Source organism: Gilliamella sp. B14384G10 (assembly GCF_016101685.1).
GTDB classification, from domain to species: domain Bacteria; phylum Pseudomonadota; class Gammaproteobacteria; order Enterobacterales; family Orbaceae; genus Gilliamella; species Gilliamella apis_A.
On record NZ_JACFQA010000005.1, the window covers coordinates 1 to 96,759 of the forward strand.

Sequence of the window (96,759 nt, forward strand, 5' to 3'; positions counted from 1 at the left end):
TGTTGGTAAGGTATTAAAAGAAGCAAAAGCCGCATTAAAATTAGGCGATACAAAAAAAGCCAGTGAGTTGGTTCAAGAAGCTCAGGATAAAGTAAAAGCTCTTGATGTCGGCACTTTTAGGGAACTTAAAGCAAAGGCAAAAGTTGGTGATGGACTAGAGCATGATCATATTCCATCATTTGCTGCATTAAAAAAGGCTGAAGAAACCAGGCTTGGACGACCTTTAACTCCAACAGAAACGAAAAAACTATATGCAGAAGCAACAGCTGTTGAAGTTCCTAGAGATGTTCATCAAGCAGGACCAACATATGGAGGTAAAAACACTGCAGAACAAATCATGAAAGATGCAGAAAACCTTTATGAAGCAGTTAAAAGAGATACAGACGCATTACGAAAAAATATGATTGAAAAAGGGTATGATCCGAAATTAATAGAAGATGCCATAAATAAGATAAAAACACGTAACAAAGAAAAGGGGATCTATTGATCATGATTAAATGGCAGCAATTAGTTAATGTATTAGGTAAATCTGAAAATTCTTCAGAGTTTTATACGCTAAAAGATGAAATTGGTGAAAATCCTGAAATATCAGAAGATCTTATTGAATATAATGATCCTGATAGAACTAAATATTATGAGTTTTTTCAAACAGGTATGCTTATCGGTTTTCGAAAAAAATATCTGAATCATATTCAATTCTTTTGTAAGGAAAAGGATAATTATTCTATATATCATGGAAAATTATTGAATGGGATCGATTTTCAATATACTGAAAAAATGGTCATTGAGTTATTAGGGAAACCATTAAAAGTGGGTGGAAATGAACAAAGTCCTTTTTTGGGATATGTGAATCGTTGGATATTATATCATATGACACATTATTCATTACATTTTGAGTTTAATAAAAATGGGACTCTTTGTTTGATAACATTGGCTGTATTAATAAGATAAAAACACGTAACAAAGAAAAGGGGATTTATTCATTATGTTAGAATGGAAAGAGTTTATTGAAGCTTTAAGTACATCCGAAACACCCGATAAATTTGTTGTTTTGATGAATTCTATAGGAGAAAAACTAGTGATATCAGAAGATTCTAAAGAATATAGCGGCCATGAAAAATTCAAATATTATAAATTCTTACGCTAGGGAATTGGACTTATATTAATCAACAATAATTTAAAACGAATACATTTGTATTTAACTAATAATCAACCTAATTATTCTCCTTATATTAGTGAATTACCTTCAGGAATAGATTTATCTTATGATAAAAATAAAATAATTAGCTTACTAGGGAACCCAATTAAATAAAGAAACCATCAGTGCACTATCGCAGTTAGCAGCAGGTCTTGCTACTGCCGCTACAGGAGGTAATTTTGGTCATGCCAGTGCAGCTATTAGTAGTAAAAATGCGGTTGAGAATAATGAAGAGAATCGTGTTTTTGATTTCTTTTTCACAGAATCAAAAAAGATAGCTGAATACAATTGCTATACAGATGATGTTTGTAATAATTTAGATGACAATACACGTGAACTCGCTAAACTTGAGCAATCAGCTGAAATTCAGAAAGAAATTATAGAGCTCTATAAAGAGGCCGGTGAACTTTTAGCTGATATAGAAAATACACTCCTTGATTTTACTCCAATAATAGGTGATGAAGTTGGTAAGCTCTTAAAAGAAGCAAAAGCGGCATTAAAAGTAGGCGATACAAAAAAAGCTAGTCAGTTGGTTAAAGAAGCTCAGAATAAACTAAACGCTCTTGACGTAAGCTCACTAAATAAAGCTAGTAATACTGCTGGAAAAGGGATGAGTGGACAAACTGATAATGTAATCAAGGGATTTAATCAAACAGAGACCAAGATTATTAATGAGGCTCAAGGTATTTTAGATTCAAAAGCGATGACTCAAATCCAGCAAGCTCATGTAACTGGTCAACCCGTTACAGTTGTTATTAATGGTAGAACCATACAATACGAACCGAATCTACCAGCTTCTGGAATGACAATGTTTGGTGAAAATGGTTTTCTAATTGGTAAAGCAGCGTTTAAGTCACAAGCTGAATTACAAAAAACAATATTGCATGAATTACATCGCTTATATACATCATCCTCCGCAGGTGGCGTATCTGGAGCTTTAGCAGCACAAGAAGCAAAAGCTGCATTTGATTTTGCAGAAAAAGCATCAAATATTTTAGGGAACAAATAATATGAGTAGTGAAACAGTTATGAAATGGATTGAAGCAGGAAAAAGTATTGCTACAGATCCAACAATAAAAGTACTTTGCCCTGTGTGCCAAAAAACTTATTTGCAGGTAACGGATATTTCAAATGAAAATAATCCTTCTGAAATTGAGCGTCAGATGTTATGTAACAAGTGCGGGGCATTTAATGCTCTTAGATTGACCCGATAAACCCTATAAAAATAAGATCCCCACGCTGTGGGGATCTTATTTTTATCCATTTCTAGATCTGCATAGCAAGTTCAATAATTAACTTATCCTGCTCAACCTTAATGATGACCGGGTGCCCAGCAAAGAAGCCTATCTGCTCAAGCCAGCGCTCCTTAATAGTGAGCTGCGGCTGGGGGTTGCTAAATCCGCCGTTAGGTGTGTAACCAATAGTATAAAACCGCTCGGTGGGTAGCGGTGTCAATTCTTTGCATGTGGTTGATTTTAGCTTAGAATATACTTTAGACATAGTTAGCTCTTTTACACATAATTCTCGCAAACTCTACCATTTCATTCATATCCTAATATCAATAAGACGGCATACACTTCTCAATTATTTTTACAAAGCCAAACTCAATAAATCATCCCAAAATAACCATAATCTAAAAAATATAATCACCAATTAGAGCTGTTACTAGTAATGACAGTTTTTCACCGACCAGTAGCCAACCAACCGTTTATGACCATAACGATGAAGTATTGAATATCATTCATTCAACAATAAGCAATGGTGAATTAATCATGTTGCTATATTTTATTGGGGAATAATATAAAATAAACATTTCTAAGTCGCATGCAAAAGTCACTAACTTTTACCTAGGTATAGCAAAGATTATGCCTAGGTAGTTGATATCAGAAACAATTTCACTATTAATTATTTTTTTATATGACACTATTGATCTATCATTTATTATGTTTTTAGTGACTTTGCCTGCTTTCTATTCGCATTACAGTCAGAATTATTGCATAATACACGGCGAATAAAATGCAGAATCTAAAGGTATAAATATGGAACTTCTTTGCCCTGCCGGCTCGTTACCATCATTAAAAATAGCAATCGATAACGGTGCTGATGCCGTTTATATTGGTTTGAAAGATGATACCAATGCTCGTCATTTTGCGGGATTAAATTTTAATGAAAAGCGTTTAATTGAAGCATCTGAATATGTACATAAGCATGGAAAAAAGTTACACATCGCAATTAATACCTTTGCTCATCCGGAAAACTTTGAACGCTGGCAATATGCAGTCGATACAGCAGCAAACATTGGTGCCGATGCCCTAATCATTTCTGATTTAGCAATGCTTGATTATGCAGCCGAAAAACATCCTAATCTTGAACGCCATGTCTCGGTTCAAGCATCATCAACCAATGAAGAATCAATTAAGTTTTATCATAATAACTTCCAGGTACATCGTATTGTTTTACCGCGAGTGTTATCCATGCATCAAGTAAAACAGTTATCACAAGTCTCTCCAGTACCATTGGAAGTATTTGCGTTCGGTAGCTTATGTATTATGGCAGAAGGCCGCTGTTATTTATCCTCATATTTAACCGGCGAATCCCCCAATACCGTAGGAGCTTGTTCACCAGCGAAATTTGTCCGTTGGGAAGAGACCGATAAAGGGCTTGAATCTAGACTAAATAATGTATTAATCGATTGCCATAAGAAAGGTGAAAATGCGGGTTACCCAACCTTATGTAAAGGACGCTATTTTGTTGGCGATGAACTGTATCACCCGATTGAAGAACCAACAAGTTTAAATACCATTGAACTGTTACCTGAACTATTTGCTGCCAACATTGCCTCAGTAAAAATTGAGGGTCGGCAGCGTAGTCCAGCTTATGTGGAACAAGTAACCAAAGTTTGGCGACAAGCTATTGATCGTTATAAAGCTAATCCTCAAACATTCCAAGCAGAAAAGAACTGGATGGATACATTAGGATCAGTATCAGAAGGCACACAAACAACATTAGGTGCTTACCATCGTAAATGGCAATAAAGCGTAAACATATTTACTCATATTTACCAATAAAATAAATATGATACTAATCTAGATGACTTTTGATATTAGCGCTAGAAAATAGCTATCAAACATTGACTATTTAAAATAATTAAATACAGATATAGTGAGCAAGACTATGAAATATGCGTTAGGCCCTGTGCTTTATTATTGGCCTAAAATTGAAACCGAAGCTTTTTACCAAGCAGCAAAAGATAGTGACGCAGATATTATTTATATGGGCGAAACGGTATGCACCAAGCGTCGGGAAATGAAAGTACCTAATTGGTTAGATTTAGCCAAAGAAATTGCCAAATCTGGTAAACAAGTCGTACTTTCTACCCTAGCACTGCTTGAAGCGCCATCAGAACTAATTGATTTAAAACAACTAGTTAATAATGGTGATTTTTTAATTGAAGCTAATGATTTAGCAGCAATTAATGTCGCTCATGACAATAATTTACCTTTTGTCGCGGGTCCGGCTATTAACTGTTATAACGCATTAACCCTAAAATTATTACAAAAACAAGGTATGGTGCGTTGGTGTATGCCAGTTGAACTTTCTCGCGATTGGTTAAGTAATGTTTTAAAACAATTTGATGCATTGAAAATTGAGCGCAATTTTGAAGTTGAAGTATTTAGTTATGGCTATTTACCATTAGCCTATTCTGCCCGCTGTTTTACTGCTAGATCGGAAGATAAACCAAAAGATAAATGTGAGACTTGCTGTATTAAATATCCCGTTGGTCGAGAAGTATTTTCTCAAGAACAACAAAAAGTATTTGTTCTTAACGGTATTCAAACACAAAGTGGCTACTGTTATAACTTAGGTAATAATCTAAAAGAGATGAAAGGATTAGTTGATATCGTGCGAATTTCTCCGCTTGGAATTGAAACACTCGAGGTAGTTAAGCAATTTAGAGCTAATGAAGAAGGACTAAATCCTTTACACATTGAACATAAACGAGACTGTAACGGTTATTGGAATGGAATTGCAGGACTTGAACTTACACAATAATATGCTGCTACTCGAAAAATTTAGGGCAGATTTCCCTGCCCTAACTAGCCATAATGTGTATCTTGATTCAGCCGCTACCGCGCTGAAACCGCAAGCCATGATCGATGCAACCGTTGAGTATTACGGGCATAACACTGCAACAGCGCAACGTAGTTTACATCAAGATGCGCTACAAGTCACCGCAACGATTGATCAAACAAGGCAAAATATTGCTGATCTACTTCATGCTAAGTCACATTGTGAAATAATTTGGACTCGTGGCACAACCGAATCAATCAACCTAATTGCTCAAAGTTATGCTAGAGCACAATTACATATAGGTGATGAGATCATTGTTAGTGAGTTAGAACATCACAGCAACTTGTTACCTTGGCTTATTGTAGCGAAACAAACTGGCGCAAAGATCATTAAGTGGTCAGCAGATATTGATGAGCTTTCAAGATTACTCTCAGCGAAAACCAAAATTGTTGCCATAACTCAAATGTCTAACGTTACTGGTTTTTGTCCAGATTTAGCCCAAATTAGTCAACTAGTTCATCAAACCAATGCGGTATTAGTCGTGGATGGCGCTCAAGGCGTTGTACATCATCCGATTGATGTTGAAAAATTAAATATTGATTTTTATGCCTTTTCTGCTCATAAGTTATATGGCCCAACTGGATTGGGGATACTATATGGAAAACAACATTTACTCAATCAAATGGATGTTTGGCATGGCGGCGGTAAAATGTTAAAAGCGGCTTCATTTACCGGATTTACAGTTGAAGATCTTCCCTATAAATTTGAAGCTGGTACACAAAATATAGCGGGCATTATTGGTTTTAAAGCAACCTTAGACTGGTTAACAAAGTGGAATGAAGCACAATTAGAAAATTATATAAAACAATTAGCAAGCTATACTGAATCAAAATTAAGCCAGTTAACTAATATACAATTTTATAGCGTTAGCAATAGCCCTATCATTAGCTTTAATATACAAAACATTCATCATAATGATATCGCTATTTTATTAAGCGAACAAAATATTGCCATCCGAACCGGTGAATTGTGTGCTAAACCACTTATGGATAAACTTGGTTGTCATGGTGTTATTCGTATTTCACTTATGCCATATAATAATCAGCACGATATTGATCATTTTATTACAGCATTACAAAATGCCATTGAATTACTCACTTAAGCTATATATGTAGTTAATCAAAGAAACGTTAATGACTTGTTCAATTACTAATCGGTTTTAATTATGCTATCACAACAAACTTTATTTGAATTATTTTCTAAACAACATAACTGGCAAGATCGTTATAGACAATTAATTGCCTTAGCAAAACAATTACCTAATTTTCCGGATATAAAAAAAATAGAATCCAACCAAATTTATGGTTGTGAAAATCGGGTATGGCTAACTAATGAAAAACAATTAGATAATACTTTTACCTTTCAAGGTGATAGTGAAGGTAGAATCGTAAAAGGCTTGCTAGCTATTTTAATTATTATTGCCAATCATAAAACAGCAGAACAAATCAAAGCCATCGATTTTCTTGCAATATTAAAGCAATTAAAAATTACTGATGAGTTGAGCCAATCTCGGCTACAAGGGATTGAAAAAATAATTGAACGTATTAAATTAGCAGGTAGTTAAGTAAAAAAGGGAGAATAATTTCTCCCTTTTTGAAGCCTTTTAGCTTTTACATTCGTAATTAACGAAGGGTAAATAATGTAACCACCTTTCTCACACCAGCAACTTTACTAGCAATGGTAGCGGCTTCTTTTCCCTCTTCGTTGCTGACAATACCGATTAAAAATACCTCGCCATTTTCAGTAACGACTTTGATATTACGTGCTTTGGTTTTAGAATTCATTACAAGTTGAGATTTAACTTTGGTGGTTATCCACATATCATTGGTAATAGTTCCTGCCCCAACTGGCTCTCCTGCGCGAATTTGGTTATAAACTTTTTTTACACCTTCAACTTGATAAGCTAAACGTTCAGCTTTTTCAATTTGTTCAGCATTGGCTTGGCCTGTCAAAACAATATTGCCATCATAAGTACTTGAAGAGATACGTGAACCAATAAAGAAAGGCCCATTTTCACTTAACTTATTATTCATTCGAGTGTTCAGGGTCGTATCATCAACTTGTGTTCCGGTGGTACGTGGATCAGTGGCAACTTTTGCAGTAGCTCCAGCACCGACACCAATAACAGCAGCAACACAACCTTGTAGCATTAATGCGCTCGTTACTAATGCTGTTACTAAGAAAAATTTTTTCATTATCACTCCTTTTATTTACTACTCAGTAGAATTCAAATACTGATGAATAGTTTTTATTATGCCTTGTAGATATAGTTTTGCAAAATAATTTTATTGTTCTAAAAAATAAAATCTTTCGATTTTTTTAGCTAATCTATAGCAAAAAAGTAATTAATTTAATTGTTATAACAAACATTTATTTTTTTATAAAATCTGTTATCGTTTATAAAAAGGTTGTATAAAAAATTAATGGAATAAAGCGATGAATCAAGATTATATCGATTGGTTATATGGTCTATCAGCACCAATGGTTGCCTTAAATAAAGAGAGTGGTGCAAGTTATACCTCACCATTTTTTTTCCCAGGTTATGAATATATTGATATGCAAAAAGACTGGGGCATCCACTCTCGAGAAACACTATTAGCAATGGTTTTTAATATGGTCGATGATGGTCATGCAACAGCCTTATCTAAACATTACTTTATGTATCCTCGTCTATCGGCATTAGATTGGTTAAATTACACCGAGAAACAGAGCGATTATGATAAAGTTTTGCTCGAATTTGTTGAACAGACTTATTCTGAATGTGGTGCAGGAGGCATCCGTAGTTGGGATTACGCACGTATGGGATATATATTACGTAATGGCATCACCAATAAATTTATTACTGAAGAAGAAGCCCTTTGGATTTTGTATAGAATAGGACTGCGAGCACAATATTATTATTCATCATGGCAAAGTTATTTTTCTGGTTGGTTTGTCGGTTATCAATATTGGGAATCATTGACTAATAAAGAAGATTTAGAAAGATTACGTTGTGACTTATGCCGTTCATCCCAAACATGGACCATGACTAAATTATATACCGACGAAGATTCCCCTTATCATCACCTGCCTTGGCATATTGAGATAGAAGAATTGGAAAAACCTGAATCATTAATGGAGTATGCTTGGTCATGAATAACAATTTTTGGCAATTATTAGCAATTGAGAAAACTACCGATATCGCCGTGATTCGACAAGCATATCGGGCAAAACTACCTGAATATCATCCTGAAACAGATCCTGATGGTTTTAAAGCGCTACGCGAAGCCTATGAATTAGCAATGCAGTATGCAAAATCACCAGAATCAATAACTGAAGAATTAAATCAAGAAAATCTCGCTGAAGAGGTCATAAAACCCCTCACCGCAGAAGAGCAACAAGTCAAAGAAATCTGTGATAACTATCAAGCATTACTCGATGATCCTGTTCGATGCCATGATGTGAATGAGTGGCATAAATTTGTTGCTTCATTTTATGATTACCCAATGTCTATACTGGAAATTGCTAAATGGAAACTGTTAGATATCAGTTATGACACTGTGACGATATCACTATCATGTGTGAAAATATTAGCTGATAATCTACGCTGGCGTCAGCAAATAAAAAGTTATTCGCCCAACGACGCTGATATGTATGAGAACTTTTTTGATCATATTGATCGTGGTGATTTTTTTGATTACGACTGCTTACCAAGAACGAACAAAGCCATACAAAATGTAACCATCGACTATGCTCGTTGTGCTAGATGGCTTTTCTGGGAAAAACCAGCAGTAGAGTTAGCAGAATATTTATCTATTCATACTGTAGTTTACCTACCTGATAATCCAGAGTTCATGCAAGAATTAGCCGATTGGTATTATTTTGCTAAATCGCCAAATAGAGGATTATTAGACTATGCCTTAACTTGTATTGCCGATCCTAATCAAGAACAGCAAATTCAGGAACAATGGAAAGCTGTCGCCGCAATGCAGTATTCACTGCTTGAAGACGAACAAAACGCCTTATCACTTTGGTTAGAACTTTATCGTTTACCGCAATATCAAGAAAAGGCCACCAGCTGGTTAATGTTATGGTGTTCCAAAAATCGGTTTGATTATCTACCATTATTAATTCTGGCATTAAACCAATGTTATTGTTTAACGGCAGAAGATCAGGAAACTTATATATATAGTATTCCGCAATTTACGCCATCAACAATTTCTCGACTACTGAAATTTAGGAAACAAAACTACAGCAATGAAATTGCGGCTGTTATAACCTGGGCTCTGGATAATCATTGGAATTATCGTCAAGTTCTACACACTTTATTATGCGATGATGGAAACAATCGGTTATATCGTTTATACCGACATGCAATCATGCTACGACACGGTAATAAAACTCTTTTGCAAGAAATCTTAGCTGACTCAAGTGAAGATGAGTTTGAACAATTTATTTTACAAAATTTACAGCGTCAAGCTAGACAACACCTTGAATGGCTCACTAATTTGCCACCCGTTCAGGAGTTTAAACAATGGTTGTACCAAAGTGATGAAAATGCAACTATCCCGACTAAATTTGATCCAGATAACGAAAAAGGCAATCAGTTTTTATATGGTCGATTATGGTTAGATAGATTTGATGATATCCCGTTTGTCGCCAAATTACATTTATACCGCAATGTAACTTATCGAAATATGGAAATGTTTGATTGGCCGATATATTATCAATTTAGGGGGGTTAATAATTTACCTAAATCACCTGAACAATCAATTATTGAGGCTGATAAAAATGCTTATTGGCAATGGTATCGTTACTGTTTATTAGCCATTACTATTGCCAATTCACCAATTAAAGCCGCGGACTTTATTCGTGAAAAAGATAACTTATTTTTACTTCCAGAAAATGATCCGCTAGTGCCGCTGATCAATACCTTTAAGTCTAACGAATGGCAAAATGATACAGAATTATATAATTTAATCGATACTGATAACCAGTTGATTGGCAGTATGTTGGTTAATTATCCCAATTCGATTGAGGCGTTTACCGACTCGCCAGAAGAGGTTAATTGGGATGAAATTGAACAAATAGTTGAACAAAGATGGGCACATAAACTAGCCAACAAATCAGTAAGTTGTTTAATGTTACTGTATATGATTGTTTTTGATAAACCAAATCAAAAAACAAAACTACACCAAATACTACAAAAACTTGCTGGCGATGATCTACAGTTAAAAAAACTTGCTAACGCATTTTGTGACAAATTATCTATTCCGTCATCCCTTAAGAAACATAATGATGAATTGCAAAACATAGATAAATTATATGCTATAAATAAAAAGTTAGACAAAGATGATTCGCTATGCGAAGAAGAGGATATCGAAGTACTAGAAAAAATTGGACAAAATAATGATAATAATAGCATAATTAAATTATCCTCAGCATTGCTGTTAGCCAAAAATATGGATCACCAGAAAAAGCTTCAATCAAAATCATTTCCGCCAAATGAATGGTGGCAAATTTGGCGTTGGAGAGGCCGAACCAATTTAACTGGTTTCTTAAAACAAATGGGCTTTTTTAGTTTACCTTTATTTTTACTAATAATAGAGGCAGCAAAAAAAACTAATTTAGATCATCCAATTATGCTTGTATTATGCGGATTAGCAACAATCAATAGTGTTTTTGCAATAAAACGACGCTTAAATGACTGTTATTCTAATGGAGGTATCTATTATTTTGTATCAGCCACAATTTTATTACCATTGCTATTATTGCCGTGTTGGCTTTCAACTGTTAATGAGACCAACCGCTACGGACCACCAATAGAAGAATAACCTCAAAAATAAATCATCTGAATATCCCTCCCTTTGAAAGACTATTTTCTGATTAGCAAAGGGGGGGAATTTTATAAAAGGTAATGATTATCGATTAAGCTCGCTAAGATTTACCTCTATCTCACTGCGTACTTGCTCGATTTCTTCCGGATTCTGCTGATCAAGTACTTGCATAAAAGCTTCAATATATGATCCAATTAATATTCGTTCATCACCCAATGACTGTGCCCATGCTCGTTCTAATCGTGCTAATAAAGTGCGATTTGGCATTTCATCACGCGGATGAATCTTAAGTGCAGCCAGTCGTTCATGGCTCTCTTGTTTTTGCTTATCTGTTAACCCTATTGGACTATGATCAATCACTTTGCCATGCAATACGCCAGTTTCAAGCAATACTACATCAACTTCGAGCAAACCATTTAAATCATAACTAAAACGAACATCAATCCCTTGTATTTTTTCCATTGGCTTTAAAGGAACTTCAAATTCATCAATTAGAACATTATTTTCTACCCGAGGGTTTTCACCTTGATAAACTGAAAGCATAATGCTTTTTTGTTGTGGGTGTGTCGTAGAAAAGGTTTTTACTTTTGACGTTGGAACAATCGTATTACGTTCAATAATCGGCGTAAATAAACCATTTATATTACCAGAGCTACTTTCAATACCTAACGTATATGGGCACACATCGGTAAGAATCACTTCTTCAACATCAACATCACGTAAACGACATGCCGCTTGCACTGCTGCCCCTTGTGCAACAATAGTCGTTGGATTAATGTGACGGTAAGGTAATTTGGCAAATAATTTGGTTACTAACTCTCGCACTACACCTAACTGCGATGAACCACCAACTAAGACAATATGCTCAAGTTCATTGGGTTTTAAGCGAGCATCACTTAGAGCCTGTTCAACAGGTGCTCGTAAGCGATTAAGTAAAGGTAACCAAATTGATTTAGCTCTTACTTCATTTAATGAAAATTGCCACAACTTATCTTGCCAAGACCAAGTCAAATTATGTATTTGTTCACCACTTAGTTTACATTTTAGTTGTTCAGCTAAATCTAGCAAGCGAGCATAATCATCAATAGGTATATCGGCTTGTTTGAGTTCCCATTCGCTTAAACAAGCTTTAACAAGTTCATGAGTAAAATCTTCACCACCTAAGTAATTATCACCAGCTGAAGCATGAACCTCAATGATTGGCATGCTATATTCCAACACAGTAACATCAAATGTACCACCACCTAAATCAAAAACTAAGGTATTTCCAGATTGTTCTTCATGTAACCCATACGCCATGGCGGCAGCTGTAGGTTCATTAATTAAACGCACAGCATTTAAGCCAGCTAGCTCAGCAGCAAAGCGAGTCTGTTTACGCTGTTCATCATTAAAATAAGCAGGTACGGATATTACTACATCACGAATCTCTTGTTTTAAAAAAGCTTCAGCATCGGCTTTTAATGATTTTAAAACCAATGCGGAAAGTTCAGTTGGAGTGAATTTTTGCTCACCTAATTCAAAAACTTTACTTGAGCCTAAAAAACGTTTGAATGCCGCAGCACTACGGCTAGGATGAGTGGTTAAACGTGATAAAGCAGCATGACCAACTAAAATAGAGTTATCTTCATCAATGCTGACCACCGATGGCGTAACAACTTCGCCGATAGCGTTGGGAATAAGCGTTGATTGACCATTTTGCCAAACACAAATCAAACTATTGGTAGTACCTAAATCAATACCTATTGGAGGATGCATAACCACTTTATTCTCTTAGTATTTTTTAATAAATTTGCTGAATATTATATCCTTAATACTATTTAAGATACAATTTTATCCAATTTCGCACATTAAATTTATTAAATAAGATAGACTATTAATAAAAACAAAATAGCTAAATAAAAAGTTAATTTTCAATTAAGCTATAATAAGTTAATTTTTCAAATCTTAACAAAACTATTGTGAATTAGATTTTTTATTAATCTCAATAATTTGACTAGTTACTTTGCCACTTTTTAACTGTGTTTCAATAATTTCTCCAATAACGACTTGTTCAACTGAGCGTATCACTTTGTGTTGCTGATTAGTTGTTACTGAATAACCTCGTTCTAGGGTTGCTAGTGGACTAACACTATTCAGCTGAGATGTTTGTAATACAAACTGATGCTTAGCATCTGTCAGCTTGTTTTGAATCAAATTAATGATTTGTTGCTGTTTTTGCTCAAGGCTCTGCCCATAATTAAGAATTTTATGTTGTGGTGAAACACGAACCAAACGTTTATCAAGCAGATTATGGCGATAAGATTGCCTTAATAAATATTGCTGCATATTTTCAAACAAGGCATGACGATCAGTTAATAAACGATTTAATTGTTTTGATAATTTTGCTTGAGGGTGCTGTGTTTGTAATTGATGGCGCCATTTATTTAAGCGTTCTCGTCGGCGCATTAAATAGTAATCCATCGCCATGCATAAATATTGTTCTTGAACTTGCAAACGCTTAATTTGCTCTAGTTTGTCTCGACTTACCAGCTCGGCTGCTGCGGATGGCGTTGCTGCACGAACATCAGCAACAAAATCAGCAATCGTAAAATCGATTTCATGACCAACAGCACTGACAATCGGTATTCGGCTAGCAAAAATTGCTCTTGCAACCACTTCTTCATTAAATGTCCAAAGATCCTCTAGTGAGCCACCACCTCGCCCAACTATTAGCACATCACATTCTTGGCGTACATTGGCAATTTCAATCATCCTTGCTATTTGGGCAGCCGCTTCATTACCTTGTACCTGAGTTGGATAGATAATCAAATGCAAACTAGGATCGCGTCGATTTAATATCTGGCAAATATCATGCAACGCAGCTCCAGTTGCGGAAGTAATAATTCCAACCGTACGAATATTATCGGGTAGTGTTTGTTTATAAATAGGATCAAACAATCCTTCTTCTGACAGTTTTTGTTTTAACTGCTCAAACTTTTGTTGTAACAATCCGGCACCCGCGGGTTGCATTTTATTAATGACCAATTGATATTCGCCACGTGCTTCATAAAGCGTTACCGAAGCATTTACCAACACTTGTTGACCATTTTGTGGAGTAAATCCGGTGCGAAAATTACTATTACGAAACATAGCACAACGCACTTGAGCAACTTCATCTTTTAGTGTGAAATACCAATGGCCAGAAGAAGGGCGAGAAAAATTAGAAATTTCCCCCACTAACCAAATTTGTCCAATAGCATCAGAAAGCAGATCTTTAACCATTTGGTTAAGATCTTTAACCGATAAAATCGAACTGCTTTGCATACTATTATCCTTATGGTTGAAGTTTAATCTAAATCAAATTGTGCCCAGATCGGTGCATGGTCAGATGGTTTTTCCATACCGCGAATATCATAATCGATACCGGTTTGCTGACAATATTGCTGTAACTTTTGGCTGGCTAATATTAAATCAATTCTTAATCCAGTTTCACTATCAAATCCTTTAGAACGATAATCAAACCATGAATATCGTTGCGATTCAGGATTAGCATGACGATAAGTATCAGTATAACCAAGAGACATTAAATTATTTATCCATTCACGTTCTTCAGGCAAAAAAGAACATTTACCAGTACGCAACCATCGTTTACGACTTTCATCAGAAATACCGATATCTAAATCAGTTGGACAAATATTCATATCCCCCATAATTAAGGATAATTGACTATTAAGTTGCTGGCTTTGTATGTACTGATTTAAATCCTGATAAAATTTACGTTTAGCAGGGTATTTGATTTCATGGTGTAAACTTTCTCCCTGAGGAAAATAGCCATTGATAACGATTAAATTACCTTGACTAGTCGGTAATTCAGCCATAATTAATCGACATTGTGCACCTTCCTCATCAGTTGGAAAACCACATTGGACTGATAATGGTTTTTGCTTAGTCAATAATGCCACGCCATAATGCCCTTTTTGACCATGATAATGTAAGTGATAACCGAACTGTGCTAGTTCCTCAATTGGAAATTGATCGTTATGAACTTTGGTCTCTTGCAAGCCAATGATATCTGGCTGATGTTTATCAATAATCGCAGCTAATTGGTGAATTCTTGCCCGAAGGCTATTAATGTTAAATGAGATAACTTTAATCATAAATTTATTGTATTTGATTTAATTTTGCTATTAACCCATGCTACCAAAAATACGTTATACTGTTAAGCAATTACAGTAAAAGCTATAACTTGTGATAAAGGATCCAGCAAATATGTCAAAGGAATTACTTGCATTGCGCAATAAAATTGATGAAGTAGATAAATCGATTTTATCTTTAATTAGTCAGCGACTAGCATTAGTGGCCGAAGTTGGTGAAGTGAAAAGCGAGCATGGAATTCCAATTTACGATCCAAAACGTGAAGCGGATATGTTAGCTAAACGGAAACAAGAAGCCGAAGATTTAGGTATATCACCAGCGCTAATTGAAGATATTTTACGTCGTTTAATGCGTGAGTCTTATATTAGTGAAAATGATAAAGGGTTTAAAAAAGTTTACTCCGGTAAAGGATCAATTGTTATTATTGGCGGTAATGGCCAAATGGGCCGACTATTCGCCAGATTATTTACCTTATCTGGTTACCAAGTCAAAACACTAGGCTCAAAAACGATGCATCAAGCTGCAGAAGTAGTCGCTGATGCAGCTGCAGTTATTGTGACAGTGCCTATCAACAAAACTTGTGAAATAATTGAACAATTACCACCACTACCTAAAGATTGCATTTTAACTGATTTTACTTCAATCAAAGTCAAACCATTACAAGCGATGTTAACTAAACATGCTGGCCCTGTAGTTGGCTTACATCCTATGTTCGGCCCTGATGTACCTAATTTAGCTAAACAAGTTATTGTTTACTGTCAAGGACGTTACCCAGAACAATACCAATGGTTAATTGAACAAATGCGGATTTGGGGAGCAAATTTATGTGCAATTGATGCTAAAGAACATGATAAATGCATGTCATTTATTCAAGCCTTGCGTCATTTTACTTCATTCTCATATGGTGTAAATTTACAACGAGAACACGCTGATTTAGAGCAATTAGTTACCCTATCATCACCTATTTATCGACTTGAGTTAATGATGGTAGGCCGATTATTTGCTCAAGATCCAGTGCTTTATGCCGATATCATCATGGCGTCAGATGCCAACATTGAATTAATTAAACGCTACTATCAATGTTTTGGGCAAATGGTTGAATTAATCGAACAAAGAGATAAAACAAAATTCATTGAGAATTTTAATGAAGTAACCAAATGGTTTGGTAATTATGCCGAGCGTTTTATTAAAGAAAGCCAAGTGTTATTGAAGTTTGCTAACGATAATCGAGAATAGTTTAGCTAAGCACTTTTATAAAATAGCACTAACATTAACATTATAACGCTGGCAATGAGTTAAATAAAAATTCTGTATGAGGAAATAACATGTCTAATCGGAAATATTTTGGGACAGATGGTATTCGTGGAAAAGTTGGAGAATATCCTATAACACCTGATTTTGCTCTCAAATTAGGTTGGGCTGCTGGGCGAGTACTGGCTAAAGATGGTGTAAAAAAAGTCATCATCGGTAAAGATACTCGCATTTCAGGCTATATGCTGGAATCAGCATTAGAAGCAGGATTTGCTTCGGCGGGTGTAGCAGCTGCATTTACTGGGCCAATGCCAACACCGGCGATTGCTTATTTAACTCGTACATTTCGTGCTGATGCAGGTGTAGTCATTTCTGCTTCACATAATCCTTTCTATGATAATGGCATTAAATTTTTCTCAAACGAAGGACGCAAACTTGATGATGCAATTGAGTTAGAAATCGAAGCACAACTAGAGAAAGAGATCGATTGCGTCGAATCAAAACAGTTAGGTCGAGCCAGTCGAATAACTGATGCTGCAGGTCGATATATTGAGTTTTGTAAAAGTACTTTTGATCACGATTTAAGTTTATCAGGCCTAAAAATTGTGGTGGATTGTGCCAATGGAGCCACTTACCACATTGCCCCGAAAGTATTGCGTGAGCTTGGCGCCAAAGTGATCAAAATTGGCTGTGATCCTGATGGAGTTAACATCAATGAAAATTGTGGTGCCACTGATGTAAAAGCGTTAACTGAGCAAGTTATCAATGAAAAAGCCGATTTAGGCTTCGCTCTTGATGGTGATGGCGATCGTATTATTATGGTTGACCATAAAGGTAATAAAATTGATGGTGACTTAATTATTTATATCATCGCTCGAGAAGCATTAAGACAGGGTCAGCTTAAAGGTGGTGTGGTCGGTACGCTAATGAGTAATATGGGACTGGAAATCGCCCTTAAAAATCTTGGAATTCCATTTGTAAGAGCAAAAGTCGGCGATAGATATGTCCTTGAAATGCTTGTTGAAAAAAATTGGCGATTAGGCGCTGAAAATTCAGGTCATGTTCTACATCTGGATAAAACGACTACCGGTGATGGTATTGTTGCAGGCTTACAAGTTTTAGCTGCCATGGTACGTAATAATATGTCATTAGCTGATTTATGTAGTGGTATGACAATGCTACCACAAATATTAATTAATGTTCGTTTCTCTGGTAAAAATGATCCATTAATGAATCCTGAGGTCAAATCAGCCATTGCACAGGCAGAACAACAACTCGGTAATAATGGACGAGTACTCATACGTAAGTCAGGCACAGAGCCTCTTATTAGAGTGATGGTTGAAGGTAGCAATCGATCACAAGTTCAGCAACTTGCTGAAAAAATTGCTGATGCGGTTAAACAATCAAATTAGCCTATTTTTTCTTCATTAATTAGGCTATTGGTGATAATTATTTCTAATAAAGTGACTATTAAAGCTGTTATTCTTTACGCAAAATTAGTAAAAAGTGTCTAAATTCTTTATTTTTTTAATCAGTTGTTGACTTAATATAGGCAATTAGGTTTAAAATAACAGCTTCGGTTATTGCAGTAATTGTTTATACCTTTTAAGGTAAAAAATATAACAAGCTGTAGTTTTTATTTTTAGAAATAGGTAAGAGGGTTATATGGCAGTTTCCTCTCCAGCTTCACCGCAAGCTTATATAAAACACCATCTAGAGAACTTGCAAGTCGGTTCTGGTTTTTGGACCTTTAATCTTGATTCATTGTTCTTTTCAATTTTACTTGGTGTGCTGTTTTTATGGATTTTCCATCGTGTTGCAAGGAAAGCAACGAGTGGCGTACCAGGTAAACTTCAATGTGCAGTCGAGATGATCTTTGAATTTGTCAATAATACCGTCAAAGACATGTTTACTGGCCAAAATAAACTTATTGCTCCTTTAGCGCTTACTGTGTTTATTTGGGTATTTTTAATGAACTTACTAGATCTGATCCCCGTTGATTTCCTACCTTACGCTGGGCAATATTTAGGTTTATCACATTTAAGAGTCGTACCGACAGCTGACGTTAGTATTACCATGTCAATGTCTTTAGGTGTCTTTGCACTTATCATCTTCTATTCAATCAAATATAAAGGGATTACAGGTTTTATTAAAGAATATACTTTACATCCTTTTAATCATTGGGCATTTGCACCAATTAACTTAGTCCTAGAACTTGTTAGTTTATTAGCTAAACCTGTCTCATTAGGATTACGACTTTTCGGTAACATGTATGCAGGTGAACTTATCTTCATCTTAATTGCAGCACTATTACCTTGGTGGTCACAATGGGTATTATCATTACCATGGGCTATTTTCCATATTCTGATAATTACCTTACAAGCATTTATTTTTATGGTGTTGACGATTGTCTATTTAGCGATGGCTTCGGCAACAGAAGATCATTAATTTTTAAATTTTTTTGATAATAAACTGGAGTATATAATGGAAATTTTATATGTAGCCGCAGGCTTAATGATGGGATTAGCTGCAATCGGTGGTGCAGTTGGTATTGGTTTATTAGGTGGTAAATTCTTAGAAGGTGCTGCTCGCCAACCAGAATTAATGCCTATGTTACGTACCCAATTCTTTATCGTTATGGGCTTAGTTGATGCGATCCCTATGATTTGTGTAGGTATTGCGTTATATGTCATTTTTGCTGTTGCAGGCTAATAATAATTTAAGAGGAATTGTCTCATGAATATGAACGCAACTCTCCTCGGCCAAGCAATTACATTTGTATTGTTTGTTTGGTTCTGTATGAAGTTTGTTTGGCCACCCGTTATCCGAGCGATTGAAAAACGCCAAAAAGAGATAGCAGATGGACTTGCTTCAGCAGAAACAGCAAAAAAAGATTTGGAATTAGCCAAAGCAAATACATCTGACATAATGCAACAGGCTAAGGTTGAGGCTAATGCAATTATTGAGCAAGCGAATAAACGCAAAGCAGCCATTCTTGAAGAAGCACAACAAGAAGCTTCTCGTGAAAAAGAAAGGATTGTTGCTCAAGGACTTGCTGAAGTTGAAGCTGAGCGCAAACGCGCTAGAGAAGAGCTTAAACAACAAGTCGCTACACTCGCTATTGCCGGTGCAGAAAAAATTATTGAACGTTCTGTTAATGAAGCCGCTAACAGCGACATCATTGATAAACTCGTAGCTGAACTATAAGGAGAATAGAGCAATGGCTGACTTAATTACGATTGCTCGCCCTTATGCTAAAGCCGCTTTCGACTTTGCTGTTGAAAAAAATAGCATCGAATCATGGCACAAAATGTTGGTGTTAACATCTGAAGTGAGCAAAGATGCTCAAATAAGAAGTATCTTAACATCTGACATGAAAACTGATTCAGTGGCTAACTTACTCATCAATATCTGTAAAGATGTATTAGATGAGTTTAGCACTAATTTTATTAAAGTTATGGCTGAAAACAAACGTTTATCTCTTCTTCCTGAAGTATTAAGTTTGTTTGAGCAATACTGTTTAGATAAAGAAGCACAAGCAGATGTTGAGGTTATTTCTGCTAATGAGCTTACCAGTGAACAACTTAATAAAATTTCTGTCGCAGTCGAAAAACGTTTATCACGAAAAGTAAAACTAAAATGTCATATTGATAAATCGCTCATTTCTGGTTTTATTATTCGTACGGGCGATATGGTTATTGATAGTAGTATCAGAGGGCGTCTAAATCGACTAAATGACGCTCTACAGTCTTAAGGGGACTGATAATGCAGCTAAATTCAACTGAAATAAGTGAACTAATTAAAGAGCGGATAGCTCAGTTCAATATTGTGAGTGATGCTCACAATGAAGGAACTATCATATCTGTAAGTGATGGTATTCTTCGAATCCACGGATTAACTGATGTAATGCAAGGTGAAATGATTGCATTACCAGGCAACCGTTATGCAATGGCATTAAACCTTGAAAGAGATTCTGTTGGTGCTGTGGTCATGGGACCATACGAAGACTTATCTGAAGGGATGAAAGTGCAATGTACTGGCCGTATTTTACAGGTACCAGTAGGTGATGGTTTATTAGGCCGTGTTATTAATACCCTCGGTGAACCAATTGATGGTAAAGGTTCTATTCAACATGATGGATTTTCACCAGTAGAAGTGGTTGCTCCAGGTGTTATCGACCGTCAATCAGTTGACCAAGCATTACAAACTGGTTATAAAGCGGTTGACTCAATGATTCCAATTGGTCGTGGTCAACGTGAACTTATCATCGGTGACCGTCAAACAGGTAAAACCGCATTAGCAATTGACGCCATTATTAATCAACGTGATTCTGGTGTTAAATGTATTTATGTTGCAATCGGTCAAAAACAATCAACTATTGCTAACGTAGTGCGTAAACTTGAAGAGCATGGTGCACTTAAAAACACAATTGTGGTTGTGGCATCAGCATCTGAATCTGCAGCATTACAATACTTAGCACCTTACGCTGGTTGCGCCATGGGAGAATACTTCCGTGATCGCGGTCAAGATGCATTAATTGTTTATGATGATTTATCAAAACAAGCGGTTGCTTATCGTCAAATTTCATTATTACTTCGTCGTCCACCTGGACGTGAAGCTTACCCTGGTGATGTATTCTATCTTCACTCTCGTTTACTTGAACGTGCAGCTCGTGTTAACGAAGCTTATGTTGAGGAATTCACTAAAGGCGAAGTAAAAGGTAAAACAGGTTCATTAACTGCATTACCAATTATCGAAACTCAAGCAGGTGACGTTTCAGCGTTCGTACCAACTAACGTAATTTCGATTACTGATGGTCAGATCTTCCTTGAAACTAGTTTATTTAACTCAGGTATCCGCCCAGCGGTTAACCCTGGTATTTCGGTTTCTCGTGTTGGTGGTGCTGCACAAACTAAGATAATGAAAAAATTATCTGGAGGTATTCGTACTGCACTTGCACAATATCGTGAATTAGCAGCATTCTCACAATTTGCCTCTGACTTAGATGAAGCAACAAGAAATCAATTAAGCCATGGTGAAAAAGTAACTGAATTACTCAAACAAAAGCAATACTCGCCAATGACTGTTGCTGAGCAATCAATTGTACTTTACGCTGCAGAACGTGGTTATCTTGAAGATGTTGAACTTGCTAAAGTATTATCATTTGAAACAGCACTTCTTGCTTATGCCCATAGTCAATATGCCGATTTTGTTAAGCAAATCGACGAAACAGGCAATTACAATGATGAGATTGAAAACAAGTTAAAAGCAATGCTTGAAAGCTTTAAATCAACTCAAACTTGGTAAGGGTGAGGTAACAAATGGCTAATGCAAAAGAAATTAGAACGAAAATTGCCAGTATCCAAAGTACGCAAAAAATCACCAAAGCGATGGAAATGGTAGCTAATTCTAAAATGCGTAAAACGCAAGATAGAATGGCGGCTAGTCGTCCATACGCTGAAATGATTCGTGAAGTAATTGGACATTTAGCGTTAGCTCAAATAGGCACTAAGCATCCTTATCTGGAAGAAAGGGATGTTAAGCGAGTTGGCTATCTTATCATTTCAACCGATCGTGGTTTATGTGGTGGATTAAATATCAATCTTTTCAAAACTGTTATTGCTGATATGTCAGCATGGCAAGAGAAAGGCGTTGAAGCAGATGTTGCTTTAATTGGTTCTCGGGGTGTTTCGTTTTTCTCTTCAGTAAAAACCAACATTTTAACCCAAGTAACCAATTTAGGTGATGAACCAACTTTATCTGATTTAATTGGTCCGGTAAAAACAATGCTTGAGGCATATGACAACGGTAAAATTGATAAACTATATATTGTAACCAATAAGTTTATTAATACTATGTCGCAAAAGCCAACAATACAGCAATTATTACCATTACCGGCTTCAGAAGATAAAGAACTTAAAGCTTCATCATGGGATTATATTTATGAGCCTGATGCAAAATCATTATTAGATGTGATTTTACGTCGTTATATTGAATCACAAGTCTATCAAGCGGTGGTTGACAATTTAGCGAGTGAACAAGCAGCAAGAATGGTGGCCATGAAAGCAGCAACCGATAACGGTGCAAATTTAATTAATGAATTACAAATTGTGTATAACAAAGCCCGTCAAGGTGCGATCACAAATGAATTAATTGATATTGTATCTGGTGCAGCTGCTGTTTCAGGTTAGTGCTAAATATTGGCTTATAGTTAAGAAAAAGACGTAGAGGATTAAAAATGGCTACTGGAAAGATTGTCCAGATCATCGGTGCGGTGGTTGATGTCGAATTCCCAGAAGATGCAGTACCAAAGGTATATGATGCATTAGAAGTGGAAACTGGCACTGATAAATTAGTTCTGGAAGTTCAGCAACAATTAGGTGGTGGCGTTGTATGTTGTATCGCAATGGGCTCATCTGATGGTTTAAGACGTGGACTTAAAGTAGTAAATACAGGTCACGGCATTGAAGTTCCTGTAGGAACAAAAACACTTGGCCGTATAATGAACGTACTAGGTGATCCTGTTGATAAAGCAGGTCCAATTGGTGAAGAAGAGCGTTGGGCAATTCACCGTGCAGCACCAACATACGAAGAGTTGGCTAACTCAACAGAATTACTTGAAACTGGTATCAAAGTTATCGACTTAATTTGTCCATTTGCAAAAGGTGGTAAAGTTGGTCTATTTGGTGGTGCAGGTGTTGGTAAAACTGTAAACATGATGGAATTAATTCGTAACATCGCTATCGAGCACTCAGGCTACTCAGTATTTACTGGTGTAGGTGAACGTACTCGTGAAGGTAACGACTTCTATCATGAAATGAAAGAATCAAACGTACTTGATAAAGTATCATTGGTTTATGGTCAGATGAATGAGCCGCCAGGAAACCGTTTACGTGTAGCGTTAACTGGTTTAACAATGGCAGAAAAATTCCGTGATGAAGGTAAAGACGTACTATTATTTATCGATAATATTTACCGTTATACCTTAGCCGGTACCGAAGTATCTGCACTATTAGGTCGTATGCCATCTGCGGTAGGTTACCAACCGACCTTAGCAGAAGAAATGGGGTTATTACAAGAACGTATCACCTCAACTAAAACGGGTTCAATTACCTCAATCCAAGCAGTATATGTACCTGCCGATGACTTAACTGACCCATCGCCAGCAACAACCTTTGCTCACTTGGATGCAACAATCGTATTAAGTCGTCAAATCGCATCATTAGGTATCTACCCAGCGGTTGACCCACTTGACTCAACCAGTCGTCAATTAGATCCACTTGTAGTTGGTCAAGAACATTACGATTGTGCTCGTGGCGTACAGTCAATCCTTCAACGTTATCAAGAATTAAAAGATATCATTGCAATTCTTGGTATGGATGAATTATCAGAAGATGATAAATTAACTGTTGCTCGTGCACGTAAGATTCAACGTTTCTTATCTCAACCATTCTTCGTTGCGGAAGTGTTCACTGGTTCACCAGGTAAATATGTACCATTAAAAGACACAATTAGTGCCTTTAAAGGTATTATGAATGGTGATTATGATCATATTCCTGAACAAGCATTTTATATGGTTGGTTCAATCGACGAAGCGATTGAGAAAGCGAAATCTCTCTAAGAGATTTATAGAACGGAGAGAGCATTATGGCACTAACTTCCTATCAATTAGAAGTTGTTAGTGCTGAATCTCACCTTTTTTCAGGTGATGTTCAGCGAATCAGAGTCACAGGACGAGAAGGTGAACTTGGGATTTATCCTGGTCACACTCCGTTACTGACAACCATTAAGCCGGGAATGGTCGGGATTGTTAAAGCCGATGGCGAAGAAGAGTTTATTTATCTATCTGGCGGTATTTTGGAAGTACAACCAACTATGGTAACAATCTTAGCTGACACCGCCATTCGTGGTGAAGACTTGGATGAAGCAAGGGCACAAGAAGCAGTAAGACAAGCGCAAGAACACATTAATCATCCTAGCGATGATATGTCTTTTGCTCAAGCATCTGCTGAACTTTCTAAAGCCTTAGCAAAAATACGAGTTATTGAGTTAACTCGCCGTATAGGTCAATAAGGATATTGATCACTAAACTAGGCAATAAAGGGCTACAAATTAATAAATTGTAGCCTTTTTTATTATTTACTGAACGACTATTTGAATTATCACTATCTAAAAGACACAATTTTTACCTCTAAAAAACCCCTTTCCTCAAAATTTTTATAAACCATTGGTATTTTATATAGTTATTTACTTATAAAAAGTTACTATTTAAACATGGCTAGATTTATTAATAGCAATCAGCGATAATCTGATTAATTCTATTAATATTAATGTAACTATGTTCACCATTTATCATTCTAATCAAGTCGATTTACTCAAATCACTCGTTAGCGAATTAATGCGCAGAGATCCGCTAGAACAGGTTTTTATGCCTGATATGGTTATGGTGCAAAGCCAAGGTATGGCACAATGGTTACAAATTGAATTAGCCAATGATCTAGGGATAGTTGCTAATGTTGATTTTCTTTTTCCAAGCCAATTTATCTGGCAGTTATACCAAACTCTGTTACCTAATTCACCACAGGAAAATAGTTATAATGTCGAATCAATGACTTGGCGTTTGTATTATCTATTGCCAAAAATTATCGAGCGACCTGAATTTGATACCATTAAACATTATCTTAATATTGATAAAGAAGAACGAAAACAGTATCAACTAGCGACTCGAATCGCACAATTATTTGACCAATATTTAGTTTATCGCCCTGACTGGTTAGCCAAATGGGAAAGCAAGCAAACGGTAGCTGAACTAAATCATCATCCTGATGAAATCTGGCAATCTGAATTATGGCGACAACTAATTGCAATTAGTCAACCTTATCATCGTGCCAATATCTATCAGCAAATGTTAGACATTTTGTTAGATAATGATTTCGATCGCACAAGATTAAAATCGTTACCGAAACGAGTCTATATTTTTGGTATTACCTCACTACCACCAATTTATTTATCATTATTATCAGCACTTGGTCAACACATTGATGTCCATTTAATGTTTAATAATCCTTGCAAATGGTATTGGGGCGATATTGTAGAAAAACAGCTATTAGAGATCCAAAATACACCTGATAATATTCCTAACCCATTATTAACATCTTGGGGTAAATTAGGACGAGATAACCTATTTTTATTGCAGGAATTCAATAATAAACAAGATATTGATATTTTTGTCGATCATGAGCGAAAATGTTTATTAGATTCAATTCAGCAAGATATTTTAGAACTTTATCAAACCAGTGATGTAAAAGCACCTATTGAGAAAACAGATAGATCAGTAACCTTCCACGCTTGCCATAGCGAACAGCGTGAGGTCGAAGTACTTTATGATTATCTATTATCTGCATTTGATGCCGATCCAACACTCGAATTACGTGATTGTATTATCATGGTTTCAGATATTGATAAATATGTACCCTATATTCGGTCAGTATTCGGTAACGCTGAAGGACAACGCTATTTACCATTCACAATTTCCGATCAAAAAGCTCGTAACATTGATCCAATGGTGCAAGGATTTTTTGCTATCTTAAACTTTACTGAAAGCCGCTTTACCGCTGAAGAGTTATTTAATCTACTTGAAATTCCAGCCATTGCTGAAAAGTTTGCCATAAGTGAGTCACAACTAACTTTATTACATACTTGGATTATTGAATCAGGCATTCGTTTTGGTCTAGAAAATGCTCACAGCTGGCTATTTGGCCTTGAACGGTTATTACTTGGTTATACCATGAATAGTGAACAAGGTGGTTGGCAACAGATACTAGCTTATGATGGTGCTACCGGCTTAGATGCTGAATTAATTGGTCAGTTAGCAGAATTTATAAAATCCGTACGTAAATGGTTAACCATTCTCAGTGAAGACAAGCCATTAACTGAATGGCAAGGCTGCTGTATTGAACTGATTAATGATTTTTTTGTTAGTAATGACTCACGTGAATCAATTTTATTAATGATTCAAGAAGAGTGGCAAAAACTGATTAGCAGTGGTTTAAATGCTAATTTTACCGATCAAATTTCAATAACTATTTTACATGATGCGATGCAATCACGATTGGAGCAAAATCACCTAGCCCATCGTTTTTTAGTCGGTAAGATAAACTTTTGTACTATGATGCCAATGCGCTCGATTCCTTTTAAATTAGTATGTTTATTAGGCATGAATGATGGTGATTATCCAAGAACATCTTTACCTTTAGATTTTGACTTAATTGCTCAAAACCCTCGTCGAGGTGATCGTAGTCGACGTATTGACGACCGCTATCTGTTTTTAGAAGCTATTTTATCTGCACAAGATCAACTCTATATCAGTTATATAGGTCGAGATATGAAAGATGATAGCGAACGTTATCCATCAGTATTAGTCGATGAGCTTTGGGATTATATTGTGCAGTATTATCATGATGCTACTGATAAAGATTCAGATAAAAACAATTCTTTAATTGATAACTTAAGAACGTTGCATACTCGCACACCATTTAATCCACAAAATTTCTTAAATGAACCTAAAAGTTATGCTGATGAGTGGTTACCTGCCGCGTTAAAAGCGGGAGAAACCCAATCATTTATCAGCGATATTACCAAAGTCATTGTAGATAATATCAATCTAGATGAATTAAAACGTTTTTATCAACACTCTATTCGGTTTTTCTTACAAAAACGCTTTAATTTTTATGTTAATTATTTAGATAACACCTTGCCCGATGCTGAAAACTTTAGCCTAGATAACTTAAAACGCTATCAACTTAATCTACAGATTTTAAATGAAATGATTGCTAAGGACTCGCAAGGCTGTGATAACTTTTACCAACGGCTTAAGCTAACTGGTGAGTTACCAGACGGTGCATTTGGTGAGATTATTTATGATGAATTGTGTGAAGCACTGCAACCTTTAGCCAATAAAATCATTGAAGAGAGAACTAATCCATCAACCTTAGAGGTAAATTTAACTATTTCGATAGATGAACAACATTATCAATTACAAGGTTGGCTAACCCACATTCAAGCAGATGGTCTTTTAACTTGGCGCCCAGCTAAACTCTCGATTCGTGATGGTATTTCATTATGGATTGATCACTTAATTTATTGTATTTTGAATTGGGATAAAACCGACAGCCAAAGTCGCTTATATGGCCGAGAAGACAACCAATGGCGATTTTTACACATTGATGCCCCACAAGCGTTAACCCTATTAACGGATCTCGTTGAAGGTTTTATAAAAGGTGTCAACCAACCACTATTAATGCCATTACAAAGCGCATGGAGCTGGTTGCTTGCTGCATATAATCCAAAAACTGGACAAATTGAACTCAGTGAAAAAGCAATAAGCAAATTATTAACCACTTGGCAAGGTGGCCAATTTCTTACCGCAGAATGTGATAGTTATTACGCAAGGCTTTATCCCGAATTAACCGATAATCTAATAGAACAAATAATACAGTTTGCTCAGCGATATTTATTGCCGATATTATTACATCAAGTCGAAGAATAGGAGGCACTATGTTTATCGATACGCATTGCCATTTCAATTTTCCTGCTTTTGTTACCGATCTCGAGAATTCAATCAATAATATTCGCCAAGCTAAAATTAATAGCTTAATTATTCCTGCTGTATCAGCAACACATTTTAGTCAAATATTACAACTCACCGAGCAATATAGTGAACTTTATGCTGCACTCGGTTTACACCCTATCTATCAACACTCGCCGGCTGATCTTGAACAACTATCAGATATAGTTAGTACTCACCCTACAAAATTAGTTGCCATTGGTGAAATTGGCTTAGACCGTTATGACCAATCTGTTGATTGGCAACAGCAACTAGATTTTTTTCGAGCTCAATTAGTATTAGCCAAGCGCTATGATTTACCCGTTTTAATCCATTCACGCAAAACACACGACATTATCTATCATGAATTACATCAAGCTAATTTGCCATGTCGTGGGGTGATCCATGGCTTTTCAGGTAGCTATCAACAAGCACTGCAATTTATTAAATTAGGCTATTATATTAGTGTTGGTGGAGTAATAAGTTATACCAGAGCCAATAAAACTCGCCAAACCATTGCAAAATTACCGCTGGAAAGTTTAGTGTTGGAAACTGATGCTCCAGATATGCCATTAAGCGGTCGCCAAGGACAAATAAATCGCCCCGAAAACATTGTCGATATTTTTAATATTCTTAGTCAATTGCGAACAGAACAGCCTTCACAAATAATTAACACTATCTTAACAAATACCTTGACGCTATTTTGTAGAATTAATAGAATGGAAATTACAAATCCAATCAAAAGATAACTATTTAATTATTAATGATTTATCAAAAAAAGGTGATATTTTATGTCGCAGCGCTATAGTCAACTTTTTGTACAATCCATTATTTCATTAACTCGATTATTTCCTTTATGGGCAATTCTTTGTGCAATAGCTGCCTATTTTTCACCTGATACCTTTCTGCCTGTGCGACCACATACATCACAATTATTAATGTTTGTCATGTTTACCATGGGGGTAACGTTAAGTATTGATGATTTTAAACGCGTCGTCACCAAACCGAAAGCAGTCATAATTTGTACTTTACTGCATTATATTGTAATGCCAGTGACTGCGTTAATCTTATCTAAACTATTCACTATGCGACCTGAGCTATTAGTCGGCATGGTTCTTGTGGGGAGTGTTGCTAGTGGTACCGCCTCTAATGTAATGATTTATCTAGCTAAAGGTGATGTAGCATTATCAGTTACTATTTCATCGGTATCAACACTGGTTGGCGTTGTAGTCACCCCATTACTCACATTATTGTTAGTGGGTACTACCGTTGAAGTTCCGGTTTGGGATATGTTGGTACATATTGTCCAAATTGTGCTCGTCCCTATTCTTTTAGGTTTAATTGTCCACCATTTTTTAAACTCTTTGGTAAAAAAATGTGAACGATTCTTACCACTGTTGTCGATGCTTTGTATCTTATTAATTATTTGTATTGTTGTTGCCGGTAGTCATGCTCTCATTGCTCAAGTAGGTATAACCGTTATCTTTGCCGTCATTATTCATAATGGTATTGGTTTACTTGGTGGTTATTGGGGCGGTCGTTTATTTGGTTTTGACGAGTCCACTTGTCGAACTATGTCTTTAGAAGTAGGTATGCAAAACTCTGCGTTAGCTGCAACATTAGGTACAACCTACTTTTCAGCATTATCGGCACTGCCTGCTGCGGTCTTTTCTGTTTGGCACAATATTTCTGGTTCACTATTGGCTGGTTATTGGCAAGGAAAACCCGTTAAAAATAAGAAAAAATCCAGCAATTAACAGTGAATATTGTAAAATAGCATTCATTAGCTCTCTTACTCAATCATCCCCGATGAGTATGAGAGTATAATCTTAGGATTAATAAAATTCCTCTGCTTCCAGCATATCAATCAATTTTAGGCTGAACAAAATGAATAGCGAACTACAATTACCACCTTTTGTCTATCGTATATTACCTTGGATTGCTGCATTTGCTTTTTTTATGCAATCACTCGATACCTCAATTCTAAATACTGCTTTGCCAACTATGGCCAAAGATCTTAATGAATCCCCCCTGAACATGCAGTCAGCGGTAATCTGTTATGCACTAACATTAGCACTGTTTATTCCTGTAAGTGGCTTTCTTTCAGATAAATTTGGTACCCGAAATATCTTTGTACTGGCAGTATCACTCTTTACAATAGGTTCATTACTGTGTGCTTTATCCAATTCATTAATTTTCTTAGATATATCCAGAGTAATTCAAGGTATTGGTGGTTCAATGATGGTACCAGTTTCTCGCTTAGTTTTGATTAAAGCATTTAAACGTAACGAGTTTTTAGCAGCATTAAATACCGCAACAATACCAGGATTAATCGGACCAGTACTAGGACCGGTTTTAGGCGGTTATCTAGTCGATATGGTAAGTTGGCATTGGGTATTTTTGATTAACTTACCAATAGGGATTTTAGGGGTATTTATTAGCTTAAAGTATATGCCTAACATTAAAGGCAAACATATGCCTTTTGATTTCTTTGGTTTTCTCTTTATCGTTATTACTTTTATCAGTGCTACCCTAAGTGTCGAATCTTTAAATCAAGGTCAACAATATTATTTACCAATAACGCTTGCCATCATCAGTCTGATTTTTTTATTTATTTATCGAACCTATGCGCAAAAAAAATCTGGGCCTCTATTTCCACTATCATTATTTAATATTCGAACGTTTAAAATTGGTATTATCGGTAATTTAGTTTGTCGATTGGGCATTTCTGGTGTGCCTTTCCTTATTCCACTATTTCTACAAGTTGGCTTTGGTTATTCAGCAATTTTTGCTGGCATGATGTTAGTCCCCATGGCGATTGCTTCTATTTGTACCAGATTTTTTATTACGCGAATTCTTGCTCGTTTAGGTTACCGTTTTGTATTGGTTGCTAATACCATCTTAGCTGGAATTTTGATTCTTTTAATGTCATTAATAAACTTAGCGACACCATTAGTAATATTAAGTATTTTGCTATTTTGCATTGGCGGAATCAATTCAATGCAATTTACCTCAATGAATAGTATAACATTAGCTAATTTACAAGGTGAAAGCACCAGCAGTGGTAATAGTTTAATGGCGGTTAATCAGCAATTAGCCATTAGCTTTGGCACTGGTTTTGGTGCGGTATTAGTAAGATTATTCAGCAATTCAACAACTACTATTCACGCATTTCAATTAACCTTTGTTATACTAGGTATTGTGACTATGCTATCAAGCATGATTTTTGCGCAACTAAACACACAAGATGGTAAAAATTTAACGAATCGGCGCTAAGCAATTAAGGGAGAATTATATGTTTCAATATCAGATCATTCCAGTTACAGCTTTTCAAGAAAATTGTAGCATTATTTGGTGTGATGAAACAAACGAGGCTGCCTTTATTGATCCTGGTGGAGAGCCTGAACTGCTTAGAAAAGCAGTGGAAAAACTAGGCGTAAATATCAAGCAAATCTTGCTTACTCATGGCCATTTAGATCATGTTGGCGCTGCCGTAGCGTTAGCTAATCACTATAATGTTAAGATCATTGGCCCTAGTCAAGAAGATGAGTTTTTATTCTCTGGACTACCGCAACAATGTATGCAATTTGGCTTTCCTTATACGGATAGTTTTTTACCTGATCGCTGGTTAACTGAAGGGGAACAAGTTAAAGTGGGTAACATTACACTTGATGTTCTGTCCTGTCCTGGCCATACTCCTGGCCATATCGTATTTATCAATGCCAAAGATAAAATTGCTTTTGTCGGTGATGTCTTATTCAAAAGTAGCATTGGCCGTACCGACTTTCCTCGAGGAAATCATGCCGATTTAATTTCCTCTATCACAAATAAACTATTTCCGCTTGGTGATGATTTTATCTTTGTTTCTGGCCATGGTCCGATGTCGAGCTTTGGCAATGAACGAATGACAAATCCTTTTTTAGTTTAAAAAAAAATTCCCTAAACAAATGTAAACCATTTTATAAGAAAATAGTTTACATAATTTGTTTTTGTATTATTATGACGCTACTATTTAGCTTTTAATGGTAGAAAATAATGAAACAGCAATTAACAACGTACTATCCAACTTATATTAATACACTATTCAACTTATCCTCTTGGCAACGCAAGTTGTGCGCAGTTACTTGTGCCGCATTGCTGCTAGGCGTTGCCGCAAATATCAGTATTCCAACCTATCCGGTACCATTCAGTCTACAATCATTAGGCGTGCTTCTGATCGGAGCTTGTTTGGGGCGTAAATTAGGTGCTTTAGCAATTCTTCAATACCTATTTTTAGGTGCATTAGGATTACCACTATTCGCCAATGGTAGCGGTGGCATTATGGCGCTTGCTTCTCCTTCTGCTGGTTATTTATATGGTTATGTATTTAGTGCTTATTTAGCTGGATATGCAGCAGAGAAAGGTTACGATCGTCGTTTTCTGTTAGGCTTAGTTGCCTTTGCTTGTGCACACCAATTATTATTTGTCTTTGGTGTGGTCTATTTAATGGGGTATTTACATATTTCCCTTAGCGAAGCGATACAAGTAGGTTATTTACCTTTTGTTGGTGTTGATGCACTTAAATTTATCATCGCAACTTGTGTCATGTTTTCATTATGGCGTCATCACGCGAAAAAACATCAATAACAATGCAATCTGGCGATATTATTTTTCAATCCCAGCATGAAGAAAGCGAATTTAATAAAGCGATTACGCATTCTGGTTCACAGCTTTACTCGGATGAGATAATCAATCAGATAAGCCATGTTGGTTTATATATAGGCAATAATATCGTCATTGAAGCCACTCAAAAACATGGGGTAATCCAACAGCCCCTTAACAACTTTTTAGCTACCGCTCAATATAATCTAGTAGCAACCATTTATGATGATTCCGTCATTAAAAACGCATTAATGCGGGTGCAAACCTGTCTAGGGTTGCCTTATAACCATAGTTTTCGCGAAGATGATAAAGGGTTTTACTGTAGTGAACTGATTACTTATGCCTTCAAGTACCCATCTGGTGAAGATTATTTTCAACGTTATCCTATGAACTTTAGCGATTTAGCCACAGGCCAAATTCTGCCTTATTGGATCAAATATTATCAAGCATTAAATCAAACGATCCCTGAAGGAGAACTAGGATCACATCCACAACAACTACTCAGACAAAAGACATTATTCAAGACAATCCGAATACTTGAAGCATAATAATCGAGATAATCTGCTACAAAAAACGCATTTTAAACAATTTAACTATTGACATAGCGTCATTAAATCTATAATATGCGCGCTACATTCGGTTCCTCCATAGTTCAGTCGGTAGAACGGCGGACTGTTAATCCGTATGTCACAGGTTCAAGTCCTGTTGGAGGAGCCAACTTTCCGAATGTTGAAATCTGCTCAAGCAGATTTTTTTATGCCTATTATTCTTCTGCTCTATAACTTATTTGTTTATCGCCTATTGATATCTTTACTATTGTCTTTCTTAATAAAAGATTCATAATAATTATCGCGCTTAATTTTCCATATTCACATCTAATGGCAATTGAGTATTCTGATCGATAATAGTTAGGTTAAAGGAGATTTACCAATGCATTTGCATTTTATTATTCATGAAGATTTCGAAGCTCCTGGAGCTTATGAGCAATGGGCTAAAGAACATCGTTATACCATTAGTTATTCTCGTGTTTATCTTGGTGAACCTCTTCCCAACAATGTAGATAATATTGATATGTTGATTATTATGGGTGGCCCACAATCACCAGCAACAACCAAACAAGAGTGCCCTCATTTTGACTCGCTAGCGGAACAAGCAGTAATATTATCGGCTATCAATTCAAAAAAAATCGTACTTGGCGTCTGTCTTGGTTCACAATTAATTGGTGAAGCTTTAGGAGCCCCACATGGTCATAGTCCGGAAAAGGAAATCGGTAAGTTCCCTATCACCTTAACTGAAATAGGTAAAAATAATCCTTTATTTGTTGATTTTGGCAAGGGTTTAGCTGTCGGCCATTGGCACAATGACATGCCAGGTTTAACCCAAGAAGCACAAATTATTGCCTATAGTGAAGGCTGCCCACGACAAATCATTGCTTATGGTCCTTTAGTATATGGTTTTCAATGTCATATGGAGTTAACTTTAGATGTTGTTGAACAACTGATTGCTCACTCAGAAAGTGATCTTAATCAAGCAGCAAAATATCGTTTTGTTGATACACCTAGCCAACTTCGTTCCCATGATTATTCTGAAATGAATCAGAAACTGTTTGGCTTTTTAGATAAATTAAGCCTTAATTATTTATCACTTATAAAAAAATAAGCAATTTAGTAGTTAGGATGATTGTTGTATGCAAAACACTATTGTAGATAAACCTAAAAAACGCAGTAATTTAAGGTTAAAATTAGGTAAGGAGTATTTTATTCTCAAACGTAAACTAGATTGGTGGCGCAACCGTCACGCCTATAGCGTAATTGATAAGAATAATAATACTTGCTGCTATTCTCATAAAAAACATCAATCGGTATTGTTAAGACAACTGAAAGATGTTGATATGTATTTGCAATATAACAAAATTACTAACCTTCGCTTAGCAATTGAACAGCTCGACGGTTCGATAATTAAGCCCAATCAACGATTTTCAATTTGGCAAAAAGTTGGTCGACCATCTAAGAAACGCGGCTTTTTAGAAGGTCTCTCATTACATAATGGCCAAATCGGCAAAGATATTGGTGGTGGTTTATGCCAACTTGGCAATTTGATTTACTGGATGGTATTACATTCAGATTTAACCATTATTGAACGATGGCGTCATAGTTTTGATGTTTTTCCGGATGTTAACCGTACTATTCCATTTGCTTGTGGTGCAACACTTTCTTATAACTATATCGATTTACAATTACTCAATAAAACCAATACAACGTACCGACTTAATCTTTGGTTAGATGATGAATATTTACATGGTGAACTGCTTGCCAATACACCTTTATCTTATCACTATGAAATATTCGAAACCGATCACGTTATTGAACAACAATGGTGGGGCGGATACACTAGACACAACAAGATATGGCAACGTAAAACCCATTTGCTCGATAATCAAATAGAGGAAAAACTCATTAGCGAAAATCATGCAATTATGATGTATACACCTTATTTAACGCAGCCAAACGAAGTATAAAAATCATACGGCAATGATATTAAATTAGATAGTCATAAGCTATCTAAACAATAGTTTGTGGGATATATTGATAGACCGTATACTCGACAGTATAAATGAGTTAAAAATACTTAATAAATGAAAGGAGCAATTTCATGGCTTATACATTACCCCCTTTACCTTATGCTTATGACGCTTTAGAGCCTTATATTGATACTGAAACAATGCATCTTCATCATGACAAACATCATCAAACTTATGTAAATAACGCTAATGCATTATTAGAATCCCTACCTGCTGAAGTTAAAGACTTTTGCCCTGAAACATTACTAAAAAATCTAGACAAAGTCCCTGCAGACAAAGTTACTGGTGTTAAAAATAATGTTGGTGGTCATGTTAACCACACCCTATTCTGGGAATTATTAAAAGTTGGAACTGAACTTAAAGGTGAACTAAAAGCTGCTATTGAAAAAGACTTTGGTTCAGTTGATGCGTTTAAAGAAAAATTCTCAGCTGCTGCGGCAACTCGTTTTGGTTCTGGTTGGGCATGGTTAGTATTGAAAAATGATAAGCTAGAAGTGGTTTCAACTGCTAATCAAGATTCCCCAGTTATGGGTGAAAAATTCTCAGGCGTTTCTGGCACACCAATTTTAGCGCTTGATGTTTGGGAACACGCTTATTATTTAAAATATCAAAACCGCCGTGCTGATTATATTGGTGCATTTTGGAATGTTATTAACTGGGATAAAGTAGCTGAATTATACGCAGAAGCGAAAAAATAAGCTCATTTAGAAAAATCACATTATAAAAATGACGCAATACGCGTCATTTTTTATTTATTATTCATTTACATTATTATCAATGATGTAAGCAAATTGGTAATTGCTAAGTTATACTTAAATCCGTTACAATGCAGGATTAATTAAAAAACTTAAAAATTTACAAAACAGCATAATATGTTTGAAATTAATCCTATCAAATCGAAAATAGCCGAATTAACCGAGCGAACAGATGTGATTCGGGGGTATCTTTGACTACGATCTCAAGAAAGAACGTCTTGAGGAAGTCAATGCTGAATTAGAACAATCGGAAGTTTGGGCAGATCCAGAAAAAGCACAAGCATTAGGTAAAGAACGAGTAATGCTTGAAGAGATCATCAATACCATTAATTCATTAGATCAAGGACTTGATGATGTTGAAGGCTTACTTGAACTTGCTGTTGAAGCAGAAGATCAAGATACTTTTGATGAAGCAAATCTAGAACTAGAGCAATTAGAAAAAAAACTAGCTGGCCTCGAGTTCCGTCGAATGTTCTCAGGTGATTATGATAGTGCTGATTGTTATTTAGATATTCAATCTGGATCAGGTGGCACTGAAGCACAAGATTGGGCGGAAATGCTACTTAGAATGTATCTCCGTTGGGCTGAATCAAAAGGATTTAGTACCGAAGTGATGGAAGTATCAGATGGTGACGTAGCAGGCATTAAATCGGCCACTATTAAGGTATCTGGTGATTATGCTTATGGTTGGTTACGTACCGAAACTGGCGTTCATCGCTTAGTTCGTAAAAGTCCATTTGATTCAGGTAACCGACGTCATACATCATTTGCATCGGTATTTGTCTATCCAGAAATTGATGATAATATTGATATTGATATCAACCCTGCCGATCTACGTATTGATGTTTATCGCGCATCTGGTGCAGGTGGTCAGCACGTTAATAAAACTGAATCTGCTGTTCGTATTACCCATGTGCCAACAGGGATTGTGACTCAATGTCAAAACAATCGCTCTCAGCATAGTAATAAAGATCAAGCGATGAAACAGCTCAAAGCGAAACTTTATGAGCTGGAAATGCAGAAAAAGAATGCCGAAAAACAGCAGATGGAAGAAAATAAATCCGATATTGGTTGGGGTAGTCAAATCCGTTCATATGTACTTGACGACTCGAGAATTAAAGATTTACGTACCGGCGTCGAAACCCGTAATACTCAAGCCGTTTTAGACGGTGATTTAGATCAATTTATTGAAGAAAGCTTAAAAGCAGGTTTATAACCCTGTTTGGTGATAAATAAAAGGTAATATTATGTCAACACAGCAAGAGCAACAAAACCATATTGAAGAGTTAAACAACGAGCTTACAATACGTCGTGAAAAGCTAGCTGCAATTCGCGAACAAGGCATTGCTTTCCCAAACGATTTTCGTCGTGATGCAATCTCAAGCGATCTTCATAAATTGTATGATGATAAAACTAACGAAGAGCTAATCGAAAATAAAATTATCGTTACTGTTGCTGGTCGCATGATGATGCGCCGTATTATGGGAAAAGCATCATTTGTATCACTACAAGATGTAACTGGACAAATCCAACTTTATGTCACTCGTGATGATCTACCAGAAAATTACTATAATGAACAATTTAAAAAATGGGATCTTGGTGATATTGTTGGTGCTAAAGGTTATTTGTTCAAAACCAAAACTGGTGAGCTTTCAATCCATTGTCAAGAAATTCGCTTATTAACAAAAGCACTACGCCCATTACCAGATAAGTTCCATGGCTTAGCCGATCAAGAAATGCGTTATCGTCAACGTTATCTTGATTTAATTACTAACCAACAATCTCGAGATACCTTTATTGCTCGTTCAAAAGTGGTGACTGAAATTCGCAACTTTATGCTTGAAAACCACTTTATGGAAGTTGAAACACCAATGATGCAAGTGATTCCTGGTGGAGCTTCAGCAAAACCATTTATTACTCATCATAATGCGCTAGATTTAGATATGTACTTACGGATTGCGCCAGAACTTTATTTAAAACGTTTAGTTGTAGGTGGATTTGAACGAGTATTTGAAATTAATCGTAACTTCCGTAATGAAGGGGTATCACCACGACATAATCCAGAATTTACAATGATGGAAATGTATATGGCTTATGCCGATTATAAAGACCTAATTGTATTAACCGAAGCATTATTCCGCCGTTTAGCTATCGCAGTAACTGGTGATGCAGTTGTACAGTATGGCGAACATACTTTTGATTTTGGAAAACCATTTATCAAAATGACGATGCGTGAAGCAATTTGTCATTATCGTCCAGAAACGAATAATGCGGATTTAGATGATTTTGATAAAGCATGTGCAATTGCCAAAGATGTGGGAATCAAAGTAGAAAAAGGTTGGGGATTAGGTCGAGTTGTAACTGAAATTTTCGAAGAAGTGGCTGAAGCTAACTTAATACAACCAACTTTTATCACCGAATATCCAGCTGAAGTATCACCACTGGCTCGTCGTAATGATGAAAACCCATTTGTCACTGACCGCTTTGAATTTTTCATCGGTGGACGAGAAATTGGTAATGGTTTCTCAGAACTTAATGATGCAGAAGATCAGGCGCAACGTTTTGCCGATCAAGTATCACAAAAGGATGCCGGTGACGATGAAGCAATGTTCTATGATGAAGATTACATCACCGCATTAGAACATGGTCTACCACCAACTGCTGGCTTAGGGATCGGTATTGACAGAACTGTAATGTTATTTACCAACAGTCATACTATTCGCGATGTCATTTTATTCCCAACAATGCGTCCAATTAAATAAGAATTGTTGCTTACTATTAAACCAAACTCACTTATTGAGAAATAAGTGAGTTTTTTATTTATCAAAAATAAATCTGTTTCATTTTAGGCGTATGGATTACGTCTTACAATATCACTTAACCGCTAATGATAGACACAGACAAGATTAACTCTACCGCCCCCCCAATTTCCTGTTAATTCAACATGACCGTATCTCGCAGAAACTATATACCGATAATTCTTATCCCAAGAATTGCCCTGGTTGATAACCTCATCTGTCCAGTACCACCAAAGGGAGGTTTGGAAGTCGTTAAAGTTGGCATTGTAATCACCCATATATCCCCACTCTGCAAATAAACCCGCACCGATGTTACGTTCATAATAAGCATCAGATGATAAAGGGGTTGCACAAACAAAACCTTGACATCTATAATTACTTGGTGGGCAAATTGCATTAGTTAAATCCTTTACTTCAGTAATACGATAACCAATCTTTTCACACCATGATATTTGGTCATAGTTGTAGTTTTTAGGCCCTCGATTGACGAACCATTGTTTTAACTGAAAACCATATTTAATCACTTCATTATCACTACTGTCTCGACCAACTAACTCGAATGTCTGGGGTAAAGAAGGGTTATATATACTATCGGGAGAATCTGATCCCCACTCAGTAGCAACAGGACCGGTTAGTTTAACTCGAACACTTGTACCGGAGGGATCTGCTTTAATACCTTCGCGTTCAACCTCTTCCCACTTTAAGGGTTGAGCAACACCACCTATAATTAAATCAAAATATAAACCATCCGCGCCTGTCGTTGGGAAGTTTAAACCATAAGTGGCCGAATAAAACGACTGGGTAATAAATCCATTTTCAGGATCCCAAATAGATGGAGGGCCCGCAAAGTGCCCCATATTTGTTACTTTTGAACCATATAATAAATTGGGTTTAGCAAAACACACTTTTGGCGATATTTTAGGATTGATATAATAAGTTGTATTACTCGCGTTAAAAGTATTACTATTTGGAAAGCCATAACGAGTAGTTAAGGCGCCATCAGTATTTGATAATGTTAATTTGTATGGCGCTTTACAGATATCTAATGTTGCATTACGTGCAACCGATTGATTATTTTTATCTACGATAGATAATGTTAAAGAACCAGTAGCGGTAACATTCTCATCGCCATCATCATCTCCAAAATAATTATATGGTTCTGCGACAAGTGAACTTAAATTTATTGAATAAGTATCAGTTGGCACTAACATGTCGATATTAGCAAACGTTTCACCTAAATTTGGTAATTCGATTGGCTTAATAAATGAATTATTTGTTGTAGGAGTGTATTTAGTTCCATTAGAGAGGGTTATCCCGAGCAGGCTATCGGTGTTAGTCACACGAGTCCCTCCTCCATCAAAGGTAAAATGAGGCGCATGACCATGAATAAGATTTGATGTTTCAGATGTTAATGCTTGACTAGAAAAGGATAGTTGCATAAAAGCAACCATTATTAACCCTAATAAAATCCGCCGAGATAAAAAAGAACGGCAAAAGGATTGTAAAAAAACGCAGAATTCTGCTTGATTTCGATAAAAAACAAAATATAGTAAAAAATGAATATTGGGAGCTCAACTTTGACGAATTTAAAATATATGTTGCCCATATTGGCTTTTGGAAATTACAGTACATCTAGACGATCTCGCCAATTAATATTTTTTTATTTAAATTTATATGCAAACTTGCAAATATTCAGTCGGAATTTTTTACTTAAAAGAGTAAAGTAGTATAGAGACAGAAAAATTTCTCGCAACTTTTTTAAAATACCTCTACTATCTAAAAGTTATTACTCACTTATTTATTCTAAATAACATACTATAAATAAAATGTGTTTTATTATTTTATTGAGCAGAAATAATAGTTATTAAGTTATCCTCAACGCTTTGGATCAGAGTTGGCTTATTATATTTATGAATACTTTTTATAAAAGTTAGTGCTTGCTGACTAAAATAATTATTTATTAAGTAAAACGTAGAGATCTTATAGAGTAGTAAAAAAGAGGAAATATGATTAGCCGTTAATCGATTTTATAATTAACGGCCAGAATGTTTATCTTAGTTATTTGTTTTAGTTTGTTGCGGTAAGATTAAATTTAACACAATGGCTAAAATCCCACATAAACTAATACCCTGTAATGCATAAGAACCAAAATCGAAGATCATGCCACCAATACCAAATACTAGTACTAAAGAGACGATACACATATTCCGTGATACAGAAAGATCGACTTTATGTTTGACTAAAATATTAATACCAACCGAAGCAATTGAACCAAATAACAACACCATGATTCCACCCATTACGACAGTTGGAATTGAACTTAAAAATGCCCCTATTTTACCAATGAAAGACATTAAGATTGCCCATAATGCAGCCCAAGTCATTACCTGAGTTTTAAAATTGCGGGTTAAGGTTACCGCACCAATAACTTCGGCATAAGTAATACATGGAGGCCCACCAAAAAATCCTGCTGTTGTAGTAGCCAATCCATCACCCAATAATGTCCTCTGTAAACCTGGTTCACGAGTATAATCTTTACCTGTTACAGAGCCAATTGCCATAATATCACCCACATGCTCAATTGTTGGAGCAATCACAATAGGAATCATATATAAAATAGCTTGCCACTGAAACTCTGGAAATGTGAAATCAGGCACTTTAAACCATGGTGCATCAATAACCGGTTGAAAATTGATAATACCAAAAGCACATGAAAGTGCATATCCAACCACAATACCGGCAATAATCGGAACTAATCTAAAAAAGCCTTTTGCCCAGATAGCAACAATTAAAGTCGTTAACAAAGAAGCCATCGAAATAATGATAAGTTGATAGTTTTCGGCTTGAAGTCCACTATCTTTACCCATAGCCATACCAACTGCAACTGGGGCTAATGATAAACCAATTACCATAATAATTGGCCCTGTAACTACCGGTGGTAAAATCCGATCGATAACATTGTTACCATTAATTTTGACCAGAAAAGCAAAAAACATAAATACCAAACCAGCGGCAACCAATCCACCTAAAGTTGCCGGTATTCCCCATTGAGCTACTCCAAAAGAAATTGGTGCAATAAAGGCAAAAGAAGAGGCTAAAAATACCGGTACTTTATTTTTAGTTGCAAGTTGAAATAACAATGTACCGACACCGGCAGTAAATAATGCTACATTTGGATTTAAACCAGTTAACAATGGTACTAAGACTAAAGCACCAAAAGCGACAAATAGCATTTGAGCACCAGTAAAAATATCTTGCCAGGCTGGTTTTAATGGTGAAGTATCCTTTTTAATTTCATCATTATTGATTTTAACCACGTTTTCCTCTCTTCTTAAACTTCTTTTTGCTAATAGCAAATTAATTATTAAATAGCAGACATAAAAAAACCGGATAAACCGGTCTAAAAATTGAGATTTTATTTAGTGCCAAATATTTTGTCTCCGGCATCACCTAGTCCAGGTAAAATATAACCTTTATCATTTAGGCGTTCATCAATTGATGCCGTATAAAGTTCAACATCAGGATGTGCTTGTTCTAATACTTTGATACCTTCTGGCGCAGCAACTAAAACTAACACTTTGATATTTTTACAGCCTGCTTTCTTAAGTAGATCAATAGTTGCTACCATTGAACCACCGGTTGCTAGCATCGGATCAACCACTAACGCCATTCGCTCTTCAATATCAGAAGTGAGTTTTTGGAAATAAGGAACAGGTTCAAGTGTTTCTTCGTTACGATAAAAACCGACAACACTAATTCTTGCACTAGGTATGTGTTCTAATACGCCATCCATCATACCTAAACCAGCACGTAGAATAGGAACAACAGTAATCTTTTTACCTTTAATACGTTCTACTTGCACAGGGCCACACCAACCTTCAATGGTTACGGTTTCTGTTGGTAAGTTAGCGGTTGCTTCATAAGTTAATAAACTACCAACTTCACTGGCAAGGTTTCGGAAATCTTTTGTGCTAATATCGTGTTCACGCATTAAGCCAATTTTATGGCGAACTAGAGGGTGTTTTACTTCAACAATTTTCATGGGGGCCTCAGTGTTATTCTTTGATGATCTAATTAGTAGGTGTAAATAACCACTGAGAGGCGATTTTAGCATAGATATCAAATCATGAAAACCTGAAATCCATCCAAACCTAATCAATAATGTGATAATGATATAAATTTTAGAAAAGATTTTAAAATTGATTACAAACTTTCACCATCAAGATATTCAACAGGTAAATCGATGACTTTTTCAGCTATATTTTCACCGTTTATACGTTTCAAGAGTAATTCTGTAGCAATTTTTCCCATTTCAATTCTTGGCGTATGAATGGAAGCTAATTTAGGATTCATATACTGGCCAATTTTATGGCCATGAAAACCAACAATCGCAATTTGTTTTGGTATTTCAATACCAATACGTTGACATTCAAGTAATACACCTAAAGCCAAATCATCATTGGTACTAAAAATACCATCAACACATGGATATTCTTTTAATATCTGGTGTAAAAATCTCGCCCCCAAATCATAAGATGAGGCTTCTTTAGTAGCTAATGTTTTAGGCGTTAATCCTGCCTCTTGCATGGCTTTTTCATAACCTTGTTGCCGAATGATACTACGTTGATCTTGTCTTGCACTAAAATAAACAATGTGACGTCGTCCTTTATTTATCATGCGATGAATCATATTTTTTGTAGCAGTGAAATTATCAAATCCAACCGCCATATCAATGCAAGGCGACACGCTGTCCATAATTTCCACTACTGGGACACCTGAAATTTCAATCATCTTTAAGGTAGCTGGATTATGTATCCTTTCCGTCAAAATTAATCCATCAATATTATAAGACAATAAAGAACGGACTCGTAACTCTTCTTTATCAGCGTTATATCCGGTGTGAGTGATCATGGTTTGATAACCTTGCACGTCGGAAACCATCTCAATACCTTTTAAAATATCAGCAAAAACTTGGTTAGTTAACGAGGGAAATACAACTCCAATAGCATGACTTTTGGCATTTGATAACATATCAGGAGCTTTGTTAGGGATGTACCCGAGCTTATCAATAGCCGATGATATTTGTAATTGAAGTGATTCAGATACAAGCTTAGGATCTCGCAAAAAGCGACTTACTGTCATTTTGCTGATCCCAACTAAATTAGCAATTTCCTGTAAGCCTGGACGGCGTTTCTTATTACTACTCATTTACTTTTTTCCGGTAATCGTGGTTGCCAATCGATAGGTGTTTTACCATGCTGTAAAATAAAATTATTGGCTTTTGAGAAGTGTTTACAACCGAAAAATCCACGATGAGCCGATAATGGCGATGGGTGTACCGCCGTTAACACATGGTGTTTTTGACGATCAATAAATTGACCTTTCTTTTGTGCTGGTGACCCCCAAAGTAAAAAAACAACACCCTCTAGATATTTATCAATTGCCGCAATAACATGATCGGTGAAGGTTTCCCAACCTATTTTGGCATGCGAGTGAGCTTGTCCTGCTTCAACCGTTAATACGTTATTGAGTAATAAGACACCTTGAGTAGCCCAATAGCCTAAATAGCCATGATTAGGTATCGTGAATCCTTCAATATCAGTTGCTAACTCTTTATAGATATTTATAAGCGAGGGTGGCGGTTTAATTCCGGGTAATACAGAAAAGGATAAGCCATGAGCTTGATTTGGACCATGATAAGGATCCTGCCCTAATATCACTACTTTAATATCACTAAATGCCGTAAAACGAAAAGCATTAAATACATCGTGCTGAGGTGGGTAAATAATTTTACCTTGTGCACGCTGCGTTGCCACAAACTGCATTATATGTTGAAAATAGGGCTTCTCTTTTTCAGAGCCAATAACATCATTCCATGTTAATTGATTACTCATATTTGACCTTTACAATTGTTTTATCTAGTTCAACACTGGATTTATTGATGATATTAATTATACCTAAAAATACCAATAAACCTACTGATAATCAATGATGAGAAAAGTACTCTTCATTCAACAGTAAATAAGCGTTCAACGAATAAAAAGATGAATAAAATACCTTGTTTAGTTTAAGATCATCAAAATATTACTTAAATTGCAAATGACAATAAAAGATTACCTTTTAATAAATATAAAGTTATTTGCAAAAATCAGGTCAACCCACACAATCAACGGTAAAACTTATCAGATTAATAGCTTTTTTTGACTTTAATCAAATTTTGAAAGTGCTATATTACTTATAAATAATTTAGGACAATAAGGTCCAGATCCATTAGGAGGATTTAAAAATGATTACAGGTATCCAAATTACTAAAGCAGACAATCAAGCACTACTTAACTCTTTCTGGTTATTAGATGATTCAACCAAAGAAGCTCGTTGTGTTGCTGCTAAATCAGTTTACAAAGAAGATCAAATCGTCCCAACTGCGGAACTTGGTCAATTCGAATATCGTGAAGTTCCATTAGATGTAGCACCAACAATTAAAGTTGAAGGTGGTCAACATTTAAATGTAAACGTACTTCGTCGTGAAACATTAGAAGATGCAGTACAACACCCAGAAAAATATCCACAATTAACAATTCGTGTTTCTGGTTATGCAGTTCGTTTTAACTCACTAACTGCTGAACAACAACGTGACGTTATTGCTCGTACATTTACTACTAAAATGTAATTTACAGAGTATGAAATAGTATAAATTAGATTAACCCAGTTTAATTACTGGGTTAATTTTTTTAATATAGATAATTTTGTTTTATTTTTTCTCTCTCGCTTTCTGTTATTTTTAACGCTTTAGTTAAATATTCTGCAGTTGACCCGAATCTTGTACGCATTTCATCAAATGCAGCTTCAAGGTAACTACTACGCGCTTCCATCATAGAATACAAAAAAGCTAAAATTTCAGCATTATCAGTCTCTTTTTTATATTTCTCCATTCTACACATATTACGCGAATACCTTAATTCACTAGTCATTGCATAATCTAATAATATAGTTTGTTCATCAACACCTAAAATAGCTAATATAATAGCTATACCGAAACCAGTTCTATCTTTACCTCCTCGACAATGTTGTACTATCGCTAAGTTTCGGCTATCTAAAATAATATCAATAAGTTCTCTATATATTTTGGCGGTTTCAGGATTACGGATAAAATCACGATTTTGTTCTTGCATAATTAGTCCAGAACCATCAATAACCATCTTGCCATTTTTAATTTGGCTTAAACTAATGAGTTCCTGTATTTTTTCATGATCATTACTAGCCTTAGCAGCTAATTCTGCTGAAGATGCATCGGGAATTAAACGAAGTGTATTTAGTTGATTATTCCACAAACGATTGGGCTGTTTGCTGTATTCCTTTTCATTACGATAATCAATAATAGTATGAAAATTTGCTGTATTTAAATATGCGATATCCTTATCTGTCAAATTATGTAAATGATCTGAACGATAAAGATTACCCCATCTAACAGTTTTACCATCACCAGTTCTATAGCCACCAATATCACGAAAATTATTTGCACCTTCCAATGGTAGAACACGTTCAGCAGTCACATAATTTTGACCATTAATATCAAGGATAAAATAGCAACGTTTATCATCAAGAATATCTAAATCAATGCTTGATTGTGTTGTTTGGGTAAGGATAGTTTTTTCTGCATTTTTTATATCAGCACTATCACTCAAATAAATTTTTACCTCATGCGACTTTGGTGGTGATTGCCAACTTAGACGCACACGGTTTGGTGATAATCGTTCAACAGCATTAATTATAATATTATTGTGCATCTATTATTTCTCCGTTGCCGCTTGTTCAATACTGAGTTTTTGTTTATCCATGTAACGAACAAATGGAAAATAAACCAACATAGCAACAACTAACAATACCACATGCCATATTGCCATTTGCCAACCACCAATCATAAATCCTTTAATAATTTCAGGCGTTCCAGCCGTTGGTAGAGGCATACCATTAACACGAGGAATAATACCGATCAATGTAGCAAAATAAGATAAGCCGACATTAATTGTTCCAGCAAAAATCAACGGTAAAAATAAAATTGGATTTAATACCATAGGTAAACCAAATTTATAAGGTTCACTAATACCAAAGCAACCTGGTATAAAGCCAATCTTACCTAAACTTTTCATTTGTTGGCTCTTACAGCGTACTAATAAAATAGATAATGCTAAATAACGCGGTCCTTTTTGTGCATTAATAAATGTCATTGTGACAATAAATGGTAACGCTTGACCTGCTTGAAATGCTTCTAAATTGGCGATATCAAAAGGATAGAATAAAGCATATAAGATAGCCGAAGTCGCCATTGAACCGTGAATACCAAAGAACCATAAAAATTCCGCTAAAAATACAATTAATAACGCTGCTGCTAAACTTGCACCTAAGCCTTGAAGCGGTACTTGAATTATGGAATAAATTAAATTATGTACATTATCAAATTCAGTAAGACCAACTAACGCATTAATTAGAGCAAAGACTACGGCAATAATAAATGCGGGAATAAGACTCGAAAAAGATTTTGATACAAAATCAGGTACTGACTCAGGCATTTTTATCGTTAGTTTACGATTAAGTAAGAAAATATAAAAACGTGTAGCAAATAATCCTACTAACATCGCAACAATCATTCCTCTTGATCCAACATACAAGAGATCAATGGCTGCAATACCGTTGGTTTTCATTGGAGTGATAAAAAGAAAAGCCATTAGCCCCATTAATGCAGCTAAAATACCATCTTTTTTATGTAATTCTGCCATCTTATAGGCAATAGCTACCACGACATAGAGTGAAATCACGTTCATGGTGACTACTGAAGCAACTTTAAAAGCGGATTTTAATCCTGTTGCCACTAATACTGCCTGATAAGATTCAATATTTAAACTATTTAAAACCGCAACAATCGAGCCCACCATCATGACAGGTAATAGCATCATCATGCCACTTGAAACAGCTTGCACAGAATAACTTGATTGAATAGAGCCAATAACTTTTTGCAATTTTGCTCTAAAGCTCATTAGTGTTTCTTTATTATTTATCATAATAAAATCTCTCTTATTAGCTGATTCATTTCTCTAAAATTTCTAAGGCAGTTTTTAACACCTTTTCACCATTCATTGTTCCATAGTCAAGAGAGTCAATAACCACTATCGGGATGTCATACTGTTTTTTTAAGTTTTCATAGATATATTCTATTTGCGGCCCTAACATAATAATGTCCAGATCATCATATTGATCTAATTCAGTTTCGCTTACTGCATTAATATTGGCATCAATACCCATTTTTTCCGCAGACTCTTTCATTTTTTTGACTAACATACTGGTAGAGAATCCACCCATACAAGCTAGCATAATGTTATAAGTCATATTAATTACCCCTTTAATTGTTTATCTTTTAATATTTCTATAATTTCAATGGCCAAATCTCGCATTGAAATTGCATTCATTAAGTGATCTTGAGCATGAATAATCAGTAACGAAACTGGAATATGATTACCCTGAATCTCGTTTTGAATTAATTCAGTCTGTGTTTTATGCGCAATGGCTAAAAATTTTTTTACTTCTTCAATTAAACTATCGGCTTGTTCAAAATTACCTTTACGAGCAGCTCTAATTGCTTTTAGGCAGCGACTTCTTGCATCACCGCTATTGGTAATTAGTTGCATTACAATCTCTTCATACTCATTCATTAATTTTTCCTCAGTTTGATATATTTCATGTAATAAATAACAGCAATAACCGTGCCAAAACAAAATAAATTAAAAATAATCAATAAGTAATTTTTTAAGTTGCTAATGTGTTTTTATGTGTTTTAATACACATTGAAGAATGGATTTGCTAAAACACATTAGGATGTGAAATGTTAAGAATTGAGATTATTTTCCAAAAATTACAGGAATTAACGCTAAAAAACAGTGAAGGAGTTACTACTTCTGAACTTGCCACATTACTGAATTATTCTCGCGCAAATGTTAGCCACGAATTAAATCAGCTTATTAAGCAAGGAAAAGTGGTTAAAGATAAAGGAAAACCAGTCAAATATTCTATTGCTAAATCTTCGATAAAAACCGAAAACAAACCAAATTTCAAATTTGGTGAATTCAAAAATTTCATCGAGTCTAGCACCAGTTTGCATACCTTGATTGAACAAGCTAAAGCAGCCATATTTTACCCTCCTCATGGTATGAATATTTTAATTACTGGTGAGACTGGGGTTGGCAAATCACTGTTTGCCGAACTGATTTATAACTATGCTAAAAGTGTCAATAAAATTAGTCCTGATGCGCCATTTATCCATTTTAATTGTGCTGATTACGCCTCAAATCCACAACTACTTTTAACCCAATTATTCGGCTGTAAAAAAGGTGCCTATAGTGGTGCAATCGATGATCGTGAAGGTTTAGTTGAAAAAGCGCACACCGGGCTGTTATTTTTAGATGAAGTTCACCGTTTACCTCCAGAAGGCCAAGAAATATTTTTTACTTTTATTGATAAAGGCCTTTTTAGACGACTAGGTGATACCGTAGAACGAACCGCACAAGTTCGTATTATTGCCGCAACGACAGAAGATCCTAATTCAGCATTATTGCGTACATTTACTCGTCGCTTTCCTATGAATTTAACAATTCCGCCTTTAAGAGCAAGAACTTTTGAGGAAAGGTTTAATCTAATTCAAAATTTCTTTAATACCGAATCTGCACAATTAAAAGAAAAAATTGTCGTATCAAGTAATGCCCTTCGCGCTTTGTTAGGCTATAACTGCCCCAATAATATAGGGCAACTTGAAGCTGATATTCGTTTTATTTGTGCAGCCGCCTATGCCAAACATATTTCCTACAGTAATTCAGAGTATATTTATATTAATAGTGCTCTATTACCAAATCACATCAGTGAAGCATTATTGATTGAAACACAACATCGTCAAACGTGGAATAAAATCATTGGTATTAATCGAAAAAATATTATATTTCAGGGAGAAAATAATAAGATCCTATATGAAAATAATAAATCGAATGATATTTACGATATCGTAAATCGAAAAATCGCTGAATTAAAAACTCAAGGTAGGGAAAATTTCGAACTCGAAGAAGAAATTGAACAAGAAATTCAGGATTATTTTTATACTTATATTTATAATAATACTAAAAAATATGATAAGAATAAGTTGAAAAATATAATTTCAACTAAAGTATTACGTTTGACTGAAGCCTTAATTGAACAGGCTGAAAACAGTTTACAGTGTAGCTTTAATAACCGTATTTATTATAGTTTAGCTAACCATATCGAACAGACATTAAAGCGAATAAATAGCAATCAAAAGATTAGTCATCCGCAATTAAATAAAATCCGAACGAATTATCCAAATCAATTTAATGCTGCACTTGATTGTCTTACAATGATTGAACACATTATGGATACGACACTGCCCATCGATGAAGCAGCTTATCTGGCCATGTTTTTTATATATGGTACTAATAATCCTATTTTACCTTCAAATAATGTGCAAATTGTCGTTATTGCTCACGGAGATAAAACCGCAACTTCAATCACGAAAACAGCACATGACTTACTTAACATTGAATATGCACTTGCTTTTGATGTACCACTTGATGAATTGCCACAAAAAATTCTCGAAAAAATTATTAACCATATTCAATTAACTAAAAATAAATCAGACATGCTATTACTGGTTGATATGGGATCTTTGAAAAATTTTGGTGAAGAGATAGAGGCAAAATGCAATATTAAAACCAAAACAATTCAACTTGTTAGTACTTTACATGTTATTGAAGCAATTCAAAATGCAATGAACGGATATTGCTTAGAAGAAGTATATGAGAATGTGTTACAAATTCATATGCTTAATCAAGCACCATTAGTATCAGCACCGCAAGAAGAGAGTTTAGTTAATAAAAAATTAGCTATTTTAATTATTAATGTACCGAATAAAAGTACCAATATCACCATAGATTTATTAAATAATGTACTTTCATACCGACAAAATATCTTAGACATTATTGCACTTAGTTTATCTCACGAAGATGATAAATTATTTAAAGAAATCGAAGAAATTCAGCAAAGCCATACTATTGTTGCTATAGTGAGCCCATTTAACTTTAATACGTCAATAAGCCAGTTCGATTTAACATCATTAATTTATCCGGACAATATTAAGAAATTACAGCAATTAATTGATATTGAAACCATTTACTCTTTAATCGAAAAAACACTTTCGAATATTTTATCCAATATTGAACCGCGCGATTTACTAACCGATATTAAGCATTTTAATGAAAATATAACCCGTAAATTTAATATTAGAGTATCAAATAATACTTTGATTGGACTGGTTATGCATATCGCTTGTATGCTTGAACAGATAATTAATGGCGAGCAGAGCAAAGTTAAATTTATTGATAAACAAAATTATATTCGTAAATATAGGAATGAATATTCAATTATTAAAGATGAATTAGTTATCTTCGAAGAAAAATATAAAATTACCATTCCTGAAGAGGAGATATGCTATATATTAAAATTCTTTAACCACCTTTAGAAAAGGTGGCAATATTAAGTCATCCTTTTGATATAACCTGATCGATAAAGCCCGTAATATCACGAGCTGTTATGAGGTTATTTAAAAATTAGGCCTATTTTTTGCCAACAAAAATATAAGCCATTATGAACGATGAGCAAATTGATATTAATACCCCCAATATTGCAAAGATAAAGTATGGACCAATATAGGCGGGTAAACTAAAGATACTCGATAGAATATAGCCATATAACCTTACACCAAATAAAGCAATAAAAGCGGAGGCAATCGCACTACCGGCAGTTGCGGCAATAAAGGCTTTTTTATACTTGGTTAATACACCGAATAGAGCTGGCTAGGTGATACCTAATAATGCAGATACTGCGGCAGAAACAATAACCGTTTTTTCTTGCTTATTTTTCGCTTTAAAATACATAGCAGCAGTCGCACCAGCAATGGCCATATTTGCCATAAACATCATCGGCATCAACATATCATAGCCTAATTCAGCAAAATTCTGCAACGCTATAGGGGTCATTGCATGATGCATACCCGTCAAAATAGCGACCGGTCGAATTGCGCCAACAATAGCGCCAGCAAACACAGCAGAAACATCAAATAGCGACCGGATAAATAGTGCTAACAATTTACCTAAATAGATACCTATAGGACCAATTACGGTAAGAGCCAATAAACCAGCAATAAATAAAGTTACCGTTGGAGTGAAAACTGTTTTGAGTACATTAGGCATAATTTTATCAACGAATCGATAAATATAACTTAATGCCAGTACAGAGAAGATAATAGGAATAACACTACCAGCATAGTTAAAAATCGATATTGGTATCATATCCAAAAAATAATAAAAACTGGCAGCATCAGGATTAGTTACTAGTAATTTTGCCGCATCAATTAAAGTTGGATACATCAAACAAGCGGCGATTGCAGCGGCTAAATACTCATTAGTTTTAAATATTTTTGCTGCCGAAACCGCCAAAAAAAATGGTAAAAAGTAAAACACACCACTAGCGATTAAATCGATAATAATAACTGTATCACTGGTTTTAGGAACGACTTTTAACGCAATGAGACCAGCAAGTAACCCTTTAATCATCCCCGCGCCAGCAATCGCCGGTACGATAGGACCAAAAACACCAGACACCGTATCCATAAACAAAGAAACAATGCCTTTACGTTCTTTGGCAGATTCTTTGGATAGTTGTTTAGCTTGATCATTTTCTGGCGTTTGTAATCCTATTTCATCAGCCAGAATGTCAAAATAAACTTTAACTTGAGTACCTACTACAATTTGGCATTGATCACTTTGAAATTGAGCACCAATTACCCCGGTAATTTTTTTAATTTCATCCCAATTGACCATGGTTTGATCAACTAAATCAAATCGTAAACGTGTCATACAATGCCAAGCATTTTTAATGTTTTCCTTACCACCAATATTAGCGATAATTTTTTTAATACTTTCTTGTTTACTCATTAGAACCTCAATCGTCCCTAGAATTGGTTTAATTAAAATAATAGAAACTTTAAATTATCAATACAAGAATGAAAAGTTTGATCTAGATCACAAAAAAAGGGGTTTTAACACTGAAATTTACTATATTTTTCAATTGGTATGCTTTTTATCGACAATTTTAATTCAAATTTGAACCAATAATTTTTCACTAATATTTTGCTCTTTACAGATGTGAAAAATATCGGTAATTATATAAAAAGAAAAAATTTTAAAGAGGATACTAACCCTATGTTACCAACCCTTATCACTGACATTGAATGTATCATTACTAAACCTGATAGACATAATCTTGTTACCGTAATTATTTATACAGATAAAGATGTGATTGGTTATGGCTGTGCAACTTTTCAACAGCGCCCATTAGCCGTAAAAACCATTGTTGATGAATATTTAAAACCGTTGCTAATTGGCCGAGATGCCAATCATATTGAAGATATTTGGCAGATGTTAATGGTTAATGCTTATTGGCGTAATGGGCCAATCATTAATAATGCTATTGCTGGTATTGATATGGCATTATGGGATATTAAAGCCAAACTAGCGAATATGCCTCTTTATCAATTATTTGGTGGTAAATCAAAAGATGCGATAGAAGTGTATACTCATGCTACCGGTGAAACATTGTCAGAACTTTTTAAACAAGTTGACCAATGTATTAGTCAAGGTTATCGCCATATTCGTTGTCAGTTAGGGTTTTACGGTGGCAAACCAGAAGAATTGCATAGTCCACAACAGTCAAGTAGTGGTGCTTACTTTGATCAAGATCAGTATATGCAAAATACTTTAGAGATGTTTAAAAAGTTACGAGAAAAATATGGTTATAAAATTCATTTTTTGCATGATGTACATGAAAGATTATTTCCTAATCAAGCAGTCGCTTTTGCTAAACAAGTTGAGCAATATCAACCATATTTTATTGAAGATATTTTACCGCCTAATCAAAACCAATGGCTGGAGCAAATTCGTAACCAAACTTCAGTTGCTTTAGCGACCGGTGAACTATTCAATAATCCATTAGAATGGCAAGAGCTGATCATTCAACGTAGAATTGATTTTATTCGTTGCCATGTTTCACAAATTGGCGGAATTACACCTGCATTAAAATTAGCTACTTTTTGCCAACCATTTGGAATAAGAGTTGCTTGGCATTGCCCACCTGATATGACACCAATTGGAGCAGCTGTGAATACTCATTTAAATATTCATTTACATAATGCAGCAATTCAGGAATATATTCCTTATTCGGCAAATACACAGGCAGTATTTCCTGGTATTATTGCCGCCAAACAAGGCTATTTATATCCAATAGAGAAAATAGGCATTGGTGTTACACTAGATAAAGCTCAGGCAGATAAATATCCCGTGGTTTATCGACCACATGAATGGACACAAAGCCGCTTGCCCAATGGAGTTATACATACCCCATAAATCAAGATAATGAATATTTTTTAAATAACCTAAGTTGATTGATAAATTTACTTTTTATCATCAACTAATCTTAATTCAAAATTAGGTTTATTAAACGGTGTAATATAAGTACAAGTATAGTGAATATCAATAATTTCACTAATGGCATAAATTGCACCATTATTTAAAAAACACCGATTAATAATTTTCATTGCTGGCATGCCTTTTTTGCATTTGAGTAATTCAGATTCCTGACGATTAATGGCAACAGCTTGATATTGAGTTAGATAATGGGATATCTCATAGCCTTTACTTAATACATATTGTTGAATAGAGTTTTCAATATTTTTTTGTTTCAGATCAGGAAAATATCGACAAGGTAACTTAGAAATCTCAATTTGGGTACCTCGACCGTCAACAAAACGAATACGATGAAACTCCCAAATATATTCATCATCAGTTAGATTAAATGTTTGTTTTTCTTCCAACTGTACTCGTCGTTTACGAAATAAAATCAGTTTAGAGTTGATTTGATCATAATGTTTTTCAGTCAGCGAATTATAAATTAAAGGATTATTTTTAGCTTGTTGATTAATAAAAGCACCCGAACCTTTTTGAACCGAAATAATACCAATTTGCAGCAGTTTTTCTAGCGCTTTACGTATAGTATGACGAGAGACTCCATAACTTTCCGCAAGCTCTCGTTCGGGAGGCAATTTTTGATTAACAAAACTTAATTGTTGATAAATTCGCCCTAACAGATCTTGAGCAATAAAATCTTTTTTCTTTATCTTCACAAGCTGTTACCTTATAACTCACTCACAGCAGAACAACAACGTCATATTATTAAGTATGTTCTCACGATTAAAATGTAACTTTATAGTTTTAATTAAATTTAATATAAAAAGGGATAATATTTTATATTATCCCTTTTTATATCAGATTAGTAACATTTTATATTATTAAATAAATTTAAATCTTTATTAGTTTAATACATTTATTAATTCGGATATATCAGCTCGTTCCATATAATTAGCATTAACATAAGCAAAATAAATCTTTTTATCTTGCCCAATTAAATAAGTTGCTGGTATTGGCAATGTATAGCTATCATCGCCATTAAAATCCAATAAATTAGCACCTAAACTATTATATAACTCTCTAACTTTTTCAGGTAATGTGAATACTAAACCAAACTTATTAGCTATGTTATTTTTAATATCTGATAGTATCGTTATCGACATCGATTTTTCTTGTTTTAACTGTGCGCTAATTGAAGCTTTCTGCGGTGAAATAGCAATAAAATGCATATTTTTAACTTGCTGAATCAGCTCTAAATTATTTTGAAAATGTTCTAATTCTTTTACACAGAACGGGCACCAACTACCTCGAAAGAAACTAATAATTACGGGTTGAGTTTCAAGTAATTTGTATAAATTGATTTCTTGATTATCAGTTGATATTAGTGAAAAGTCTGGTGCAATATCTCCACATTGTAAAGAATCACTATCTAGTTTTTCACTTAACATATCTGCTAATGAGTTATCCAAAATATTTTGTACATCTTGGGGTAATTGAGTAATTAAATCTCGTCTTAACCTTTGTAAATCTTCAATTAGTTTCATTTAACGATTTCCTTTCTTGATACATTTTCATGAATTTGGCTTAATACCTTTTTGAATATAGCAACATCATTATCAGATAAATTATTAGTTATTTTTTCTATCCAAAAACTGTGCTCTTTTAACGTTTCCGTCAATAAATCCATTCCTGCTAGGGTTAAACAAATAATAGAAATTCTTTTGTCATTGTCATCATTTCTTTTTGATACTAGCTGATCATTAATTAGAGAACTAACAAGTGTTGTTGTTGAAGCTTTAGTTATCCCTAATAATTTAGCAATTTCTTGCAAAGATAATTCTTGGTATTCTTTTAATAAAACTAAAATAATTAATCGACTTTCTGAGAGATGATATTTCTGGAGACGTTTGGCACACTCTATATCAATTAGATTAGCAACAGATAACAACGTAAAGCATGTTCGGATCTTTTCTAAATCTACCGTGTTTTGTTTCTTCAAAATATTGCAAAAAGATAAATAGCGATTTTCAAGCTGCATACTTTATATCCATAAAATTAGTTAGCCACCTTACTAATTTAATATACTAATTAAGATATGGTTTAATGTCAATAAGGGATATTGAATAATAAAGAAAAATATACGATATCTGAAAACAGCAATAATACTATTTAAAAAAGCAGAATAAAAAAATCGAGCCATTATTTGGCTCGATTGTATAATCAATAAAGAATGTTATCCAAAAAATTTCTTCACTTTATCAAGAAAGCTTTTTTCTTTTGGGCTATGTTTTGAGTTTTTATCCGATTTAAAACTTTCGCCTAACTCTTTTAATAACTCTTTTTGTTTGCTAGTTAGATTAACTGGTGTTTCAACTGCAACATGGCAATAGAGATCACCTACAGCACTGCCTCGTAATGATTTAATGCCTTTTCCACGTAACCTAAACATTTTACCGGTTTGTGTTTCTGCCGGTATGGTTAGGCTAACTTTACCGTTCAGGGTTGGTACTTCAACCTCACCACCTAGTGATGCTAACACAATATTAATTGGAATTTCGCAATGTAAATTAGTGCCATCTCGCTCAAAGATTGCATGCGGTTTTACTTGTACTTGTACATATAAGTCGCCAGCTGGAGCACCATTTAATCCCGCTTCACCTTCACCTGAAAGTCGAATACGGTTTCCTGTATCAACCCCAGCAGGAATAGTAACCGAAAGTGTTTTAGTTTTTTGAACACGTCCTTCGCCATGACACTTTTTACATGGATTTTTAACCACTTTTCCACGCCCATGACAAGTCGGACACTCTTGCTGCACAGCAAAAAAGCCTTGCCGCATTTGCACAACACCCGCACCGTGACAGGTATTACAAGTTACAACATCTGAAGCTTTTTCAGTTCCTTGACCATGGCAAACATCACAATTTACCCAAGTTGGTACTTTAATCTCTTTGCTTACACCGCTAGCAGCTTCTTCTAATGTTAATGAAATATTATATTGTAAGTCATTACCACGCGATGCTGCTTGACCTCGCCCTCGACCACCACCGAAGAAATCACTGAAGATATCATCAAATGCAGAACCGCCTCCAAAACCACCAAATCCGCCGAAACCACCAGCGCCACCTTGCCCTTGTTCAAAAGCAGCATGGCCATACTGATCATAAGCAGCTTTCTTTTGTGGATCGGTTAAGATTTCATAAGCTTCTTTAACTTCTTTGAATTTTGCTTCAGCTTCAGCTTTGTTATCCTGATTTTTATCCGGATGATATTTCATGGCTAGGCGTTTGTAGGCTTTTTTTATCTCAGTTTCACTGGCACTTTTACTCACGCCTAATGTTTCATAATAATCTTTCTTCGCCATAATTAACCTTTAAATTTAATCATTATATAAACAACTAAACGGGCTTGAGTTACCTCGCGCCCGTTTAATGTTTTACATGTTTAAAACTCGTTGCAATAACTCATTAAAAAACATATCAGTTAATGCTTATTTTTTTTCATCATCAACTTCTTTGAAGTCTGCATCAACAACATCATCTTGTCCTGCAGCACTTTCGCTATTGGCTTGACCTGCAGATTGATCTGCTTGAGCTTGTTGTTGAGCTAACTCAAGTAATTTTTTTGAAGCTTCCATTAATGCATTAATTTTAGCTTCGATCTCTGCTTTGTCTTCACCGCGAGCTGCATTTTCTAAATCACTCACAGCGCTTTCAATAGCTGTTTTATCATCAGCTGATAATTGATCACCAGCTTCAGTCACTTGTTTACGAGTTGAGTGAACAAGATGATCAGCTTGGTTACGAATTTGAGCTAATTCTTCGAATTTACGGTCTGCATCAGCATTTGCTTCAGCATCATTTACCATTTTTTGGATCTCTTCTTCGCTTAATCCTGAAGAAGCTTTAATGGTAATGTTTTGCTCACGACCAGTATTTTTATCTTTTGCTGATACATGCAAAATACCATCAGCATCGATATCAAAGGTTACTTCGATTTGTGGCATACCACGTGGTGCAGCTTGAATACCATCAAGGTTAAATTGACCTAATGATTTGTTGTCACTTGCACGTTTACGTTCACCTTGTAATACATGGATAGTTACAGCTGATTGATTATCTTCAGCTGTTGAGAATACTTGACTATGTTTTGTTGGGATAGTCGTGTTTTTCTCAATCAAGGTAGTCATTACACCACCCATTGTTTCAATACCTAATGATAATGGTGTTACGTCAAGTAATAATACATCTTTAACATCTCCACCTAATACACCGCCTTGTACTGCCGCACCAACAGCTACTGCTTCATCAGGGTTAACGTCTTTACGTGGTTCTTTACCAAAGAAATCTGCAACTGCTTTTTGAACCATTGGCATACGTGTTTGACCACCAACTAAGATGACATCTTTAATATCAGAAACACTAAGACCGGCATCTTTTAATGCTGTTTTAACAGGTTCCATTGAACGTTTAACTAAATCTTCAACTAATGATTCAAGTTTAGCGCGAGTCACTTTGATATTTAAGTGTTTTGGCCCACTTGCATCAGCCGTGATATACGGTAAGTTAATATCAGTTTGTTGCGCTGATGATAATTCAATTTTTGCTTTTTCAGCAGCTTCTTTTAAACGTTGCATTGCTAATGGATCATTTTTAAGATCAAATCCTTGTTCACGTTTGAATTCGTCAACTAAATAGTTAATTAAACGTGAGTCAAAATCTTCACCACCTAAGTGAGTATCACCATTCGTTGCTAATACTTCAAATGTTTTTTCACCGTCAACTTCATCAATTTCGATAATTGAAATATCAAAAGTACCACCACCAAGGTCATATACAGCAATAGTACGGTTGCCAACATCTTTATCTAAACCATAAGCCAACGCCGCTGCAGTTGGCTCGTTGATAATACGTTTTACATCTAAACCAGCAATACGACCTGCATCTTTGGTTGCTTGACGTTGCGCATCATTAAAATAAGCAGGAACTGTAATAACTGCTTCTGTAACAGGCTCACCAAGATAATCTTCTGCAGTTTTCTTCATTTTCTTTAATACTTCAGCAGAAATTTGTGGTGGAGCAATTTTTTGACCTTTAACATCAACCCAAGCATCACCATTATCAGCTTTAACAATTTTATATGGCATAATACCAACATCACGTTGTACTTCAGCATCTTCATAACGACGACCGATTAAACGTTTAATTGCAAATAATGTATTTTGTGGATTAGTTACGGCTTGGCGTTTAGCTGGTTGACCAACTAAGATTTCACCATCTTGAGTGTAAGCAATGATGGAAGGGGTTGTGCGATCACCCTCGGCATTTTCTAATACTTTTGCTTGACCATTATCCATTACTGCAACACATGAATTTGTTGTACCTAAATCGATACCAATAATTTTACCCATAATCTTTTCTCCTCAAACCTGTATTTTATTTCTTATATATAAGACTGAAAACATCGTTTTCAAGTCCCATTTTAGATAAAGAAATGTTTTTGTTTTCACATAAATGGGAACAATATTATTAATATCAAGGGGTGATACAAAATTATTTTTTACAAAATCTTGATTATCAGCTTTTCAACACTTATTATTGCCGCTCTTTTTTTTACGAAAATTAATTTATAGGATCCTTATGGAACAAATAAAACTTGCAAATCCAGGTCCACTTGGACTAATGGGTTTTGGTATGACTACAATTTTATTAAATATTCATAATGCAGGATTTTTTCCAGTTATGACGGCAATCGCTTCTATGGGTATTTTTTATGGTGGATTAGCCCAAGTAATCGCAGGAATTTTAGAATTCCGTAAAGGAAATACCTTCGGAACAACAGCGTTTACTTCATACGGTTTCTTTTGGATTGCTTTAGTTGGTATTTGGTATTTACCTACTTCACCAGTAACTGCACCTACCGATGCAACCTTTTTAGGGATTTTTCTAGCACTGTGGGGGATTTTTACCGCATTTATGTTTATTGGTACATTAAAAGCTAACCGAGCATTACAATTTGTTTTTGCTAGCTTAACCATTTTATTCGCTCTATTAGCAATTGGTAATATTTCTGGTAACCATGACATTATTCATATTGCTGGTTTTGAAGGTATAATTTGTGGTGCGAGTGCAATTTATCTTGCAATGGCTGAAGTTCTAAATGAACAATTTGGTCGTACAATTCTACCTATTGGTGCAGCAAAAGGCGCTACACATTAGTTCATCACAATTCTGATACCTACTCAATTCTATCGGTAGGTATCAAGTTCTTTTCCACAACAATCCATTATCATTTTTCATTCATCAATGCTCGGCATACATCTCGTAGTGATTGTGTATGTTTTTCTAATCTTTCATCAGATAAATAATTGTCTTTAGACGAGTGAGCATTTTTTATTAGAATTTTATTATCTTCATTTATATCACCTGATGTGATCATAATGTAATTAGATAATGTCGTTTCAATACTCCCATCATGAAAATGAACATCCGCTATATTTAGATCACATCCTTGTGGTTTAAAAAAAACTAAATCATCACCATTCGCAATACTATCCAAAAAAATAAATTTTTTATCTTTGATTTGCTTAGCATAGCTTTCTAACATTTTTAGACCATATTGGCCACTATTGCCGCCATCATAAAGAACAAAAGCGATTTTTTTCTTTTGTTTTTTATCTAACTTATTAATAAGATTAATAATAGTAATAATACTTGATGAATTACAAACGAAATTTTTAGTGTTTGGAATCCCACTCTTAAATTTGGCAATTAAGAAAAACAACAGCACTGTTGAAACTATAGCTGAAATGCCAGAAACACTGAAAAAGCCATTAATCCGGATATCAGGTAAAAAAACTAGGTAATTTAATATTAATGATGCAATGAATAAAAATATAAACGGAGCAACACTAATAAAGTAAGTCAGCTTACTAAATTGTGATTGAAAAGCATACGTTTTCTGCAAATTAAAATTATTGATCCCAGTATCGTAATTAGTACAAATAACGACCTCTGCTTTATTAAGATCGCCGATATAAGCATTATAATAATTTTGATAACGTCTAGTCGCTAATTTTAATTTAGATAGTTTCGCATCCACTTGATAACCCAATGGAGCTAATTCCTTAGATATTATCCTTAAAAAAGAGATTTTCTCTTTTGGATTAAACCTTTTACCAAATATGATGCCATATCGCAAAATCAGATCTTTCAATATTTCCATTATTAATAAACTATTTTTATATAAAGTTAGACAATATAGTTAATATGATTTTAAAAATCATATTAACTATAAATAGATTAAGATAAAAATTAACTTAATAACATTAAATTAGTTATTACATTAATAATCATCATCATTTTCATTGTTGTTTGATTGAGATATGTTAGCAACGGCATCTTGAATATTTTCATGCCCAGCCTCGATACTTTCCGCAGTAAGATCATTCAATGACACAGAATCTCTATTACATACTGCATTAATTACCATAGGCAGACTCATACCAGTAATGACTCGAACATTCATACCAAGCTCATTCCATTGTGGAACGCATTGCATCGAAGCATTATATGGAGATGCGCCATAAAGGTCGACAAATATAAGAACACCATCGCCAGAATCTAAAGATTTTGAACAATTGAATAAATCAGTTTTTAACTGATTTATATCTTGTCCAGGATTAAGTGATAATGATTCAAATTGGCTTTGTTCTCCAACAATCATTTTCACACTGTCTTTTATTCCAGCCGCCATACTTCCATGGCTAACTAATAGAACACCGATCATGTTATTAATCCTATATTATTCAAACATTTTAATTACTTCACTTAAAGGTACTTTCTTTAATGAAGGCGTTGCTTGGCAATAAATATCCATATTCGGAAAACTATTTTGTAAATCAATTAATAAATCGAGTTGCTCTTTATTAATCGATACTTCTTTAATGATTGAGGTTGCCCCTGGAACCAGTGGTAAACCGCCAATATTAAGATTAGTTACAGGTACGCCAGATTTAATAATTTTATACATTACTTCAATATTTTTAGTAATTAAAATAACGTTAAAATCATCATATTGACGATCGTTCCAATACCTAACCGCACCATCTTCTTTTAATACTCTAATTTTATGACCAGTGCTGGCGCCTGCGCCAAGAATAATATTTTTGGTGAATTCATCATTTGCCGAATAATCATCTGCAACAAATAAAGCATTAGCGCCGGCTGCTTTTGAAACATTTGTTGCGACTTGACCATGAATAAGACGACTATCAACCCGAGCTAAAACAACTTTTCCCATAATTTAAAACCTCTATTATTATTTATATTTAATTATTTTTATAAAATACCAATTGCGGCTAAAACACCAAGAATAACAGTTAGCCCAATTAAAGCTCTTGTTACTTTCAATCCTTTCTTAGAAAAATAAAAATACAATCCCATTACAACAACAAGCGGTAATACTCCAGGTAAAATCTTATCCAGTGTATCTTGTATAATGAAATCTTTACCAGATAAGGTGAATTTTAAACTAGAGGAAACTTTAATATAGCTTGCAGCTAGAATACCCATCATAAATAGACCTAAAATAGATAAGGCTTCTATGATCATCTGCATCTTATTACCAACGACTTCTGTTGCCGCATTTCTACCTAATTTAAATCCTAATTGGGCAAAATAGTAACCAACAAATAGTTGATATAAAACAAATGCAACAAATGGGAATAACGCACCTATCGCTAATCCTTCTTGCGCCCATGGTAATGCGATGGCAATAAAAATATATTGTATAGTACCCGAGTCAATCGCATCCCCGATACCGGCCAAGGCTCCCATTAAACCGGCTTTAGTGTTATAAAGCACATCATTATCAATACTAATTGGTTTGTTTTGATAAACTTCATCAGCACGTACAGCTTCTAGTGAAGCCATAATTCCTGAAATAGTTCCACCACCCCACGTGATTTGAGTATTAAAAAATAACAAATGTCGTTGGTAAGCAGCAGCTAATTCACTTTTTGATTTATATAACTTTTTAAGAATTGGCATTAATCCCCACATTAATGATGCCGCAAGATAACGGTCAAATGAGTGTGGAATTTCATTGGCATAATACCAACGTAACCATGCAAATGTGATATCTTTTTTAGTAATCATTTCTGGCTTTAGATCAATACTTTCTTGTACTATTTCTGTCATTATAAAATTCCTCTTTCTAATTTATTAATCAAATAACTAATGATTAATAATCATCGTCATCAACTTGATTGTTATTATTTGAATTATTTCTAGGTTGATCTACCGCAGAATTTACTGCTTCATTTTTTGCAAGAACAAAAATAAAGGCAACTATTGCACCAACTATTGCATAAGTTACCATGGTAATATTTAGTGGTTTGGCAATAACCGCCATAAAATAGGCAAGTAAGAAGAAAATGATGTAGCTTTTTTTACCAATAACATAAATGGTTAATGCAATACCCACCGCAGCAAGCCCACCACCAATTACATTAAGAATATGGAAAACTAGTCCTCCCGCATTCGATTTAATCACATCAGCAATAATTGGTGCCCCAAAATATAACGCAACAAACATAAACGGTACGAACAATGCAAAACTACAAATTATTGGTAACACGATGATAGAAAAGGTTAATCCTTTACTATTAGCTTCTTCGGCATATTTTTCTGTTAATTTCATAATCATGGTATTAAAGAAAAATCTTAATTGATACAAGTAAGATCCTAATAAACCTACCGGTACTGCCACAGCTACGGCGGCTGTTGGTTCCATTTTACCCAACAATGCGACGGGAACAGCAACTGCTGTTGCTATAGCTGGTTCTGATGGCATTTGCCCACCAGGTGAAAAAACACCCATATAAATCAACTGAATAGCAGCTGTTGTTATCATTGCATTAGGAATGTCATTAAATACAATCCCAACAATTAAACCGGTCATCATTGGTGTAAATCGTAACGTTAACGTAGCACCACCTAGACCCCGAGACATGACCATTGCAACCCATATTGATATAATAGCTGCTTGAAGAAACGTTACATGCATTTCTTGCATATATAAACTCCTTACTATTTTTATAATTAATTAGTTAGTTTCAGTTAAATGATTAAGAAACCACCGATTGTAGCTCTAAGTTATTAACAAAATTTTCTACATCTTGTACACATTTTTCCCCCATACCTTGCAGACACTCAATTGCATAAGCAGAAGTATGTGGTGTAACAAGAACTTTAGGATGTTTAACTAAAGGATGATCACTGTATGAAGGTTCAACATACATGACATCTGTTGCGTGACCAGCTACAGTGCCATTATCGAGCGCATTTATAAGTGCAGTTTCATCAATTAATTCGGCTCGAGCAGTGTTAGTTATATAAACGCCTTTTTTCATCAAAGAAAATTGCGGTGCTTTTAAAATATGATAGCTAGTTTCATTTAATGAGGCATTTAACGAGATGATATCTGCATTTTGCAGTAAATAATCTAACTCAACAATTTCAATATTATTTTTGTTAGCCCAATCAACATTAACTTTTGGATCCACCACCAATAGGCGAGCATTAAATCCATGTTTGAAAATTTCTGCCACGCGACTACCAATGTTGCCACAGCCAATAATACCAATTACTTTACCCGTAACATTGATACCTAAAAAAGAGGCTCTTTTCTTCCATTCATCTGACTTAACCGCTTCTTGTGATTGAACTGTTTGTCTAATTAATGCAAGTAAATTAGTCACTGCATTTTCAGCAACAGCATCACGTTCAACCAAAGGAGGAACGATAGTAACTATTGTGCCATGCTCTTTGGCAGCAACAACATCAACATTATTGAATCCGATGCCATGACGGGAAAGTAATAGTAGCGGTTGTTTTTTATTATCAAAAAACTCTTTGTTAAAAAAAGGTCTAACACTGGCAATAACAATATTAAAATCTTGCAATGCTTCAGCTAATTCCTTCCCTGGAATATTATTTTCAAAAGTAAAATGTTTTACTTCACCTATTTTTTCTAATCTTTCTAGATGATTAGGAAAATATTTTCCAAAACTACTTGAGTTGATTATAGCGATTTTATAATTTTTCACTCAATGCTCCTAATTCATGATTTATATACTTATATAAAGTTATTTATAGGAATATAAATATTATTTTATTTCCATTCAGCCACAATGTGACTGGTAACATTTAGTATAGTTTATAAACTTTTTAAAAAAGTGAATTTAGATCACATATTTAATAAAAAATTATTTTCTATGATTGTTTGGTAGCAAATTGAATGAATAAGAAAGGTAGAATTGAAAAACAATTTATTGATTATATTATCGATTTTTATAATTATATAATCTAAACATGAATATTTTTAACAAATTATTTAGATATAAAAAAAGGGCATAATGCCCTTTTTCAGATTAAATTAGTTAATATTACTTTTTATAAGCATCATTATGTACACCAACCGCTGCACGACCTGATGGATCATTTAGATTTTTAAATGACTCATCCCATTCAATTGCTTTAGCTGTTGAACAAGCCACTGTAGGACCACCAGGTACACAATGCGCAGCACTTTCAACTGGGAATAATTCATCAAAAATTTCACGATACATATAAGCTTCTTTTGAAGTTGGCGTATTGTATGGGAAGCGGAATTTTGCATTTTCCAACTGTTGATCGGTAATTTTGCTTTCGGCAATCTCTTTTAAAGTATCGATCCAACTATAACCTACACCGTCAGAAAATTGCTCTTTTTGACGCCAAACCACTGATGCTGGTAAATAAGATTCAAATGCTTCACGAACAATATGTTTTTCCATCTTACCGTTACTACCACACATTTTATCCTGTGGGTTAATGCGCATAGCAACATCTAAGAATTTTTTATCTAAGAATGGTACCCGAGCTTCAACACCCCAAGCAGCCATTGCTTTATTAGCACGCGCACAGTCATACATATGCAGTGCCGCTAATTTACGCACAGTTTCTTCATGGAATTCTTGAGCATTTGGCGCTTTATGGAAATATAGATAACCACCAAATACTTCATCAGCACCTTCACCTGATAGAACCATTTTAATACCCATAGCTTTAATTTTTCTTGCCATTAAGTACATCGGTGTTGAGGCACGAATCGTTGTTACATCATAAGTTTCAATGTAATAAATTACATCACGAATTGCATCAATCCCTTCTTGTATTGTGAAGTTAATTTCGTGATGAACAGTACCTAAATGATCGGCAACTGCTTGGGCAGCTTTAAGATCAGGTGCACCTTTTAAACCAACCGCAAACGAGTGTAATTGTGGCCACCATGCTTCTGATTTTTCATGATCCTCAACTCGACGCGCAGAAAACTTTTTAGTAATCGCTGAGATAACTGAAGAATCAAGTCCACCAGATAGTAAAACACCATAAGGAACATCAGACATAAGATGGCTTTTTACTGACTCTTCTAATGCGACACGAAGTTCATTGATATCTGTCTTATTATCTTTGACATTATCATATTCCATCCAATCTCGTTTGTAGTAGGTCTTAATTTCACCCTCGGTACTAGAAAGATAACAACCAGGAGGAAATGCTTCAATGGTTTTACAAACAGGTACTAAAGCTTTCATCTCAGAGGCAACATAAAATGTACCATTTTCATCATATCCCATATACATTGGGATAATACCAATATGATCGCGACCAATAAAATAGGTACCTTTGTTGATGTCATAAAGAATAAAAGCAAACATACCTTGTAGTTCATCAAGACAGTGAATACCTTTTTCTTGATATAAGGCTAGGATAACTTCACAGTCAGATCCTGTCTGAAATTCATAACGATCTTTGTACTGATTTCGGAGTTCTTGATGATTATAAATTTCGCCATTTACCGCTAAAACTAGGGTTTTGTCTTTATTATAAAGCGGTTGAGATCCTGTATTAACATCTACAATTGATAAACGTTCATGAGCTAAAATAGCTTTATCAGAAGCAAAAATACCAGACCAGTCAGGTCCACGATGACGTTGTAGACTTGATAGTTCTAACGCTTTTGTTCGTAGTTGTTCTGGATCTGATTTAATATCAAGAATACCTAAAATCGAACACATTGATTTTCTCCATTTAAAATCGCCAAAGCGATACTATTTACAAATAAAACTTATTTTAATTATCACTGCAAGTAAATCACAAAAATAACAGGATACACATTATTGGTAAACAATTAAAGTACAATATCATTATACTTTTTCTATTGTTGTAATAAAGTTTGCCATTATTTTTTTAACCACTGCCCTTGTTGTTTGATATATTGGCCTGCTGGCGTTTTTTCTTGTGCTTTACTGCCTGCACGACTCTGCACATCAGACAAAGGTACTTTAGTTTCTGCAGAGACTTTTTGATATTGCTGTTTACGAGCCTGATTAATTAATTGCGCAATTTCGCTAGCATTACCTTCATTTTTGACCACGCCTAGATAACCATCAGCTTGTTCACCAACCAAACCATTAGCTTTGGCTTGACCTAATTCATTAATTGCCTGATCTAAATTTAAAGCAAAAACAGGTAAAGCTAATATTATTGATAATAATGCTATCGTTGCTTTTTTATAGATATTCATAATAACCCCCTTATTAAATACATCATATTAAATTGTATTAAATATGTGTAAAAATTATTAAAAAATCATCTTATGTTGCGCAAGAGTAATTTTTTAGATTCACGACATTATTAGTAAATAACGATCGATAATAATATTAATTTAGTATAAACCTGATTTATTGATAATGTTATCTAAGGCTTTATCAACTTTAATATTAATTTCATGATCAATCTTAACATTTAAATTGATATTAATTGGTTCATTTGGCGCTTGTACCTTAACCGTTGGTGTACAGCCAATTAATACTGCGCTACACACGATAATAGTAATCATATTTTTTAGCATAATATAGCCTCTTATCTATCAAGATTTCCCTCTCAAATACGCTTCAATACGTTTTCGTATGGGGTCGTTAATCTGATCGGAAAGTTGTAAACTTATCAACAATTTTGCAATATTTTCTTCAAGATTAATATTTAAATTTACTGCTTTACCATTTTCAACATCTCGGTTACTGCCTTGGATATTTAATCCTAACTTTGCAATCTCATTAGCATAATTAACCGTACCTGATAATTTAGTATAATGAAAATTTTTAATAATATCAGTGAGAATTTTCATATTAGGATTGGCTTGTGCATAATTTTGCAATGCTGAATTTTCAAACCGCAAAAAGCCCTCATTGACCGTTACTAATTGACCATTTTTGATAATAACTTCGGTCAAAGCGGTGCCTTTTTTAGTAGAAGGCAATAAAGTAATCGGTAAAACACCATCAATCGCGCCTTCTCCAGCTAACCCCTCAGCAGGATATTTTGCAAAAATATCTTTAAGTTGTACCTTTTTTAACCTTAAATTAAATTTTTGGGGTAATTTTGCTAAATTCAATTGCCCTTTATCAAGAGAAACAGAACCAGAAAAAATAGCGGCTTGTGCTAATTGCCATTTTACAACTCCTTTATTTGGTGCAGCTAAAGATGCTGAATAACTACCAGCTAATTTTACTTTTTCAAAAATAACACCAATATTCACTTGTTGAATGGTTAATGCTGAAGTTGTAACAGTAAATTGATTATTGTTGAATAAAAGATTTATATCCCCCAAAGCGGATTTAAATTCGCTTGCCTTATATATGCCGTCAAATTTATTAATTGTTAATGATGATTTGACGTTAACTTGATTAGCTTTAAATGGAATCGGCAATGCTGCATCAAGAGTTAATTTTCCGATTAATGGTTTAATAATTAAATCATCGGAAAAATTCGCTTTTTCAATATTAACTAGTGCTTTATCGGTACTTTTTAAAGTAAATAGCTTATCGGTTAAAACACCACTGAATGGTAAAGTTAAACTACCTTTTTCAATACCAAAATACGATAAAGATGTGGTCAAAACACCATTTTCAATTTCAACCGATGAATTTGATTGATTAAATGAGATATCAGCAGCAAGCGTTGCCATATCCTGAGAATTACTGGCTAGGTTGAGTTGTAAAGTATTTTGATTTTTAACCACTGCAACTTTCAGATTAAATAATTCACTATCTTGCTGGTGTAATATTAAATGTTCAATGTTAATATTTGTTGGTAACCAGGCAATAATAGTCGAAATCAATGAAGGTTCAAAAGTAGATTGATCAAGTTGTTGTAATTGATCATCTGCAATTTTCGTTACTGCTTGTGTATTGGTAAAATCGGCTTTTTGCCAATAGATATCGATATTTTTAGCGCTCAGCTGTGACCATGATATTTTCACATCGCTAGCCGTTACTGATAATTGTGATTGCTGAGCAATATTTAGTTCAGCAAAAGATAAACCATCCCAGCCGATGTTGATGCCTTGCCAGTCTATCGAAAGATTATATTCATCCTTAAATGCTAACCAATAACGCCATCCAGATAAACTTGCTATGATTATAATCAATAATATAAGCGACGGAATCCAATAACGTTTCTTTAAGCGAGCCATAATAAACTCTCAACAAGATAAAGTGAATCGCCGAGTTATTATCGGCGATTAAATGAGATTACGCTTGAGTTTGTTCTCTGTTAGCAATATAAGCCAATGCTTTATCTATTCTAGCTAAGGTGCGTTTTTTACCAACCGCATAAACAGTGGCATCAACTGAAGGTGATTGCCCAATTCCGGTTACAGCAACCCGAAGAGGCATACCAACTTTACCCATACCAACCTCAAGCTCAGCTGCTGTTGCTTCAATGGCATGGTGAATTTTATCGATTTGCCAATCAAAGTCAGAAATTGCTTCAATTTTAGCCTTAACCACTTCTAATGGCTCTTTGGCAACGGGGCGCAAATGCTTTTTAGCCGCATCAGCATCAAACTCAGCAAAATCTTGATAGCAATAGCTACTTGATTCAGCCATTTCTTTCAATGTTTTACAACGCTCACCAAATAATTTGACGATAGTAATCAAATCGGGGCCTTGATCTAAATCATAACCTTGTTGATTCATATGCCAAACTAAATGCTGTGCAACATAATCAGCGTCTAAATGATTAATATAATGATGATTTAACCAAAGTAGTTTTTCAGTATTAAATGCACTGGCCGACTTACTGACTGCATCTAAAGAAAAGTAACTCACCATTTCAGGCACCGAGAATATTTCTTGATCACCATGAGACCAACCAAGCCTAACTAGATAATTTAATAGTGCTTCAGGCAAATAACCATCATCACGATATTGCATAACACTTACCGCACCATGACGTTTCGAGAGTTTTTGCCCATCATCACCTAAAATCATCGATACATGACCATATTCAGGTAATGGTGCACCAAGCGCTTTAAGAATATTAATTTGTCGAGGGGTATTATTAATGTGATCTTCACCACGAATAACATGAGTAATTTCCATATCCCAATCGTCTACCACGACACAAAAATTGTAAGTTGGTGATCCATCAGTACGACGAATTATGAGATCATCAAGCTCTTTATTGGCAATTTCAATTGGTCCTCGAATTAAATCGTTGAAGACAACTACTCCATCAGTAGGATTAGCAAAGCGAACAACATGCGGTTCGTCATGATTATGCTGTTTTTGTACGTCATCACAACGGCAATGGCCATCATAACGAGCTTTTTCCCCATTCGCCATTTGCTGTTCACGTAATTTTTCTAATCGCTCTTTCGAACAATAACAACGATAAGCAGTACCATTAGCTAACATTTCGTCAATCACTTGATTGTAACGATCAAAGCGTTTAGTTTGAAAATATGGGCCTTCATCCCATGATAATTTTAACCAATTCATACCTTCCATAATCGCTTCAATCGCTTCTGGCGTTGAACGCTCAAGATCGGTATCTTCAATACGTAATACGAAAGCACCTTGTGCATGGCGAGTATATAGCCAAGAATAAAGTGCTGTACGAGCACCACCCACATGTAAGTAACCGGTTGGGCTTGGTGCAAAACGGGTTTTAATTTTCATGAAATAATCCTATTAATAACAAAAAAGAACACTCAAACGTCAATTCATTGCTCGCGCTCTTTTTTATTTAAACTCTTCTCATAAGTGAGAAAAATAATAACATTTTGTAATAAATTCAATTTAGTTGTTTATTCTAACACGCCAAAAGGTTTCGGCAAGCCATCGCTAACAGCATAAAATTAACAACTATTTTATAAAAGTATTGAGTAATTAACTATATATTTTAGTATAAAAATCAAACTATAACGTATAAGTTAATTTTAATAAAAAGATTAATGCGCTTCATCCCAATTATTACCAATACCAACATCAACTTTTAACGGTACTGAAAGTTGATAACAATTCTCCATAATTGATTTAATCAACGCACTATATTCACTCACCAACTCTTCTTTAACTTCAAACACCAGCTCATCGTGTACTTGCATCACCATTCTGATATTACCTGTCGGTTGATTTTTTATCCACTCACTCATTTTAATCATAGCGGTTTTGATGATATCTGCTGCAGTACCTTGCATTGGTGCATTAATTGCCGCACGTTCAGCGCCCCGTTTTTCAATACCATTGCCAGAAATGATTTTTGGTAAATATAATCGTCTTCCTGATAAAGTTTCCACATAGCCTTGTTGCGTTGCCAATTGGCGTGTTTCTTCCATATAAGCTTGTACACCAGGATAACGTTCAAAATAGCGATCAATATAGAATTGTGCTTCTTTACGGGGAAGATTAATTTGTTTCGATAATCCAAATGCACTCATACCATAAATCAAACCAAAATTGACTGCTTTCGCACGTCGTCTCTCTTCGGCTGTAACATCTGCCTCTGGTTTACTTAATACTTCACTCGCGGTAACCCTATGAATATCTTTATCATCAGCAAAAGCGCTAAGCAGACTTTGATCCTGTGATAAATGCGCCATAATACGCAACTCTATTTGCGAATAATCGGCTGAAATAATCTTATAACCTTGTGGTGCAATAAATGCTTGCCGAATTCTACGTCCTTCTTCATTACGTACAGGGATATTTTGTAAATTCGGATCATTTGATGACAACCGCCCAGTTACCGTACCAATTTGATTGTAATTGGTATGAATTCGATGGTCTATTGGACTTACCATCAACGGTAATTTATCAGTATAAGTGTTTTTCAGTTTTGCTAAGCTACGATAAAACAATATTTTACGCGGTAAAACATACTGCTCAGCAAGTTCACTCAACACATCTTCACTAGTTGATGGATCACCTTTTGGTGTCTTTTTTAAGACAGGTAATTGGTGTTTATCAAATAAAATAGCTTGAATCTGTTTTGGTGAAGAAGGATTAAATTTTTCACCTGCTAGGAAATGTAATTCGGCCTCTATTTCTAGCATTTTTTTATTTAATTCAATGGAATAATCATTTAACTGTCTAGCGTCAATTAACACCCCTGTCCTTTCCATATCGGCCAACACAATCGCCAACGGCATTTCAATATCGGTAAATAACTTACTGAGCTTGTGGTCTTTTTCCAGCTCAGGCCATAGTTTCTGATGAAGTTGCAAAGTAACATCCGCATCTTCAGCGGCATATTGCGTAGTTTTTTCAACTTCAATAGCATCGATAGTGACTTGTTTTTTATCAACCTTGGTTAATTCATTATAAGTAATAGTTTTAAGATGCAAATAACGATTCGCCATACTATCCATATCGTGTCGTTCAGTGCTATTTAAGACATATGACTCCAACATTGTATCATAAGCAATACCTTGCACATGGATACCATAATTAGCTAACACACTGTAATCAAATTTGGCATTTTGGGCGATTTTCTTAATTGCTGGGTTTTCTAATATTGGTTTTAATTTAGTTAATACATCATTTAATGGTAATTGATCTGGCACACCGAGATATTGGTGATTAATTGGAATATAAGCAGCTTGATAAGGTGCCACGCTTAATGATATGCCAACCAATTTAGCATGAATATGATCAACATTATCCGTTTCTGTATCAAAGGCAAATTGCTGACAGTTAGCTAATTTACTAACCCAATCATCTAATTGCTCATGGGTTAATATGCATTGGTAATCTGTATCAATTTTATCTTTAACGGTATCGCTTTCCTGTGAGAATAACGACATATTATCAATATCAGTAGCTGTTAGTTTTTGTTGTTTTAAAAAATTACCGGCTATTAATTCTTTTTGCCAACGATGAAAGCCATAATAGGCAAATAATTCGACTAATTTATTTACATCAAGATCTGTAACAAGTAGTTGTTCATTCGTAAAATCTAATGCCACATCGGTTTTAATGGTAGCTAATAGATAAGAAAGCTCTGCATCCTTTTGATTGTCTATTAATTTTTGCTTTAATGATTTAGCTCCTCGAATCGATAATTTCTCAATATCGTCTAAATGGTTATAAATATCTTTTACACTATCAAAAGCAGTTAATAAAGCCTGTGCTGTTTTTTCTCCAATTCCTGCTACCCCTGGGATATTATCGGAATTGTCACCTCTTAATGCTAAATAATCTATAATTTTTGCTGGTGGCACACCAAATTTATCCACAACACCTTGCGGATCAAGTGCGGTATTATTCATGGTATTAATCAGTGTAACTTTATCGCTTACTAATTGCGCCATATCTTTATCCCCAGTACTAATGAGTACCTGAAGATTTTCTTTTTCTGCTTGTTTGGCTAAAGTCCCGATCACATCATCGGCTTCAACACCTTCAATGCAAAGTAATGGTAAACCCATCGCTTTTAAAATGGTGTGAATGGGTTCAATTTGTGGCCGTAAATTTTCCGGCATCTCTTCACGAGTTGCTTTATATTCACTATAAATTTCATTACGAAATGATCCACCTTTAGCATCAAAAACTACCGCAATATGGGTAGGATTATATTGATTCATCAAGCTACGAATCATATTAATAACACCAAAAATAGCCCCAGTCGGTTCACCATTGGCATTGGTTAAAGGCGGACAAGCAAAAAAAGCCCGATAAAGATAAGAAGATCCATCAATTAAAATAATTGGCTCATTATTTGGCATCAATAGTTACCCAAATGTTATTAGATTTAATAACTATAAGTATAACCTAATTAACAGTAATATTGTTGCTGACTCCGATAATATAGTGTAAAAATAATCCAGATAATAACGAGCTTTTATCCAATCCAATGAATGAAAATTACTGTATATCACTATATGAGTAATATATAATGTGACATCTATTTTCGCCTGAGTACTAAATAAATGACAGAATTAAGTCTTGCTGCGCAAAAAGTCAAAGAGGCATTAGCAGCTAAAAATCTTGAAACCCCATCATGTCGTTTAGCTATGGAAAATAGCGAACGGAAAGCTAAAATCGAAGCGCATTTCCGAGAAATCATGAAACTCATGGAACTTGATTTGCATGATGATAGCCTCGCCGAAACGCCGCATCGAGTCGCAAAAATGTATGTTGATGAAATATTTTCCGGTCTTAATTATCATAATTTTCCGAAAATAACTCTTATTGAAAATAAAATGCAGGTTGATGAAATGATCACTGTTCGTGATATTACTTTAACCAGTGTTTGTGAGCACCATTTTGTCACCATCGATGGTAAAGCAACCGTTTCTTATATCCCGAAAGATAAAGTGATCGGTCTATCAAAAATCAATCGAATTGTTCAGTTTTTTTCACAACGGCCACAAGTACAAGAAAGATTAACCCAACAAATTTTGGTTGCATTGCAAACTCTACTTGGTACAGTTAATGTTGCAGTATCAATTGATGCAACACACTTTTGTGTAAAAGCCCGAGGCATTAAAGATTCAAATAGTTTAACCACCACTACCGCGTTAGGTGGCGGATTTAAAACTAATCCAAGTACTCGACAAGAGTTTTTAAGAGCGTTAAAACACTATTAATCAATAAAATAATCCAATATAAAGTATATGTTGGATTATTTATCAATAATCTACTAAAAACCAGTTATCGCTTATTTTATACTCACAACAGGAAAAATATAAACATGCCTGAGACTACCTCAAGCGTTTTTATATTAATCAATCACAATATTGCCGACACCGCCATAAAAAGCCCAATTGTTATTGCGTGCATCTTCAAGAAAGATTGGTATAATTGGCAGCTATTTTAGTGAAAACATAATAATTAACTAACACGCTTTAATGAAGATAATCCGCGGTATTGATAATTTAAACAATGAATTTACTCAGTGTGTACTTACATTGGGCAACTTTGATGGTGTGCACTTAGGACACCAACAATTAATAAATCATTTAATTGAACAAGGTAAAAAATTAAACTTACCCACAGCGGTTATGTTATTTGAGCCACAACCATTAGAGTTTTTCAGTAAGCGAGCACCAACTCGCTTAACTTCATTTAAAGAAAAAGTACGACTAATTGAAAAACTCGGTATCGACTATATTATTGCAGTACCCTTTACCCAAACTTTTGCCAATATGTCAGCCAATGCATTTATTCAAGACTGGTTGATTAATAAATTGAACGCTAAATATATTGTTATTGGTGATGATTTCCAATTTGGCCGAGACCGCAAAGGCGACATCAATCTGTTACAACAATATACTCCAAATAACCATTTTTCGGTTGAAAGTATGCAAACCTTTGTTTGGAATAATTTAAGAATCAGCAGTACAGCTGTTCGTGAAGCACTGTTTAATAGTGATTTTGAATTAGCTCGTTGCCTTTTAGGTCGTGATTACGCCATTCAAGGTAGAGTGGTGCATGGTAATGCATTAGCAAGACAATTAGGATTTCCAACCGCCAATATTCATTTGAATCGAAAAAAACCTGCTTTACAAGGGGTCTATTTTGTCAAAGTCAAAAACTGTTGTAGCAATCAATATTATCATGGCATTGCCAATATCGGTATTAGACCAACCATTGAAGGTAAAAAAGCAATTTTAGAAGTGAATCTATTTGACTTTTCAGGTGATATTTATGGACAATATTTAGACGTTACCTTTGTCTGTAAATTACGCGATGAGAAAAAATTTGATTCTTTAGCAGATTTAAAACAACAAATTTCACAAGATGTTTGCACTGCGAAACAGATCAGTGCAAAATTAACCAATTAAAAAGTAGTATCAACAAAAATAACTGGAATAAATCAGCATGACAGACTATAAAAATACATTGAATTTACCGGAAACTGGATTCCCTATGCGAGGCGATCTTGCTAAACGTGAACCAGCTATGTTGCAAAATTGGTATGATAAAGAACTTTATCGCAAAATCCGTCAAGTAAAAAAAGGCAAAAAATCTTTTATTTTGCATGATGGCCCTCCTTATGCAAACGGAAAACTTCATATCGGTCATGCCGTTAATAAAATAATTAAAGATATTATCATCAAATCTAAAGGTTTAAGTGGTTATGACTCCCCGTATATTCCAGGATGGGATTGTCATGGATTACCGATAGAACAAAAAGTTGAAGAACAGGTTGGTAAACCAGGCGTAAAAGTGACACCAGCTGAATTTCGCCAAATTTGTCGTGATTATGCGGCTTCACAAGTTGAACTACAAAAAGCTGATTTTATTCGTATGGGTGTACTTGGCGATTGGCAAAATCCATATCGTACAATGAATTATGATACTGAGGCGAATATTATTCGGGCTTTAGGTAGAGTGATTGAAAATGGTCATTTAGTCAAAGGGGCTAAACCAGTTTATTGGTGTACCGACTGTATGTCAGCCTTAGCGGAAGCCGAAGTTGAATATTATGATAAATCATCACCGGCAATTGATGTCAAATTCAAAGCAACTGACAATCAAACAGTAGCAAATAAATTCGGAGTTAGTACTGACTTAACTATTCATGCGGTTATCTGGACCACCACACCATGGACATTACCAGCTAGCCGAGGAATTGCGCTTAATGCAACGGTTGAATATCAATTAATCCAAATCAACGATAAAGAGTGCCTAATTTTAGCTGCTGATTTAGTTGAATCAGTTATGAAACGTGCTGATATCACTGATTGGAAAGTCTTAGGTTCTTGCCAAGGTGATGCGCTTGAATTATTACGTTTCAAACATCCGTTCCTCGATTTTGATGAGCCAATTGTACTTGGTGAACACGTTACTGTTGATGCTGGTACTGGTGCTGTTCATACCGCTCCAGGTCACGGTGTAGAAGACTTTATCGTTGGCCAAAAATATGGCCTTGAAGTCGCCAACCCAGTGGGAGGCAATGGTTGTTATTTACCGGGAACCGGTGCTGGTTTAGATGGTTTATTCGTTTTTAAAGCCAATAAAGTAGTCATTGAGCTATTAAAAGAACACAATGCACTATTACACTTTGAAAATATTGAACATAGTTACCCATGCTGTTGGCGACATAAAACACCTGTAATTTATCGAGCAACGCCACAATGGTTTATCAGCATGGATAAACAAGGTTTACGTGCTCAATCGCTAAAAGAGATTAAACAAGTTCGTTGGATCCCTGATTGGGGTCAAGCTCGAATTGAAACAATGGTGGCAAATCGTCCTGATTGGTGTATTTCACGTCAACGTACATGGGGTGTACCAATGACGTTATTTGTACACAAAGAAACTGAAGAGTTACATCCAGACACACTACAATTAGTCGAAAAAGTCGCTAAATTAGTTGAGCAAAATGGTATTCAAGCATGGTGGGATGCCGATATTAAAGACCTATTAGGTCCAGATGCCAATGATTATCGCAAAGTACCAGACACGCTAGATGTATGGTTTGATTCAGGTTCAACATTCTATTCAGTTGTTGGCGTACGTCCTGAGTTTGAAGGACATGAAGCGGATATGTATTTAGAAGGTTCAGATCAACATCGTGGTTGGTTTATGTCTTCGTTAATGTTATCAACTGCAATTGATAACAAAGCACCGTATAAACAAGTATTAACGCATGGCTTTGTGGTCGATGGACAAGGTCGTAAAATGTCTAAATCGCTAGGTAATATCGTTACACCACAAGAGGTAATGAATAAATTAGGTGCCGATATTCTACGATTATGGATTGCTTCAACCGATTATTCAGGTGAAATGAGCTATTCAGATGAAATCATCAAACGTGCAGCTGATAGCTATCGTCGTATCCGTAATACTGCGCGTTTCTTATTGGCTAACTTAAATGGTTTCGATCCAGTTAAAGATATGGTTAAACCTGAAGATATGGTGGTACTCGATCGCTGGGCGGTTAGCGTGGCTAAAGAAGCACAGGAACAAATTATTCAAGCTTATGAAAACTACGATTTCCATAGAGTGGTACAACGCATAATGCAATTCTGCTCAATTGAAATGGGCTCATTCTATTTAGATATTATCAAAGATCGTCAATATACGGCGAAAAGTGACAGTATTGCCCGTCATAGCTGTCAAACAGCGTTATACCATATTGCTCAAGCGATGGTTCGTTGGATTGCACCTGTTTTATCATTTACTGCAGATGAAATTTGGCAATATCTACCTGCAACAGAAAAATCAGAATTTGTGTTTGAAGATGAATGGTATACCTCACTATTTAGTCTGTCTGAGAGTGAAACACTAAACAGCGCTTACTGGGCACAAATTTTAACTATTCGTAGTGAAGTAAACAAAGTGTTAGAGCAAGGTCGTAATGATAAAGTTATTGGTGGATCGCTTGAAGCTGCTGTTACTCTTTATGCCAATAGCGAAATTGCTACGGCACTTGCGAAATTAGAAAATGAATTACGATTTGTATTACTGACGTCACAAGCAAGTGTTAAACCGTTAGACAGCGCATCACAACAAGCAGTACAAAGTGATATTCAAGGTCTTAAAATTGAGCTTGCTAAAGCACAAGGCGATAAATGCCCTCGCTGCTGGCATTATACTGTTGATAACAATCCTACCACTCACTTATGTAAACGCTGTGAAGAAAATATTCATGGCAATGGTGAAGTAAGACATTTTGCTTAACCACTAACAGTTAGTGATAGGAATAGAAAAGAGCTATAAAAATAATCTTATAGCAATTAACTAAGTACATTTACCGCCGACGATTGTCGGCGGTATTATAATAATGAGCATAGACTATATGAAAAAAGATAATGGACTTTACTGGTTATTATTGGCGGTAGTGGTTTTTGTTATAGATATCGCAAGTAAATTTTGGATTGTAAAGAATTTTTTCCTTTTTGAATCAGTAAATCTACTCCCCTTCTTCTCGATAACGTATGTCCGCAATATTGGTGCCGCATTCAGTATATTTGAAGGTCAACGCTGGATACTGGCAGCAATTGCCTTTATTGTCAGTGCAGTAATTGTTTATATGCTATATTGCAATAAGCATAAACAAAAACTAGAAAACTTCTCATTAGCATTAATTTTAGGAGGTGCGTTAGGCAACCTATTCGATCGCCTCTATCATGGTTTTGTTGTTGATTTCCTAGATGTTAATTTTGGTGATTGGCATTACCCAACTTTTAATATTGCTGACTGTGCCATTTGTTTAGGTATTGGCGTCTTTATCCTAAGCAATTATGTAAAACCAAAAAAGATGGATTAACATGCAGATTATTCTCGCTAATCCACGTGGTTTTTGTGCAGGTGTAGATCGAGCAATAACCATCGTTGAACGAGCAATCGAACTGTTTGGCGCACCGGTTTATGTGCGCCATGAAGTCGTGCATAACCGCTACGTGGTTAATCGTCTTAAAGAGTTAGGCGCAATATTTATTGAAGAAATTAATGAAGTACCTGATGATAGTATCCTTATTTTTTCCGCCCATGGCGTATCTAAAGCGGTTCGAGATGAAGCTAAACGTCGTCAACTACGGATATTTGATGCAACATGTCCTTTAGTTACCAAAGTTCATATGGAAGTTGCTAGAGCAAGCTATCGAGGAGAAGAAGTTATTCTTATTGGTCACGCGGGTCATATTGAGGTCGATGGTACTATGGGGCAGTATAGCAATCCTGAAGGTGGTATTTATTTAGTTGAATCCATTGAAGATGTGCAGAACTTGCAAGTAAAAAACGACCAGCACCTCTGTTTTACAACCCAAACAACGTTATCCGTTGATGATACTGCTGAGATAATCTCAGCTTTAAAAAATCGCTTTCCGAATATTCGCAGCCCTCGTAAAAATGATATCTGCTATGCGACCACCAATCGGCAACAAGCGGTTAAACAGCTATCATCTCAAGCCGATGTGGTTTTAGTAGTTGGTTCGAAAAACTCGTCAAACTCAAACCGATTAGCTGAACTGGCAAGGCGAAACAGTAAACACGCTTATTTGATTGATTTCGCATCCGATATTAATCTTGAGTGGCTAATTAATGCTCGGACTATCGGTGTAACAGCTGGGGCATCAGCGCCAGATATTTTGGTTAAGCAAGTTATCGATCACCTAAAAAGTCTAGGTTGTACATCATTGGTTGAAACCGAAGGAATTTCAGAAAATATCACCTTTGAAATTCCAAAAGAATTACGCATAGAGGTAAAATCAACTAATTAAGAAGAATGGGTTAGTTGCTTGAATTTTTCCAATAACTGCTCTTGGCTTTCGACATAATCAGGATCGGCAATAATCGCATTTTGAATCGGACAAACTCGCTGGCAAGTCGAATGATCATAATAACCAACACATTCAGTACATTTATTTGGATCAATTTCATAAGTATCAAACCCCATTGAGATAGCCTCATTTGGGCACTCGGGTTCACACATATCACAATTAATACACTTTTCGGTTATTTTTAATGCCATTGCTATAATATCTTTAACCAGTAAAAAAATTGGCGCCATTATAACGCAATCGCCAATAATTCCTAATACGGATCTACATTGCTATCACATGATTATTAAAATTTTTGCAAAAAATTTTGAGGAAAGGGGTTTTTTAAAACAAAATTTAGCACCAAAACTAGTTAATTTTCATAAAAATTACAATTTATTGTCTTTAGTTATCATCGCAAATTAAATTAATACGTTACAATGCTCAAAAAAATAACAAAAGAAATAAAAGGATGAAAAGATTGGCAAAATTCTTAAGCGTTAAATCCATCGTTATTACGGTTATTGGTTTTGTTCTGCTTTATATAGCAAAATTAATTTTGTTTCCTGCTGAACCAAATATTAATTATATAACGTCAACGGTCACTAAAGCGAATATTGAGAAAACGGTACTTGCTGATGGCACTATAAGTGCTTTCAAACAAGTTAGCGTTGGTGCGCAAGTTTCTGGGCAAATTAAAAAATTGTATGTTGAGCTCGGTGATGAGGTTAAACAAGGTGATATGATTGCTGAGATTGATGATCTTAAGCAAAGCAATGATCTTAAACAATCCGAGGCGTCTCTTAACAGCTTAGAAGCCCAACGAACCTCGAAGCAAGCAAAATTAGTCAATTATCAATTAACCTATGAACGTCAATTAAAGTTGGTTAAAAAAGGGGTTGGCGTCCAATCTGATTTAGATTCTGCCAAAGCAGATCTTGATGCAATTAAAGCCGATATTGCCGCTCTTGATGCAGATATTGTTAGTGCTCAAGTCGCAGTTGATACAGCAAAAGTCAATTTAGGCTATACTAAAATACGTTCACCGATTGATGGTGTTATTGTTGCGATTCCAGTTGATCAAGGGCAAACCGTAAACTCGGTACAAAGTGCACCAACAATTGTTAAAGTTGCCCAACTGGACAAAATGACTATTGAAGCACAAATTTCCGAAGCAGATGTTATCGGTGTTAAAAAAGGAATGCCGGTTTATTTCACTATATTGGGACAACCAAACAAACGTTTTGATGGACTAACATTGCGGGCAATTGAACCAGCTCCTGACTCAATTAATACTGAAAGCTCAGCGAATTCAAGTACGTCATCGACCACCAAAAGTGCAATTTATTATAACGGCTTATTAGATGTCGATAATCCTGATCATATTTTACGTATTTCTATGACTGCTCAAGTCTATATTGTGCTAGCAGAAGCAAAAGATGTCCTTGCCATTCCATCACAAGCTATCCAAAAAAATACTGGTAAAAATAAAGCGATTGTTTATGTTCTGAATAATCAAAATAGTATCGAAGAGCGGGAAGTTAATTTAGGGATTAATAATAATATTAATGTTGAAATCAAATCAGGTCTTAAAGAAGGAGAAGTTGTCGTTGTCAGTAGTGCAAATGGTGCAACATTTAATCCAAATAACAAAGGGCCAAGGATAAGATTCTAAGATGACCAACAATAATACTCCATTAATAAAACTTGAGAATATTATTCGTGAATTTCCAGCTGGAGATTCTACTATACAAGTTCTAAAAGGCATCAACTTAACCATTAATGCTGGGGAAATGGTTGCCATTATAGGGGCCTCTGGTTCTGGTAAATCGACTTTAATGAATATTCTTGGTTGTCTTGATAAGCCAACAGAGGGAATTTATTCAATTGGTGGCCGAACTACGAGTCAATTATCGCCGGATGAATTAGCTGAGTTACGTCGTGAACATTTTGGCTTTATCTTTCAACGTTATCATTTATTAAATGCCTTAACTGCACAAGGTAATGTGGAAATACCGGCAATTTATGCTGGTGTGACCAATGAACAACGGCAAAGTCGTGCCACCAACATTTTATCTCGTTTAGGCCTTGCCGATAAAATAAATAATAAACCCAATCAATTATCCGGCGGTCAGCAACAACGAGTAAGTATTGGACGGGCATTAATCAATGGCGGACAAATTATATTAGCCGATGAACCAACTGGCGCACTCGATCGTAAAAGTGGTTTAGAAGTCATGGCTATTTTACGAGAGTTGCATCAACAAGGGCATACCGTCATTATCGTTACCCATGACCCCAATATTGCCCAAAGTGCCGAAAGAATTATTGAAATTAGTGATGGCAATATTATTTCCGATTCAATTAATCCTAATTATTGCTCTGAACAAGCTAATAATCGACAAGTTAAGCAAATAGAAATAACCAAAACTCAAGATAATTTTTCAGCTAAATATTACCGTTTTCGCGATGCGTTTAAAATGGCAATATTATCTATGTTGTCACAACGATTACGAACTTTTTTGACTATGTTGGGTATTATTATTGGTATTGCTTCTGTGGTCTCTATGGTTGCTTTAGGAGAAGGAACGAAGCAGAAAATACTTTCCAATATTAATTCATTAGGTACCAGTACGTTAGAAATTTATGCCGGTAGTGGTTTTGGTGATCGTAATGCCGATAAAATTACTACACTAAGATCATCGGATGCTGATTTTCTAGCTCAACAAAGTTTTGTTCATAGTACTACACCTAACCTTTCTACTAGTGTCTATTTTCGTATTAATAATTTAGCAGTTACAGGAACTGTAAATGGTGTCGGCGAGCAATTTTTTGCTGTACGTGGCTATACAATCAGTAAAGGTATTGCCTTCGATCAAACAGCGGTAATGACCTCAGCCCAAGAAGCGGTAATTGATGAAAATACCGTTAAAAGATTGTTTAGTGATCAAGATCCAATAGGTAAAATTTTAATGGTTGGCCAATTACCCGTTAGAATTATTGGGGTTGCAACTAGACAGCAACAAGGATTTGGTAATAATGAAAGCCTTAATATTTGGTTACCTTACACCACGGTAACTAATCGCATGGTTGGACAAACATCATTAAGAAGTATTACTGTTCGAATAAATGATAATGTGGATTTAAATATTGCCGAACAAGCGATTAATAAAATTATGTTGCAACGTCATGGTAGTAAAGATTTCTTTATCTTTAATTCAGACAGTGTAAGAGAAACCGTTAATTCTTCCGCTTGGGTGTTAACTTTGTTGATCTCAACTATCGCATTAATTTCTTTGATTGTTGGAGGTATTGGGGTAATGAATATTATGCTGGTATCAGTAACGGAAAGAACTCGGGAAATTGGCGTCCGTATGGCGGTTGGTGCACGTTCTAGTGATATTTTACAACAATTTCTAATTGAAGCTGTGTTAGTGTGTTTAATTGGTGGTACCTTAGGTATCGTTCTATCATTTATTATCGGCTTTATTTTTAATTATTTTGTTACCTCATTTGCCATGAGTTTTTCTATCATTTCGATTATCGCAGCCTTCAGTTGTTCCACTATGATTGGTATTATTTTTGGTTATGTTCCGGCAAAACGAGCTGCAAAACTTGATCCAATTTATGCATTAGAAAGAGAATAAAGACTTTTTAATAAAATAAAATCCCTTTGTCGTAAAAACCAACAAAGGGATTTTAATATTTTTAGAAAACCGTAGAAGCATTAATTAATGATTATTTTGCTTTCTCTTGACTCTCAGCTTTATCTTTTTCTACGTCAACATTCGTATCTAAATCAACTAAATAAGCAGTTACTCTAGCATAGTCTTTGATAAAATCAGTAGTGTTACTGGTATTAAGACCACGTGAGTTGACAAAAAACTTGCGATTAACCACCACCATTGGAATGGAATCTGGGCTTAATTGTTTAATTGCATCTGCTTGTTGGGCTATAAACGCTTTAACTAAAAAACTTTTTTGGGTTTTCTCAAACTTTTCAGCATCAACGCCTAACTCAGCAAAAACGGTTTTAATGTCATCGGCTGTTTTTATTCTACGATCGGTTTGCACCGCTTTATAAAGCGCATCAGAGGCTTTATCTTCAATCCCTAAAACATTAGCAATAGCCCATGCCTCAGAAAGCTCTTTAGCTAAAGCGCCAAAGTTTTCTAAATGATAACGTCTAAACTTTATCCCTTCTGGCAAAGCTTTAGCAATCATTTCTGGTGCATGATATTCACTTTCAAATTTAAAACAGCTAGGGCAATTGAACGAGAAGAATTCAATGACTTCTTTATCCGGAGATGGCTGAAATGGCAAAACACCATATTGTTTGCCACTTTCAATCGGTGCTGCCTGTGTAGCAGCACTTGCTGTAGCTGGCTGAGTATCATTTGTACTAGTTGCTGGCGCTTCATCAGCAAAACAGGTCACAGAGGTTAGTAATACTCCAATTGCAATAAGCGTTTTTTTCATTTAATTAATTCTCCTTATTCTTCAATAATTCCGCGTGCCTTTAATAGTGCGGTTTTAAAATCATCTTCATAATCTTTTTTTAATCCAGGTATAGCTTCGTTTTTATCTGAATTACGCATTTTTAAATGATAAATTAAAACTTCATCACTAAGATCTTTAAGATCACCATCAAAACCGGCTTCATTTCCTAATTTATTTAAAAGTTGCAATAAATTAAGATCTGAATCGTTTTCCCAAGCTGGTTGTAATAATTCTATTAACTCATCGATACGATGACATTTCATAATAAATACCTTATTTAATATTCAACTAAGTTGAAGACGATGATATAAACCTTTATGTTAATCTTCTTCGTTACTATCTATATATTAAAAAGTATCTATTATATACTCGACTTTAAATTTAAATAGTGCATTTACAAAGATTCATAAACTGGTGATGATATACGTTATTTGCGACTAAAAAATAACTTTGCTATATAGTAATGCTATTTTGTTTTTTAGCAATGTAAAAGAGAAAGAATTTATGGAAAAACCGCCAATTACTGGCATTATTTTAGCTGGTGGCCAAAGTAACCGTATGAATGGTAAGGATAAAGGCTTGATGTTATTAGCCGGTAAACCGCTTTACCAATATGTTATTGATCGAATTAAGCCACAAGTCGATTTGCTAATGATTAATTGTAACCGACATGTTGAGCAATATCGCTCGCTTGGTTATCCAGTATTTTGTGATGATTTGCAGGGATTTCTAGGGCCTCTTGCCGGAATTTATAGTGGCTTATTACGCAGTCCCACTACTTGGAATTTATTTGTCAGTTGTGATACCCCTTTTTTACCCGATGATCTTATCACTCGTTTAGCAAAACTCACTACAACCCACCAAGCTATCTATCCTTTTGATGGCAAAAATGACCACCCAACCATTTTATTAATCAATAAATCCATCGCCCCACAATTAAAAAAGTATTTAGAAGAAGGTGATCGCAAACTGATGTTATTTTTACAGCAAATTAATGCCATTGCCGTAGATTTTAGCGACAATCCAGCCAGTTTTACCAATATTAATACATTAGATATGCTGGAAAACGCCAATTTTATGATCAAAACAAATAACTAAATCATTCAAACAACCATATCAAATAACCAATCGGTAATTTTAAACTATAAAAAACCCCTTTCCTCAAAATTAAAATTTTATTTAGTTTCATATTATTGTTTATTAGTATTTTTAATACAGTTAGTTGATTTGCTAATCACAAACTTAGTTCACACCTAAACACATTTTCAATTCTGTTGAAGTTTTAATCTATTTATATTAAATCACAGCATAACAAAAAAGGGATTTTTAGCTATTTAACAGCATCTAATCCTCTTTCCTTAGATGTTTTTATTTCTCAATTTAGATAACAACAAAGCTAAACTTACCGATAAAAAAGCGCACTATTCTTCTTTAAGTAGCGTAGTTAACTGTTTAGCAAAGTTTTCTATTTCAGCTTGCTGAGTTGACCATGAAGTACAAAAACGTAAGCAAATATGTTCAGGATCACTTTGCCCTAAATTATCCACCGCATAAACAGAAAGAATTTTTTGCGCTAATTGATTAGGTAACTTAACAAATAATTGGTTAGTTTGTGGTTTAGCAGCAAAAGTAAATCCAGCTTTTTCAAATAAGGTTGTGAGATTTTCAGCCATACTATTACTATGTTTACCTAAGGAAAGATAGAGGTTATTTTGCATTAATGCTTTAAATTGTACGGCTATAATCCAACTTTTCGCTAAAATTGCTCCTTTCTGTTTCATATTAAAGCGGAAGTCATGATTAATACTATGATTATTAAATACTAACGCTTCACCGACAAAAGCACCAACTTTGGTTCCGCCAATATAAAATGCATCAGTATATTTGGCTAAGTCAGGAAAAGTAATATCATTATCTTTAGCTGCTAATGCCATTGCTAAACGCGCGCCATCTAAATAAAGGTAAAGATGATTTTTTTGACAAAATTGATACAGATTTTGTAACTCTTGCTTACTATATATAGTCCCTAATTCGGTGGTATTAGAAATATACACCAGTTTTGGTTGTACCATATGTTCATCACAATGGTAATCTAACACTGGTTTGATTAATTCTGGCGTTAATTTTCCATCTTCGGTTTTAACCGTTACCACTTTATGCCCTGTTGCCTCAATTGCGCCAGTTTCATGCACATTGATATGCCCAGATTCAGCAGCGATCACCGCTTGATAAGGTTTTAAAATATGCGAAATCACCGTCAAATTGGTCATGGTTCCACCTGCCATAAAATGTATATCAGCATTCGGTGATTTTAATATTTTTCTTATGTGATTGATGGCATCATTACAACAATCATCTAAACCATAACCACTCAACTTTTTATTATTGATATCGATAAATTCTTTTAATAAATCAGGGTGCACTGTTTGATTATAGTCATTTAAAAAATCGTACATACCATTGCCTTTAATCTTGTATAAAATAATGTAATATCTACTTTTAAATATAACATGTTAGTGGCAAGAGTCGATGAATAGTAAAAAAATTATTGGCATCACGGGGTATAGTGGGAGTGGTAAAACCACTTTGTTAAAAAAGATTATTCAGTTAATGGTTTCACAAAATATTAAGGTAGGTTCATTAAAACATGCCCATCATGATATTGAGTTAGATACTCCAGGTAAAGATAGCTATGAGCTACGCAAAGCTGGGGCGCAGCAAACGATTATTGCTTGTGATAAACGTTATGCATTGATTGAGGAAACACCCAATCAACCCGTTGACTTAAAAACACTTATTAACCATTTTAGCGATGTTGATATCATATTAGTTGAAGGATTTAAAGATGAGCAAATTCCCAAAATCATGTGCCATCGTAACACAATCGCAAAACCACTATTTATTGATGATTTTACCATCGCCGTTGCCAGTAATGAGCCATTAAATACATCCGTACCTGTATTAGATATTAATGAGCCAGAACAAATAATTATGTTTATAAATAATTATTTATTTAACGGTTAATATAACCTATCTCACTTGACTCTTTTTGTATTAGAATACTGTTTATTCAACCATTTTTAATTAGTGGTATCTGGACTAACATGAAAATTACATTAAGGAAAACGTTAAGCATAATAAAAAAAATCGTGATTGGATTTATGCTAGTTTCGGTTTTTCTTATTTTATTAATGCGCTGGGTTAATCCATTTTGTTCGATGTTGATGGTTGAAAGAAAAATCGCTCACTGGAATATCAGCCAACAGCGAACTTGGAAAGATTGGGATCAGATTTCTGATAATATTAAGATTGCAGTTATTGCAGCTGAAGATCAAAATTTTGCGGATCATTGGGGCTTTGATTTTAAAGCCATTAATCGGGCACTAATTTATAATCAAAAAAATAGAAAAATCCGTGGTGCCAGTACCATAACGCAACAAGTAGCAAAAAATATTTTTCTATGGTCATCACGAAGTTGGATCCGTAAAGGCGTTGAATCATGGTTTACTGTTTGGATTGAAGTTATCTGGTCAAAACAACGTACGCTTGAAATTTATTTAAATAGTGTTGAATGGGGTGAGGGTATTTTTGGTATTGAAGCTGCTTCTCGACACTATTTTAATGTCAGTGCTAACCAATTAACACCGTATCAAGCTAGTTTATTAGCGGCTACACTACCAAATCCAAGAAAATGGAGTCCGGCCAATCCTGATGATAAGATACAAAAAAAGGCCGAATGGATCCGCGGGCAAATGAGTAATTTAGGTGGCAAAAATTACCTAAAACAACTCAACTGATATATTTCATTACATAAAGTTTTTAATATATTCAGGTACTACTTGACTGGCAGGACCGTAAATTTTAGTATTAAATAAGTTTTCACCTAAACTAGGCTCTAAGTTAAGTTCTACCGTTTTAACGCCAAATTGATTAGCCATTTGCACAAAACCAGCGGCCGGATAAACATTTCCTGAAGTACCAATTGAAATAAAATAATCAGCTTTCGATAGCGCATCATAGATTTCATCCATTTGTAGGGGCATTTCACCGAACCAAACAATGTGTGGACGAATTAAGTGGTTATCTTGATAAATTACATCATCATAACAAGCAAAAACTTGCCCTGTTTTTTCATTACGCACTTTTAATAATTCGCCATGCATGTGGATGATATTTTTGGAACCGGCTTTTTCATGAAGGTTATCCACATTTTGTGTAACAATTAGTACATTATCCGAGCCTAATTTCTGTTCTAATTGCGCTAAAGCAAAATGAGCCGCATTGGGTTTCACCTCAGGATTTTGTAACTTACTACGTAACATATTATAAAAACTATGTACGGCAATGGGATCACGCAAATAACCTTCGTAAGTAGCAACATCATCTACATTATGACCTTCCCATAATCCATTTTGAGCACGGAATGTTGATAATCCTGATTCAGCAGAGATACCTGCGCCGGTTAAAATGACTATTTTAGGTATTTGCAACATATTTATTGGCCTTTTATGAACAAGTTGAATTATTTACAGTAGTTAAACACGATTATTGGCTATATTCTGTCGTAAATATATGTAACGCTGGCTTGCTTAATTTTTGATATTGACTATAAGCTGTTGCTACTTTAAGCATTATTACATCTTTTGCTTCACCATCCAACCAACTACTAATCATAGCATGAATACTATAAGCTTCAGGAGCCATACGGTGCAAAGTTAAAATAAGTGGCGTAATACCGAATCGAGATAATGGCGGAGTAAAATATTTCTGACTTTTACAAGCAAATACGGCTGCATAGCGTGATTTTTGTTTTTCTTGTTCTGCTTTTGACAAGGTATACCAACGCCAACTATCCGGTAAATAATTACGCCATGACCACTCCATTAATGCATCATGACCAACGTAAACCACTAAATTAGCTTTAGCTCCAGCCTCAATTTGTGTTTTATCGATTAAAAATGACGCTGACTGTTTCCCTGCTGAGTAACTAATAAAATCATCTACTGTATCATTGATATACTTACCATCATATGCCTGAGCAATAAGATAGACATCCTTGCTTTGATGTTTATAAATTATCTCCTCTAATATCTTGCCGTTATCAGGTTTATTAACTTGAATAACTTGCCACTCTTTTTGTTTAGCAAAATACGTTTTAAAACCATAAGCAGCGCCCCAGTAAAGATTATTTTTAGGATCTTGACCATTACCAATTACCGCAGGTACTGGAGCGATGGCCTGATATTTGTTATCACATAACGCAACCAGCACATGGATCACTTTGGGTTCAGCCAAACATGAAAATGATAACATTAGCAATCCAAATGAGAGCAATGCGAAATACTTTTTATATTTTTTCATTAATAATAATCATCCATTTATCAAACAACGGCTACAATTGGTTTTTATAACTTATTCACGACAATATTTTGATAGTTAATGATATTTCATTCTAATTTATTATCTTTACATACTAATAATTATACCTAATAATTAATCACTAATAGTAAAAATATTATGGAGTATTAGAAATGAAAACAATTGGGTTAATTGGTGGCATGAGTTGGGAAAGTACCGTTACTTATTATCAAGTCATTAATCAATTTATTGGCAAATCGCTTGGTGGATTACATTCAGCTAAAACTCTGTTATATAGTGTCGATTTTCAAGAAATAGAAAGCTGCCAAGCGAATAATGAATGGGATAAAAGCGCAATTATTTTAACTGATGCAGCCAAAAAATTAGAATTAGCCGGTGCTGATTTTATTATTATTTGTACTAATACGATGCATAAAGTTGCAGACCAAATTCAAAAAGCAATTACAATTCCTATCATTCATATCGCCGGCGTGACCGCCAAACATTTGATCAAAGATAAAATAAAATCGGTTGCCTTACTTGGTACTAAGTACACCATGGAACAAGACTTTTACAAATCAAAATTAATTGAAAAAGGTTTAAATGTTTTAATCCCTAATGAACAAGATAGGATAATCATTAATAATATTATTTATGACGAACTTTGCCTTGGGCAAATTAAACTAGAATCTAAGCAAGCTTATCTCAATATTATTGATAAACTCGTTAAACAAGGTGCAGAAGCGGTGATTTTAGGTTGTACGGAGATCGGTTTATTAATATCCCAACAAGATTACGCCATTCCTTTCTTTGATACAGCCTTATTACATGCTCAAGAAGCTGCATGGTTAGCGATTCATTGATCGCAAAGCAGTATAGGCAGAATTACATTCTCTCCTAGTTGATTCGGGATTTTTTTCTATCAATTGTTTAAAATGATTTATAGTAGTTTCTAATGATTCTTCAGGATCAGCTGGGAGTTTAGATGATAATTGTAATTCGTGAACTAATTTTATATAGCGATCACATTCAATAACACCAGTATCAATGGATTCATCAGAAGATGTATTTTTAGCATTATCATTACAAGCAACTAAACTAACAGTAATTAGACTAAGTAAAATAACTCTCTGCAAATTATTTAACATTTTTATCCCTCGTATCAAAACTAACTTCTTGGTAATTATTTATTTAATCTTAAACTATAGTGTATAAAAAAATTTAAATATAACTAATTTATTCAAATATTTATTTTAATTCTTAATTTATTTATAAACTAACTTAAATTCAGCATATAAAAAAGCCCTACTTTTAACCAAAGTAGGGCTTATATGTTATTAATAAAAGCAATTATGCTTCTATCGCAACTCGTAGTTTTTTCATTGCATTTTTTTCAAGTTGGCGTATACGTTCGGCTGAAACGCTGTATTTATCGGCCAATACTTGCAATGTTGATTTACTGTCATCGGCATCTAACCAACGAGCTTTGATAATATCTTGGCTACGTTCGTCTAATTGAGACAAGGCATCATGTAACTTGTCAGTTGCATCATTTTCCCAATTATCGTTTTCGATCGATTTTGAAAAATCAGAATTACCATCTTCTAAATAAAGCGCTGGAGCGACAATTGAATTATCATCGTCATCATTATCAATATCAAATGACATATCTTGCGCTGACATACGTGATTCCATCTCCAAGACGTCTTTACGACTTACACCTAGTTCATCAGCAACCATATCGACTTCAGCGCTATTAAACCAACCTAAGCGTTGTTTATTCTTTCTTAAATTAAAGAATAATTTTCTTTGTGCTTTGGTTGTAGCAACTTTAACAATACGCCAATTTTTTAGTACATATTCATGAATTTCAGCTTTTATCCAATGTACTGCAAATGATACTAAACGAACACCCATTTCAGGATTGAAACGACGTACGGCTTTCATTAAACCAATATTACCTTCTTGAATCAAATCGGCTTGTGGTAGACCATAACCAGAATAACCACGCGCAATATGTGCAACAAAACGCAAATGGGACAAAATCAATTGTCTTGCTGCATCCACATCATCATGATAATAAAGACGTTCACCTAAAGACTTCTCTTCCTCTGCAGTTAGCATCGGATAAGTATTTATCATACGAAGATATGATTCAATATTTCCTTGTGGGATTAAAGCACCTGCTTGCATTTTTAAATCAGTACTCATTTAATTCCCCCTTAAATTAAACTAATTTTGCTACATTTTACATCAGTAACAATTTAAAATCTTTCTATAAACTTAGACCATCAAAATGTGATTTAGTTCACATTTTTATCATTATATTTGCAGTAAAGCATCTGATAAAAATCGTAAATGATTAACCTACAATTATGAAGCTATTACCGTTTTATTCAAATACTTTTTAGTGGCAATAAATGCTGAAAACCAGCCAATAATCATCGAAAATAAAACAATTAACAAACTTTCTTCCCATGAAAGCCCATTTATATTAATCATTGTTCCAAAAACATCTGATACATGCAACATGGTTGAATCTATTTGAAGAATAAATACTTTCGATAGAATCAACGCCAAAACCGCACTAATCAATCCAGTAAAAATACCATTATATAAAAATGGTCGTAAAATAAAGCCTTCAGTCGCACCAATCAATTGCATAACAATAATTGTTTGCCTACGGGCAAATATATTTAACCGAATACTATTACCTATAACCAGTGATACTGCAATAACCATAAAAATTGAGATTGTCCACACTATCGATTTTACCATATTGGTTAATGCGGTTAATCGAGTAAACCAGCTATCATCAAGTTGCACATCATCAACACCCGCTATTTTTTTTAACTGTGTTTGCAGATCATGTAATTTATCGGTAGATTTGGCTTCTTCTATTGGAAAAACAATAGCAACAGCTGGTAATGGATTTTCATCGAGTAGGTCAAGAGCATCATCAAATCCAGACCAAGTTTTAAACTCTTCTCGTGTATCTTCACGAGAAAGATAAGTCACATTTTCAACTTCAGCAATAGTCTTAAATTTATCAATTAAATCATTAGTTTGTTCCGAATCTAATGTTTTATTAATATAAACTGTTAAATTAGGCGTCGGATACCACTGTTCCGCCGCTTGATTGGCGTTTTTCAATAATAAATAGCCTATCGTCGGCAAAGTAATTGATATAGCAATAACCAAAATTGTCAGCAGAGAAGCAAATATATTTTGGTAAAAATAATTAAACACATTATGCCATGCGTAGCTGATCTGCCTTTGCCAGCGGCCCAAAAAGCTATTGTTGTTGGTTTTGTTTTTTTGTTTAGATGGTTTAACCTTCGCATTTATCATCAACTTTTAACCTCTAAACGTCCTTGATTTAAATTTAGTATTCGATGATGTTTTCGACGTATCAATCCCATGTTATGGGTCGCCATTAACACAGTTACACCAGATTGGTTAAACTCTTCAAATAATTTCAAAATATCTTTTGAGAGTTTGTCATCTAAATTACCAGTTGGTTCATCAGCAAGTAAAACCGTAGGTCGATTGACGATTGCTCGAGCTATCCCTACTCGTTGCTGTTCACCGCCAGATAGCTGTATTGGGTAAAATTTCATTTTATCAATCAAACCAACTTTATCTAATGCCGCAGAAACTCGTCTTTTAATTTCTTCAACAGGTTTACCTAAGATAATTAATGGAAAAGCAACATTATCATAAACAGTATGATCGAGTAATAGTTGATGATCTTGGAAAATCATACCAATGGTACGACGCAGAAAAGGCATTTGATTTTTTTTCAAGCTGGAAACATCAACGCCATTCAGTAATACCTTGCCGTCATTAGCTTTTTCTAATCCACAAATTAAACGCATTAATGTACTTTTACCCGCGCCAGAGTGACCAGTTAAAAAGGCCATTTCTCCTTGCGCTAAAGTAAATGTTATATTTTGTAAAGCTGGTTTACCACCCGAATAAACTTTACTAACGCGTTGAAATTGGATCATGATTTATCTCTATTCTTCCGTTTCGTCAAATAGGGCATTAATAAAATCATCAGCAACAAAAGGTCTTAAATCTTCAATTTTTTCACCTACGCCAATATAGCGGATTGGAATATTAAATTGATCAGCTATGCTAAATATAATGCCACCTTTTGCGGTACCATCTAACTTGGTTAATGTCATCCCTGTTACGCCAACCGCTTCATTAAACAACTTTGTTTGGCTAATTGCATTTTGTCCTGTCCCAGCATCTATAGTTAACATAATTTCATGAGGTGCTGTTTCATCTTGCTTTTTAATTACTCTGACTATTTTTTTCAATTCGTCCATTAAATGAGATTTATTTTGCAAACGGCCAGCAGTATCGGCAATTAAAACATCGATATTTTTTGCTTTTGCAGCCTGAATAGCATCGAAGATTACCGATGCTGAGTCAGCATTAATATGCTGAGCAATGACAGGGATGTTATTACGTTCACCCCAGACTTGCAATTGTTCAACCGCGGCAGCACGAAAGGTATCACCAGCGGCAAGCATTACTGATTTGCCCTGTTGTTGAAATTGACGGGCTAATTTACCAATGGTTGTCGTTTTCCCAACACCATTGACACCAACCATCAAAATAACAAAAGGTTTATGGTTTTCTATATTAAGTGGTTGCTGAGCACCATCTAAAATAGATTTCATTTCATTTTTTAATAGATCATGTAATGCATCCGCATCTTTTAATTCTTTTCTTGAGGCTTGTTGCGTTAACGAGCTAATTAATCTTTGCGTGGTGTCGAAACCGACATCAGCAATGATCAACTGTTCTTCTAATTCTTCAAATAGCTCATCATCGATCTTTTTGCCTTTAAATAAGCTTAGAAAACCAGATCCAATATTTTGTTTAGTTTTAAAAAGCCCTTTCTTTAAACGAGAAAAAAAACCTTCTTTCTTTTGTTCAACCATAAATAATCTATCCCACGATCAATATTAATGATCATTTTATCTTATTTTACAATAAAGCCCAAAGGATTCGATCAAAGAGAATCATATAATTGATCCTTTTGATCCTTCAAAAAATATAATTCTTTTAGAATTGTCTGTTAAATGAGGTTAGCGGAGATAAAGATCACCAATAGCAACCGAACGCCATTCGCCTAACGGTAACTGATGAGTGAATAAATTATATTTTCCAATCTGAACACGAACTAAGCGTAAACACGGGAATCCAACCGCAGCACACATTCTTCTAACCTGCCGATTTTTTCCTTCTGTTATGGTAATACTTATCCATGAAGTAGGAATAGTTTTGCGTTCTCTGATAGGGGGTATTCGTTGCCATAAATTAGTTGGCTCTGCAAGTGATGCCACGATTGCCGGAGAGGTATGAAACTCTTTTAATTGCACACCACGAGTTAATCTATCTATGGCTTGTCGATCAATTAATCCTTCTACCTGCACCCAATAAGTTTTAGGTAATTTAAATTTTGGTGAGCTAATTTTTGCTTGTAGTTTACCGTCATTAGTAAGCAGCAACAAACCTTCACTATCGGTGTCTAAACGACCAGCAGGGTAAAAACCAGGTAAAGATATATAATCTTTTAATGTTTGATATTTCTCATGTGCAGAAAATTGTGTCACAACATTAAACGGTTTATTAAAAGCGATTAATGAACTCATCTCACCCTCAGAAGAATTTTTAACTATTCTTAGAATGCAAAAAAGCCCAGCATCACTGCTGGGCTCGTATATTTAAAAGTCTGGCGGCACCCTACTCTCACATGGGTAATACCCACACTACCATCGGCACTACGGCGTTT

At 34.9% G+C, this 96,759-nt stretch carries 89 protein-coding genes, 1 tRNA gene and 4 pseudogenes; 50 read left to right on the forward strand and 44 right to left on the reverse strand.

The features are described 5' to 3' along the window. The 6 genes and pseudogenes from H3T54_RS10160 to H3T54_RS10180 all read left to right on the forward strand — a co-directional run. Positions 1-487, forward strand: a pseudogene (locus H3T54_RS10160) (hypothetical protein); the annotation flags it as partial. 2 nt (positions 488-489) lie between these two features. After that, positions 490-951 carry a hypothetical protein gene (locus H3T54_RS10165; RefSeq protein WP_086362884.1) on the forward strand — a complete coding sequence of 154 codons (462 nt, stop codon included), beginning with the start codon at positions 490-492 and terminating at the stop codon, positions 949-951. Between the two features lie 34 nt (positions 952-985). Beyond that, on the forward strand, positions 986-1,147 hold the full coding sequence (locus H3T54_RS10170; protein ID WP_158092504.1) for a hypothetical protein: 162 nt from the start codon (positions 986-988) through the stop codon (positions 1,145-1,147). Between the two features lie 172 nt (positions 1,148-1,319). Beyond that, positions 1,320-1,415: pseudogene (locus H3T54_RS12120) on the forward strand (VENN motif pre-toxin domain-containing protein); the annotation flags it as partial. A gap of 393 nt (positions 1,416-1,808) precedes the next feature. After that, on the forward strand, positions 1,809-2,207 hold the full coding sequence (locus H3T54_RS11900; RefSeq protein WP_232351575.1) for a hypothetical protein: 399 nt from the start codon (positions 1,809-1,811) through the stop codon (positions 2,205-2,207). Between the two features lies 1 nt (position 2,208). Next, positions 2,209-2,412 carry a hypothetical protein gene (locus H3T54_RS10180; RefSeq protein WP_110446942.1) on the forward strand — a complete coding sequence of 68 codons (204 nt, stop codon included), beginning with the start codon at positions 2,209-2,211 and terminating at the stop codon, positions 2,410-2,412. 52 nt (positions 2,413-2,464) lie between these two features. Here H3T54_RS10180 and H3T54_RS10185 read toward each other — a convergent pair whose 3' ends face one another. Then, positions 2,465-2,698: a SymE family type I addiction module toxin gene (locus H3T54_RS10185; RefSeq protein ID WP_198222459.1), complete on the reverse strand. Its 234-nt coding sequence runs from the start codon at positions 2,696-2,698 to the stop codon at positions 2,465-2,467. Positions 2,699-3,237: 539 nt separating this feature from the next. On the opposite strand from H3T54_RS10185, the gene H3T54_RS10190 reads away from it, so the two are divergent. The 4 genes from H3T54_RS10190 to csdE all read left to right on the forward strand — a co-directional run bounded on the left by H3T54_RS10190 (position 3,238) and on the right by csdE (position 6,893). Further along, on the forward strand, positions 3,238-4,233 hold the full coding sequence (locus H3T54_RS10190; RefSeq protein WP_198222457.1) for a peptidase U32 family protein: 996 nt from the start codon (positions 3,238-3,240) through the stop codon (positions 4,231-4,233). 139 nt (positions 4,234-4,372) lie between these two features. Continuing rightward, positions 4,373-5,251 carry a U32 family peptidase gene (locus tag H3T54_RS10195; protein WP_086362690.1) on the forward strand — a complete coding sequence of 293 codons (879 nt, stop codon included), beginning with the start codon at positions 4,373-4,375 and terminating at the stop codon, positions 5,249-5,251. Next, a complete protein-coding gene (gene csdA, locus H3T54_RS10200; RefSeq protein WP_198222455.1) occupies positions 5,220-6,431 on the forward strand; it encodes a cysteine desulfurase CsdA in 1,212 nt (403 codons plus the stop codon). Before H3T54_RS10195 ends, csdA begins: the two co-directional genes overlap by 32 nt. Positions 6,432-6,494: 63 nt before the next feature. After that, positions 6,495-6,893: a cysteine desulfurase sulfur acceptor subunit CsdE gene (gene csdE, locus H3T54_RS10205; protein WP_198222453.1), complete on the forward strand. Its 399-nt coding sequence runs from the start codon at positions 6,495-6,497 to the stop codon at positions 6,891-6,893. A gap of 58 nt (positions 6,894-6,951) precedes the next feature. Here csdE and dolP read toward each other — a convergent pair whose 3' ends face one another. After that, entirely contained in the window at positions 6,952-7,524 is a 573-nt protein-coding gene (gene dolP / locus H3T54_RS10210) for a division/outer membrane stress-associated lipid-binding lipoprotein (protein WP_198222451.1), read from the reverse strand. Between the two features lie 241 nt (positions 7,525-7,765). Between dolP and H3T54_RS10215 the strand changes: the two genes are divergently transcribed. Then, complete coding sequence (locus H3T54_RS10215; RefSeq protein WP_198222449.1) at positions 7,766-8,464, forward strand: DUF1266 domain-containing protein; 699 nt, start codon at positions 7,766-7,768, stop codon at positions 8,462-8,464. Continuing rightward, complete coding sequence (locus H3T54_RS10220) at positions 8,461-11,142, forward strand: J domain-containing protein (RefSeq protein WP_198222447.1); 2,682 nt, start codon at positions 8,461-8,463, stop codon at positions 11,140-11,142. Before H3T54_RS10215 ends, H3T54_RS10220 begins: the two co-directional genes overlap by 4 nt. 87 nt (positions 11,143-11,229) lie before the next feature. Here the strand turns inward: H3T54_RS10220 and H3T54_RS10225 are convergent, their stop codons facing one another. The 3 genes from H3T54_RS10225 to xthA all read right to left on the reverse strand — a co-directional run bounded on the left by H3T54_RS10225 (position 11,230) and on the right by xthA (position 15,278). Further along, positions 11,230-12,900: a molecular chaperone HscC gene (locus H3T54_RS10225; protein WP_198223331.1), complete on the reverse strand. Its 1,671-nt coding sequence runs from the start codon at positions 12,898-12,900 to the stop codon at positions 11,230-11,232. 198 nt (positions 12,901-13,098) lie between these two features. After that, positions 13,099-14,448 (reverse strand): exodeoxyribonuclease VII large subunit, encoded by a 1,350-nt coding sequence (gene xseA, locus H3T54_RS10230; RefSeq protein WP_198222443.1) that lies wholly within the window; start codon positions 14,446-14,448, stop codon positions 13,099-13,101. A gap of 23 nt (positions 14,449-14,471) precedes the next feature. Beyond that, positions 14,472-15,278, reverse strand: a complete 807-nt coding sequence (gene xthA, locus H3T54_RS10235) for an exodeoxyribonuclease III (RefSeq protein ID WP_086359659.1) — start codon at positions 15,276-15,278, stop codon at positions 14,472-14,474. Between the two features lie 115 nt (positions 15,279-15,393). Here xthA and tyrA point away from each other — a divergent pair, with 115 nt between their 5' ends. From tyrA to lysS, 23 genes are all read left to right on the forward strand, one after another. Then, positions 15,394-16,515, forward strand: coding sequence for a bifunctional chorismate mutase/prephenate dehydrogenase (gene tyrA, locus H3T54_RS10240; protein ID WP_110446934.1), 1,122 nt, complete (start codon positions 15,394-15,396; stop codon positions 16,513-16,515). An 89-nt stretch (positions 16,516-16,604) separates the two neighbouring features. Then, positions 16,605-17,942, forward strand: a complete 1,338-nt coding sequence (glmM, locus tag H3T54_RS10245; protein ID WP_198222441.1) for a phosphoglucosamine mutase — start codon at positions 16,605-16,607, stop codon at positions 17,940-17,942. A 253-nt stretch (positions 17,943-18,195) separates the two neighbouring features. Continuing rightward, complete coding sequence (atpB, locus tag H3T54_RS10250; RefSeq protein WP_110446932.1) at positions 18,196-18,978, forward strand: F0F1 ATP synthase subunit A; 783 nt, start codon at positions 18,196-18,198, stop codon at positions 18,976-18,978. Between the two features lie 36 nt (positions 18,979-19,014). Beyond that, positions 19,015-19,242, forward strand: a complete 228-nt coding sequence (gene atpE, locus H3T54_RS10255) for a F0F1 ATP synthase subunit C (RefSeq protein WP_370527378.1) — start codon at positions 19,015-19,017, stop codon at positions 19,240-19,242. A gap of 24 nt (positions 19,243-19,266) precedes the next feature. Then, complete coding sequence (atpF, locus tag H3T54_RS10260; RefSeq protein WP_034901512.1) at positions 19,267-19,737, forward strand: F0F1 ATP synthase subunit B; 471 nt, start codon at positions 19,267-19,269, stop codon at positions 19,735-19,737. A 13-nt stretch (positions 19,738-19,750) separates the two neighbouring features. After that, positions 19,751-20,284: a F0F1 ATP synthase subunit delta gene (gene atpH / locus H3T54_RS10265; protein WP_198222439.1), complete on the forward strand. Its 534-nt coding sequence runs from the start codon at positions 19,751-19,753 to the stop codon at positions 20,282-20,284. An 11-nt stretch (positions 20,285-20,295) separates the two neighbouring features. Then, the gene (atpA, locus tag H3T54_RS10270) at positions 20,296-21,837 is read left to right on the forward strand and encodes a F0F1 ATP synthase subunit alpha (RefSeq protein ID WP_034901516.1); all 1,542 of its coding nucleotides are present in this window, start codon (positions 20,296-20,298) and stop codon (positions 21,835-21,837) included. 14 nt (positions 21,838-21,851) lie between these two features. Then, complete coding sequence (gene atpG / locus H3T54_RS10275; protein WP_065614742.1) at positions 21,852-22,721, forward strand: F0F1 ATP synthase subunit gamma; 870 nt, start codon at positions 21,852-21,854, stop codon at positions 22,719-22,721. A 47-nt stretch (positions 22,722-22,768) separates the two neighbouring features. Beyond that, a complete protein-coding gene (gene atpD, locus H3T54_RS10280) occupies positions 22,769-24,151 on the forward strand; it encodes a F0F1 ATP synthase subunit beta (RefSeq protein WP_034901521.1) in 1,383 nt (460 codons plus the stop codon). Positions 24,152-24,177: 26 nt separating this feature from the next. Continuing rightward, a complete protein-coding gene (locus tag H3T54_RS10285; RefSeq protein WP_110446930.1) occupies positions 24,178-24,603 on the forward strand; it encodes a F0F1 ATP synthase subunit epsilon in 426 nt (141 codons plus the stop codon). 265 nt (positions 24,604-24,868) lie between these two features. After that, positions 24,869-28,078, forward strand: coding sequence for an exodeoxyribonuclease V subunit gamma (gene recC / locus H3T54_RS10290; protein ID WP_198222437.1), 3,210 nt, complete (start codon positions 24,869-24,871; stop codon positions 28,076-28,078). A gap of 8 nt (positions 28,079-28,086) precedes the next feature. Continuing rightward, positions 28,087-28,884: a TatD family hydrolase gene (locus tag H3T54_RS10295; protein WP_198222435.1), complete on the forward strand. Its 798-nt coding sequence runs from the start codon at positions 28,087-28,089 to the stop codon at positions 28,882-28,884. Positions 28,885-28,926: 42 nt separating this feature from the next. Continuing rightward, positions 28,927-29,892, forward strand: a complete 966-nt coding sequence (locus H3T54_RS10300; protein WP_198222433.1) for a bile acid:sodium symporter family protein — start codon at positions 28,927-28,929, stop codon at positions 29,890-29,892. Between the two features lie 130 nt (positions 29,893-30,022). After that, the gene (locus tag H3T54_RS10305; RefSeq protein ID WP_198222431.1) at positions 30,023-31,411 is read left to right on the forward strand and encodes an MFS transporter; all 1,389 of its coding nucleotides are present in this window, start codon (positions 30,023-30,025) and stop codon (positions 31,409-31,411) included. A gap of 19 nt (positions 31,412-31,430) precedes the next feature. After that, positions 31,431-32,063 carry an MBL fold metallo-hydrolase gene (locus H3T54_RS10310; protein WP_198201808.1) on the forward strand — a complete coding sequence of 211 codons (633 nt, stop codon included), beginning with the start codon at positions 31,431-31,433 and terminating at the stop codon, positions 32,061-32,063. 107 nt (positions 32,064-32,170) lie between these two features. Beyond that, complete coding sequence (locus H3T54_RS10315) at positions 32,171-32,761, forward strand: biotin transporter BioY (RefSeq protein ID WP_198222429.1); 591 nt, start codon at positions 32,171-32,173, stop codon at positions 32,759-32,761. Further along, entirely contained in the window at positions 32,731-33,324 is a 594-nt protein-coding gene (locus H3T54_RS10320; RefSeq protein ID WP_198222427.1) for a YiiX/YebB-like N1pC/P60 family cysteine hydrolase, read from the forward strand. The genes H3T54_RS10315 and H3T54_RS10320 overlap by 31 nt, the downstream gene beginning before the upstream one ends. Positions 33,325-33,417: 93 nt before the next feature. Then, positions 33,418-33,493, forward strand: a tRNA-Asn gene (locus tag H3T54_RS10325). Positions 33,494-33,706: 213 nt separating this feature from the next. Beyond that, positions 33,707-34,435, forward strand: coding sequence for a type 1 glutamine amidotransferase (locus H3T54_RS10330; RefSeq protein WP_086359650.1), 729 nt, complete (start codon positions 33,707-33,709; stop codon positions 34,433-34,435). Positions 34,436-34,463: 28 nt separating this feature from the next. Next, positions 34,464-35,294: a VanW family protein gene (locus tag H3T54_RS10335; RefSeq protein WP_086359651.1), complete on the forward strand. Its 831-nt coding sequence runs from the start codon at positions 34,464-34,466 to the stop codon at positions 35,292-35,294. Positions 35,295-35,428: 134 nt separating this feature from the next. Further along, positions 35,429-36,055, forward strand: coding sequence for a Fe-Mn family superoxide dismutase (locus H3T54_RS10340; RefSeq protein ID WP_198201812.1), 627 nt, complete (start codon positions 35,429-35,431; stop codon positions 36,053-36,055). Between the two features lie 174 nt (positions 36,056-36,229). Then, a protein-coding gene (gene prfB / locus H3T54_RS10345) for a peptide chain release factor 2 (protein ID WP_108720963.1) occupies positions 36,230-37,328 on the forward strand; the annotation gives its coding sequence in 2 pieces (ribosomal slippage) (positions 36,230-36,304 and positions 36,306-37,328; 1,098 coding nt in all). Between the two features lie 31 nt (positions 37,329-37,359). Next, positions 37,360-38,874, forward strand: a complete 1,515-nt coding sequence (lysS, locus tag H3T54_RS10350) for a lysine--tRNA ligase (RefSeq protein WP_086353725.1) — start codon at positions 37,360-37,362, stop codon at positions 38,872-38,874. Positions 38,875-38,996: 122 nt separating this feature from the next. On the opposite strand, the gene H3T54_RS10355 is transcribed toward lysS, so the two are convergent. The 5 genes from H3T54_RS10355 to ung form a co-directional block, all read right to left on the reverse strand. After that, the gene (locus tag H3T54_RS10355) at positions 38,997-40,361 is read right to left on the reverse strand and encodes a hypothetical protein (RefSeq protein WP_198222425.1); all 1,365 of its coding nucleotides are present in this window, start codon (positions 40,359-40,361) and stop codon (positions 38,997-38,999) included. Between the two features lie 603 nt (positions 40,362-40,964). After that, positions 40,965-42,218, reverse strand: coding sequence for a uracil-xanthine permease family protein (locus H3T54_RS10360; RefSeq protein ID WP_370527379.1), 1,254 nt, complete (start codon positions 42,216-42,218; stop codon positions 40,965-40,967). Positions 42,219-42,325: 107 nt separating this feature from the next. After that, positions 42,326-42,952 (reverse strand): uracil phosphoribosyltransferase, encoded by a 627-nt coding sequence (gene upp / locus H3T54_RS10365; protein ID WP_034902911.1) that lies wholly within the window; start codon positions 42,950-42,952, stop codon positions 42,326-42,328. 161 nt (positions 42,953-43,113) lie between these two features. Next, positions 43,114-44,118, reverse strand: a complete 1,005-nt coding sequence (gene gntR / locus H3T54_RS10370; RefSeq protein WP_086363211.1) for a gluconate operon transcriptional repressor GntR — start codon at positions 44,116-44,118, stop codon at positions 43,114-43,116. Then, positions 44,115-44,804, reverse strand: coding sequence for a uracil-DNA glycosylase (ung, locus tag H3T54_RS10375; RefSeq protein WP_198201816.1), 690 nt, complete (start codon positions 44,802-44,804; stop codon positions 44,115-44,117). The genes gntR and ung overlap by 4 nt, the downstream gene beginning before the upstream one ends. Positions 44,805-45,196: 392 nt before the next feature. Here ung and grcA point away from each other — a divergent pair, with 392 nt between their 5' ends. Then, positions 45,197-45,580, forward strand: a complete 384-nt coding sequence (grcA, locus tag H3T54_RS10380; protein ID WP_034902904.1) for an autonomous glycyl radical cofactor GrcA — start codon at positions 45,197-45,199, stop codon at positions 45,578-45,580. Between the two features lie 61 nt (positions 45,581-45,641). On the opposite strand, the gene H3T54_RS10385 is transcribed toward grcA, so the two are convergent. The 4 genes from H3T54_RS10385 to H3T54_RS10400 are packed head-to-tail and all read right to left on the reverse strand — an operon-like array spanning position 45,642 to position 48,617. Then, complete coding sequence (locus H3T54_RS10385) at positions 45,642-46,697, reverse strand: tyrosine-protein phosphatase (protein ID WP_198222421.1); 1,056 nt, start codon at positions 46,695-46,697, stop codon at positions 45,642-45,644. A 3-nt stretch (positions 46,698-46,700) separates the two neighbouring features. Next, entirely contained in the window at positions 46,701-47,969 is a 1,269-nt protein-coding gene (locus H3T54_RS10390) for a PTS sugar transporter subunit IIC (RefSeq protein ID WP_165755923.1), read from the reverse strand. Between the two features lie 25 nt (positions 47,970-47,994). Then, a complete protein-coding gene (locus H3T54_RS10395; protein WP_198222419.1) occupies positions 47,995-48,294 on the reverse strand; it encodes a PTS sugar transporter subunit IIB in 300 nt (99 codons plus the stop codon). Positions 48,295-48,299: 5 nt separating this feature from the next. Continuing rightward, a complete protein-coding gene (locus H3T54_RS10400) occupies positions 48,300-48,617 on the reverse strand; it encodes a PTS lactose/cellobiose transporter subunit IIA (protein WP_198222417.1) in 318 nt (105 codons plus the stop codon). 170 nt (positions 48,618-48,787) lie between these two features. Here H3T54_RS10400 and H3T54_RS10405 point away from each other — a divergent pair, with 170 nt between their 5' ends. Beyond that, the gene (locus H3T54_RS10405; protein WP_198222415.1) at positions 48,788-51,484 is read left to right on the forward strand and encodes a sigma 54-interacting transcriptional regulator; all 2,697 of its coding nucleotides are present in this window, start codon (positions 48,788-48,790) and stop codon (positions 51,482-51,484) included. A gap of 94 nt (positions 51,485-51,578) precedes the next feature. Here H3T54_RS10405 and H3T54_RS10410 read toward each other — a convergent pair. Continuing rightward, a pseudogene (locus tag H3T54_RS10410) lies at positions 51,579-52,958 on the reverse strand (PTS transporter subunit EIIC). A 267-nt stretch (positions 52,959-53,225) separates the two neighbouring features. Here H3T54_RS10410 and H3T54_RS10415 point away from each other — a divergent pair. Further along, positions 53,226-54,425 carry an enolase C-terminal domain-like protein gene (locus H3T54_RS10415; protein WP_198222411.1) on the forward strand — a complete coding sequence of 400 codons (1,200 nt, stop codon included), beginning with the start codon at positions 53,226-53,228 and terminating at the stop codon, positions 54,423-54,425. 47 nt (positions 54,426-54,472) lie between these two features. Here the strand turns inward: H3T54_RS10415 and H3T54_RS10420 are convergent, their stop codons facing one another. From H3T54_RS10420 to dnaK, 5 genes are all read right to left on the reverse strand, one after another. Continuing rightward, positions 54,473-55,195: a GntR family transcriptional regulator gene (locus tag H3T54_RS10420; RefSeq protein WP_366940014.1), complete on the reverse strand. Its 723-nt coding sequence runs from the start codon at positions 55,193-55,195 to the stop codon at positions 54,473-54,475. A 192-nt stretch (positions 55,196-55,387) separates the two neighbouring features. After that, positions 55,388-56,029, reverse strand: coding sequence for a peroxiredoxin-like family protein (locus H3T54_RS10425; protein WP_198222409.1), 642 nt, complete (start codon positions 56,027-56,029; stop codon positions 55,388-55,390). Continuing rightward, positions 56,026-56,523, reverse strand: coding sequence for a MarR family winged helix-turn-helix transcriptional regulator (locus tag H3T54_RS10430; RefSeq protein ID WP_198222407.1), 498 nt, complete (start codon positions 56,521-56,523; stop codon positions 56,026-56,028). Before H3T54_RS10430 ends, H3T54_RS10425 begins: the two co-directional genes overlap by 4 nt. A gap of 195 nt (positions 56,524-56,718) precedes the next feature. Further along, complete coding sequence (gene dnaJ, locus H3T54_RS10435; RefSeq protein ID WP_110446910.1) at positions 56,719-57,849, reverse strand: molecular chaperone DnaJ; 1,131 nt, start codon at positions 57,847-57,849, stop codon at positions 56,719-56,721. A 126-nt stretch (positions 57,850-57,975) separates the two neighbouring features. Then, the gene (dnaK, locus tag H3T54_RS10440) at positions 57,976-59,895 is read right to left on the reverse strand and encodes a molecular chaperone DnaK (protein ID WP_198201822.1); all 1,920 of its coding nucleotides are present in this window, start codon (positions 59,893-59,895) and stop codon (positions 57,976-57,978) included. A gap of 229 nt (positions 59,896-60,124) precedes the next feature. On the opposite strand from dnaK, the gene satP reads away from it, so the two are divergent. Next, positions 60,125-60,703: an acetate uptake transporter gene (gene satP / locus H3T54_RS10445; protein ID WP_110446909.1), complete on the forward strand. Its 579-nt coding sequence runs from the start codon at positions 60,125-60,127 to the stop codon at positions 60,701-60,703. Between the two features lie 70 nt (positions 60,704-60,773). On the opposite strand, the gene H3T54_RS10450 is transcribed toward satP, so the two are convergent. The 12 genes from H3T54_RS10450 to polA form a co-directional block, all read right to left on the reverse strand. Further along, complete coding sequence (locus H3T54_RS10450; RefSeq protein ID WP_110446908.1) at positions 60,774-61,598, reverse strand: hypothetical protein; 825 nt, start codon at positions 61,596-61,598, stop codon at positions 60,774-60,776. Positions 61,599-61,829: 231 nt separating this feature from the next. Continuing rightward, positions 61,830-62,273 (reverse strand): PTS sugar transporter subunit IIA, encoded by a 444-nt coding sequence (locus H3T54_RS10455; protein WP_198201825.1) that lies wholly within the window; start codon positions 62,271-62,273, stop codon positions 61,830-61,832. Between the two features lie 15 nt (positions 62,274-62,288). After that, on the reverse strand, positions 62,289-62,786 hold the full coding sequence (locus tag H3T54_RS10460) for a PTS sugar transporter subunit IIB (RefSeq protein WP_065577934.1): 498 nt from the start codon (positions 62,784-62,786) through the stop codon (positions 62,289-62,291). Between the two features lie 38 nt (positions 62,787-62,824). Further along, a complete protein-coding gene (locus H3T54_RS10465) occupies positions 62,825-63,685 on the reverse strand; it encodes a PTS system mannose/fructose/sorbose family transporter subunit IID (protein ID WP_198222405.1) in 861 nt (286 codons plus the stop codon). A 43-nt stretch (positions 63,686-63,728) separates the two neighbouring features. Then, positions 63,729-64,553 carry a PTS sugar transporter subunit IIC gene (locus H3T54_RS10470; RefSeq protein WP_065614796.1) on the reverse strand — a complete coding sequence of 275 codons (825 nt, stop codon included), beginning with the start codon at positions 64,551-64,553 and terminating at the stop codon, positions 63,729-63,731. A 61-nt stretch (positions 64,554-64,614) separates the two neighbouring features. Continuing rightward, positions 64,615-65,595 carry a D-isomer specific 2-hydroxyacid dehydrogenase family protein gene (locus H3T54_RS10475; protein ID WP_198222403.1) on the reverse strand — a complete coding sequence of 327 codons (981 nt, stop codon included), beginning with the start codon at positions 65,593-65,595 and terminating at the stop codon, positions 64,615-64,617. Between the two features lie 339 nt (positions 65,596-65,934). Then, positions 65,935-67,608, reverse strand: a complete 1,674-nt coding sequence (gene asnB, locus H3T54_RS10480; RefSeq protein WP_110446905.1) for an asparagine synthase B — start codon at positions 67,606-67,608, stop codon at positions 65,935-65,937. Positions 67,609-67,772: 164 nt separating this feature from the next. Continuing rightward, a complete protein-coding gene (locus tag H3T54_RS10485; RefSeq protein WP_198222401.1) occupies positions 67,773-68,117 on the reverse strand; it encodes a YdbL family protein in 345 nt (114 codons plus the stop codon). Between the two features lie 141 nt (positions 68,118-68,258). Continuing rightward, positions 68,259-68,444: a YnbE family lipoprotein gene (locus tag H3T54_RS10490; protein ID WP_173795303.1), complete on the reverse strand. Its 186-nt coding sequence runs from the start codon at positions 68,442-68,444 to the stop codon at positions 68,259-68,261. An 18-nt stretch (positions 68,445-68,462) separates the two neighbouring features. Beyond that, positions 68,463-70,067 (reverse strand): YdbH domain-containing protein, encoded by a 1,605-nt coding sequence (locus H3T54_RS10495; RefSeq protein ID WP_198222399.1) that lies wholly within the window; start codon positions 70,065-70,067, stop codon positions 68,463-68,465. A gap of 58 nt (positions 70,068-70,125) precedes the next feature. Next, on the reverse strand, positions 70,126-71,556 hold the full coding sequence (gltX, locus tag H3T54_RS10500) for a glutamate--tRNA ligase (protein WP_198222397.1): 1,431 nt from the start codon (positions 71,554-71,556) through the stop codon (positions 70,126-70,128). A gap of 272 nt (positions 71,557-71,828) precedes the next feature. Beyond that, on the reverse strand, positions 71,829-74,603 hold the full coding sequence (gene polA / locus H3T54_RS10505; RefSeq protein WP_198222395.1) for a DNA polymerase I: 2,775 nt from the start codon (positions 74,601-74,603) through the stop codon (positions 71,829-71,831). 204 nt (positions 74,604-74,807) lie between these two features. Between polA and folE the strand changes: the two genes are divergently transcribed. The 5 genes from folE (at position 74,808) to ispH (ending at position 81,050) form a co-directional block, all read left to right on the forward strand. After that, positions 74,808-75,467 (forward strand): GTP cyclohydrolase I FolE, encoded by a 660-nt coding sequence (gene folE / locus H3T54_RS10510; protein WP_086363232.1) that lies wholly within the window; start codon positions 74,808-74,810, stop codon positions 75,465-75,467. A 261-nt stretch (positions 75,468-75,728) separates the two neighbouring features. After that, the gene (gene ribF, locus H3T54_RS10515) at positions 75,729-76,664 is read left to right on the forward strand and encodes a bifunctional riboflavin kinase/FAD synthetase (protein ID WP_110446900.1); all 936 of its coding nucleotides are present in this window, start codon (positions 75,729-75,731) and stop codon (positions 76,662-76,664) included. A gap of 37 nt (positions 76,665-76,701) precedes the next feature. Continuing rightward, positions 76,702-79,509 carry an isoleucine--tRNA ligase gene (ileS, locus tag H3T54_RS10520; RefSeq protein ID WP_198222393.1) on the forward strand — a complete coding sequence of 936 codons (2,808 nt, stop codon included), beginning with the start codon at positions 76,702-76,704 and terminating at the stop codon, positions 79,507-79,509. 118 nt (positions 79,510-79,627) lie between these two features. Beyond that, positions 79,628-80,098, forward strand: a complete 471-nt coding sequence (gene lspA / locus H3T54_RS10525; protein WP_198222391.1) for a signal peptidase II — start codon at positions 79,628-79,630, stop codon at positions 80,096-80,098. A 1-nt stretch (position 80,099) separates the two neighbouring features. Then, positions 80,100-81,050, forward strand: coding sequence for a 4-hydroxy-3-methylbut-2-enyl diphosphate reductase (gene ispH, locus H3T54_RS10530; RefSeq protein WP_198222389.1), 951 nt, complete (start codon positions 80,100-80,102; stop codon positions 81,048-81,050). Here ispH and H3T54_RS10535 read toward each other — a convergent pair. Then, positions 81,047-81,301 (reverse strand): YfhL family 4Fe-4S dicluster ferredoxin, encoded by a 255-nt coding sequence (locus H3T54_RS10535; protein WP_086359926.1) that lies wholly within the window; start codon positions 81,299-81,301, stop codon positions 81,047-81,049. The genes ispH and H3T54_RS10535 overlap by 4 nt on opposite strands. A 260-nt stretch (positions 81,302-81,561) precedes the next feature. On the opposite strand from H3T54_RS10535, the gene H3T54_RS10540 reads away from it, so the two are divergent. After that, positions 81,562-82,764 (forward strand): efflux RND transporter periplasmic adaptor subunit, encoded by a 1,203-nt coding sequence (locus H3T54_RS10540; protein ID WP_110446898.1) that lies wholly within the window; start codon positions 81,562-81,564, stop codon positions 82,762-82,764. A 1-nt stretch (position 82,765) separates the two neighbouring features. Then, positions 82,766-84,736, forward strand: a complete 1,971-nt coding sequence (locus H3T54_RS10545) for a MacB family efflux pump subunit (protein ID WP_198222387.1) — start codon at positions 82,766-82,768, stop codon at positions 84,734-84,736. A gap of 91 nt (positions 84,737-84,827) precedes the next feature. Here H3T54_RS10545 and H3T54_RS10550 read toward each other — a convergent pair whose 3' ends face one another. Both H3T54_RS10550 and H3T54_RS10555 read right to left on the reverse strand, forming a co-directional pair. Next, positions 84,828-85,568 carry a DsbA family protein gene (locus H3T54_RS10550; RefSeq protein WP_198222385.1) on the reverse strand — a complete coding sequence of 247 codons (741 nt, stop codon included), beginning with the start codon at positions 85,566-85,568 and terminating at the stop codon, positions 84,828-84,830. Positions 85,569-85,582: 14 nt separating this feature from the next. Further along, positions 85,583-85,852: a YihD family protein gene (locus H3T54_RS10555; RefSeq protein WP_110446895.1), complete on the reverse strand. Its 270-nt coding sequence runs from the start codon at positions 85,850-85,852 to the stop codon at positions 85,583-85,585. A 241-nt stretch (positions 85,853-86,093) separates the two neighbouring features. Between H3T54_RS10555 and mobA the strand changes: the two genes are divergently transcribed. Then, complete coding sequence (gene mobA / locus H3T54_RS10560; protein WP_198222383.1) at positions 86,094-86,687, forward strand: molybdenum cofactor guanylyltransferase MobA; 594 nt, start codon at positions 86,094-86,096, stop codon at positions 86,685-86,687. A gap of 323 nt (positions 86,688-87,010) precedes the next feature. Here the strand turns inward: mobA and H3T54_RS10565 are convergent, their stop codons facing one another. Continuing rightward, positions 87,011-88,045: a low specificity L-threonine aldolase gene (locus H3T54_RS10565; protein ID WP_198222381.1), complete on the reverse strand. Its 1,035-nt coding sequence runs from the start codon at positions 88,043-88,045 to the stop codon at positions 87,011-87,013. Between the two features lie 73 nt (positions 88,046-88,118). Between H3T54_RS10565 and mobB the strand changes: the two genes are divergently transcribed. Both mobB and mtgA read left to right on the forward strand, forming a co-directional pair. Then, positions 88,119-88,613, forward strand: coding sequence for a molybdopterin-guanine dinucleotide biosynthesis protein B (gene mobB / locus H3T54_RS10570; protein ID WP_198222380.1), 495 nt, complete (start codon positions 88,119-88,121; stop codon positions 88,611-88,613). An 80-nt stretch (positions 88,614-88,693) separates the two neighbouring features. Then, the gene (mtgA, locus tag H3T54_RS10575; RefSeq protein ID WP_110446891.1) at positions 88,694-89,386 is read left to right on the forward strand and encodes a monofunctional biosynthetic peptidoglycan transglycosylase; all 693 of its coding nucleotides are present in this window, start codon (positions 88,694-88,696) and stop codon (positions 89,384-89,386) included. 9 nt (positions 89,387-89,395) lie between these two features. Here mtgA and cobB read toward each other — a convergent pair whose 3' ends face one another. Together cobB and H3T54_RS10585 are read right to left on the reverse strand one after the other, a co-directional pair. After that, on the reverse strand, positions 89,396-90,082 hold the full coding sequence (cobB, locus tag H3T54_RS10580) for a Sir2 family NAD+-dependent deacetylase (protein ID WP_110446890.1): 687 nt from the start codon (positions 90,080-90,082) through the stop codon (positions 89,396-89,398). Between the two features lie 52 nt (positions 90,083-90,134). Next, positions 90,135-90,950, reverse strand: a complete 816-nt coding sequence (locus H3T54_RS10585) for a hypothetical protein (protein ID WP_198222378.1) — start codon at positions 90,948-90,950, stop codon at positions 90,135-90,137. Between the two features lie 170 nt (positions 90,951-91,120). On the opposite strand from H3T54_RS10585, the gene H3T54_RS10590 reads away from it, so the two are divergent. Further along, on the forward strand, positions 91,121-91,810 hold the full coding sequence (locus H3T54_RS10590; RefSeq protein ID WP_110446888.1) for an aspartate/glutamate racemase family protein: 690 nt from the start codon (positions 91,121-91,123) through the stop codon (positions 91,808-91,810). On the opposite strand, the gene H3T54_RS10595 is transcribed toward H3T54_RS10590, so the two are convergent. The 6 genes and pseudogenes from H3T54_RS10595 to H3T54_RS10620 form a co-directional block, all read right to left on the reverse strand. Beyond that, the gene (locus H3T54_RS10595; protein WP_110446887.1) at positions 91,796-92,095 is read right to left on the reverse strand and encodes a hypothetical protein; all 300 of its coding nucleotides are present in this window, start codon (positions 92,093-92,095) and stop codon (positions 91,796-91,798) included. The genes H3T54_RS10590 and H3T54_RS10595 overlap by 15 nt on opposite strands. 202 nt (positions 92,096-92,297) lie before the next feature. After that, positions 92,298-93,158, reverse strand: coding sequence for an RNA polymerase sigma factor RpoH (gene rpoH, locus H3T54_RS10600; RefSeq protein WP_086360144.1), 861 nt, complete (start codon positions 93,156-93,158; stop codon positions 92,298-92,300). A 162-nt stretch (positions 93,159-93,320) separates the two neighbouring features. After that, entirely contained in the window at positions 93,321-94,298 is a 978-nt protein-coding gene (gene ftsX / locus H3T54_RS10605) for a permease-like cell division protein FtsX (protein WP_110446886.1), read from the reverse strand. Beyond that, positions 94,298-94,957, reverse strand: a complete 660-nt coding sequence (ftsE, locus tag H3T54_RS10610; RefSeq protein WP_198222376.1) for a cell division ATP-binding protein FtsE — start codon at positions 94,955-94,957, stop codon at positions 94,298-94,300. Before ftsE ends, ftsX begins: the two co-directional genes overlap by 1 nt. 9 nt (positions 94,958-94,966) lie before the next feature. After that, positions 94,967-95,890: pseudogene (gene ftsY, locus H3T54_RS10615) on the reverse strand (signal recognition particle-docking protein FtsY); the annotation flags it as partial. Between the two features lie 162 nt (positions 95,891-96,052). Then, entirely contained in the window at positions 96,053-96,619 is a 567-nt protein-coding gene (locus tag H3T54_RS10620; protein ID WP_198222374.1) for a pseudouridine synthase, read from the reverse strand. Positions 96,620-96,759: the final 140 nt, after the last annotated feature.

What these genes read in the sequence shown, in the direction of transcription:
- H3T54_RS10355 (WP_198222425.1), bottom strand. Translation starts at nt 40,361, where the DNA reads ATGGTTGCTTTTATGCAACTATCCTTTTCTAGTCAAGCATTAACATCT.
- atpD (WP_034901521.1), top strand. Translation starts at nt 22,769, where the DNA reads ATGGCTACTGGAAAGATTGTCCAGATCATCGGTGCGGTGGTTGATGTC.
- H3T54_RS10295 (WP_198222435.1), top strand. Translation starts at nt 28,087, where the DNA reads ATGTTTATCGATACGCATTGCCATTTCAATTTTCCTGCTTTTGTTACC.
- H3T54_RS10340 (WP_198201812.1), top strand. Translation starts at nt 35,429, where the DNA reads ATGGCTTATACATTACCCCCTTTACCTTATGCTTATGACGCTTTAGAG.
- H3T54_RS10455 (WP_198201825.1), bottom strand. Translation starts at nt 62,273, where the DNA reads ATGATCGGTGTTCTATTAGTTAGCCATGGAAGTATGGCGGCTGGAATA.
- H3T54_RS10460 (WP_065577934.1), bottom strand. Translation starts at nt 62,786, where the DNA reads ATGGGAAAAGTTGTTTTAGCTCGGGTTGATAGTCGTCTTATTCATGGT.
- H3T54_RS10305 (WP_198222431.1), top strand. Translation starts at nt 30,023, where the DNA reads ATGAATAGCGAACTACAATTACCACCTTTTGTCTATCGTATATTACCT.
- atpB (WP_110446932.1), top strand. Translation starts at nt 18,196, where the DNA reads ATGGCAGTTTCCTCTCCAGCTTCACCGCAAGCTTATATAAAACACCAT.
- mobB (WP_198222380.1), top strand. Translation starts at nt 88,119, where the DNA reads ATGAATAGTAAAAAAATTATTGGCATCACGGGGTATAGTGGGAGTGGT.
- H3T54_RS10320 (WP_198222427.1), top strand. Translation starts at nt 32,731, where the DNA reads ATGGCGTCATCACGCGAAAAAACATCAATAACAATGCAATCTGGCGAT.
- H3T54_RS10465 (WP_198222405.1), bottom strand. Translation starts at nt 63,685, where the DNA reads ATGACAGAAATAGTACAAGAAAGTATTGATCTAAAGCCAGAAATGATT.
- H3T54_RS10545 (WP_198222387.1), top strand. Translation starts at nt 82,766, where the DNA reads ATGACCAACAATAATACTCCATTAATAAAACTTGAGAATATTATTCGT.
- H3T54_RS10485 (WP_198222401.1), bottom strand. Translation starts at nt 68,117, where the DNA reads ATGAATATCTATAAAAAAGCAACGATAGCATTATTATCAATAATATTA.
- H3T54_RS10400 (WP_198222417.1), bottom strand. Translation starts at nt 48,617, where the DNA reads ATGAATGAGTATGAAGAGATTGTAATGCAACTAATTACCAATAGCGGT.
- atpH (WP_198222439.1), top strand. Translation starts at nt 19,751, where the DNA reads ATGGCTGACTTAATTACGATTGCTCGCCCTTATGCTAAAGCCGCTTTC.
- H3T54_RS10165 (WP_086362884.1), top strand. Translation starts at nt 490, where the DNA reads ATGATTAAATGGCAGCAATTAGTTAATGTATTAGGTAAATCTGAAAAT.
- H3T54_RS10550 (WP_198222385.1), bottom strand. Translation starts at nt 85,568, where the DNA reads ATGAAAAAAACGCTTATTGCAATTGGAGTATTACTAACCTCTGTGACC.
- atpA (WP_034901516.1), top strand. Translation starts at nt 20,296, where the DNA reads ATGCAGCTAAATTCAACTGAAATAAGTGAACTAATTAAAGAGCGGATA.
- csdA (WP_198222455.1), top strand. Translation starts at nt 5,220, where the DNA reads ATGGAATTGCAGGACTTGAACTTACACAATAATATGCTGCTACTCGAA.
- asnB (WP_110446905.1), bottom strand. Translation starts at nt 67,608, where the DNA reads ATGTGTTCGATTTTAGGTATTCTTGATATTAAATCAGATCCAGAACAA.
- ribF (WP_110446900.1), top strand. Translation starts at nt 75,729, where the DNA reads ATGAAGATAATCCGCGGTATTGATAATTTAAACAATGAATTTACTCAG.
- H3T54_RS10470 (WP_065614796.1), bottom strand. Translation starts at nt 64,553, where the DNA reads ATGCATGTAACGTTTCTTCAAGCAGCTATTATATCAATATGGGTTGCA.
- H3T54_RS10535 (WP_086359926.1), bottom strand. Translation starts at nt 81,301, where the DNA reads ATGGCATTAAAAATAACCGAAAAGTGTATTAATTGTGATATGTGTGAA.
- H3T54_RS10590 (WP_110446888.1), top strand. Translation starts at nt 91,121, where the DNA reads ATGAAAACAATTGGGTTAATTGGTGGCATGAGTTGGGAAAGTACCGTT.
- H3T54_RS10310 (WP_198201808.1), top strand. Translation starts at nt 31,431, where the DNA reads ATGTTTCAATATCAGATCATTCCAGTTACAGCTTTTCAAGAAAATTGT.
- ispH (WP_198222389.1), top strand. Translation starts at nt 80,100, where the DNA reads ATGCAGATTATTCTCGCTAATCCACGTGGTTTTTGTGCAGGTGTAGAT.
- ileS (WP_198222393.1), top strand. Translation starts at nt 76,702, where the DNA reads ATGACAGACTATAAAAATACATTGAATTTACCGGAAACTGGATTCCCT.
- lspA (WP_198222391.1), top strand. Translation starts at nt 79,628, where the DNA reads ATGAAAAAAGATAATGGACTTTACTGGTTATTATTGGCGGTAGTGGTT.
- rpoH (WP_086360144.1), bottom strand. Translation starts at nt 93,158, where the DNA reads ATGAGTACTGATTTAAAAATGCAAGCAGGTGCTTTAATCCCACAAGGA.
- tyrA (WP_110446934.1), top strand. Translation starts at nt 15,394, where the DNA reads ATGTCAAAGGAATTACTTGCATTGCGCAATAAAATTGATGAAGTAGAT.
- upp (WP_034902911.1), bottom strand. Translation starts at nt 42,952, where the DNA reads ATGAAAATTGTTGAAGTAAAACACCCTCTAGTTCGCCATAAAATTGGC.
- csdE (WP_198222453.1), top strand. Translation starts at nt 6,495, where the DNA reads ATGCTATCACAACAAACTTTATTTGAATTATTTTCTAAACAACATAAC.
- satP (WP_110446909.1), top strand. Translation starts at nt 60,125, where the DNA reads ATGGAACAAATAAAACTTGCAAATCCAGGTCCACTTGGACTAATGGGT.
- H3T54_RS10195 (WP_086362690.1), top strand. Translation starts at nt 4,373, where the DNA reads ATGAAATATGCGTTAGGCCCTGTGCTTTATTATTGGCCTAAAATTGAA.
- mobA (WP_198222383.1), top strand. Translation starts at nt 86,094, where the DNA reads ATGGAAAAACCGCCAATTACTGGCATTATTTTAGCTGGTGGCCAAAGT.
- H3T54_RS10495 (WP_198222399.1), bottom strand. Translation starts at nt 70,067, where the DNA reads ATGGCTCGCTTAAAGAAACGTTATTGGATTCCGTCGCTTATATTATTG.
- dolP (WP_198222451.1), bottom strand. Translation starts at nt 7,524, where the DNA reads ATGAAAAAATTTTTCTTAGTAACAGCATTAGTAACGAGCGCATTAATG.
- H3T54_RS10620 (WP_198222374.1), bottom strand. Translation starts at nt 96,619, where the DNA reads ATGAGTTCATTAATCGCTTTTAATAAACCGTTTAATGTTGTGACACAA.
- atpG (WP_065614742.1), top strand. Translation starts at nt 21,852, where the DNA reads ATGGCTAATGCAAAAGAAATTAGAACGAAAATTGCCAGTATCCAAAGT.
- H3T54_RS10415 (WP_198222411.1), top strand. Translation starts at nt 53,226, where the DNA reads ATGTTACCAACCCTTATCACTGACATTGAATGTATCATTACTAAACCT.
- H3T54_RS10185 (WP_198222459.1), bottom strand. Translation starts at nt 2,698, where the DNA reads ATGTCTAAAGTATATTCTAAGCTAAAATCAACCACATGCAAAGAATTG.
- polA (WP_198222395.1), bottom strand. Translation starts at nt 74,603, where the DNA reads ATGCCAAATAATGAGCCAATTATTTTAATTGATGGATCTTCTTATCTT.
- grcA (WP_034902904.1), top strand. Translation starts at nt 45,197, where the DNA reads ATGATTACAGGTATCCAAATTACTAAAGCAGACAATCAAGCACTACTT.
- xseA (WP_198222443.1), bottom strand. Translation starts at nt 14,448, where the DNA reads ATGCAAAGCAGTTCGATTTTATCGGTTAAAGATCTTAACCAAATGGTT.
- folE (WP_086363232.1), top strand. Translation starts at nt 74,808, where the DNA reads ATGACAGAATTAAGTCTTGCTGCGCAAAAAGTCAAAGAGGCATTAGCA.
- H3T54_RS10285 (WP_110446930.1), top strand. Translation starts at nt 24,178, where the DNA reads ATGGCACTAACTTCCTATCAATTAGAAGTTGTTAGTGCTGAATCTCAC.
- H3T54_RS10315 (WP_198222429.1), top strand. Translation starts at nt 32,171, where the DNA reads ATGAAACAGCAATTAACAACGTACTATCCAACTTATATTAATACACTA.
- H3T54_RS10330 (WP_086359650.1), top strand. Translation starts at nt 33,707, where the DNA reads ATGCATTTGCATTTTATTATTCATGAAGATTTCGAAGCTCCTGGAGCT.
- H3T54_RS10220 (WP_198222447.1), top strand. Translation starts at nt 8,461, where the DNA reads ATGAATAACAATTTTTGGCAATTATTAGCAATTGAGAAAACTACCGAT.
- gntR (WP_086363211.1), bottom strand. Translation starts at nt 44,118, where the DNA reads ATGAGTAGTAATAAGAAACGCCGTCCAGGCTTACAGGAAATTGCTAAT.
- H3T54_RS10225 (WP_198223331.1), bottom strand. Translation starts at nt 12,900, where the DNA reads ATGCATCCTCCAATAGGTATTGATTTAGGTACTACCAATAGTTTGATT.
- dnaK (WP_198201822.1), bottom strand. Translation starts at nt 59,895, where the DNA reads ATGGGTAAAATTATTGGTATCGATTTAGGTACAACAAATTCATGTGTT.
- glmM (WP_198222441.1), top strand. Translation starts at nt 16,605, where the DNA reads ATGTCTAATCGGAAATATTTTGGGACAGATGGTATTCGTGGAAAAGTT.
- H3T54_RS10540 (WP_110446898.1), top strand. Translation starts at nt 81,562, where the DNA reads ATGAAAAGATTGGCAAAATTCTTAAGCGTTAAATCCATCGTTATTACG.
- lysS (WP_086353725.1), top strand. Translation starts at nt 37,360, where the DNA reads ATGTCAACACAGCAAGAGCAACAAAACCATATTGAAGAGTTAAACAAC.
- mtgA (WP_110446891.1), top strand. Translation starts at nt 88,694, where the DNA reads ATGAAAATTACATTAAGGAAAACGTTAAGCATAATAAAAAAAATCGTG.
- atpE (WP_370527378.1), top strand. Translation starts at nt 19,015, where the DNA reads ATGGAAATTTTATATGTAGCCGCAGGCTTAATGATGGGATTAGCTGCA.
- H3T54_RS10385 (WP_198222421.1), bottom strand. Translation starts at nt 46,697, where the DNA reads ATGCACAATAATATTATAATTAATGCTGTTGAACGATTATCACCAAAC.
- ung (WP_198201816.1), bottom strand. Translation starts at nt 44,804, where the DNA reads ATGAGTAATCAATTAACATGGAATGATGTTATTGGCTCTGAAAAAGAG.
- cobB (WP_110446890.1), bottom strand. Translation starts at nt 90,082, where the DNA reads ATGTTGCAAATACCTAAAATAGTCATTTTAACCGGCGCAGGTATCTCT.
- H3T54_RS10390 (WP_165755923.1), bottom strand. Translation starts at nt 47,969, where the DNA reads ATGATAAATAATAAAGAAACACTAATGAGCTTTAGAGCAAAATTGCAA.
- H3T54_RS10430 (WP_198222407.1), bottom strand. Translation starts at nt 56,523, where the DNA reads ATGCAGCTTGAAAATCGCTATTTATCTTTTTGCAATATTTTGAAGAAA.
- H3T54_RS10425 (WP_198222409.1), bottom strand. Translation starts at nt 56,029, where the DNA reads ATGAAACTAATTGAAGATTTACAAAGGTTAAGACGAGATTTAATTACT.
- H3T54_RS10170 (WP_158092504.1), top strand. Translation starts at nt 986, where the DNA reads ATGTTAGAATGGAAAGAGTTTATTGAAGCTTTAAGTACATCCGAAACA.
- dnaJ (WP_110446910.1), bottom strand. Translation starts at nt 57,849, where the DNA reads ATGGCGAAGAAAGATTATTATGAAACATTAGGCGTGAGTAAAAGTGCC.
- H3T54_RS10595 (WP_110446887.1), bottom strand. Translation starts at nt 92,095, where the DNA reads ATGTTAAATAATTTGCAGAGAGTTATTTTACTTAGTCTAATTACTGTT.
- H3T54_RS10555 (WP_110446895.1), bottom strand. Translation starts at nt 85,852, where the DNA reads ATGAAATGTCATCGTATCGATGAGTTAATAGAATTATTACAACCAGCT.
- atpF (WP_034901512.1), top strand. Translation starts at nt 19,267, where the DNA reads ATGAATATGAACGCAACTCTCCTCGGCCAAGCAATTACATTTGTATTG.
- H3T54_RS10300 (WP_198222433.1), top strand. Translation starts at nt 28,927, where the DNA reads ATGTCGCAGCGCTATAGTCAACTTTTTGTACAATCCATTATTTCATTA.
- H3T54_RS10395 (WP_198222419.1), bottom strand. Translation starts at nt 48,294, where the DNA reads ATGACTTATAACATTATGCTAGCTTGTATGGGTGGATTCTCTACCAGT.
- H3T54_RS10585 (WP_198222378.1), bottom strand. Translation starts at nt 90,950, where the DNA reads ATGAAAAAATATAAAAAGTATTTCGCATTGCTCTCATTTGGATTGCTA.
- H3T54_RS10490 (WP_173795303.1), bottom strand. Translation starts at nt 68,444, where the DNA reads ATGCTAAAAAATATGATTACTATTATCGTGTGTAGCGCAGTATTAATT.
- ftsX (WP_110446886.1), bottom strand. Translation starts at nt 94,298, where the DNA reads ATGATAAATGCGAAGGTTAAACCATCTAAACAAAAAAACAAAACCAAC.
- H3T54_RS11900 (WP_232351575.1), top strand. Translation starts at nt 1,809, where the DNA reads ATGAGTGGACAAACTGATAATGTAATCAAGGGATTTAATCAAACAGAG.
- H3T54_RS10215 (WP_198222449.1), top strand. Translation starts at nt 7,766, where the DNA reads ATGAATCAAGATTATATCGATTGGTTATATGGTCTATCAGCACCAATG.
- H3T54_RS10335 (WP_086359651.1), top strand. Translation starts at nt 34,464, where the DNA reads ATGCAAAACACTATTGTAGATAAACCTAAAAAACGCAGTAATTTAAGG.
- ftsE (WP_198222376.1), bottom strand. Translation starts at nt 94,957, where the DNA reads ATGATCCAATTTCAACGCGTTAGTAAAGTTTATTCGGGTGGTAAACCA.
- gltX (WP_198222397.1), bottom strand. Translation starts at nt 71,556, where the DNA reads ATGAAAATTAAAACCCGTTTTGCACCAAGCCCAACCGGTTACTTACAT.
- H3T54_RS10565 (WP_198222381.1), bottom strand. Translation starts at nt 88,045, where the DNA reads ATGTACGATTTTTTAAATGACTATAATCAAACAGTGCACCCTGATTTA.
- H3T54_RS10190 (WP_198222457.1), top strand. Translation starts at nt 3,238, where the DNA reads ATGGAACTTCTTTGCCCTGCCGGCTCGTTACCATCATTAAAAATAGCA.
- H3T54_RS10180 (WP_110446942.1), top strand. Translation starts at nt 2,209, where the DNA reads ATGAGTAGTGAAACAGTTATGAAATGGATTGAAGCAGGAAAAAGTATT.
- recC (WP_198222437.1), top strand. Translation starts at nt 24,869, where the DNA reads ATGTTCACCATTTATCATTCTAATCAAGTCGATTTACTCAAATCACTC.
- H3T54_RS10405 (WP_198222415.1), top strand. Translation starts at nt 48,788, where the DNA reads ATGTTAAGAATTGAGATTATTTTCCAAAAATTACAGGAATTAACGCTA.